112 protein-coding genes, 1 tRNA gene and 1 pseudogene (1 of these 114 only partly in view) are annotated in these 114692 nt (G+C 65.3%); 79 read left to right on the top strand and 35 right to left on the bottom strand.

The window, feature by feature from the left end:
- The first annotated feature begins 28 nt into the window (after positions 1-28).
- The 4 genes from DMB86_RS19165 to DMB86_RS21705 all read left to right on the top strand — a co-directional run bounded on the left by DMB86_RS19165 (position 29) and on the right by DMB86_RS21705 (position 3009).
- On the top strand, positions 29-1120 hold the full coding sequence (locus DMB86_RS19165) for a GNAT family N-acetyltransferase (protein ID WP_113719177.1): 1092 nt from the start codon (positions 29-31) through the stop codon (positions 1118-1120).
- 360 nt (positions 1121-1480) lie between these two features.
- On the top strand, positions 1481-2050 hold the full coding sequence (gene rplJ, locus DMB86_RS19160; protein ID WP_113719176.1) for a 50S ribosomal protein L10: 570 nt from the start codon (positions 1481-1483) through the stop codon (positions 2048-2050).
- A 143-nt stretch (positions 2051-2193) separates the two neighbouring features.
- Positions 2194-2571 carry a 50S ribosomal protein L7/L12 gene (rplL, locus tag DMB86_RS19155; protein WP_113719175.1) on the top strand — a complete coding sequence of 126 codons (378 nt, stop codon included), beginning with the start codon at positions 2194-2196 and terminating at the stop codon, positions 2569-2571.
- A 306-nt stretch (positions 2572-2877) separates the two neighbouring features.
- Complete coding sequence (locus tag DMB86_RS21705; RefSeq protein WP_418202287.1) at positions 2878-3009, top strand: VOC family protein; 132 nt, start codon at positions 2878-2880, stop codon at positions 3007-3009.
- A gap of 214 nt (positions 3010-3223) precedes the next feature.
- On the opposite strand, the gene DMB86_RS19150 is transcribed toward DMB86_RS21705, so the two are convergent.
- Both DMB86_RS19150 and DMB86_RS19145 read right to left on the bottom strand, forming a co-directional pair.
- Positions 3224-3718, bottom strand: coding sequence for an aminoacyl-tRNA deacylase (locus DMB86_RS19150; RefSeq protein ID WP_227878503.1), 495 nt, complete (start codon positions 3716-3718; stop codon positions 3224-3226).
- Entirely contained in the window at positions 3718-4938 is a 1221-nt protein-coding gene (locus tag DMB86_RS19145) for an acetyl-CoA C-acetyltransferase (RefSeq protein WP_113719174.1), read from the bottom strand. The genes DMB86_RS19150 and DMB86_RS19145 overlap by 1 nt, the downstream gene beginning before the upstream one ends.
- 424 nt (positions 4939-5362) lie before the next feature.
- On the opposite strand from DMB86_RS19145, the gene rpoB reads away from it, so the two are divergent.
- Both rpoB and DMB86_RS19135 read left to right on the top strand, forming a co-directional pair.
- Complete coding sequence (gene rpoB / locus DMB86_RS19140; protein ID WP_113719173.1) at positions 5363-8881, top strand: DNA-directed RNA polymerase subunit beta; 3519 nt, start codon at positions 5363-5365, stop codon at positions 8879-8881.
- A 105-nt stretch (positions 8882-8986) separates the two neighbouring features.
- Entirely contained in the window at positions 8987-12889 is a 3903-nt protein-coding gene (locus tag DMB86_RS19135; RefSeq protein WP_113719172.1) for a DNA-directed RNA polymerase subunit beta', read from the top strand.
- A gap of 140 nt (positions 12890-13029) precedes the next feature.
- On the opposite strand, the gene DMB86_RS19130 is transcribed toward DMB86_RS19135, so the two are convergent.
- Positions 13030-14022 carry a patatin-like phospholipase family protein gene (locus DMB86_RS19130; protein WP_171814569.1) on the bottom strand — a complete coding sequence of 331 codons (993 nt, stop codon included), beginning with the start codon at positions 14020-14022 and terminating at the stop codon, positions 13030-13032.
- Positions 14023-14436: 414 nt separating this feature from the next.
- Here DMB86_RS19130 and rpsL point away from each other — a divergent pair, with 414 nt between their 5' ends.
- From rpsL to glmM, 38 genes are all read left to right on the top strand, one after another.
- Entirely contained in the window at positions 14437-14811 is a 375-nt protein-coding gene (gene rpsL, locus DMB86_RS19125; RefSeq protein WP_038464715.1) for a 30S ribosomal protein S12, read from the top strand.
- 1 nt (position 14812) lies between these two features.
- A complete protein-coding gene (gene rpsG, locus DMB86_RS19120) occupies positions 14813-15283 on the top strand; it encodes a 30S ribosomal protein S7 (RefSeq protein WP_113719170.1) in 471 nt (156 codons plus the stop codon).
- A gap of 82 nt (positions 15284-15365) precedes the next feature.
- Positions 15366-17480: an elongation factor G gene (gene fusA, locus DMB86_RS19115; RefSeq protein WP_113719169.1), complete on the top strand. Its 2115-nt coding sequence runs from the start codon at positions 15366-15368 to the stop codon at positions 17478-17480.
- A gap of 160 nt (positions 17481-17640) precedes the next feature.
- On the top strand, positions 17641-18831 hold the full coding sequence (gene tuf / locus DMB86_RS19110) for an elongation factor Tu (protein ID WP_113719168.1): 1191 nt from the start codon (positions 17641-17643) through the stop codon (positions 18829-18831).
- Between the two features lie 586 nt (positions 18832-19417).
- Entirely contained in the window at positions 19418-19726 is a 309-nt protein-coding gene (gene rpsJ, locus DMB86_RS19105) for a 30S ribosomal protein S10 (RefSeq protein WP_003803825.1), read from the top strand.
- A gap of 17 nt (positions 19727-19743) precedes the next feature.
- Complete coding sequence (rplC, locus tag DMB86_RS19100) at positions 19744-20394, top strand: 50S ribosomal protein L3 (protein ID WP_113719167.1); 651 nt, start codon at positions 19744-19746, stop codon at positions 20392-20394.
- A gap of 4 nt (positions 20395-20398) precedes the next feature.
- Positions 20399-21226: a 50S ribosomal protein L4, sunset domain variant gene (gene rplD / locus DMB86_RS19095; RefSeq protein WP_113719166.1), complete on the top strand. Its 828-nt coding sequence runs from the start codon at positions 20399-20401 to the stop codon at positions 21224-21226.
- A complete protein-coding gene (rplW, locus tag DMB86_RS19090; RefSeq protein WP_113719165.1) occupies positions 21223-21528 on the top strand; it encodes a 50S ribosomal protein L23 in 306 nt (101 codons plus the stop codon). Before rplD ends, rplW begins: the two co-directional genes overlap by 4 nt.
- A 30-nt stretch (positions 21529-21558) precedes the next feature.
- A complete protein-coding gene (rplB, locus tag DMB86_RS19085) occupies positions 21559-22398 on the top strand; it encodes a 50S ribosomal protein L2 (protein WP_113719164.1) in 840 nt (279 codons plus the stop codon).
- Positions 22399-22410: 12 nt separating this feature from the next.
- Positions 22411-22692, top strand: coding sequence for a 30S ribosomal protein S19 (gene rpsS, locus DMB86_RS19080; RefSeq protein WP_011775591.1), 282 nt, complete (start codon positions 22411-22413; stop codon positions 22690-22692).
- Between the two features lie 39 nt (positions 22693-22731).
- Positions 22732-23097: a 50S ribosomal protein L22 gene (gene rplV / locus DMB86_RS19075; protein ID WP_113719163.1), complete on the top strand. Its 366-nt coding sequence runs from the start codon at positions 22732-22734 to the stop codon at positions 23095-23097.
- A complete protein-coding gene (gene rpsC, locus DMB86_RS19070; protein ID WP_113719162.1) occupies positions 23098-23937 on the top strand; it encodes a 30S ribosomal protein S3 in 840 nt (279 codons plus the stop codon).
- Entirely contained in the window at positions 23938-24354 is a 417-nt protein-coding gene (rplP, locus tag DMB86_RS19065; RefSeq protein WP_113719161.1) for a 50S ribosomal protein L16, read from the top strand.
- 2 nt (positions 24355-24356) lie between these two features.
- A complete protein-coding gene (gene rpmC, locus DMB86_RS19060) occupies positions 24357-24680 on the top strand; it encodes a 50S ribosomal protein L29 (protein ID WP_113719160.1) in 324 nt (107 codons plus the stop codon).
- Between the two features lie 56 nt (positions 24681-24736).
- On the top strand, positions 24737-24967 hold the full coding sequence (gene rpsQ, locus DMB86_RS19055) for a 30S ribosomal protein S17 (RefSeq protein ID WP_113719710.1): 231 nt from the start codon (positions 24737-24739) through the stop codon (positions 24965-24967).
- Between the two features lie 1457 nt (positions 24968-26424).
- Entirely contained in the window at positions 26425-26793 is a 369-nt protein-coding gene (gene rplN, locus DMB86_RS19045; protein ID WP_113719709.1) for a 50S ribosomal protein L14, read from the top strand.
- 3 nt (positions 26794-26796) lie between these two features.
- Positions 26797-27159, top strand: coding sequence for a 50S ribosomal protein L24 (gene rplX / locus DMB86_RS19040; protein WP_113719158.1), 363 nt, complete (start codon positions 26797-26799; stop codon positions 27157-27159).
- Positions 27156-27740, top strand: a complete 585-nt coding sequence (gene rplE / locus DMB86_RS19035) for a 50S ribosomal protein L5 (protein ID WP_113719157.1) — start codon at positions 27156-27158, stop codon at positions 27738-27740. The genes rplX and rplE overlap by 4 nt, the downstream gene beginning before the upstream one ends.
- Positions 27741-27843: 103 nt before the next feature.
- The gene (gene rpsH / locus DMB86_RS19030) at positions 27844-28242 is read left to right on the top strand and encodes a 30S ribosomal protein S8 (RefSeq protein ID WP_113719156.1); all 399 of its coding nucleotides are present in this window, start codon (positions 27844-27846) and stop codon (positions 28240-28242) included.
- 20 nt (positions 28243-28262) lie between these two features.
- Entirely contained in the window at positions 28263-28799 is a 537-nt protein-coding gene (gene rplF, locus DMB86_RS19025; RefSeq protein WP_113719155.1) for a 50S ribosomal protein L6, read from the top strand.
- Between the two features lie 2 nt (positions 28800-28801).
- A complete protein-coding gene (gene rplR, locus DMB86_RS19020) occupies positions 28802-29173 on the top strand; it encodes a 50S ribosomal protein L18 (protein ID WP_113719154.1) in 372 nt (123 codons plus the stop codon).
- 26 nt (positions 29174-29199) lie between these two features.
- The gene (gene rpsE / locus DMB86_RS19015) at positions 29200-29880 is read left to right on the top strand and encodes a 30S ribosomal protein S5 (protein WP_171814568.1); all 681 of its coding nucleotides are present in this window, start codon (positions 29200-29202) and stop codon (positions 29878-29880) included.
- Complete coding sequence (gene rpmD, locus DMB86_RS19010) at positions 29880-30092, top strand: 50S ribosomal protein L30 (protein WP_113719152.1); 213 nt, start codon at positions 29880-29882, stop codon at positions 30090-30092. Before rpsE ends, rpmD begins: the two co-directional genes overlap by 1 nt.
- Positions 30093-30094: 2 nt before the next feature.
- On the top strand, positions 30095-30574 hold the full coding sequence (gene rplO / locus DMB86_RS19005) for a 50S ribosomal protein L15 (protein ID WP_113719151.1): 480 nt from the start codon (positions 30095-30097) through the stop codon (positions 30572-30574).
- A gap of 223 nt (positions 30575-30797) precedes the next feature.
- Entirely contained in the window at positions 30798-32123 is a 1326-nt protein-coding gene (gene secY / locus DMB86_RS19000) for a preprotein translocase subunit SecY (RefSeq protein ID WP_113719150.1), read from the top strand.
- A 5-nt stretch (positions 32124-32128) separates the two neighbouring features.
- Complete coding sequence (locus DMB86_RS18995; RefSeq protein WP_171814616.1) at positions 32129-32689, top strand: adenylate kinase; 561 nt, start codon at positions 32129-32131, stop codon at positions 32687-32689.
- A gap of 111 nt (positions 32690-32800) precedes the next feature.
- Positions 32801-33637 (top strand): type I methionyl aminopeptidase, encoded by an 837-nt coding sequence (gene map, locus DMB86_RS18990; RefSeq protein WP_113719148.1) that lies wholly within the window; start codon positions 32801-32803, stop codon positions 33635-33637.
- A gap of 376 nt (positions 33638-34013) precedes the next feature.
- Positions 34014-34958 (top strand): P1 family peptidase, encoded by a 945-nt coding sequence (locus DMB86_RS18985; protein WP_113719147.1) that lies wholly within the window; start codon positions 34014-34016, stop codon positions 34956-34958.
- A 234-nt stretch (positions 34959-35192) separates the two neighbouring features.
- The gene (gene infA, locus DMB86_RS18980; protein WP_009358723.1) at positions 35193-35414 is read left to right on the top strand and encodes a translation initiation factor IF-1; all 222 of its coding nucleotides are present in this window, start codon (positions 35193-35195) and stop codon (positions 35412-35414) included.
- A 29-nt stretch (positions 35415-35443) separates the two neighbouring features.
- Positions 35444-35557, top strand: coding sequence for a 50S ribosomal protein L36 (gene rpmJ / locus DMB86_RS18975; protein WP_011775570.1), 114 nt, complete (start codon positions 35444-35446; stop codon positions 35555-35557).
- 188 nt (positions 35558-35745) lie between these two features.
- Positions 35746-36123: a 30S ribosomal protein S13 gene (gene rpsM, locus DMB86_RS18970; RefSeq protein WP_038464651.1), complete on the top strand. Its 378-nt coding sequence runs from the start codon at positions 35746-35748 to the stop codon at positions 36121-36123.
- A gap of 47 nt (positions 36124-36170) precedes the next feature.
- Complete coding sequence (rpsK, locus tag DMB86_RS18965; protein ID WP_054012279.1) at positions 36171-36572, top strand: 30S ribosomal protein S11; 402 nt, start codon at positions 36171-36173, stop codon at positions 36570-36572.
- A gap of 157 nt (positions 36573-36729) precedes the next feature.
- A complete protein-coding gene (locus DMB86_RS18960) occupies positions 36730-37740 on the top strand; it encodes a DNA-directed RNA polymerase subunit alpha (RefSeq protein ID WP_113719146.1) in 1011 nt (336 codons plus the stop codon).
- Between the two features lie 84 nt (positions 37741-37824).
- Complete coding sequence (gene rplQ, locus DMB86_RS18955) at positions 37825-38496, top strand: 50S ribosomal protein L17, sunset domain variant (RefSeq protein ID WP_113719145.1); 672 nt, start codon at positions 37825-37827, stop codon at positions 38494-38496.
- 32 nt (positions 38497-38528) lie between these two features.
- Positions 38529-39434 carry a tRNA pseudouridine synthase A gene (locus tag DMB86_RS18950; protein ID WP_113719708.1) on the top strand — a complete coding sequence of 302 codons (906 nt, stop codon included), beginning with the start codon at positions 38529-38531 and terminating at the stop codon, positions 39432-39434.
- 226 nt (positions 39435-39660) lie between these two features.
- Positions 39661-40104, top strand: a complete 444-nt coding sequence (rplM, locus tag DMB86_RS18945) for a 50S ribosomal protein L13 (RefSeq protein ID WP_113719707.1) — start codon at positions 39661-39663, stop codon at positions 40102-40104.
- Between the two features lie 38 nt (positions 40105-40142).
- On the top strand, positions 40143-40658 hold the full coding sequence (gene rpsI, locus DMB86_RS18940) for a 30S ribosomal protein S9 (protein ID WP_113719144.1): 516 nt from the start codon (positions 40143-40145) through the stop codon (positions 40656-40658).
- 248 nt (positions 40659-40906) lie between these two features.
- Entirely contained in the window at positions 40907-42253 is a 1347-nt protein-coding gene (glmM, locus tag DMB86_RS18935) for a phosphoglucosamine mutase (protein ID WP_113719143.1), read from the top strand.
- 87 nt (positions 42254-42340) lie between these two features.
- Here the strand turns inward: glmM and mscL are convergent, their stop codons facing one another.
- A complete protein-coding gene (gene mscL, locus DMB86_RS18930; protein WP_113719706.1) occupies positions 42341-42733 on the bottom strand; it encodes a large conductance mechanosensitive channel protein MscL in 393 nt (130 codons plus the stop codon).
- Positions 42734-43003: 270 nt separating this feature from the next.
- Positions 43004-43972, bottom strand: coding sequence for a type I pantothenate kinase (gene coaA, locus DMB86_RS18925; protein ID WP_113719142.1), 969 nt, complete (start codon positions 43970-43972; stop codon positions 43004-43006).
- A 141-nt stretch (positions 43973-44113) separates the two neighbouring features.
- On the opposite strand from coaA, the gene glmS reads away from it, so the two are divergent.
- The 5 genes from glmS (at position 44114) to DMB86_RS18900 (ending at position 50545) form a co-directional block, all read left to right on the top strand.
- The gene (gene glmS, locus DMB86_RS18920) at positions 44114-46018 is read left to right on the top strand and encodes a glutamine--fructose-6-phosphate transaminase (isomerizing) (protein WP_113719141.1); all 1905 of its coding nucleotides are present in this window, start codon (positions 44114-44116) and stop codon (positions 46016-46018) included.
- Between the two features lie 42 nt (positions 46019-46060).
- Positions 46061-46408 carry a holo-ACP synthase gene (locus DMB86_RS18915; protein WP_113719140.1) on the top strand — a complete coding sequence of 116 codons (348 nt, stop codon included), beginning with the start codon at positions 46061-46063 and terminating at the stop codon, positions 46406-46408.
- Position 46409: 1 nt separating this feature from the next.
- On the top strand, positions 46410-48026 hold the full coding sequence (locus DMB86_RS18910; protein ID WP_113719139.1) for a bifunctional ADP-dependent NAD(P)H-hydrate dehydratase/NAD(P)H-hydrate epimerase: 1617 nt from the start codon (positions 46410-46412) through the stop codon (positions 48024-48026).
- 161 nt (positions 48027-48187) lie between these two features.
- Positions 48188-49225, top strand: coding sequence for an L-glyceraldehyde 3-phosphate reductase (mgrA, locus tag DMB86_RS18905; protein ID WP_113719705.1), 1038 nt, complete (start codon positions 48188-48190; stop codon positions 49223-49225).
- A 234-nt stretch (positions 49226-49459) separates the two neighbouring features.
- On the top strand, positions 49460-50545 hold the full coding sequence (locus DMB86_RS18900; protein ID WP_113719138.1) for an inositol-3-phosphate synthase: 1086 nt from the start codon (positions 49460-49462) through the stop codon (positions 50543-50545).
- A 123-nt stretch (positions 50546-50668) separates the two neighbouring features.
- Here the strand turns inward: DMB86_RS18900 and DMB86_RS18895 are convergent, their stop codons facing one another.
- Positions 50669-51622, bottom strand: a complete 954-nt coding sequence (locus DMB86_RS18895; RefSeq protein ID WP_113719137.1) for a DUF559 domain-containing protein — start codon at positions 51620-51622, stop codon at positions 50669-50671.
- A gap of 138 nt (positions 51623-51760) precedes the next feature.
- Positions 51761-53433, bottom strand: a pseudogene (locus tag DMB86_RS18890) (glycoside hydrolase family 13 protein).
- Positions 53434-53705: 272 nt separating this feature from the next.
- Here DMB86_RS18890 and DMB86_RS18885 point away from each other — a divergent pair.
- Positions 53706-54128, top strand: coding sequence for a serine protease inhibitor (locus tag DMB86_RS18885; protein WP_227878502.1), 423 nt, complete (start codon positions 53706-53708; stop codon positions 54126-54128).
- A 99-nt stretch (positions 54129-54227) separates the two neighbouring features.
- On the opposite strand, the gene DMB86_RS18880 is transcribed toward DMB86_RS18885, so the two are convergent.
- The 3 genes from DMB86_RS18880 to DMB86_RS18870 form a co-directional block, all read right to left on the bottom strand.
- A complete protein-coding gene (locus tag DMB86_RS18880; RefSeq protein WP_227878501.1) occupies positions 54228-57395 on the bottom strand; it encodes a S8 family peptidase in 3168 nt (1055 codons plus the stop codon).
- Positions 57396-57609: 214 nt separating this feature from the next.
- Positions 57610-59301, bottom strand: coding sequence for a peptide-N4-asparagine amidase (locus DMB86_RS18875; RefSeq protein ID WP_113719136.1), 1692 nt, complete (start codon positions 59299-59301; stop codon positions 57610-57612).
- A gap of 247 nt (positions 59302-59548) precedes the next feature.
- Positions 59549-60865, bottom strand: coding sequence for a glycosyltransferase (locus DMB86_RS18870; RefSeq protein ID WP_113719135.1), 1317 nt, complete (start codon positions 60863-60865; stop codon positions 59549-59551).
- A 154-nt stretch (positions 60866-61019) separates the two neighbouring features.
- On the opposite strand from DMB86_RS18870, the gene alr reads away from it, so the two are divergent.
- From alr to tsaD, 5 genes are read left to right on the top strand one after another with little or no spacing between them, the layout of a single operon-like run.
- Complete coding sequence (alr, locus tag DMB86_RS18865; protein ID WP_113719134.1) at positions 61020-62210, top strand: alanine racemase; 1191 nt, start codon at positions 61020-61022, stop codon at positions 62208-62210.
- Positions 62210-62860, top strand: coding sequence for a tRNA (adenosine(37)-N6)-threonylcarbamoyltransferase complex ATPase subunit type 1 TsaE (gene tsaE / locus DMB86_RS18860; RefSeq protein ID WP_113719133.1), 651 nt, complete (start codon positions 62210-62212; stop codon positions 62858-62860). The genes alr and tsaE overlap by 1 nt, the downstream gene beginning before the upstream one ends.
- Before the next feature lie 9 nt (positions 62861-62869).
- The gene (tsaB, locus tag DMB86_RS18855; protein ID WP_113719132.1) at positions 62870-63577 is read left to right on the top strand and encodes a tRNA (adenosine(37)-N6)-threonylcarbamoyltransferase complex dimerization subunit type 1 TsaB; all 708 of its coding nucleotides are present in this window, start codon (positions 62870-62872) and stop codon (positions 63575-63577) included.
- Positions 63578-63633: 56 nt separating this feature from the next.
- Positions 63634-64146 (top strand): ribosomal protein S18-alanine N-acetyltransferase, encoded by a 513-nt coding sequence (rimI, locus tag DMB86_RS18850; RefSeq protein ID WP_113719702.1) that lies wholly within the window; start codon positions 63634-63636, stop codon positions 64144-64146.
- Positions 64143-65234, top strand: coding sequence for a tRNA (adenosine(37)-N6)-threonylcarbamoyltransferase complex transferase subunit TsaD (tsaD, locus tag DMB86_RS18845; RefSeq protein ID WP_113719131.1), 1092 nt, complete (start codon positions 64143-64145; stop codon positions 65232-65234). The genes rimI and tsaD overlap by 4 nt, the downstream gene beginning before the upstream one ends.
- Before the next feature lie 44 nt (positions 65235-65278).
- Here tsaD and DMB86_RS18840 read toward each other — a convergent pair whose 3' ends face one another.
- From DMB86_RS18840 to DMB86_RS18815, 6 genes are all read right to left on the bottom strand, one after another.
- Positions 65279-66562 (bottom strand): APC family permease, encoded by a 1284-nt coding sequence (locus DMB86_RS18840; protein WP_113719130.1) that lies wholly within the window; start codon positions 66560-66562, stop codon positions 65279-65281.
- Between the two features lie 88 nt (positions 66563-66650).
- Complete coding sequence (locus tag DMB86_RS18835) at positions 66651-67682, bottom strand: sensor histidine kinase (RefSeq protein WP_113719129.1); 1032 nt, start codon at positions 67680-67682, stop codon at positions 66651-66653.
- Entirely contained in the window at positions 67679-68350 is a 672-nt protein-coding gene (locus tag DMB86_RS18830) for a response regulator transcription factor (protein WP_113719128.1), read from the bottom strand. Before DMB86_RS18830 ends, DMB86_RS18835 begins: the two co-directional genes overlap by 4 nt.
- Positions 68337-69056, bottom strand: coding sequence for a DedA family protein (locus DMB86_RS18825; protein WP_113719127.1), 720 nt, complete (start codon positions 69054-69056; stop codon positions 68337-68339). Before DMB86_RS18825 ends, DMB86_RS18830 begins: the two co-directional genes overlap by 14 nt.
- 13 nt (positions 69057-69069) lie before the next feature.
- Positions 69070-69867, bottom strand: coding sequence for a phosphatase PAP2 family protein (locus tag DMB86_RS18820; protein WP_227878500.1), 798 nt, complete (start codon positions 69865-69867; stop codon positions 69070-69072).
- A 115-nt stretch (positions 69868-69982) separates the two neighbouring features.
- Positions 69983-73099, bottom strand: a complete 3117-nt coding sequence (locus DMB86_RS18815; protein WP_113719126.1) for a glycoside hydrolase family 2 TIM barrel-domain containing protein — start codon at positions 73097-73099, stop codon at positions 69983-69985.
- A gap of 189 nt (positions 73100-73288) precedes the next feature.
- Between DMB86_RS18815 and DMB86_RS18810 the strand changes: the two genes are divergently transcribed.
- Positions 73289-73897, top strand: coding sequence for a TetR/AcrR family transcriptional regulator (locus DMB86_RS18810; protein WP_113719125.1), 609 nt, complete (start codon positions 73289-73291; stop codon positions 73895-73897).
- A 133-nt stretch (positions 73898-74030) separates the two neighbouring features.
- Here the strand turns inward: DMB86_RS18810 and DMB86_RS18805 are convergent, their stop codons facing one another.
- A complete protein-coding gene (locus DMB86_RS18805; RefSeq protein WP_113719700.1) occupies positions 74031-75173 on the bottom strand; it encodes a glutamate--cysteine ligase in 1143 nt (380 codons plus the stop codon).
- Positions 75174-75293: 120 nt separating this feature from the next.
- On the opposite strand from DMB86_RS18805, the gene DMB86_RS18800 reads away from it, so the two are divergent.
- A complete protein-coding gene (locus DMB86_RS18800) occupies positions 75294-76085 on the top strand; it encodes a shikimate 5-dehydrogenase (RefSeq protein WP_113719124.1) in 792 nt (263 codons plus the stop codon).
- Between the two features lie 185 nt (positions 76086-76270).
- On the opposite strand, the gene DMB86_RS18795 is transcribed toward DMB86_RS18800, so the two are convergent.
- The 3 genes from DMB86_RS18795 to DMB86_RS18785 form a co-directional block, all read right to left on the bottom strand.
- Positions 76271-77506 (bottom strand): class I SAM-dependent methyltransferase, encoded by a 1236-nt coding sequence (locus DMB86_RS18795; protein WP_113719123.1) that lies wholly within the window; start codon positions 77504-77506, stop codon positions 76271-76273.
- A gap of 67 nt (positions 77507-77573) precedes the next feature.
- On the bottom strand, positions 77574-78386 hold the full coding sequence (locus DMB86_RS18790) for an ABC transporter permease (protein ID WP_113719122.1): 813 nt from the start codon (positions 78384-78386) through the stop codon (positions 77574-77576).
- Positions 78383-79264 carry an ABC transporter ATP-binding protein gene (locus DMB86_RS18785; protein WP_113719121.1) on the bottom strand — a complete coding sequence of 294 codons (882 nt, stop codon included), beginning with the start codon at positions 79262-79264 and terminating at the stop codon, positions 78383-78385. Before DMB86_RS18785 ends, DMB86_RS18790 begins: the two co-directional genes overlap by 4 nt.
- Positions 79265-79577: 313 nt before the next feature.
- Between DMB86_RS18785 and groES the strand changes: the two genes are divergently transcribed.
- Positions 79578-79874 carry a co-chaperone GroES gene (gene groES / locus DMB86_RS18780; protein ID WP_113719120.1) on the top strand — a complete coding sequence of 99 codons (297 nt, stop codon included), beginning with the start codon at positions 79578-79580 and terminating at the stop codon, positions 79872-79874.
- 74 nt (positions 79875-79948) lie between these two features.
- The gene (gene groL / locus DMB86_RS18775; RefSeq protein WP_113719119.1) at positions 79949-81556 is read left to right on the top strand and encodes a chaperonin GroEL; all 1608 of its coding nucleotides are present in this window, start codon (positions 79949-79951) and stop codon (positions 81554-81556) included.
- A 96-nt stretch (positions 81557-81652) separates the two neighbouring features.
- Here groL and DMB86_RS18770 read toward each other — a convergent pair whose 3' ends face one another.
- Positions 81653-82651 carry a DUF389 domain-containing protein gene (locus DMB86_RS18770; protein ID WP_113719118.1) on the bottom strand — a complete coding sequence of 333 codons (999 nt, stop codon included), beginning with the start codon at positions 82649-82651 and terminating at the stop codon, positions 81653-81655.
- A gap of 175 nt (positions 82652-82826) precedes the next feature.
- On the opposite strand from DMB86_RS18770, the gene DMB86_RS18765 reads away from it, so the two are divergent.
- Positions 82827-83072: a hypothetical protein gene (locus DMB86_RS18765; RefSeq protein WP_129545601.1), complete on the top strand. Its 246-nt coding sequence runs from the start codon at positions 82827-82829 to the stop codon at positions 83070-83072.
- Positions 83073-83228: 156 nt separating this feature from the next.
- Positions 83229-84743 carry an IMP dehydrogenase gene (gene guaB / locus DMB86_RS18760; protein WP_113719116.1) on the top strand — a complete coding sequence of 505 codons (1515 nt, stop codon included), beginning with the start codon at positions 83229-83231 and terminating at the stop codon, positions 84741-84743.
- Positions 84744-84878: 135 nt separating this feature from the next.
- Here guaB and DMB86_RS18755 read toward each other — a convergent pair whose 3' ends face one another.
- Entirely contained in the window at positions 84879-85496 is a 618-nt protein-coding gene (locus DMB86_RS18755) for a hypothetical protein (protein ID WP_113719115.1), read from the bottom strand.
- A 161-nt stretch (positions 85497-85657) separates the two neighbouring features.
- Between DMB86_RS18755 and DMB86_RS18750 the strand changes: the two genes are divergently transcribed.
- On the top strand, positions 85658-86782 hold the full coding sequence (locus tag DMB86_RS18750) for a GuaB3 family IMP dehydrogenase-related protein (protein WP_113719114.1): 1125 nt from the start codon (positions 85658-85660) through the stop codon (positions 86780-86782).
- Positions 86783-86880: 98 nt separating this feature from the next.
- Here DMB86_RS18750 and DMB86_RS21235 read toward each other — a convergent pair whose 3' ends face one another.
- Complete coding sequence (locus DMB86_RS21235) at positions 86881-87735, bottom strand: PKD domain-containing protein (RefSeq protein WP_227878499.1); 855 nt, start codon at positions 87733-87735, stop codon at positions 86881-86883.
- Between the two features lie 40 nt (positions 87736-87775).
- Positions 87776-88510 (bottom strand): DUF6318 family protein, encoded by a 735-nt coding sequence (locus DMB86_RS18740; protein ID WP_113719113.1) that lies wholly within the window; start codon positions 88508-88510, stop codon positions 87776-87778.
- 406 nt (positions 88511-88916) lie between these two features.
- Here DMB86_RS18740 and DMB86_RS18735 point away from each other — a divergent pair, with 406 nt between their 5' ends.
- The 6 genes from DMB86_RS18735 to DMB86_RS18710 all read left to right on the top strand — a co-directional run bounded on the left by DMB86_RS18735 (position 88917) and on the right by DMB86_RS18710 (position 98657).
- Positions 88917-90656: a glycerol-3-phosphate dehydrogenase/oxidase gene (locus DMB86_RS18735; RefSeq protein ID WP_113719112.1), complete on the top strand. Its 1740-nt coding sequence runs from the start codon at positions 88917-88919 to the stop codon at positions 90654-90656.
- Positions 90657-90676: 20 nt separating this feature from the next.
- A complete protein-coding gene (locus tag DMB86_RS18730) occupies positions 90677-91168 on the top strand; it encodes a PTS sugar transporter subunit IIA (protein WP_113719111.1) in 492 nt (163 codons plus the stop codon).
- 105 nt (positions 91169-91273) lie between these two features.
- A complete protein-coding gene (locus DMB86_RS18725; protein WP_113719110.1) occupies positions 91274-92107 on the top strand; it encodes an SURF1 family protein in 834 nt (277 codons plus the stop codon).
- Positions 92104-92616 (top strand): DUF3817 domain-containing protein, encoded by a 513-nt coding sequence (locus DMB86_RS18720; RefSeq protein WP_220088550.1) that lies wholly within the window; start codon positions 92104-92106, stop codon positions 92614-92616. The genes DMB86_RS18725 and DMB86_RS18720 overlap by 4 nt, the downstream gene beginning before the upstream one ends.
- A gap of 98 nt (positions 92617-92714) precedes the next feature.
- Complete coding sequence (gene guaA, locus DMB86_RS18715) at positions 92715-94304, top strand: glutamine-hydrolyzing GMP synthase (protein ID WP_113719109.1); 1590 nt, start codon at positions 92715-92717, stop codon at positions 94302-94304.
- A gap of 111 nt (positions 94305-94415) precedes the next feature.
- Entirely contained in the window at positions 94416-98657 is a 4242-nt protein-coding gene (locus tag DMB86_RS18710; protein ID WP_113719108.1) for an ATP-binding protein, read from the top strand.
- Between the two features lie 67 nt (positions 98658-98724).
- Here the strand turns inward: DMB86_RS18710 and DMB86_RS18705 are convergent, their stop codons facing one another.
- From DMB86_RS18705 to DMB86_RS18695, 3 genes are all read right to left on the bottom strand, one after another.
- Entirely contained in the window at positions 98725-99624 is a 900-nt protein-coding gene (locus DMB86_RS18705) for an RcpC/CpaB family pilus assembly protein (RefSeq protein WP_129545600.1), read from the bottom strand.
- Positions 99625-99772: 148 nt separating this feature from the next.
- A complete protein-coding gene (locus DMB86_RS18700) occupies positions 99773-100114 on the bottom strand; it encodes an FmdB family zinc ribbon protein (RefSeq protein WP_113719106.1) in 342 nt (113 codons plus the stop codon).
- Positions 100115-100260: 146 nt separating this feature from the next.
- On the bottom strand, positions 100261-100890 hold the full coding sequence (locus DMB86_RS18695) for a 5-formyltetrahydrofolate cyclo-ligase (RefSeq protein WP_171814567.1): 630 nt from the start codon (positions 100888-100890) through the stop codon (positions 100261-100263).
- Positions 100891-100985: 95 nt separating this feature from the next.
- Here DMB86_RS18695 and galU point away from each other — a divergent pair, with 95 nt between their 5' ends.
- From galU to DMB86_RS18675, 4 genes are all read left to right on the top strand, one after another.
- Positions 100986-101888 (top strand): UTP--glucose-1-phosphate uridylyltransferase GalU, encoded by a 903-nt coding sequence (galU, locus tag DMB86_RS18690; protein WP_113719104.1) that lies wholly within the window; start codon positions 100986-100988, stop codon positions 101886-101888.
- A gap of 5 nt (positions 101889-101893) precedes the next feature.
- The gene (locus tag DMB86_RS18685) at positions 101894-102511 is read left to right on the top strand and encodes a GNAT family N-acetyltransferase (RefSeq protein WP_113719103.1); all 618 of its coding nucleotides are present in this window, start codon (positions 101894-101896) and stop codon (positions 102509-102511) included.
- Between the two features lie 207 nt (positions 102512-102718).
- Complete coding sequence (locus tag DMB86_RS18680) at positions 102719-103567, top strand: hypothetical protein (protein ID WP_113719102.1); 849 nt, start codon at positions 102719-102721, stop codon at positions 103565-103567.
- A 111-nt stretch (positions 103568-103678) separates the two neighbouring features.
- Positions 103679-104485, top strand: coding sequence for an SDR family oxidoreductase (locus tag DMB86_RS18675; protein ID WP_113719101.1), 807 nt, complete (start codon positions 103679-103681; stop codon positions 104483-104485).
- Positions 104486-104518: 33 nt separating this feature from the next.
- Here DMB86_RS18675 and DMB86_RS18670 read toward each other — a convergent pair whose 3' ends face one another.
- Positions 104519-104956 (bottom strand): VOC family protein, encoded by a 438-nt coding sequence (locus DMB86_RS18670; protein WP_113719100.1) that lies wholly within the window; start codon positions 104954-104956, stop codon positions 104519-104521.
- A 139-nt stretch (positions 104957-105095) separates the two neighbouring features.
- On the opposite strand from DMB86_RS18670, the gene DMB86_RS18665 reads away from it, so the two are divergent.
- Positions 105096-105168 (top strand) — tRNA-Ala (locus tag DMB86_RS18665).
- 173 nt (positions 105169-105341) lie between these two features.
- Here the strand turns inward: DMB86_RS18665 and DMB86_RS18660 are convergent.
- The 4 genes from DMB86_RS18660 to DMB86_RS18645 form a co-directional block, all read right to left on the bottom strand.
- Positions 105342-106535 (bottom strand): tyrosine-type recombinase/integrase, encoded by a 1194-nt coding sequence (locus DMB86_RS18660; RefSeq protein ID WP_113719099.1) that lies wholly within the window; start codon positions 106533-106535, stop codon positions 105342-105344.
- On the bottom strand, positions 106532-106747 hold the full coding sequence (locus DMB86_RS21700) for a helix-turn-helix domain-containing protein (protein WP_113719098.1): 216 nt from the start codon (positions 106745-106747) through the stop codon (positions 106532-106534). Before DMB86_RS21700 ends, DMB86_RS18660 begins: the two co-directional genes overlap by 4 nt.
- A 1-nt stretch (position 106748) precedes the next feature.
- Positions 106749-106997, bottom strand: coding sequence for a helix-turn-helix domain-containing protein (locus DMB86_RS18650; RefSeq protein WP_113719097.1), 249 nt, complete (start codon positions 106995-106997; stop codon positions 106749-106751).
- A gap of 121 nt (positions 106998-107118) precedes the next feature.
- The gene (locus DMB86_RS18645; protein ID WP_236783348.1) at positions 107119-107313 is read right to left on the bottom strand and encodes a hypothetical protein; all 195 of its coding nucleotides are present in this window, start codon (positions 107311-107313) and stop codon (positions 107119-107121) included.
- Between the two features lie 347 nt (positions 107314-107660).
- Between DMB86_RS18645 and DMB86_RS18640 the strand changes: the two genes are divergently transcribed.
- A complete protein-coding gene (locus tag DMB86_RS18640) occupies positions 107661-108155 on the top strand; it encodes a hypothetical protein (protein ID WP_113719095.1) in 495 nt (164 codons plus the stop codon).
- On the opposite strand, the gene DMB86_RS18635 is transcribed toward DMB86_RS18640, so the two are convergent.
- Positions 108109-108432 (bottom strand): ArsR/SmtB family transcription factor, encoded by a 324-nt coding sequence (locus DMB86_RS18635; RefSeq protein WP_171814565.1) that lies wholly within the window; start codon positions 108430-108432, stop codon positions 108109-108111. The genes DMB86_RS18640 and DMB86_RS18635 overlap by 47 nt on opposite strands.
- A 251-nt stretch (positions 108433-108683) precedes the next feature.
- On the opposite strand from DMB86_RS18635, the gene DMB86_RS18630 reads away from it, so the two are divergent.
- From DMB86_RS18630 to DMB86_RS18620, 3 genes are all read left to right on the top strand, one after another.
- Positions 108684-109670, top strand: a complete 987-nt coding sequence (locus tag DMB86_RS18630; RefSeq protein WP_171814564.1) for an RNA polymerase sigma factor — start codon at positions 108684-108686, stop codon at positions 109668-109670.
- Between the two features lie 154 nt (positions 109671-109824).
- Entirely contained in the window at positions 109825-110373 is a 549-nt protein-coding gene (locus tag DMB86_RS18625) for a hypothetical protein (protein WP_129545598.1), read from the top strand.
- A 68-nt stretch (positions 110374-110441) separates the two neighbouring features.
- On the top strand, positions 110442-111476 hold the full coding sequence (locus tag DMB86_RS18620) for a C40 family peptidase (protein WP_129545597.1): 1035 nt from the start codon (positions 110442-110444) through the stop codon (positions 111474-111476).
- Between the two features lie 243 nt (positions 111477-111719).
- Here the strand turns inward: DMB86_RS18620 and DMB86_RS21695 are convergent, their stop codons facing one another.
- Together DMB86_RS21695 and DMB86_RS18615 are read right to left on the bottom strand one after the other, a co-directional pair.
- Positions 111720-112367, bottom strand: a complete 648-nt coding sequence (locus DMB86_RS21695; protein ID WP_171814563.1) for an MAE_28990/MAE_18760 family HEPN-like nuclease — start codon at positions 112365-112367, stop codon at positions 111720-111722.
- 6 nt (positions 112368-112373) lie between these two features.
- On the bottom strand, positions 112374-113477 hold the full coding sequence (locus DMB86_RS18615; protein WP_113719090.1) for a DUF262 domain-containing protein: 1104 nt from the start codon (positions 113475-113477) through the stop codon (positions 112374-112376).
- A 191-nt stretch (positions 113478-113668) separates the two neighbouring features.
- On the opposite strand from DMB86_RS18615, the gene DMB86_RS18610 reads away from it, so the two are divergent.
- Both DMB86_RS18610 and DMB86_RS18605 read left to right on the top strand, forming a co-directional pair.
- Complete coding sequence (locus DMB86_RS18610) at positions 113669-113959, top strand: hypothetical protein (RefSeq protein WP_129545596.1); 291 nt, start codon at positions 113669-113671, stop codon at positions 113957-113959.
- Between the two features lie 9 nt (positions 113960-113968).
- Positions 113969-114692, top strand: the 5' portion of a protein-coding gene (locus DMB86_RS18605) for a type IV secretion system protein (protein ID WP_113719088.1). It continues 797 nt past the right edge of the window; only the first 724 of its 1521 coding nucleotides appear in the window; the start codon lies at positions 113969-113971; its stop codon lies off the right edge, out of view.

Below are 114692 nucleotides of genomic sequence, written 5' to 3'. Positions count from 1 at the left end.
GCACAAGCTACTTTCAGGAGCAAACGACATGACTGACATCCGGATCGAACAGCTGCGGGTGCCCGACACCCTCGACGGCGAGGGCGCCGCGGACTTCCTGCGCGCCGTGGACGTCTCCCGGCAGGTCCGCGTCAGCACCTGGGGCAATGACGATCTCGCGTACACAGGGGAGGAACTGCTGGCCCTGTGCCACGATCCCTACGAGTGGTATGTGATGCTCGTGGCCCGCGTTGACGGCACGATCGTCGGACGTGCCGGCATTGCCATGCCGCTGGACGACCAGACGGAGCTGGCGCACGTCACGCTGGACGTGTTGCCCGTGGCGGAGGGACGGGGATTGGGACGCCGTCTGTTGGAAGCCGCGGAAACGTTCGTGCGCGGGGAGAACCGGCGTGTTGTGGTGGTGGAAACGAACCATTCAGCCGCGGAGCTGCGGGCACAGCTGGAGTCCGGCACCGACGTCGAACTGCTCCATCCAGCCACCGGCGTGGGCGCGCTGCCGTTGGCGAACCGCCAGGCCCGCTTCGCGCACAACGCAGGCTACCGGCTGGAGCGGGTCGAGCAATTCAGTTCCTGCGCACTGCCGTTTCCGGAGAGCCGGGCCGCGGCACTGCTGGAGTCGGCCGCGGCTGCACATGGCGACGAATATGCCGTACACCAATGGACCGACACGTGCCCGGACGAATGGGCGGTGGACGTTGCGCGCCTGGAGCAGGAAGGAGGCGCGCCGGCGGGCGAAGGCAGCTGGGATGTGGCACGCCTCCGCGAGGCCGAGGAACTGTCCCAGTCAACGGGCCGGCGCACTTTGGTGACCGCGGCCGAAAGCCGGACAACTGGACGGCTGGTCGGCTACACGTCCATCTCGGTGCTGGGCCACCGCGACGACGTCGTGTTCCAGGACGACACAGTCATGGAGGGCGGACACCGCGGCCGCGAGCTGGGCCTGCGCATGAAGCTGGCCAATCTGGAGCTGCTCCGCCGTACCTTCCCGCATGCGCATGCCATCTACACGTGGAACGCGGCGGAGGACACTCACCTGATCACCATCAATGCCCGGATGGGCTTTGCCGCCGCCGGAGTGACAGGTCAGTGGCGAAAGTCCTTTGACCCCGAAATGTAGGCATTGTCCTTTCCGCGCCCTGGTGGGGTGCGGCCCCAATTTGGAGTGGACCAAGCAACTGTTGTAGCCTTGGAGGACCAAAGACCGTCGGTCGATGGAAATCACCCCCCACGCGCCGGACGCAGCATGCGTCCTGCAGTGTGGAACTGGGAAGGTTTCCATCCGAAAGTCCTGAACAGGGACGGCCAGCGCAGGTGCACAAAGCTTAGGCAGTGTTTGATGCGGGTGAAAGCCCATGTATCCACGGCCCCAACGCCCCGTACATCTGTGCGGGGCGTTTTTGTTTTCCATTGCATTCCCTCAGGGGAATGGCGCTGGGCAGGGCCGGAAGGACCGGCACTAATTCCCGGAAGGAGGGTTATGGCAACGCCAACAAAGGTGGCCGCAGTTGCAGAAATCAAGCAGGATTTCAGCGATTCCACTGCAGCAGTCCTAACCGAATACCGTGGGCTCACCGTTGCCCAGCTCAAGGAGCTGCGCGTTTCTCTCGGCCAGGACACCAAGTTCTCGGTCGTCAAGAACACCCTGACAGCCATCGCGGCCAAGGAAGCCGGTGTTGACGCTTTTGAAGGTCAGCTCTCGGGTCCCACCGCCATTGCCTTCATCAAGGGTGACGCTGTTGCGGCAGCCAAGAGCCTGACGGATTTTGCAAAGGCCAACAAGGCGCTGGTCATCAAGACCGGCCTCTTCGAAGGCAAGGCTCTCGACGCTTCTGAGGTCGCCGCCCTGGCTGCCCTCGAATCCCGTGAGCTGCAGCTGGCCAAGGTTGCCGGCATCCTCAAGGCTCCGATGGCCGCCGCTGCGCGCACCATCGATGCCCTGCGCCTGAAGCTTGCCGAAGGTGCACCTGCTGAAGAAGCTCCGGCTGCTGAAGAAGCGCCCGCCGCTGAAGAAGCTCCGGCTGCGGAAGCAGAGACCGCCGAGGCCTAGCCCCCCTTTGCCGGCTGGTAAATTGCTGACGCAATGTCCCGGAACCTGGCAACCGCGGGCCCCATGCATGTCCCTAATTCCATGAGGACTTAGGTTTTTAGATTCGCCCGTACGGGCAAGAACAAAAAGAAGGAGCGCCACCCATGGCTAAGCTCACCAACGACGAGCTCATTGAAGCTTTCAAGGAACTGACCATCATCGAACTCTCCGAGTTCGTGAAGAAGTTCGAAGAGGTCTTTGAAGTTACCGCTGCTGCTGTTGCAGTTGCCGGCCCCGCCGGCGGCGCTGCTGCCGAGGCCGAGGAAGAGAAGACCGAGTTCGACGTGATCCTCGAAGCCGCTGGCGACAAGAAGATTGCCGTCATCAAGGAGGTGCGCGCCCTGACCTCCCTCGGACTGAAGGAGGCCAAGGACGTCGTTGACTCCGCTCCCAAGGCTGTCCTCGAAGGCGCCACCAAGGAAGCTGCCGAGAAGGCCAAGGAAGCCCTCGAAGCTGCCGGCGCCACGGTTACCGTCAAGTAACCACCCACGCAATTCACGAAGAAGCCCCGCACCGTCTGGTGCGGGGCTTCTTGCATGTCGAGCCAGGGACGCTCCTGCACCTTTGGCGTTGAAATGCGAAACGCTCCTGCACCTTTGGCGTTGAAATGCAGGACGCTCCCTCTGCGGGCGGGGTGTTCTGCGACTGTCGTCAAAGGGGGAACGCGGGCTGCGGAAAACGCTCGGGAGCTTCGGGCGCGCCGCGCCGCAGCCGCCGCTATCGCGGGCTCCGCCGATGCCGGAAAAACTGGGCCGATGACCACATGACTTCGTTGCGAAATCTTTCCCGTGGACCCGGACGCCACCGTGGAGTTCTACACGGAAGTTCTTGGTCTTCAACTCCCCATTGATAGACGCATCAGCGTTCAGCCTTATATCGCACTGACGCGCGGCACCATCCATGCGAACTCGTGCTGGTGACCGACGATCTCGAGGCGGAGCGTGTTCTCGTCAGCAAAGCGGGCTGGTCCGTGGTGGAGTACGTGGCATTGCGGGAGTGGGGACTGCACGATTTCCCGTTGCTTGACCCGGGCGGATATTACTGGAGAATCACGGAAAGCGGGACCGCCACTGCACAACGCCCCGGACCTGCAGGACCGCCGCCGCAGAACGCCCCGGACCTGCAGGAGCGTCGCTACTCCGGAACCGAGATGTCCGCAACGGTGGCGTCGAGGGCGGAGATGAGGGCGTCCGCTTCGACAAACATGCTGTAGCCGTGTTCGCCTGCCCCCAGGGCCACCCGCCGCCCGGCCACGCTTTCATCGACAAACACGGGCCACGCCGTCGTGCTTCCAAGCGGGGTGATGGTGCCCCGCTCGTAGCCGGTGGCGGCCAGGGCGACGTCCGGCTTGGGCATCTGCAGTTTGTTCACGCCAACCACGGAGCGCAGCTTCGGCCAGGAGATGGTGCGCCCGCCGGGCACCAGGGCAAACAGGAACGTGTCGTCGCTGCGCTTGACCACCAGCGACTTGACGATGTCCGACGGCGTGACGCCGATCAGCGCGGCGGCTTCGGCCAGCGAGTTGGCAACCGGCCGCGGGATGATTTCCACCGCGAGGCCCCGGGCGGCGGCGTCGGCGGCCACCCGGGCCCGGCCGGTCGGTGTTCCACCGGCCCGGGCCGAGCCCACTAAGCGTTCCGGAACAGCAGCAGCGCCTCACCCTGGCCGCCGCCGCCGCACAGCGCCACGGCGGCCCGGCCTGCCCCGCGCCGTGCCAGCTCGGAGGCGGCATGCAGGGCCAGGCGCGCGCCGGAGGCTCCGATGGGATGCCCCAGGGCGATGGCGCCGCCGTGGATGTTGCATTTCTCGAGCGGGTAGTCCAGGTCCCGCAGCGACTGGACGGCCACCGAGCCAAACGCCTCGTTGATCTCGATGAAGTCCAGCTCCTCGGCGCTCCATCCGGCCTTCTTCAGGGCACTCTGGATGGCGTGGGACGGTTGTGAGTGCAGCGAGTTGTCCGGGCCCGCCACCTGGCCCGGGGCCCCGACCACGGCCAGCCAGGGGAGACCGTGAGCCTCCGCGTAGGACCGGCTGGCCACCACCATGGCCGCGGCGCCGTCGGACAGCGGGGAGGAGTTGCCGGCCGTAATGGCGCCGTCGGCCGAGAACGCCGGACGCAGCGGGGCCAGGGATTCAATCGAGGTTTGGGCCCGGACGCCCTCGTCGAGCGTGAGCACCAGGGGGTCGCCCTTGCGCTGCGGGACGCTGACGGGGACGATCTCGCCGTCGAAAGCGCCCGTCTGCTGTGCCTCCGCGGCCCTGCGGTGTGAGGCCGCGGCGACCTCGTCCTGTGCCGTGCGGCTGATGTTGAGGCGGATGTTGCCCCGTTCCGTGGACAGGCCCATGGACTCGCCGTCAAAGGCGTCGGTGAGCCCGTCGTGGGCCGCGACGTCCAAGGCCTGCACGGCGCCGTAGGTCCAGCCCTGACGGGAGCCGGGAAGCAGGTGGGGGGCCCGGGTCATGGATTCCTGGCCGCCGGCCACCACCACGTCGGCGTCGCCGCTGCGGATCATCCGGGCGGCGTCGATCACCGCGGTCAGCCCCGAAAGGCACACCTTGTTCAGGGTCACGGCAGGCACGTTCCAGCCAATCCCGGCGCCAACGGAACTTTGGCGGGCCGGGTTTTGGCCGGCACCCGCCTGCAACACCTGCCCCATGATGACATGGTCGACGTCGGACGCCTTGACGCCGGAACGCTCCAAGGCGGCGGCGATGGCCTTGGTCCCGAGCTCGACGGCGGAGAAAGGCGCCAGCTGCCCGTTCAGCCGTCCCTGCGGGGTCCGTGCCCCGGCGAGAATGACGACCTCCACGGAATTGCTTCCGTTTGCCGCATTGTCTTGTGCTGTCATGGCAGGCGCTCCTTACTCATTGTCCACACAGGTCACCCTTGACCTGCACCGGCCCTCCATAGAATCTAACAGCTTGGGAGGGCGGGAAATTTCCGCGCCACGGGCCGCCGGGGGAGAACCTGGCAGCCACGATTGTGAGGGGCGGAACATCCATGCTTGCGTATTTGCGCATCGTGCGGTAGACACGCGGGCAATATGCCTGTAGTGTAGTTCTTTGCGTATCCCTCTTAACCTTCAGCCTTCATATAGCGGTGGGCTTTGCTTCGGACAACGGTTGGAACGGCACGCGTCTTGGGAAGATTCAACTCCCACGTCGGGTGTTTTTGCAACTTTTTGTCCAGCGTTCGTCTTGGTTTGATGACCAATCGGCGAATCGGGTGAGGGTTCACAAGAACAAGCCTGCAGGTCTGTGGAAGGATCCCTCTTGGTCGCCTCGAGCACCTCTAATGTAAATAACGCTGCAACCGCTATCGATTCAAACAGCACCGACGGTGCAAAGAGTCGCCTCTCATTCGCAAAGATTCACGAGCCGCTTGACGTGCCGAATCTGCTTGCACTCCAGACCGAGAGCTTTGACTGGCTCGTCGGCAACGAGCGCTGGCAGGGCCGCATGGAAACCGCCGTGAGCGCCGGCGATGACAGCGTGGCCGTCACGTCCGGGCTGTCCGACATCTTCGAAGAGATCTCCCCGATTGAGGACTTCCAGGGCACCATGTCCCTGTCCTTCACGGAACCGGAGTTCGCCGATCCCAAGTTCACCGTTGACGAGTGCAAGGACCGCGACGCCACGTACGCCGCGCCGCTGTACGTCAAGGCTGAGTTCATGAACAACCTCACGGGTGAAATCAAGCAACAGACCGTGTTCATGGGCGATTTCCCGCTCATGACCAACAAGGGCACGTTCGTCATCAACGGCACCGAGCGTGTTGTTGTGTCGCAGCTGGTCCGTTCCCCGGGCGCCTACTTTGAGCGCACCGCGGACAAGACCAGTGACAAGGAAATCTTCACCGCCAAGATCATCCCCTCGCGTGGAGCCTGGTTCGAGCTGGAGATTGACAAGCGCGACCAGGTCGGCGTGCGCCTTGACCGCAAGCGCAAGCAATCCGTCACGGTGCTGTTGAAGGCCCTTGGCTGGACCGAAGGCCAGATCCTGGAGGAGTTCGGCGAGTTCGACTCCATCCGCGCCACGCTGGAAAAGGACGCCACCACCGGCCGTGAGGACGCGCTGCTGGACATCTACCGCAAGCTGCGCCCGGGTGAGCCGCCGACGGTCGACGCCGCCGACGCGCTGCTGCACAACCTGTACTTCAACGCCAAGCGCTACGACCTGGCCAAGGTTGGCCGCTACAAGATCAACCGCAAGCTGGGCATCGACATGCCGCTGAGCAACCCGGAATCCTCCGTCCTCAGCGTCGATGACATTGTCGCCATGATCAAGTACCTGGTCACCCTGCACGCCGGCGGCAAGACGACCAAGGGCATCCGCGACGGCGCCGAAGTCGACCTCCGCGTCGACGTGGACGACATCGACCACTTCGGCAATCGCCGCATCCGCGCCGTGGGCGAGCTCATCGAGAACCAGGTCCGCACCGGCCTGTCCCGCATGGAGCGCGTTGTGCGTGAGCGCATGACCACCCAGGACGTCGAGGCCATCACGCCGCAGACGCTGATCAACATCCGCCCGGTTGTCGCCGCGATCAAGGAGTTCTTCGGAACCTCCCAGCTCTCGCAGTTCATGGACCAGAACAACCCGCTGGCCGGTCTGACGCACAAGCGCCGCCTCTCCGCGCTGGGCCCGGGCGGTTTGTCCCGCGACCGCGCCGGCATGGAAGTCCGCGACGTCCACCCGTCGCACTACGGCCGCATGTGCCCGATTGAAACCCCGGAAGGCCCGAACATCGGCCTGATCGGTTCGCTGGCTTCCTACGGCCGCATCAACCCGTTCGGCTTCATCGAGACGCCGTACCGCCGGGTCAAGGACGGCGTCGTCTCCGACGAGGTCGACTACCTGACGGCCGATGACGAGGTTGACGTTGTCATCGCCCAGGCCAACGCGCCGCTGGACGACGACAACCACTTCACCGAAGAAACCGTCCTGGTCCGCCAGCGCGGCGGTGGCGGCGAGCCCGTCCTGATCCCGGCCGACGAGGTCGAGTACATGGACGTTTCCCCGCGCCAGATGGTGTCCGTGGCGACCGCCCTGATCCCGTTCCTGGAGCATGATGACGCCAACCGCGCCTTGATGGGTGCGAACATGCAGCGCCAGGCCGTGCCGCTGGTCCAGTCCGAGGCCCCGTTTGTGGGCACCGGCATGGAGCGCCCCACGGCTGTTGACGCCGGTGACGTGGTCATCGCGAAAAAGGCGGGCGTGGTCTCCGAGGTTTCCGCCGACGTCGTGGTCATGTTGAACGACGACGGCACGGAAACCAACTACCCCATCGCCAAGTACCAGCGTTCCAACCAGGGCACCGCGTACAACCAGCGCGTCCTCGCCTCCGAGGGCCAGCGCCTGGAAGTGGGCGGCATCATCGCCGACGGTCCCGCGACGGACATGGGCGAGCTCGCCCTGGGCAAGAACCTCCTGGTGGCGTTCATGTCCTGGGAAGGCCACAACTACGAGGATGCCATCATCCTCTCGCAGCGCATCGTGGCAGAAGACGTGCTCTCCTCGATTCACATCGAAGAGCACGAGATCGACGCCCGCGACACCAAGCTCGGCGCCGAGGAAATCACCCGGGACATCCCGAACGTTTCCGAGGAAATCCTGGCCGGCCTGGACGAGCGTGGCATCATCCACATCGGTGCCGAGGTCGACGCCGGCGACATCCTGGTCGGAAAGGTCACCCCCAAGGGCGAGACCGAGCTGACCCCGGAAGAGCGCCTGCTGCGAGCCATCTTTGGTGAGAAGAGCCGCGAAGTCCGCGACACCTCGCTCAAGGTGCCCCACGGCGAGTCCGGTACCGTCATCGGTGTCCGCGTCTTCGACCGTGACTCCGACGACGACCTGCCTCCCGGCGTGAACCAGCTGGTCCGCGTCTACGTCGCCAACAAGCGCAAGATCACCGATGGTGACAAGCTTGCCGGCCGCCACGGCAACAAGGGTGTCATCTCCAAGATCCTGCCGATCGAGGACATGCCGTTCCTGGCCGACGGAACTCCCGTCGACATCGTCCTGAATCCGCTCGGTGTCCCCGGCCGCATGAACGTGGGCCAGGTGCTTGAAACCCACCTGGGCTGGGTGGCCAAGACCGGCTGGAAGATTGAAGGCGAGCCGGAATGGGTGCAGAAGCTGCCGAACCTGCCGCGTGAAACCGGCCAGACCAAGGTTGCCACCCCCGTGTTTGACGGCGCCCTTGAACAGGAAATCACCGGCCTGCTGGATTCCACGAACGTGACCCGCGACGGCGACCGCCTGATCGATTCCTCCGGCAAAACGCGCCTGTTCGACGGCCGCTCCGGCGAGCCGTTCCCGGACCCGGTCTCCGTGGGCTACATGTACATCCTGAAGCTCCACCACCTGGTGGACGACAAGATCCACGCCCGCTCCACCGGCCCGTACTCCATGATCACCCAGCAGCCCCTGGGCGGTAAGGCACAGTTCGGCGGCCAGCGCTTCGGTGAGATGGAAGTGTGGGCCCTGGAGGCCTACGGCGCCGCGTACACGCTGCAGGAACTGCTCACGATCAAGTCCGATGACATCCACGGCCGCGTGAAGGTCTACGAGGCAATCGTCAAGGGCGAGAACATCCCGGAGCCGGGCATTCCCGAATCCTTCAAGGTGCTTATCAAGGAAATGCAGTCGCTGTGCCTGAACGTGGAAGTCCTTTCCACCGACGGCACCACGATTGAGATGCGTGACTCGGATGAAGAAGTCTTCCGGGCCGCGGAGGAGCTGGGCATCGACCTGTCAAGGGCCGAGCCGAACTCTGTCGAAGAAGTTTAGGGGGCTCTTTCGGCGGCACCCTGCCGTGCCGCCGAAAGAACCTTCGCTTCCTCCCGTACCCGCCTAGACATTCAGACTTAGAGAATTAGAGAGAACAGGACCCCTATGTCCAGCGAATCCTCCTTCGGCCTCATGCAGATCGGACTGGCCACCGCGACAGATATTCGCGACTGGTCACACGGTGAAGTCAAGAAGCCGGAAACCATCAACTACCGCACGCTCAAGCCTGAGAAGGACGGCCTCTTCTGCGAGAAGATCTTTGGCCCGTCCCGCGACTGGGAGTGCTACTGCGGCAAGTACAAGCGCGTGCGCTTCAAGGGCATCATCTGTGAGCGTTGTGGTGTGGAAGTCACCCGCGCCAAGGTGCGCCGTGAGCGCATGGGCCACATTGAGCTCGCCGCCCCCGTCACCCACATCTGGTACTTCAAGGGCGTTCCGTCGCGCTTGGGCTACCTGCTGGACCTGGCGCCGAAGGACCTTGAAAAGGTCATTTACTTCGCCGCGTACATGATCACCAGCGTTGATGACGACGCCCGCCACGCCGAACTGCCGAACCTCCAGATCGAGCACGACCTGGAGAAGAAGCGCATGGTCGACATGCGTGACTCCGACATTGCCACGATCGCCCGCGACCTCGAGAACGAGATTGCCCGCCTCGAGGGCGAGGGCGCCAAGGCGGCAGACAAGAAGAAGGCCCGCGACTCCGCGGACCGTCAGATGGCGAACGTGCGCAAGCGTGCCGACGCGGACATCGACCGCCTCGAGCAGGTATGGGACCGCTTCAAGGGCCTGAAGGTTGCCGACCTCGAAGGCGACGAAGCCCTGTACCGCGAATTGCGTGACCGCTACGGCATGTTCTTCGAAGGTTCCATGGGTGCCGAGGCGATCAAGAAGCGCCTCGAAAACTTCGACATGGCGGGTGAAGCGGAGATCCTGCGCGACATCATCCAGAACGGCAAGGGGCAGCGCAAGACGCGTGCCCTCAAGCGCCTGAAGGTCGTCAACGCGTTCCTGACCACCAACAACTCCCCGCTGGGCATGGTGCTGGACGCCGTCCCGGTGATCCCGCCGGAACTGCGCCCGATGGTCCAGCTTGACGGTGGCCGTTTCGCCACCTCGGACCTGAACGACCTGTACCGCCGCGTGATCAACCGCAACAACCGTCTCAAGCGCCTGCTTGACCTGGGTGCTCCGGAGATCATCGTGAACAACGAAAAGCGCATGCTGCAGGAAGCTGTGGACTCGCTGTTCGACAACGGCCGGCGCGGCCGCCCGGTCACGGGACCCGGCAACCGTCCGTTGAAGTCGCTCTCCGACATGCTCAAGGGCAAGCAGGGGCGCTTCCGCCAGAACCTCCTCGGCAAGCGCGTTGACTACTCCGGCCGTTCGGTCATCGTGGTCGGCCCGCAGCTCAAGCTGCACCAGTGCGGCCTGCCGAAGCAGATGGCGCTGGAGCTCTTCAAGCCGTTCGTGATGAAGCGCCTGGTTGACCTCAACCACGCACAGAACATCAAGAGCGCCAAGCGCATGGTGGAGCGTTTCCGTCCCCAGGTGTGGGATGTTCTCGAAGAGATCATCACCGAGCACCCGGTGCTGCTGAACCGTGCACCAACGCTGCACCGCCTGGGCATCCAGGCGTTCGAGCCGCAACTGGTGGAAGGCAAGGCCATCCAGCTTCACCCGCTGGTTTGTGGCGCCTTCAACGCCGACTTCGACGGGGACCAGATGGCAGTGCACCTGCCGCTGAGCCCCGAAGCGCAGGCTGAAGCCCGCATCCTGATGCTCTCCAGCAACAACATCCTGAAGCCTTCGGACGGCCGCCCGGTCACCCTGCCTTCGCAGGACATGATCATCGGCCTGTACCACTTGACCACCAAGCGCATCGGCGCCGTGGGCGAGGGCCGGATCTTCTCCACCCCGGCCGAGGCCGTCATGGCGCACGACGCCGGCGAGCTGCACCTCAACTCGCAGGTCAAGATCCGTCTGGACAACTTCGTGCCGTACGCGGGCTGGGAAGCCCCCGAGGGCTGGGAAGCCGGCCAGCCGGCCATTGTGGCGACGTCGCTGGGCCAGGTCATCTTCAACGAGACCCTGCCCGCCGACTACCCGTGGGTTGAAAAGGTCGCGGACAAGGGCCAGCTCTCCGAGATCGTCAACGACCTCGCCGAGCGCTACCCGAAGGTTGTTGTCGCGGCGACGCTGGACAACCTGAAGGATGCAGGCTTCTACTGGGCCACCCGCTCCGGCATCACCGTTGCCATCTCGGACATCGAGGTGCCGAAGGCGAAGCCGGCCATCCTGGAGGGCTACGAAGTCAAGGCCGCCAAGGTCCAGGCCCAGTTCGACAAGGGCCTGATCGCCGACGACGAGCGCCGCCAGGAGCTCATCGACATCTGGAACCAGGCCACCAACGAGATCGCCGATGCGATGCGTGCGTCGCTGTCCGCCTCCAACACGATCAACCGGATGGTTTCCTCCGGTGCCCGTGGTAACTGGATGCAGGTCCGCCAGATCGCCGGTATCCGTGGCCTGGTGGCCAACCCGAAGGGCGAAATCATTCCCCGGCCGATCAAGTCCTCCTACCGCGAGGGCCTGTCGGTGCTGGAATACTTCATCGCCACGCACGGTGCCCGCAAGGGTCTGGCCGACACGGCCCTCCGTACAGCAAACTCGGGCTACCTGACGCGACGCCTGGTTGACGTCTCACAGGATGTCATTGTTCGTGAAGACGACTGTGGCACCGAGCGCGGCCTGACCCTGCCCATCGCGGTGGTCACTGAAACCGGTGAAATCAAGCTGCACGAGGAAGTCGAGAACAGCGTGTACGCACGCACCTTGGCCGCCGACGTGCTGGATTCCTCCGGCGAGGTGCTGGCCTCTGCCGGCGACGACGTGGGCGATGTCCTCATTGCCAAGCTGTTCGCAGCCGGCGTTGAAGAGATCAAGGTGCGCTCCGTGCTGACCTGCGAGTCCACGGTGGGCACCTGTGCCCTCTGCTACGGCCGGTCACTGGCCACCGGCAAGACCGTGGACATCGGTGAGGCCGTGGGCATCATTGCCGCACAGTCCATTGGTGAGCCCGGCACGCAGCTGACCATGCGTACCTTCCACACTGGTGGTGCCGTTTCGGCCAGCCGCGGCGAGGACATCACCCAGGGTCTGCCCCGTATCCAGGAGCTGTTCGAGGCACGTACCCCCAAGGGTGTTGCCCCGATCGCGGAAGCTGCCGGCCGCATCAACATTGATGAGTCCGAACGCACCATGCGCCTGATCCTGACCCCGGACGACGGAACGGAAGAGATCGCCTACCCGGTCCTGCGCCGTGCCCGCCTGCTGGTTGCAGACGGCGAGCACGTCGTGGTGGGCCAGAAGCTGATCGTCGGCGCCGTCGACCCCAAGCAGGTCCTGCGCATCCTCGGCCCGCGAGCCGCCCAGAAGCACCTCGTGGAGGAAGTCCAGGGCGTCTACCGCAGCCAGGGTGTGGGCATCCACGACAAGCACGTGGAAGTCATCGTGCGCCAGATGCTGCGCCGCGTGACGGTCATCGAGTCCGGTGACTCCAACCTGCTCCCCGGCGAGCTGGCCGAGCGCGGCCGCTTCGAGACGGAAAACCGTCGCGTGGTGTCCGAGGGCAAGAAGCCGGCATCGGGCCGTAACGAGCTCATGGGCATCACCAAGGCCTCGCTTGCCACCGAGTCCTGGCTCTCCGCCGCTTCCTTCCAGGAAACCACCCGCGTCCTGACGCAGGCGGCCATGGAAGGCAAGTCCGACCCGCTTCTGGGCCTGAAGGAGAACGTCATCATCGGTAAGCTGATCCCGGCTGGTACGGGTCTGCCGCGCTACACCAACGTCACGGTGGAGCCGACCGAGGAAGCCAAGGCCAATCTGTTCACCGGTCCGAGCGCATTCAGCGACTTTGACTACGTGGGCGGCGTGGGCGACCTTGGCGCCGAGTTCCGTGCCATCCCCCTGGATGACTACGACCTGGGCACCAACTTCAGCGGCTGACCTGGCCATCTACTGATGCGATAAGAGAGCTGCCGAGGCCCCTCGAGCCTGGGGACTTGCGAGGTTGGAGAGGCAGCGAACGGGCGGTGAGTCACCTTTCACAGGTGACCCACCGCCGTCGTACTTTAACAGGCAGGCAGCTAGTTGGCGTAGTCGCCTGCCTTCCATGCCTCCCAGTCCCACGTGGTCAGGAACTGCTGCCCGCTTGCCTGGCCCTTGCTGAACATGATTTCCTTGTCCTCCTGGGTCAGATGGAAATCGGTGGCACGGTAATTGGTCGTGTCGACGAAGATGGTGCGGGAGACCGCCTGCGGGTCATTGACGTAGCTGCGGTCGTGGGCGCCCATCATGGTGCCCAGCAGCGACTTCGCCAGCTGGACGTTGCTGTTGTCCGGCGCCCAATCCGCTGTCCGGATGCTGGTCTGCCCGGACAGCTTCACGCCGAGCGTGGGCCAGCGCGACGGCTGGCCGTCATGTCTGTCGAATATCGCCATGGGAAAGTTGGAGAGCAGGCCGCCGTCGGCGCAGACTATGTGGTCATGTCCGGTCTCGGCGGCGTTGATGGGCATTTTCCAAGGCCGGAAAAAGAAGGGTATCGACGCGGAGGCACGGATGGCGTCCGCGACTGATGCGGTGTCCGGATCAACGCCCAGCAGTTGTTCGTAGTCCCAGGGCAGCCGCAGCATCAATCCGCGGGAGACGTCGGAGACGATGACCACCAGCTTGTAGCGCTGCCCGGGAGGAAGTGCGCTGCCGGGATCCTCTTCCTTGAGGTCGGCCCAGGTATAGACGCCTTCGCCGGCCAGCGTCTCGGAGATCCATTCATGCAGGAACCCTCCGGCGAAAAGGCCTTCGTGGAAGAGCAGTCCTGCGGACTGGCCCAGGCCGGGCAGGTGGGCCATGAATCCCGATTCGTCCTCAAACTTCGCAAAGTCCAAACCGTCCATGACGTCCTTGACCCGGGCCACGGTCATGCCGGAGGCCAGAAGGCCCGCAACGATGGCACCGGCGGAGGTGCCTGCCACGCGGTGGAACGAGTAGGGATCGGTGTGCGTGGCAAGTGCGGTCACCGCCCCCACCAAGCCGGACCCCTTGACGCCGCCGCCTTCGAGCACCAGATCTGCATCAGCCATGACACACCTGCCTACCGCCTGTAGCTTCCCGCTCCACATGGGTGCCGCAGGTGGGAGACCGGCCGAGGTGCGGCGTGGAGTACCTTTGAGATTGCGCCTACGGCGGGGCCCTGTCAAGGGCAATCCCGGGGCACCCCGGCCGTGATTTTTAGCTCGTGCCCGCCGCATGGTAGTGTGGTTATCAATTGTTAGTGTGGCAGTGGATAAGAGCGCCCATTTCTCCAGGTTTCCCGGGAGAGGGGTCGCGGGTCCGGGTTGTACGGTTCTTGTACAGCGAATGCCACATTTTTGCATGCCTAGGCGCTGTGAAGTCGCCCAAGTCTGCGACTACCAGTAAAAGGCTCTTCCTCGGCGGACGATGGCCAGGAAAAGCGATACGAGAAGCATCTCGAGAAAACAACGGAGAACACGAAAGTGCCTACGATTAACCAGCTGGTCCGAAAGGGCCGGACACCCAAGGTCACGAAGACCAAGGCTCCCGCATTGAAGGGCAGCCCCATGCGTCGCGGCGTTTGCACGCGCGTTTACACCACGACCCCGAAGAAGCCGAACTCGGCCCTCCGCAAGGTGGCACGTGTGCGCCTCAACGGCGGCGTGGAAGTCACCGCTTACATCCCCGGTGTCGGACACAACCTCCAGGAGCACTCCATCGTGCTCGTTCGCGGAGGCCGTGTGAAGGACCTTCCCGGTGTTCGGTACAAGATCGTCCGTGGCGCATTGGATACCCAGGGCGTTAAGAACCGCAAGCAGGCCCGCAGCCGCTACGGTGCAAAGATGGAGAAGAAGTAATATGCCTCGCAAGGGTCCGGCCCCCAAGCGGCCGCTAGTTGTAGATCCCGTTTACGGTTCCCCCCTGGTCACGCAGCTGATCAACAAGGTTCTGGTCGACGGCAAGAAGTCCACCGCGGAGCGCATTGTTTACGGCGCACTCGAAGGTGTCCGCGAGAAGACAGGCGCCGACCCCGTCGCAGCGCTGAAGAAGGCCATGGAAAACATCAAGCCGAGCCTTGAGGTGAAGTCCCGCCGCGTCGGTGGCGCAACCTACCAGGTACCGGTCGAGGTCAAGCCGGGCCGCCAGACCGCCCTTGCCCTGCGCTGGCTGGTCGGCTACTCCAAGGCCCGCCGCGAGAAGACCATGACCGAACGCCTGCGCAACGAGGTTTTGGATGCCTCGAACGGCCTTGGTGCCGCAGTCAAGCGTCGCGAAGACACCCACAAGATGGCCGAGTCCAACAAGGCATTCGCCCATTACCGCTGGTAACTAGAGCCGTGAGGGTGGTTCCGAACGGCCCGGTTGCCGCAAGGAACCACCCGCAAGCTCATCTCTAGAAAAGGGAGAAACCGTGGCACAGGACGTGCTTACAGACCTTAACAAGGTCCGCAACATCGGCATCATGGCCCACATTGATGCCGGCAAGACCACTACTACCGAGCGCATCCTGTTCTACACGGGTGTGAACCACAAGCTCGGCGAAACGCACGACGGCGCCTCGACGACTGACTGGATGGAACAGGAAAAGGAACGCGGCATCACCATTACCTCCGCCGCGGTGACCTGTTTCTGGAACAACAACCAGATCAACATCATTGACACCCCCGGCCACGTTGACTTCACGGTTGAGGTTGAGCGCTCCCTGCGTGTGCTCGACGGCGCCGTCGCCGTCTTCGACGGCAAGGAGGGCGTGGAGCCGCAGTCCGAGACTGTCTGGCGCCAGGCTGACAAGTACAACGTGCCGCGCATCTGCTTTGTCAACAAGATGGACAAGCTGGGCGCCGACTTCTACTTCACCGTCGACACCATCATCAACCGCCTCGGCGCCAAGCCGCTGGTCATGCAGCTGCCGATCGGCGTCGAGAGCGAATTCACCGGCGTCGTGGACCTGTTGACCATGAAGGCCTTCGTCTGGGCAGGCGACTCAAAGGGTGACGTCACCATGGGTGCCGCCTACGAGATCCAGGAGATCCCCGCGGATCTGCAGGAAAGGGCTGAAGAGTACCGTGCTTCCCTCATTGAGGCGGTTGCCGAGTCCTCCGAAGAGCTGATGGAGAAGTACCTTGAGGGCGAAGAGCCGTCCATCGAGGAACTGAAGGCGGGCATTCGCAAGCTGACCGTGAACTCGGAGATCTACCCCGTCTTCTGTGGTTCTGCCTTTAAGAACCGCGGCGTGCAGCCCATGCTCGACGCCGTCATCGACTACCTGCCGAACCCGCTGGACGTCGGCGCCATGGTGGGCCACGATCCCAAGGACGAGTCCGTGGAGATCAAGCGCGAGCCGAGCGAGGCGGAGCCGTTCTCGGCCCTGGCCTTCAAGATCGCCACGCACCCGTTCTTCGGTCAGTTGAACTTCATCCGCGTGTATTCCGGCCGGGCAACCAACGGAACGCAGCTGCTGAACTCGACCAAGCAGAAGAAGGAACGCATCGGCAAGCTGTTCCAGATGCATGCCAACAAGGAAATGCCCGTCGATGAGATCCACGCCGGTCACATCTACGCCGTGATCGGCCTCAAGGACACCACCACCGGTGACACCTTGTGCGACCCCGCAAATCCCATTGTCCTTGAGTCGATGACCTTCCCCGAGCCCGTGATCTTCGTTGCCATCGAGCCGAAGACCAAGGGGGACCAGGAGAAGCTGTCCACGGCCATCCAGAAGCTCTCCGCTGAGGACCCGACGTTCACCGTCAACCTCAATGAAGACACCGGCCAGACCGAGATTGGCGGCATGGGCGAGCTGCACCTGGACATCCTGGTGGACCGCATGCGCCGCGAATTCAACGTTGAGGCCAACGTCGGCAAGCCGCAGGTTGCGTACCGCGAAACCATCAAGCGCGCCGTTGTCAAGCACGATTACACGCACAAGAAGCAGACCGGTGGTTCGGGGCAGTTCGCCAAGATCCAGATCGCCATCGCGCCGCTGGATACTGCCGAAGGTGCCATGTACGAGTTCGAGAACAAGGTCACCGGTGGCCGTGTTCCGCGCGAATACATTCCCAGCGTTGACCAGGGCATCCAGTCCGCACTGCCTGACGGCGTGCTGGCCGGCTACCCGATGGTCGGCATCAAGGCCACGCTGCTTGACGGCGCGTCCCACGATGTTGACTCATCCGAAATGGCCTTCAAGATCGCCGGCCGCATGGCGTTCAAGGAAGCGGCCCGGATGGCCAACCCGGTCCTGCTCGAACCGCTGATGGAAGTTGAAGTCCGCACCCCTGAGGAATACATGGGTGAAGTTATCGGTGACATCAACTCCCGCCGCGGCCAGATGCAGTCCATGGAGGATGCCAGCGGCGTCAAGGTCATCCGTGCCCTGGTGCCCCTGTCCGGAATGTTCGGCTACATTGGCGACCTGCGTTCCAAGACCCAGGGCCGTGCCGTGTACTCGATGAAGTTTGACAGCTACGCTGAGGTCCCGAAGGCAGTAGCCGACGAGATCATCCAGAAGGCCCGCGGCGAATAACCGCACTTTTGCTTGGGTCCATTCGGCACTTTATGCTGATACGGACCCAGGCAAGCAGTAATTTCCTAAATATCAAAAGCCCCCAGTAGACTTGCTATCGATTTCGGTGACGAAAAGCGTCGCCGAGAGTAAGTCAACGAAAACGTTCTAGGAGGAACCCGTGGCGAAGGCAAAGTTCGAGCGGACTAAGCCGCACGTTAACATCGGCACCATCGGTCACGTTGACCATGGTAAGACGACGTTGACGGCTGCCATTTCCAAGGTGCTGTACGACAAGTACCCCACACTCAACGAGAAGCGCGACTTTGCTTCCATCGACTCGGCTCCCGAGGAGAAGCAGCGCGGCATCACCATCAACATCTCGCACGTTGAGTACCAGACCGAGAAGCGTCACTACGCACACGTTGACGCTCCCGGACACGCTGACTACATCAAGAACATGATCACCGGTGCCGCCCAGATGGACGGCGCAATCCTGGTGGTTGCCGCGACTGACGGCCCGATGGCCCAGACCCGCGAGCACGTTCTGCTGGCCCGCCAGGTGGGCGTTCCCTACCTGTTGGTGGCACTGAACAAGTCCGACATGGTTGACGACGAAGAACTCCTCGACCTGGTCGAAATGGAAGTTCGCGAACTTCTCTCCTCACAGGGCTTCGATGGCGACGAGGCACCGGTTATCCGCGTCTCGGGCCTGAAGGCACTGGAAGGCGACCCCAAGTGGGTCAAGTCCGTTGAGGACCTGATGGACGCCGTTGACAACCATGTTCCGGACCCGATCCGCGACAAGGACAAGCCGTTCCTGATGCCGGTTGAAGATGTCTTCACCATCACCGGCCGTGGCACCGTTGTGACGGGCCGCGCCGAGCGTGGAACCCTCAAGATCAACTCCGAAATCGAGATCGTCGGCATTCGTCCGGTCCAGAAGACCACGGTTACCGGCATCGAGATGTTCCACAAGCAGCTCGACGAGGCTTGGGCCGGCGAGAACTGTGGTCTGTTGCTCCGCGGCATCAAGCGCGAAGATGTCGAGCGTGGCCAGGTCATCGTGAAGCCGGGTTCCATCACCCCGCACACGAACTTCGAAGGCAACGTCTACATCCTGGCCAAGGATGAGGGTGGGCGTCACAACCCGTTCTACTCCAACTACCGCCCGCAGTTCTACTTCCGCACCACGGATGTTACCGGTGTCATCACCCTGCCCGAGGGCACGGAAATGGTCATGCCTGGCGACAACACCGAAATGACCGTTGAGCTGATCCAGCCCATCGCCATGGAAGAAGGCCTCGGCTTCGCCATCCGCGAAGGTGGCCGCACCGTTGGTTCAGGTCGAGTTACCAAGATCATCAAGTAACCTGCCCGCCAGGTGACTCAGGTCTGGAGGAAGGCCCCCGGCTTCGGCCGGGGGCCTTCCTCCTTTAACGACAGGGTGTGCACGCGGCGGTCCGCGTGGCGGCGCGTCCGTTGGCGACGCGGGCACCGTGGCGACGGGTGAGGTTCCCCACTCGGACGAGATCCCGGGCCGGCAAATACCGCGCAGGTGCGCCACGTGCGCGGCACGGTGGGCGGTTCAGGGCATGCCGAAGCCGGGCGACGGGACCTCCGGTTGGCGTTTCGCGTCTGATTCCGGCATACTTATTGAGTTGTTCAAGTGCCTTTTCGTGTCCCGGTTGAGATAATGCTCGACGCAGGGTCCAAGCTAAGGACCAAACATAACCCACCTTCGCACGTAGTTGCGGGCATGTGCGCATTCTTGATCGCGACACGCCCGACCGCGGGGGTCGGAGCTTCGGCGGATTGAGGAACCCGGAAATGTCCGGATTCAGTGCGTTGGAAGCGTGGCCGGAGAGCCACGGTGAACTGAGAAAAGTAAACAGCGTTTACGTCAACAGCATTGCTCCCACAGGATGCTTCGTTACAGGAAAGAGAGTCACGACGCCATGGCGGGACAAAAAATCCGCATCCGGCTGAAGTCATATGACCACGAGGTCATTGATGTTTCAGCGCGGAAGATCGTTGAGACGGTCACGCGCGCAGGCGCAACGGTAGTTGGCCCCGTGCCGCTGCCCACCGAGAAGAACGTGTACTGCGTTATCCGTTCGCCTCACAAGTACAAGGACAGCCGCGAGCACTTCGAAATGCGCACGCACAAGCGTCTGATCGACATCATCGACCCCACGCCCAAGGCGGTGGATTCGCTCATGCGTCTCGACCTGCCGGCCGACGTGAACATCGAAATCAAACTGTAGGGAGGTGCTGAGAAACTATGACCGCGACCCGAAACACTAAGGGCATCCTGGGCACGAAGCTCGGCATGACCCAGGTCTGGGACGAGAACAACAAGCTTGTTCCTGTAACCGTCGTCCAGGCCGACTCCAATGTCATCACCCAGCTGCGCAACGCAGAGGTCGATGGCTACACCGCCGTTCAGATCGGCTACGGCCAGATCGACCCGCGCAAGGTGACCAAGCCGCTGGCCGGCCACTTTGAAAAGGCTGGCGTCACGCCCCGCCGGCACGTCGTCGAGCTGCGCACTGAAGACGCCGGATCCTACTCCCTCGGCCAGGAAATCTCTGTTGAGATCTTCGAAGCCGGCCAGAAGGTCGACGTCGTCGGCACTTCCAAGGGCAAGGGATTCGCCGGTGTCATGAAGCGCCACGGCTTCCACGGTGCCCCGGCATCCCACGGTGCCCACAAGAACCACCGCAAGCCCGGTTCCATCGGTGGCGCGTCCACCCCTGGCCGCGTCTTCAAGGGTGTCCGCATGGCTGGCCGCATGGGCGCCGAGCGTGTCACGACCATGAACCTGACGGTTCACGGTGTCGACGCCGAGAAGTCGCTGCTGCTGATCAAGGGTGCCGTCCCCGGCGCCCGCGGCTCGGTCGTCCTGGTACGCACCGCCGTGAAGGGAGCATAAGAAAATGGCTACTGTAAAGGTTGACCTGCCTGCAGAGATCTTTGACGTCCAGACCAACGTGCCGCTGCTGCACCAGGTCGTCGTCGCACAGCTCGCTGCTGCACGCCAGGGTACCCACAAGACCAAGACCCGCGCCGAAGTTTCCGGTGCCGGCCGCAAGCCGTTCGCCCAGAAGGGCACCGGCCGCGCCCGCCAGGGATCCATCCGCGCCCCGCACATGACCGGCGGTGGCATTGTCCACGGTCCGACCCCGCGCGACTACAGCCAGCGCACCCCCAAGAAGATGAAGGCTGCAGCCCTGCGCGGCGCCCTCTCCGACCGGGCACGCAACGGCCGCATCCACGTGATCTCCGAACTGGTTTCCGGCTCCGCGCCGTCCACCAGGACGGCCAAGGCCGCCTTGGCGGCGGTTTCCGACCGCAAGAACCTGCTGGTTGTCATCGAGCGCAGCAACGACGTTGCCGCCTTGAGCGTTCGGAACATCACCAACATCCACGTGCTGTACGTTGACCAGCTCAACACCTACGACGTGCTTGTTGCTGACGACGTGGTCTTCACCCAGGCCGCCTACGAGATCTTTGTCTCCGGGCGCGCCGCTTCCGAGGCGTTTGCCTCCAGCATGGTGTTGGTCGAGGACCTGGGTTCCGCAGATGCTGCCGAAGGCACCATCAAGGGCAACAAGGACTCCATGAAGTACCACGTGCCTGGTTCACGCTGGTACGACGCCACCGTGGCCGAGGTATGGTTCGCAACCGTCGAGGAAGCCAAGGCCGCAGGCTTTGTTCCCGCCGGCGGCGAAGCTGCCCAGACGATTGAGGAGGACGCCAAGTGAGCGCCGTCACCATCAAGGATCCGCGCGACGTGGTGCTTGCACCGGTCGTCTCGGAAAAGAGCTACGGCTTGATCGACGAAGGCAAGTACACCTTCCTGGTCGACCCCCGCTCGAACAAGACCGAGATCAAGCTGGCCGTGGAGAAAATCTTCTCTGTCAAGGTCGACTCGATCAACACCATCAACCGTGCCGGGAAGCGCAAGCGCACCCGCTTCGGATGGGGACAGCGCAAGAGCACCAAGCGCGCCATTGTCTCCCTCAAAGAAGGCACGATCGACATCTTCGGCGGTCCGCTTTCATAAGCGGAGACCACTTTAACGAGGAAATAAACTATGGGAATCCGTAAATACAAGCCGACAACCCCGGGCCGTCGCGGCTCGAGCGTTGCCGACTTCACTGAAATCACGCGGTCGACGCCGGAGAAGTCTCTGGTCCGTCCCCTGCCCAAAAAGGGTGGCCGCAACAACACCGGTCGTATCACGACACGTCACAAGGGTGGTGGCCACAAGCGCCAGTACCGCCTGATTGACTTCCGTCGCCACGACAAGGACGGCGTCAACGCACGTGTGGCCGAGATCGAATACGATCCCAACCGCACCGCGCGCATTGCCCTCCTGCACTACGTCGATGGCACCAAGCGTTACATCATCGCTCCGAACAAGCTCAAGCAGGGCGACTTTGTGGAAGCCGGTTCCGCGGCCGACATCAAGCCTGGCAACAACCTGCCGCTGCGCAACATCCCCGTGGGTACTGTCATCCACGCCGTGGAGCTGCGTCCCGGCGGCGGTGCCAAGATGGCCCGATCCGCAGGAGCTTCCGTCCAGCTCGTCGCCAAGGAAGGCAAGTTCGCCCAGCTGCGTCTGCCTTCCGGTGAAATCCGCAACGTCGATGCGCGCTGCCGCGCAACCATCGGTGAGGTCGGCAACGCCGAGCAGTCCAACATCAACTGGGGCAAGGCAGGGCGCATGCGCTGGAAGGGCGTCCGCCCGACCGTCCGCGGTGTCGTCATGAACCCGGTTGACCACCCGCACGGTGGTGGTGAAGGCAAGACCTCCGGTGGACGCCACCCGGTCAACCCGAACGGTAAGCCCGAGGGCCGTACCCGCCGCCCCAACAAAGAGAGCGACAAACTCATTGTTCGTCGCCGTCGTACTGGCAAGAACAAGCGATAGGAGCCTGGAGACATGCCACGTAGCCTGAAGAAGGGTCCTTTCGTAGACCAGCACCTCTTTGTCAAGGTAGCTAGGGAAAACGACAAGGGCACCAAGAACGTCATCAAGACCTGGTCCCGCCGATCGATGATCATCCCGGACATGCTGGGTCACACGATCGCCGTGCACGATGGTCGCAAGCACATCCCCGTGTTTGTCACCGAGTCGATGGTCGGGCACAAGCTCGGCGAATTCGCCCCCACGCGGACATTCCGCGGCCATGTCAAGGACGACCGCAAGGGCAAGCGCCGCTAGGCGTTTGGCACTTACGGCTAAGACGAGAGAAGGATAGCAATGGAAGCCAAGGCAAGTGCGCGTCATCTGCGCGTCACGCCTATGAAGGCCCGGCGCGTCGTCAACCTGATTCGTGGCAAGCAGGCGAATGAGGCATTGGCGATTTTGAAGTTTGCCCCCCAGGCAGCTTCGGAGCCGGTATTCAAGGTAGTCCAGTCCGCAGTGGCAAACGCCCGCGTTCTGGCTGATCGCGACAGCGTCGCGTTCAATGAAAATGATCTGTACATCAGCGAAATCTTCGTTGACGAGGGCCCGACCATGAAGCGGTTCCAGCCGCGTGCCCAGGGTCGTGCGTTCCAGATCAAGAAGCGCACCAGCCACGTCACCGTGGTTGTCGCTACCCCCGAGAAAGAGGAGGCTCGCTAAGTGGGACAGAAAGTAAACCCGCACGGGTTCCGTCTCGGGATCACCACGGACCACCGTTCACACTGGTTCGCGGACAGCAACAAGCCCGGACAGCGTTACAAGGACTTCGTAAAAGAAGACATCAAGATCCGCGCGCTCATGTCCACGGGCATGGACCGCGCCGGCATTTCCAAGGTGGAGATCGAGCGCACCCGTGACCGTGTACGTGTGGACATCCACACCGCACGCCCCGGCATCGTGATCGGCCGCCGTGGAGCTGAAGCAGACCGCATCCGCGGCGAGCTCGAAAAGCTCACCGGCAAGCAGGTCCAGCTCAACATCCTGGAGGTGAAGAACCCGGAAGCAGACGCTCAGCTCGTTGCCCAGGGCATCGCCGAGCAGCTGACTTCACGTGTGGCCTTCCGCCGCGCGATGAAGAAGGCCATGCAGTCCGCACAGCGCACCGGCAGCGTCAAGGGCATCCGTGTCGCTTGCGCCGGTCGTCTGGGCGGCGCTGAAATGTCCCGCACCGAGTTCTACCGCGAAGGTCGTGTGCCCCTGCACACCTTGCGCGCCAACATCGACTACGGCTTCTTCGAAGCCAAGACCGTGTTCGGCCGCATTGGTGTCAAGGTCTGGATCTACAAGGGCGATGTCACGAGCAAGGAACTGGCTGCCCAGGCAGCCGCAGCTCCCGCCCGTGGCCGTGGCCCGCGTCGTGACGGCGATGACCGCGGACCCCGCGGCCCCCGCGCCGGTGGCGACCGCCGTCGTAACGACCGTCCCGAGGCTGCTGCCGCGGCCCCGGCTCCTGCAGCTGCAGAGGTTGCAGCTCCGGCAGCAGAAGGAGGACAGGCTTAAATGCTTATCCCACGTCGAGTAAAGTACCGCAAGCAGCACCACCCGGGTCGCACCGGGCAGGCTACGGGCGGCACCACGGTCACGTTTGGTGAGTGGGGCATCCAGGCCCTGACGCCCGCTTACGTCACCAACCGCCAGATCGAGTCCGCTCGTATCGCCATGACGCGTCACATCAAGCGTGGCGGAAAGGTGTGGATCAACATCTACCCTGACCGTCCGTTGACGAAGAAGCCTGCCGAAACCCGCATGGGTTCCGGTAAGGGTTCGCCCGAGTGGTGGATTGCGAATGTCAAGCCCGGCCGTGTTCTCTTTGAACTCTCCGGTGTATCAGAAGAGGTAGCTCGCGAGGCACTGCGCCTGGCGATCCACAAGCTGCCGTTGAAAGCACGCATCGTGCGTCGCGAAGGTGGTGAGTAGAGATGTCAGTTGGATCGAAGGATCTGGCCCCCGCACAGCTTGACGGGTTCGACAACGAGCGTCTTGTTGAAGAACTCCGGAAGGCCAAGGAGGAACTGTTCAACCTGCGCTTCCAGTCCGCCACCGGTCAGCTGGAAAGCCACGGCCGCCTGCGCGTCGTCAAGCGCGACATCGCCCGCATCTACACGGTGCTGCGCGAACGCGAGCTGGGTATCCGCCCGGACGCTGTTGCTGCAGCACCCGTGGAGAAGGCCTCCAAAAAGGCTGACAAGGGAGCCAAGAAGGCCTCCAAGAAGGCTGAAGAAACTGAGGAGGTCGCCAAGTGAGCGAATCTGTAAACAACACCGAAGCCGTGGGTGCAGCCCGCGGCGAGCGCAAGAAGATGCGTGGCTACGTCGTCTCCGACAAGATGGACAAGACCATCGTCGTCGAAGTTGAGGACCGTGTTAAGCACGCCCTCTACGGCAAGGTCCTGCGCCGCAACAAGAAGGTCAAGGCCCACGATGAAGGGAACACCGCCGGCATCGGCGACCTCGTCATCATCAGCGAGACCCGTCCGCTCTCGGCAACCAAGCGCTTCCGCCTGGTTGAGATCGTCGAGAAGGCCAAGTAATTCATCAGCCCCGTGCTGATTGATTTTGGGCCCGTCACCGTTCGCGGTGGCGGGCCCGACCTGCTTTAACGCCCGGCGGCGGACGCTTCCGTTGGAGCGACCCCGTACCAGGTGGTTGAGCTCGTCGAAACTGATCGGGTAGGCATTCCCTCGGCGAAGCAGCGCGGTGAAGCCGGCCTCGTCTCGGCGAAGCAGTGCGGTGAAGCCGGTTTCGTCTCGGCGACTATTCGCCACACGGCCGCGGGCGGCCTTAGTGACTCCTTTACGTCGCCTACGAGAACTTGGCCGCCACTGCTGCGGGCGAGTCCGGTGTTTCAGTAGGCGACGTCAAGGAGGCCGACGGTCCTCCACGGCCGCCGGCCGGAAAGCCGCGTAGGAAATGCCGGGCCTGCCGGCGTCCTGGCCGCCGCGACGACAATGTAGCTGCTGTCTTCCCACTCCGGGTTGATGGTGCAGGTAATGCGGCTTGGGGCCGGGCCAGCCCGCCGAAGCTGCACTATCAATTCATACATCGGGTTCCAGCCCGCCGAAGCTGCGCCATCGGTTTGGGGGTGGGGCTCCAGCCTGCCGGCGTCCTGGCCGCCGCGACGACAATGTAGCTGCTGTCTTCCCACTCCGGGTTGATGGTGCAGGTAATGCGGCTTGGGGCCGGGCCAGCCCGCCGAAGCTGCGCCATCAATTCATACATCGGGTTCCAGTCCGCCGAAGCTGCACCGTCGATTCGGGTGTGGGGTTCCAGCCTGCCGACGTCCTGGCCGCCGCCACGACAATGTAGCTGCTGTGCTCCCGCTCCGCGTTGATGGTGCAGGTAATGCTGCTTGGGGCCGGGCCAGTCCGCCGAAGCTGCACTATCAATTCAGACATCGGGTTCCAGCCTGCCGACGTCCTGGCCGCCGCCACGACAATGTAGCTGCTGTGCTCCCGCTCCGGGTTGATGGTGCAGGTACTGCGGCTTGGGGCCGGGCCGGTCCGCGGAAGCTGCACTATCAATTCGGACATCGGGTTCCAGTCCGCCGAAGCTGAACCATCGATTCGGTGTGGGGCCCCAGTCCGGGGGCCGCCAAAGGCGAGCCGCCGCTGAATTTTCCGGGGCCTGACGCCGGAGCCGGCCAGTCGCGCCTGTGGGGAAGGCAACGCCGTGGGTGGGCCGAGGGCGCGGGCCGGGGTTCAGGCGTCGTGCTAGGATTATCTATTGCTGCGCCTTTTCTGTGCCGCCGATATCGGCAGTGGCAGTGGGTGCGCAAATACCTCGTAAATGCTCGTGCCACTACAAACTGCCGTCCAGCAGGTGGATTAGTCCACCGCATCCGGTGCGGAAAGTGCAGTTGGCATGAGGTATTTAGGCGTGTTTTGGCAAAATCCAGGCACGTCGAGAGACATCCCGAACAATACGTTCCGCAAGGCTTATCCACAGATGGATTGTGGCCAAGAACCGGCGCGACGAACAGGAGACACTAGTGATTCAGCAGGAGTCGCGGCTTAAGATCGCCGACAACACGGGTGCCAAGGAAATCTTGACCATCCGCGTTCTCGGTGGATCCGGGCGCCGCTACGCAGGCATTGGCGACACCATTGTCGCTACCGTCAAGGACGCAATTCCCGGCGGAAACGTAAAGAAGGGTGACGTCGTCAAGGCTGTCATCGTTCGCACCAAGAAGGAACGCCGCCGCGCGGACGGTTCCTACATCAAGTTCGACGAGAATGCAGCAGTGCTTCTCAAGAACGACGGGGACCCCCGCGGTACCCGTATCTTCGGCCCGGTTGGCCGTGAACTTCGTGACAAGAAGTTCATGAAGATCATCTCGTTGGCTCCGGAGGTGCTGTAACTTATGGCGAAGATCAAGAAGGGTGACCTGGTTCAGGTCATCACAGGTGGCAAGGCCGAACGTGGCGGCGACCGTGGCAAGCAGGGCAAGGTCCTGAAGGTTTTCCCCGAGACCAACCGCGTGTTGGTTGAAGGCATCAACCGCGTCACCAAGCACACCAAGGCTGGCCAGACGGAACGTGGCACCACCACCGGTGGCATTGAAATCGTCGAGGCTCCCATTCACATTTCCAACGTTGCCGTGGTGGATCCGTCCACCAAGAAGCCGACCCGCGTTGGCTACCGCATCGAGACCGTTGAGCGCGATGGCCGCGAGCGTCAAGTACGCGTCCGCGTTGCCAAGGGCTCGGGGAAGGATCTGGCATGAGCGCCGCAGTTGCAGAGAACACGCCCAAGGTCTCGCCTCGCCTGAAGACCCGCTACGCAGCGGAAATCAAGGCGACGCTGACGCAGGAATTCGGTTACGCGAACGTCAACCAGGTTCCGCGCCTGGTCAAGGTCGTTGTCAACATGGGTGTTGGAGATGCCGCCAAGGACTCCAAGATCATTGACGGCGCCGTCCGCGACCTCACCGCCATCACCGGCCAGAAGCCCCAGGTTTCCAAGGCCCGCAAGTCGATCGCACAGTTCAAGCTGCGCGAAGGCATGCCGATCGGCTGCCACGCCACGCTGCGTGGGGACCGCATGTGGGAATTCCTCGACCGCCTGGTCACGCTGGCACTGCCCCGTATCCGCGATTTCCGCGGCCTGAGCGGCAAGCAGTTTGACGGCAACGGCAACTACACCTTCGGTCTGACCGAACAGGTGATGTTCCACGAGATCGACCAGGATGCCATTGACCGCGTACGCGGCATGGATATCACCGTCGTGACCACGGCCAAGACCGACGACGAAGGCCGCGCGCTGCTCAAGGCGCTTGGCTTCCCGTTCAAATCCGAAGATAACTAATCTACGTAAAAGGTCCGTTTCACGGTTCAGGCACGTCGAAACCTGGTTTCGACAGGCACTGTGCACGTGAAGGAAACCGTTACGAGGAAGGGCAAGCGCCCAAATGACAATGACAGATCCTGTCGCAGACATGCTTACGCGTCTGCGCAACGCAAACTCGGCACACCACGACTCCGTGTCCATGCCGTTCAGCAAGCTCAAAGGCCACATCGCCGACATCCTCAAGGCACAGGGCTACATCGCCGGCTGGAAGGTCGAAGACGCCGAAGTTGGCAAGAAAATGACCATCGACCTGAAGTACGGCCCCAGCCGCGAGCGTTCAATCGCCGGCCTGCGCCGCATCTCCAAGCCCGGCCTGCGCGTTTACGCAAAGTCCACCAACCTCCCCAACGTGTTGGGCGGTTTGGGTGTCGCCATCCTGTCGACGTCGTCCGGTCTGCTGACCGACCGCCAGGCTGCCAAGAAGGGCGTGGGTGGGGAAGTCCTCGCCTACGTCTGGTAGTAGAGAGAAGGGAAAGAATAATGTCACGTATTGGACGTCTCCCCATCTCCGTGCCTGCCGGCGTCGAGGTCAAGATCGAAGACAGCCTCGTTTCCGTCAAGGGCCCGAAGGGAACGCTGGAGCACACTGTGGCCAGCCCCATTGAGGTTGCTCTCGAAGAAAACACCATCACGGTGACCCGTCCCAACGATGAGCGCGCATCACGCTCACTCCATGGCCTGACGCGTACCCTCATTGACAACCTGATCATCGGTGTCACGCAGGGCTACGAGAAGAAGCTGGAAATTGTTGGTACCGGTTACCGCGTAGCCGCCAAGGGCGCAAACCTCGAGTTTGCCCTCGGCTTCAGCCACCCGGTTGTCGTCGAGGCACCGGCCGGCATCACCCTGACGGTTGAGGGCCCCACCAAGCTCTCCGTCGCAGGCATTGACAAGCAGCAGGTGGGCGAAGTTGCTGCCAACATCCGCAAGCTGCGCAAGCCCGACCCCTACAAGGGCAAGGGCGTTCGCTACGCAGGCGAGATCATCCGCCGCAAGGTCGGAAAGGCTGGTAAGTAACCATGGCACTGTCCGTAAGAGGAAAGTCCAAGGCCGCAGCACGCGGCCGTCGCCACCTGCGCGTACGCAAGCGCATCAGTGGAACCACCGTGCGCCCGCGCCTGGTGGTCAACCGTTCTGCGCGCCACATCTTCGTGCAGGTCATCGACGACACCCAGGGCCTGACCCTGGTGTCCGCGTCGACCCTGGAGGCAGACATGCGCTCCTTCGACGGTGACAAGACCGCCAAGGCCAAGCGCGTTGGCGAGCTCGTCGCCGAGCGGGCCAAGGCTGCCGGCATTGACGCTGTGGTGTTCGACCGTGGCGGCAACCGCTACCACGGCCGCGTCGCAGCTGTCGCCGACGGTGCACGCGAAGGCGGTCTGGCACTGTGAGCGAAAACATTAACAAGGAGAACACTGTGTCAGAAGCAACTGCAGCTGACGGCGCGGCTGCCAAGACCGAGACCGCAGCAGCAACCGACGGCGGCCGTGGCCGCGGCGGTCGCGACGGAGGTCGTGGAGGCCGCGAAGGCGGTCGTGACGGTGGCCGTGGCCGCGGCCGCGACGGTGGCCGCGAGGCCGAGAAGAACCAGTTCATCGAACGCGTTGTCAACATCAACCGCGTTGCCAAGGTGGTCAAGGGCGGTCGCCGCTTCAGCTTCACCGCTCTCGTGATCGTTGGCGACGGCAACGGCCTGGTCGGCGTCGGCTACGGCAAGGCCAAGGAAGTTCCCGCGGCCATTGCCAAGGGCGTGGAGGAAGCCAAGAAGTCCTTCTTCCGCGTTCCGCTCATCGGCAAGACCGTCCCGCACCGCGTGCAGGGTGAGGCCGCTGCCGGCGTCGTCCTGCTGCGTCCGGCTGCCGCCGGTACCGGTGTGATCGCCGGTGGTCCGGTGCGCGCCGTGCTGGAATGCGTTGGCATCCACGATGTGCTGTCCAAGTCCCTCGGATCCTCGAACGCCATCAACATTGTTCACGCAACCGTTGATGCGCTCAAGCGCCTGGAAGACCCCAAGGCGGTTGCGGCCCGCCGCGGACTGCCCTTGGACGAGGTCGCCCCGGATGTGCTGTTGCGCAACATGCAAAAGGCAGGTCTGTAATGACTACACCGAAGAACGTTCAGCCTTCCGACGCGAAGCTGAAAATCACTCAGATCAGGGGCGTCATCGGCGTCAAGCAGAACCAGAAGGACTCCCTTCGCTCACTGGGCCTGAAGCACATCGGCGACTCTGTCGTTCGTACGGCTGACGCAGTGACCGCGGGCATGATCAACACGGTTCCGCACCTTGTCAAGGTTGAGGAGGCGAAGTAACAGTGGCTGAGAAGAACACTGCTGAAACTGCTGAAAAGCAGAATGCACTGAAGGTTCACCACCTGCGCCCGGCGCCCGGTGCCAAGACGGCAAAGACCCGTGTTGGCCGTGGTGAAGGATCCAAGGGTAAGACCGCAGGCCGCGGTACCAAGGGTACCAAGGCCCGCTACCAGGTAAAGGCCGGCTTTGCCGGCGGCCAGCTGCCGCTGCACATGCGCCTGCCCAAGCTGCGTGGCTTCAAGAACCCGTTCCGCGTTGAGTTCCAGGTTGTCAACCTGGACAAGCTGAACGAGCTCTTCCCCGACGGCGGCGTTGTCACCGTCGAGACCCTGGTAGAGAAGGGTGCGGTTCGCAAGAACCAGCCCGTGAAGGTGCTGGGCACCGGCGACATCACCGTCAAGGTTGACGTCACCGCTCACGCGTTCTCCACCAGCGCGGCGGAAAAGATCAGTGCTGCAGGTGGCTCGACCACCGAACTCTAAACAGTTCACTGTAATGCGCACATCTGGCGATTAGACTCCTGGTGGGCGGAGCTCATGTTCCGCCCCCGGGAGTCTTTTGCCTATGTGCCAAGAAGCTGCCGCCCAGCGCGGCGGCAGGCAACGGGTGGTGCCGCGCGTTTCAGTGCGAGCCAGATCACCCGCTAGAATCTTTCCTTGGGTTCACTTGCGAACCTTCACTTCTCTCTACACATCAGGAGGACGCTTGCTTACCGCATTTGGCCGCGCCTTTCGCACGCCTGATCTGCGACGCAAGTTGTTGTTCACGCTGGGAATCCTCGCCATCTTCCGCTTGGGTGCATTCATCCCCTCGCCCGGAGTTGACTACCGAAATGTCCAACAGTGCGTAAATTCCGCCAACACCAGCGAAGGTATTTACCAGCTCGTTAACCTGTTCAGCGGCGGCGCCCTGCTTCAGGTTTCGATCTTTGCGCTGGGCATCATGCCGTACATCACCGCGAGCATCATTGTTCAGCTCCTGCGCGTGGTCATTCCCCGTTTCCAGGAACTGCACCTGGAAGGCGCCCAGGGCCAGGGCCAGCTGACGCAGTACACGCGCTACCTGACCATCGCCCTTGGCCTGCTCAACGCCACCACGTTGGTGACGCTGGCACGCTCCGGCCAGTTGTTTGCCGGCTGCGGCGCGGCCGGCAGCGCAACCCCGTTGATCCCGGACGACAGCCTGGTGGTCGTCGGCCTGCTGATCCTGACCCTGACGGCCGGTTCGGGCCTGATCATGTGGATGGGCGAGCTCGTCACCGAAAAGGGCGTCGGCAACGGCATGTCCCTGCTGATCTTCGTGGCCATCGCCGCACGGTTCCCGACCGCCCTCGGCGCCATCCTGAAGACCCAGGGCTGGGGCACGTTCCTGATCGTCCTGCTCCTCGGGCTGGTTATCGTCGCACTGGTCGTGTTCGTGGAGCAGTCCCAGCGCCGCGTCCCCGTCCAATATGCAAAGCGCATGATCGGCCGGCGCACCATGGGCGGCACCAGCACCTACATCCCCATCAAGGTCAACATGGCCGGCGTCATCCCGGTCATCTTCGCCTCGTCGATGCTGTACCTGCCCTCGCTGCTGGCCCAGTTCGCCACACCCAAAAACAGTGCCAACATTCCGGGCTGGATTGAGTGGATTAATACCTACCTCACGCGTGGCGACCACCCGATCTACATGCTGATGTACTTCCTGTTGACCATCGGGTTTACGTACTTCTATGTCGCGATAACTTTCAACCCCGAAGAAGTCTCTGACAATATGAAGAAGTACGGCGGCTTCATTCCCGGTATTCGTGCCGGCAAGCCCACGCAGGACTACCTGCAGTACGTAATCTCACGCGTCACTCTGCCGGGATCGCTCTACCTGGGCATCATCGCCCTGATCCCACTCATCGCCCTCGTCCTGATTGGGGCAAACCAGAACTTCCCGTTCGGCGGCACCTCGCTGTTGATTGTTGTCGGTGTCGGGTTGGAGACGGTCAAGCAGATTGACGCACAGCTCCAACAGCGCCACTATGAAGGGTTATTGCGATGACAAGAATGCTGATCATTGGACCTCCCGGGTCAGGCAAAGGAACGCAGGCCGAACGCATCTGTGCCGAACTGGGCATCGTCGCCATTTCCACAGGCGACATCTTCCGTGCCAACGTCAAGGGTGAAACCCCGTTGGGCCTGGAAGCGAAGAAGTACATGGACAATGGCGACTTCGTGCCGGACAGCGTGACCAACCGGATGGTTCGTGACCGGCTCGCCCAGGATGACGTCAGTGACGGCTTCCTGCTGGACGGTTACCCCCGCACCACGGCCCAGGTCGACGAGCTCGACGACATCCTGGCCACGGCCGGCGTCGTGCTTGACGTCGTGGTCCAGCTGACGGCCGACGACGAGGAACTCGTCAAGCGCTTGTTGGGCCGGGCCCGGGATACCGGCCGCAGCGACGACAACGAAGCCGTCATCCGCCACCGACTGGACCTCTACCGGGAACAGACAGAAGTCGTGGTGGCGCGCTATGCGGAGCGCGGCATCCTGGCGAAGGTCGACGGCCTGGGCGGCATGGACGACGTCACGGACCGCATCATGGACGCCATCAAGAACATCTAGCTCAACCAGATTTGCCTCTCCCGCGTTCCCATGGACGCCCTGAAGGGGAGGAGGGCTCCTTTCCGTCGGCGGGAAGGAGCCCTCAAATTTTTCCAGCGAAGGGATCCAGCCATGGCATTCGGCCAGCAACGGATTGAGTACAAGACCATCGACCAGATGCGCATCATGCATCGCAGCGGACGCATACTCGACGACGCCCTTAACCAGGTGGTTGCCGCGGCCGCACCGGGCGTCACCACCGCCGCCCTGGACACCCTCTTTGCCGCCCTGCTCGACAAGGCCGGAGCCACGTCCAACTTCCTTGGCTACTACGACTACCCGGCGACCATCTGCACCTCCGTCAACGAGGTGGTGGTGCACGGCATCCCCGGCAAGAGGGTGCTCAAGGCCGGGGACGTGCTGTCCATCGACGGCGGCGCCATCGTCGAGGGCTGGCACTCGGACTCTGCCCGCACCGTGATTGTGGGCGGTGCGGCCGCGGAGGACCCCGAGGACCGGCGCCTGAGCGACGTCACCGAGGAAGGCATGTGGCGCGGCATCGCTGCCATGGCAACAGCCAAGTACGTCGGCGACATCGGCGACGCGATTGACGAGTACGTCACTTCGCAGCCGGGAAAACCGCTGGGGATCCTCGAGGACTATGTGGGCCACGGCATCGGTTCGGCCATGCACATGGCCCCGGACGTGCTCAACTACAGCTCGAAGCACCGAGGCCCCAAGCTCAAGCCGGGCATGTGCCTGGCCATTGAGCCCATGCTGGTGCGCGGCGGGCTGGAAACCAGGACGCTGGCCGATGACTGGACAGTTGTCACCGAGGACGCGGCCCGTGCCGCCCACTGGGAACATTCCGTGGCCGTCCATGCCAAGGGCATCTGGGTGCTGACGGCGGCCGACGGCGGTGCGGAACGGCTGGCGCCGTTGGGTGTCACGCCCGTGCCGCTGGGCTGACGGACGCCGCCGGCTCCGTGGCGCGGCGCTGCAGGCACCGTAAACGGCGGGAGGCCGGCACCCATCGTAGAAGGCTGCACAGGGGCATGCCCACCGGGGCGTTTGCGCACGCTATCGACGAAAGCCGGCCCGGCGGTTGCGCATCGTCTCCCGCCGACCATGTGGAAATCAATCATCCCGCCGCAATTGCACCCCAAAAGCCTGTCAAGTAACTCCGCGGTCCAGCTAGATCCGGCGGCAGCGAGCACCCCTGCCGGACACCTGCGGAGGAGGCCGATCCGCAGGGCTTCGCTGTGCCGCCGGACGGGCGCATATTTGGTGGTGGGACCTAGCATGGTCGAGAGGGCAACATCCGAATGCGCCGGGAGGACAAGACATGAGCAGGGGTTCCATCACGGACGTGCCCGGCATCCGGGTGGGCCACGCCCAGCGCCGCGGGGGCGGCTGGCTCACCGGCGTCACCGTTGTGCTGCCGCCGGCGGGCACCATCGGCTCCGTCGACGTCCGCGGCGGCGGCCCCGGCACGCACGAGACCGACGCGCTGGACCCGACCACCCTGGTCCCCACCGTCGACGGCGTAGTGCTGACCGGCGGAAGCGCCTACGGGCTGGCCGCTGCCGGCGGCGTGCAGCGCTGGTGCGAGGAAAACGGGCGGGGCTTCCCCGTGCCCGGCGGCGTGGTCCCCATCGTGCCCGCCGCGGCGATCTTTGACCTGGGCCGCGGCGGGGACTTTGCCGCACGGCCCGATGCGGCCATGGGGTATGAGGCGGCGCTGGACGCGGCGGGCTCGGCCGAGGGTTCCGCCGTCGAACGTGGGAACGCCGGGGCCGGGACGGGTGCCGCCATCGGTGCCGGGAGGTTCAAGGGCGGCGTCGGGACTGCGTCCGTCCGGCTGTCGGGAAAGAACAGCGGAGTGGTGGTGGGCGCCCTCGCCGTGGTCAACGCCGCCGGGGTGCCGTGGCACCCGGGTGCCGTCCCGCCGTCGTCCGGTGAGGGGCTTAACACGACCCTCGTGGTGGTGGCCGTGAACGCCGCCCTGAGCGTTGCGGAGGCAAAGCGGACGGCGACTGCCGCGCACGCCGGAATGGCCCGGGCGCTGAACCCCGTCCACACGCTGGCCGACGGCGACACAATCTTCACGCTGGCGACGGGGGCCGTTGTGCTGGCCGCCGATCCGCGGTCGCCCGCCGCGGCCATGATCGAGCTCCAAAGTGCCGCCGCAGAGGCGGTGCGGGTGGCGGTCCTCGACGGCGTGGCCGCCGCCGAGGAAGTGTCCACGGCAGGCGGGAGCTGGCCGGCCTTCCCGGCTGCGGGCGGCTAATATCACAAGCGGGGGACCCTGCCGCAATTTAACTTATTTGGCGCTTTGCCGTAGAGTTGGTTGTTGGTTGTCTGTGCCCGCTGTTCTTTGGGGCGCGCTGCGGAAGCCGGGCATCATGGCCGGGCCGTCCACCGTGAACTCAGACGAACAAATATTAGTAGTAAACCCAAAGTCGTCCCGTGTTGTGCCCATTCCGGGCGGAGCCGGGCCGGCGCAACAAAGTTAGCGGAGGATATGGCCAAGAAAGACGGGGTCATTGAGATCGAGGGCGTTGTGACTGAAGCGCTGCCCAATGCGATGTTTCGTGTTGAGCTGACGAACAAGCACATCGTTCTTGCCCATATCTCAGGAAAAATGCGCCAGCACTACATTCGTATCCTTCCTGAGGACCGAGTTGTGGTGGAGCTGAGCCCTTACGACCTCACCCGTGGTCGCATCGTCTACCGCTACAAATAACCACAACTGCAATCACGCAAAGGAATGCCATGAAGGTCAAGCCGAGCGTCAAGCAGATCTGCGACAAGTGCAAGGTGATTCGCCGTAACGGGCGTGTCATGGTGATCTGCGAGAACCCGCGCCACAAGCAGCGCCAGGGCTAATCCTTCCCTTTGGGAGGAAGCCGGGCAGCCGCTCACGCAAGTACATAAATAAGGCAGCACAAGTTGGACGAAGGCGAAAAATACTTTCGCAACCGGCCAACGGACCCCCGGTCGGAGGCCGGGGCCGCACTGGACAATAGTGCGGGTGTACTGTCTACGACCTCCGGTTTACACAAGGAGCAGCCACTATGGCACGTCTCGCTGGCGTAGACCTTCCCCGCGAAAAGCGGCTGGAAGTAGCGCTTACATACATCTACGGCGTGGGCAAGACCCGTGCTAAGAAAGTCCTGGCAGACACGGGGATCTCCCCGGACGTCCGCGTGAAGGACTTGTCCGACGCTGAACTCGTTCAGCTGCGTGACAACATCGAGGGTAACTACAAGGTTGAGGGTGACCTTCGCCGCGAGGTTGCAGCAGATATCCGCCGCAAGGTTGAGATCGGCAGCTACCAGGGCATCCGCCACCGCCGCGGCATGCCTGTGCACGGCCAGCGCACGAAGACCAACGCTCGCACCCGCAAGGGCCCGAAGCGCACCGTCGCAGGCAAGAAGAAGGCCGGCCGCTAAAAATAGCGCACGCCGACCCCTCAAAAAAACTTTCGTAGGAGAATAAAATGCCCCCAAAGACTCGTGGAGCGGTTCGTAAGCCGCGTCGCAAGGATAAAAAGAATATTGCGCTGGGCCAGGCGCACATCAAGAGCACCTTTAACAACACCATCGTGTCCATCACGGATCCGAACGGTGCCGTCATCTCGTGGGCTTCCGCCGGCGAGGTTGGCTTCAAGGGCTCGCGCAAGTCGACTCCGTACGCCGCACAGATGGCTGCTGAAGCAGCTGCCAAGCGCGCACAGGAGCACGGTCTGCGCAAGGTTGACGTTTTTGTCAAGGGTCCGGGCTCGGGCCGCGAAACGGCTATCCGTTCGCTGCAGGCTGCTGGTCTTGAGGTTGGCTCCATTCAGGATGTCACCCCCAGCGCCCACAACGGCTGCCGCCCGCCCAAGCGCCGCCGCGTCTAACGACACCGCCGCAGTGTGAGTTGGCCTTTCTCGACGGCCTTGGATTCAATCCAAGGCGTCCGGGGAGGGCCAACTCCGCCGCCGTTAAGTCGCCAGCCGCCTTTTCCACCACCTGTGTTGCGTCATATAGCGGATGCTCGCTGAAAGGAAACCCCCAGTGCTCATTGCACAGCGCCCCACCCTCTCTGAAGAAGTAGTCTCCGAAAACCGGTCCCGGTTTGTCATCGAACCGTTGGAGCCCGGCTTCGGCTACACCCTGGGAAACTCCCTCCGTCGGACCCTGTTGTCCTCCATCCCCGGCGCTGCTGTCACCAGCATCCGCATCGATGGCGTCCTGCACGAGTTCACCACGGTTCCTGGTGTGAAGGAAGATGTCACCGAGATCATCCTGAACATCAAGGGCCTCTCCGTTTCCTCGGAGCACGACGAGCCCGTCGTCGCCTACCTGCGCAAGCAGGGCCCCGGCGTCGTCACGGCCGCTGACATCGCCCCGCCTGCCGGTGTGGAATTCCACAACCCGGACATGCACATTGCCACGCTGAACTCGAAGGGGAAGTTCGAGCTCGAACTGACCATCGAGCGCGGCCGCGGCTATGTTTCGGCAGCCCAGAACAAGAGCCTGGATTCCGAGATCGGCCGCATCCCGGTTGACTCGATCTACTCTCCCGTCCTGAAGGTGACCTTCCGCGTGGAGGCCACCCGTGTTGAGCAGCGCACCGACTTTGACAAGCTGATTGTTGACGTTGAGACGAAGCAGGCCATCTCCCCGCGTGATGCCATCGCCTCCGCCGGCACCACGCTGGTTGAGCTGTTCGGCCTGGCCCGCGAGCTGAACACCGCCGCTGAAGGCATCGAGATCGGTCCGTCCCCGACGGACGCCGCACTCGCCGCCGACATGGCGCTGCCGATCGAGGACCTGGACCTGACGGTGCGTTCCTACAACTGCCTCAAGCGTGAGGGCATCCACTCCGTGGGTGAACTCGTTGCCCGCTCCGAGGCTGACCTGATGGACATCCGCAACTTTGGTGCGAAGTCCATCGACGAGGTCAAGGCAAAGCTGGTTGAACTGGGCCTCTCCCTGAAGGATTCCCCTCCAGGATTTGACCTCGCCGCCCGTGCGGCAGCCATTGACGAGAACGACGACGCATACAACGACGACGAACTCTAAGACGAACAACAATTCTTTAGCCGGCACCGCCAGCCACAACTGATGTGACTGGCCCGGTGCGGCTGGTACTTGAGGAGAAACACCATGCCAACACCCGCCAAGGGTCCCCGCCTCGGAGGCGGCGCGGCTCACGAGCGCCTGATGCTCGCGAACCTGTCCGCCGCCCTGTTTGAGCACAAGCGGATCACCACCACCCTGACCAAGGCCAAGCGCCTGAGCCCCTACGCCGAGCGGTTGGTCACTTTCGCCAAGCGTGGCGACCTGTCTTCACGCCGCCGCGTTCTCGGCCTGATCAGCGACAAGGGCATTGTCCACGAGCTGTTCACCGACATCGCCAAGGCTGTGGAAAACCGCGACGGCGGCTACACCCGCATCACGAAGATCGGCAACCGCAAGGGCGACAACGCCCCCATGGCCGTGATCGAACTGGTTCTGGAGCCGGTGAGCGCCAAGCAGGCCGTCGTGAAGGAAGCCACCACCGCTGCCGTCACGGCCGCCCCCGCCGAGGAAGCTGCCACCCCGGTTGAAGCTGCCGAAGCCAAGTACGCCGGCTCGCACGCGGCCACCGAGGACAACGAGGCCCCCGAGGGCTTCGAGGTCAAGGGCAACGAGGACTCCATGAAGTTCCACGTGCCTGGCTCGCGCTGGTACGACGCCACGGTGGCCGAGGTCTGGTTTGACTCTGCCGAGTCCGCCGCGGCTGCAGGCTTTGCACCCGCCGGCGGCGAGGCCGCCCAGGAAGTCGAAGCTGAGTAATCACGCTTCGGCGCCACGGTAGACTTGTGGCCATGAACCATCAGAAACCCGCCGTCCCCCATGTTGGGGGCGGCGGGTTTCGCCGTGTGCGCCTTGACCTGGCCTACGACGGCGGCCCGTTCAGCGGGTGGGCCATCCAGCCTGGGCGCCGCACCGTCCAGGGCGCGGTCGAGGACTCGTTGGCCATGCTCCTGCGGCGCCCGGTGCGCCTGACCGTGGCCGGGCGCACCGACGCGGGCGTGCACGCCCGCGGTCAGGTCGCCCACTTGGACGTTACGCCGCAGGAATGGGACGGGATCAGGCGCGGGCACGACGTCGAACCTGCGGACTCGTTCAAGCGCCGGCTCAACGGGGCTCTGGGCAGGGTGCTGGGGGACCTGCACGGGGCAGTGGAGGTCCTGTCGGCAGCGCCCGCGCCGGAGGGATTCGACGCGCGGTTTTCCGCCCTGTGGCGGCGCTACAGCTACCGGATCGCCGACGCGTCCACCCGGCGGGACCCCCTCCGGCGTGCGGTGACGCTCTGGCACAGGCACGACCTTGACGTGGACCTGATGAACCAGGCCGCACGGCCCCTGCTCGGGCTGCAGGACTTCAAGGCCTTCGCCAAGCCGCGCGTGGGGTCCACCACGGTCCGCACCCTGCAGCGGCTGGACTATGACCGCGGACCCGACGGTGTGATTAATGTCAACGTCCAGGCCGACGCCTTCTGCCACAACATGGTCCGTGCCCTGACCGGGGCGGCCCTGCGGGTGGGGGAGAGGCGTGAGGAGCCGGACTGGATGCACCGGCGCCTGCTGGCTGGCGTCAGGGACGCAAAGTCCGTCCTGGCGGCGCCGCACCCCCTGGTTTTGGAGGAAGTCCACTACCCTGACGATCCGTTTCTGCTGCAACGGGCCATCCTGACCCGGGCCCGGCGCGGGTCCCCGGCACCGCTTTGACCGGCGGGCACGATTAACGGTATCGTTGGTAGTCGTTGTGCGTGTCCTATCTCGATACCACGCGCCCGTTGGAGGTCCGGTTGCAGGACTGCCACCCAGCAGGCGCCATCGGGAAGTGTATGGATAACTGGTGTTAGAGCCCTCACCTCTGTTCCGGTAAACGCATAGATAGCAGGTGTCAACCATCTGTGACACCAACCAAGAACAAGAAACGAAGGCAAAAACCGTGCGTACGTATACCCCGAAGCCCGGCGATATCAACCGTCAGTGGCACATCATTGATGCCAACGACGTTGTCTTGGGCCGTCTTGCCAGCCAGACCGCAACACTGCTGCGTGGAAAGCACAAGCCGACCTTCGCTCCCCACATGGACATGGGCGATTTCGTCATCATCATCAACGCCGAGAAGGTTGCCCTGACCGGCGCCAAGCTCGAGCAGAAGCGTGCCTACCGCCACTCCGGCTACCCGGGCGGCCTGTCAAGCATGAACTATGCAGAACTGCTCGAATCCAACCCGGTCCGCGCAGTGGAAAAGGCCGTTTCCGGCATGCTCCCGAAGAACAAGCTGGGCGCAGCCCAGATCACCAAGCTGAAGGTCTACCGCGGTGCAGAGCACCCGCACGCCGCCCAGCAGCCCAAGACGTTCGAAATCACCCAGGTCGCCCAGTAGTCCTGGCCACCACCTAAATTTACATATCAAGGAGAATCGTGGCTCAGAACACTGAAGAGCTGAACACCGAAGCCGTTGCGGCTGAGGAAGAAGTTTTGACCAGCTACACCAGCGAAAGCGCACCTGCCGCCGACGCCGCACCCAAGAAGGAGCGCCCCGCGCTGACCGTTTCCGGTGCAGCCGTTGGCCGTCGTAAGCAGGCCATCGCCCGCGTGCGCGTTGTCCCCGGCACCGGCAAGTGGGTTGTGAACGGCCGCGAACTGGCCGACTACTTCCCGAACAAGCTGCACCAGCAGGAAGTCAACGACCCGTTCCGCATCCTCGACCTCGACGGTGCCTACGACGTCATTGCCCGCATCCACGGTGGCGGCCCGTCCGGCCAGGCCGGCGCGCTGCGTCTGGGCGTTGCCCGTTCACTGAACGAGATCGACCTCGAGAACAACCGTGCCATCCTGAAGAAGGCAGGCTTCCTGACTCGTGACGCACGCGTCATCGAGCGCAAGAAGGCCGGTCTCAAGAAGGCCCGCAAGGCCTCGCAGTACTCCAAGCGCTAATTTCGGCGTAGCCCTTAAGAGTCCCCGGTCGCCAAGCGACCGGGGATTTTTTTGGGTCCTGGCGCGGAAATTAGCGCTTGGCTCCACAAGCGCTAATTTCGGCGCAGCCCTTAAGAGTCCCCGGTCGCCAAGCGACCGGGGATTTTTGTGGGTCCCGGGGCAGAACTTCAAGCCTTGGGGATGGCGAGCGACGGGCTTGGACCCCGGCGTCGCCAGCTTTTGGGGCCGCATGATTTAGACTGAACGGGATGTCTAGATTATTTGGAACAGACGGTGTCCGCGGATTGGCCAATGGCCTGCTGACGGCAGAACTCGCGTTATCGTTGGCGCAGGCCGCCGCCGTGGTTCTTGGCCACGATCGAATGAGCGAGGGCAAGCGGCCGCGTGCGGTGCTGGCCCGGGACCCACGCGCCAGCGGTGAATTCATCGGCGCCGCGGTGGCGGCGGGACTGGCCAGCGCGGGCGTGGACGTCTATGACGCCGGCGTCCTGCCCACTCCGGCCACGGCATTCCTGATTGCAGACCTCGGGGCGGACTTCGGCGTCATGATCTCCGCCTCCCACAACCCGGCCCCGGACAACGGCATCAAGTTCTTTGCCCGTGGTGGCCAAAAGTTGGCCGACGCCGTCGAGGACGCCATCGAGGAACAGCTCCAGCATGATGCGTTCCGTCCCGTGGGGGTCGATGTTGGCCGTATCCAGCGCTTCTCAGACGCCGAGGACCGCTACATCGTCCATCTGCTGGGCACCATGCCGCACCGCCTGGACGGGCTGAAGATCGTCCTGGACTGCGCGAACGGTGCCGCCAGCGGCTGCTCGCCCCAGGTCTTCACCGATGCGGGGGCCGCTGTAACCGTCATCGGCGCCGACCCTGACGGGCTGAACATCAACGACGGCGTGGGCTCCACCCATCTGGAAAAGCTGCAGGAGATGGTTCTCTCCACCGGCGCCCACCTTGGCATTGCCCACGACGGGGACGCCGACCGCTGCCTGGCTGTTGACCATGAAGGCCACGTCATTGACGGCGACCAGATCATGGCCGTCCTGGCACTGGCCCAAAAGGAAGCCGGCCAACTCAAGGACAACGTCCTGGTGGCCACCGTCATGAGCAACCTCGGACTGAAGATCGCGCTCCGCGACGCGGGAATCACCATTCGTGAAACCGCCGTGGGCGACCGTTATGTTTTGGAGGAAATGCGCCGCGGCGACTATTCCTTGGGCGGCGAGCAGTCCGGGCATGTCATTTTCTCCGAGTTTGCCACGACCGGCGACGGACTCCTGACCGGTTTGCAGCTGGCTGCCCAAGTGGCCAAGACGGGCAAGCCGCTCAGGGACCTGGCCGGCGCCATGAAGAAGCTGCCCCAGGTCATGGTCAACGTCAAGGACGTGGACAAGTCGCGTGCGGCAATTGTTCCCGCGGTGAAGGCGGCCGTGGCCAAGGCCGAGGCCGAGCTGGGCGATACCGGCAGGGTGCTGCTGCGGCCCTCCGGCACCGAGCAGCTGGTGCGCGTCATGGTTGAGGCCGCCGACACGGCCACGGCGCAACGGATCTGCAACGAGCTGGTCGACGTGGTGCGGACCGAACTCTCGCTCTAGCGCGAAGCCCCTGAGCACCGATTCCACCTCTTAAGCAAATTGAGGGCGACAACTCCGATGGAGTTGCCGCCCTCAAACAACTGACGACTACAGCCTCGCGCGAAGCGAGTCGCGGATTTCGGTCAGAAGTTCAATCTGCGGATCAACGGGAGGCTCCTCCTCAACAATGCCCAGCTTTGCGTTGCGGCGGGCGATGATGTGGTTCATGGGTACGACGACCACAAAGTAGATGGCTGCGGCAACCAGGATGAAATTCACCAAGACGGTGAGGAACACGCCAAACAATATGTCATTGTGGTTGATGGTAACTTTGCCAAAACTGTCAAAGTTGGGAGACCCAACCAGAGCAGCAATAAGTGGCATGATGATGTTCTTTACGAGTGAGTTGACCACGGCCCCGAACGCGGCACCGATGACGACGGCGACGGCAAGGTCTACGACATTGCCCTTCATAATGAAATCTCTGAATCCCTTTATCATGTAACCAAAGTACCGCAAACACGGATCAGGCCAGACGGATATGACAAATTGGATTCCGAGCGTGTCGGCTGCCGGACGGGAGCCACTTAATAGCCCGGTGCACTGGGCAGGCCCACATACTGTTCCAACGTCGTGACGCCGCGCTTTTTTATATCCAAGGCGGTGGCAATTCCCGCATGGCGCAGGGCCGTGGCCCGGCCAGATATCCTGTGATTCCTTCCAGGCCCAGCTGGTACCTGGTCATGAAGCCGTCATCGGCGGCGCCGGCAGCTACACCTTCCTCAGCAGCATCCGACGGATGGAGTGGTCGGAATCCTTGGTCAGCACCAGCTGCGCGCGGCCCCGGGTGGGGAGCACATTTTGCAGCAGGTTGGGCTCGTTGATGCTCTTCCAGATGCTGGTGGCGGTGGCGACCGCCTCGGCGTCGGACAGGCCCGCGTACCGGCGGAAATATGATTCCGGGTTGGAGAATGCTCCGCTGCGGAGGGAGCGGAAGCGGTCGATGTACCACTGTTCGATGTATTGCGTCTTTGCATCCACGTAGATGGAGAAGTCAAAGAAGTCGCTGACGGCCAGGCCGGAGCGCCCGTCAGGACGGGGCCGGGCGGCAGCCAGGACGTTCAGGCCCTCGACAATGAGCACGTCCGGGCGGTGGACCACCACCTCACGGCCGGGCATGATGTCGTAGGTCAGGTGCGAGTACATGGGGGCGCGGACTTCCTCCGCGCCGCTCTTGACGGCGCTGACAAAGCGGAGCAGCGAGCGGCGGTCGTAGGACTCGGGGAAGCCCTTGCGCGCCATCAGCCCGCGGCGCTCCAGTTCGGCGTTGGGGTAGAGGAAGCCGTCCGTCGTCACCAGTTCCACGTTGGGAGTGTCCGGCCACCGGCGCAGCATCTCGCGAAGCACGCGGGCCGTGGTGGACTTGCCCACCGCCACCGATCCCGCCACGCCAATGACAAACGGGGTGCGGTTGCCGCGTTCGCCCAAAAAGGTGGTGGTGGCACTGTGCAGGTGCCCGGCCGCGCCCACATACAGATTCAGGAGCCGGGACAGCGGCAGGTAGACGTCGCGAATCTCACGCATGTCGAGCTGGTCACCCAGGCCGCGGATGCGGGCCAGGTCCTCTTCGTTGAGTGGCTGCTCAATTTTGTTGGCAAGCCGCGACCACGTCTGGCGGTCCAGTTCCACGAAGGGGGAGGCGCCGTCGCCGTTGCTGGACTCGGATTTTTGCGATGTCACCTTGTTGATTCTGCCTTGTTTGTGGTGCAGCGCGAAATGTGTCCGTTCCTGCTGCCGCCGGCCAATGGCGCCGGTTCGGCGCCCCTCACGGCCTTGACGTAGGACGTTCTACAAATTGCCCAGCGATTATGATTGGTTTTCATGTGTGGAATTGTGGGTTACGCCGGAACTGCCCCGGCCAATGGAATGTCGACCGCCTCCGGGCACCAGGCCCTGGACGTGCTCATGGAGGGCCTGCGCCGCCTGGAATACCGCGGCTATGACTCGGCCGGCGTCGCGGTGGTGGCCGACGGCGGCATTGCCATGCGCAAGAAGGCCGGGAAGCTGGCGAACCTGACCGCAGAGCTCGCCGGGCGCCCGCTGCCGGACTCCATGACGGGAATCGGCCACACCCGGTGGGCAACCCACGGCGGTCCCACTGACAAGAACGCGCACCCGCATGTGGTGGGCGGGGGAAAGCTCGCCGTCATCCACAACGGCATCATCGAGAATTACGCGCCCCTGAAGGCCGAACTGCTCCAGCAGGGCCACACCTTCATCTCCGACACCGACACCGAGGTGGCGGCCGTGCTGCTGGGCGAGATCTACGCCTCGTTGCCCACGGGCGGGCCGGCCGACGGCGCCCGCCTGACCCGGGCCATGCAGCTTGCCGCCCAGCGACTGGAAGGCGCGTTCACCCTCCTGGCCGCCCACGCCGACCACCCGGGCACCGTGGTGGCCTCACGCCGGAACTCACCCCTCGTGGTCGGCCTGGGCGAGGGCGAGAACTTCCTCGGCTCGGACGTGTCCGGCTTCATCGACTACACGCGGCGCGCCGTCGAACTTGGACAGGACCAGGTGGTCACCATCACGGCGGATTCGGTGGACATCACCGACTTCCTTGGCGCACCTGCCGAGGGCCGGGAGTACCTGGTTGACTGGGACGCGGCCGCGGCCGAGAAGGACGGGTTCCCGTCCTTCATGGAGAAGGAAATCCACGACCAGCCCGAGGCGGTGGCGCAGACCCTGCTGGGGCGCTCGGACATCGACGGCAAGCTGACGCTGGACGAAATGCGCATAGACGCCGCAGTCCTCAAGTCCGTCAACAAGATCATCGTGCTCGCCTGCGGCACCTCCGCCTACGCCGGCCAAGTCGCCAAGTACGCCATTGAGCACTGGTGCCGGATTCCCACCGAGGTCGAGCTCTCGCATGAATTCCGCTACCGCGACCCGATCGTCGATGACAGGACGCTGATCGTCTCCCTGTCCCAGTCCGGCGAAACCATGGACACCCTCATGGCCGTCCGGTACGCGCGCGAACAAGGCGCCAAGACCATCGCCATTTGCAACACCAACGGCTCCACCATCCCGCGCGAGTCGGACGCCGTGCTGTACACGCATGCCGGACCGGAGATCGCGGTGGCGTCCACCAAGGCGTTCCTCGCCCAGATCACGGCCGCCTACCTTCTGGGCCTTTATCTGGCACAGCTGCGCGGAAACCTATTCCAGGGCCAGATCAAGGACGTGCTGGCCGATCTGGCCAAGGTACCCGCCAAGATCACCCGGATCCTGGAGAACGACCAGCAGATCAAGGACCTGGCCCGCAGCATGGCCGACGCCCGCTCCGTGCTGTTCCTGGGCCGCCACGTCGGCTTCCCCGTGGCCATGGAAGGCGCGCTCAAGCTCAAGGAACTCGCCTACATCCACGCGGAGGGGTTTGCCGCCGGCGAACTCAAGCACGGCCCCATCGCCCTGATCGAAGAAGGCCAGCCCGTCATTGTGGTGGTCCCCTCCCCGCGCGGCCGCGACTCCCTGCACGCCAAAGTGGTCTCCAACATCCAGGAGGTGCGCGCCCGCGGCGCCAACACGATCGTCATTGCGGAGGAGGGCGACGAATCGGTGCGCGCGCATGCCGAGCACGTCTTTTACATTCCCGAGACCACCACGCTGCTGGCGCCCCTGCTGGCCACGGTGCCGCTGCAGATCTTCGCGTGCGAACTGGCCACGGCGAAGGGCTATGACGTGGACCAGCCGCGCAACCTGGCAAAGTCCGTCACCGTCGAGTAATTCAAGACCGGATGGCACTCGCGGTGCGGCTAGGCTGGTGCCATGATTATTGGCATTGGTGTGGACGTCGTTGACATTGAACGCTTTGGCCGGCAGCTGGAACGTACTCCCGGACTGCGGGACAGGCTGTTTGTTCCCGCCGAGCGCGGGCTGAACACGCAGTCGCTCGCCGCGCGCTTCGCCGCCAAGGAGTCGGTGGCCAAGGCGCTGGGCGCGCCGGCCGGCATGAACTGGCAGGACTGCTGGATCGGCCTGGACGAGCACGGCCCCACCATCAACGTCAAGGACACCGTGGCGGCCGTTGCCAAGGCCAAGGGCATCAAGCGCTGGCACCTGTCCATGAGCCACGACGGCGGCATCTCCACGGCCATGGTCATCGCCGAGGGCTGACGTGCTGCGTGCCTACACCGCCGCGGCAATCCGGGCCGCGGAACAACCGCTGCTCGACGCCGGCCGCGGGGCCGAACTCATGCAGCGCGCCGCGCACGGCCTGGCCATGGGCGTGGTTTCCGTCCTGCGGGGCCGCGGCCGGGGTGTGTATGGCTCCCACGTGGCGCTGCTCATCGGTTCGGGCAACAACGGGGGAGACGCACTGTTTGCGGGAGCCTGGCTGGCCTCCCACGGCGCCCGGACGACGGCGCTGCTCACCAGTGCGCGCCCCCATGCGCAGGCTCTGGCCGCCTTCGCGAAGGCGGGCGGCCGGGTCCAGTCCGCACCTGGGGACAGCGAGACGTTTTGTGTTTCCGCAGCACGCGCCGACGTCATTGTGGACGGACTGCTGGGCACCGGCGGGCATGGCGGCCTGCGGGAACCCTCGGCGTCGGTTGTAGCGCGACTGTGCGAAATAACGGGCTGCGGCTCCACTGCAGACGGGGGCCGCGTGCCACGCCGCGGCACCGGAACGGATGCTGGATCCGCAACACCAAGCGGCGCCACCGCAAAACCCGGTCCCGCCGTGGTGGCGTGCGACCTGCCCAGCGGCGTTGACGCCACCACGGGGGAGGTCCACCGGCCGGTTCTCGCGGCCAACCTCACGGTGACCTTTGGCGCCGCCAAGACCGGGCTTCTCGCAGCGCCCGGAGAGCAGCTGAGCGGCGACGTGGACGTCGTCGGGCTGGGCCTTGAGGAAGGGCTGGGGGAGCCGGACCTGCTCCGCCTGGAGCCGGCGGAGCTGGCCGCCCTGCTGCCCACGCCGGGCGCGGCCGACCAGAAGTACACGCGGGGCGTAGCGGGGATCGTGGCCGGCTCCGCGCAGTATCCGGGGGCCGCGCTGCTGGCCGTCGCTGCGGCCTCGGCCTGCGGGCCCGGCATGGTGCGGTACTTGGGCGCGCCCGCCGTGTCGGCGGCGCTGCATGTGCGCAACCCGGAGGCGGTCTGCTCCGAGGACGACCCGGACGACGTGCGCGTGCAGGCATGGCTCGCCGGTCCGGGAATCAACGGGGACGACGCGCAGCTGGTGCGGGCACGCCGGGCGCTGGCGTCCGGCCTGCCCACGGCGGTCGACGCCGGGGCCCTGGAACTGGTGGGCCGGGCCGGGACCGCTGACCACTCGCATCTGGTCCTGACCCCGCACGCCGGCGAACTGGCCGCGCTCCTGACACGGCTGGGTCGGGGGACGGACCGGGCGGACGTGGAGGCGTCTCCGCTCCAGGCGGCCCGGAAGGCCGCCGCGCTGACCGGCGCCACGGTCCTGTTGAAGGGACCGACCACCTTCGTCGCGGCGCCCGGCGGCCGCACTTACGCGCAGGGCGACGGAACGCCGTCGTTGGCCACGGCAGGCAGCGGTGACACCTTGGGCGGCATTCTGGTGGCACTGCTGGCCATGACCACAGGCCGCGCGCAGGCGGCCGGCGTGGATCCCCGCGACACCCTGGCCGAGACCGCCGCGCTCGCGGCCGCCCTCCATGGCAGACTGGGCCGGGACGCCGCCGGGGCGCCGCTGAACGCGGGCATGCTTGCAGGGCGCATCCCGGCTGTCTGGGGCGCAATGAGCGGCACGGGCGGGTGAACCGCGCACCGCACCATCCAACACGTCGCGCCGGGGCGGACGGCGGCCCACGCCGCTGACGCCCGGGGGAGCTCCCGCCGTCGTCCGTGCCCGGCGGGTGGGTCTGGGAGGACCACCCGCAATGGAGGCCTCCGCGCGGTTTCGGTGGCAGGATGGAAGGCATGACCTTCAATGCTGCGCCTGACCGCTACGAGACAATGCCCTACCGCCGCGTCGGACGCAGCGGACTTAAACTGCCTGCCGTCTCGCTGGGGCTGTGGCACAACTTCGGGGACGACAAGCCGTTTGACGTCCAGCGGGACATCCTGCGCCGCGCCTTTGACCTTGGCATCACCCACTTTGACCTGGCCAACAACTACGGCCCGCCGGACGGCAGCGCGGAGACCAACTTTGGCCGCCACCTGAAGGACGATTTCGCCGCCCACCGCGACGAACTGGTCGTCTCCACCAAGGCCGGCTACTACATGTGGCCGGGCCCGTACGGCGAGTGGGGCTCCCGCAAGTACCTCCTCTCCAGCCTTGACGCGTCCCTGGAACGCATGGGCCTTGACTACGTGGACATCTTCTACAGCCACCGGCCGGACCCGGAAACGCCGATGGAAGAGACCATGGGGGCATTGGACACGGCCGTGCGCTCGGGCCGGGCCCTCTACGCCGGCATCTCCTCCTACACGCCCGCCCAGACGCTGGAGGCGGCACGCATCCTGAAGGACCTGGGCACGCCGCTGCTCATCCACCAGCCGTCCTACTCCATGCTGAACCGCTGGACGGAGGACGGTGAGCCCAACTTGTATGAGGCGCTCGACGCCGTCGGCGCCGGTTCGATTGCATTCTCGCCGCTGGCGCAGGGCATGCTGACGGACCGGTACCTCGACGGGGTCCCAGCCGATTCCCGGGCCGCCAAGGAACGCTTCCTGCACGAAAACGACCTCACGGAAGACAAGATGGCCCGGGTCCGGGCGCTTAATGACATCGCCGAGGCGCGCGGGCAGTCGCTGGCGCAGATGGCCATTGCCTGGATCCTGCGGCGGCAGGCCAAAGGAAGCCCCGTGACGTCTGCGCTGGTGGGCGCCTCCAGCGTCCGGCAGCTGGAAAACAACGTGGCTGCCGTCAACAACCTGGAATTCAGCGACGACGAGCTTACGGCGATCGACGAGTTCGCCGTCGAATCCGACATCAACAAGTGGGCGCAAAAATAGCACCCGCCCCGCCCCGGTGAGGTCCCAGGAAGGCTGCCGCGGAAAAAACCGCGACGTGGGGAACAAAAACGGGGGCCGCGGAGTTGGTTAGTATGGTTAGGGCGCCGTTGGGGCGTCAGGTCCGGTTCGACCAGCCGTCCGTCTTGCCTTCATGGCTTTCTTCATGAAGACGTGCGCCGACCGATCACCCTGGAAACGGGTCCGGGCCGGAGTAATTTTTTAAAAAGGAGTTCCGTGTCCAATCATCCTATTCGGGTTGCCATTGTCGGTGTGGGAAACTGTGCTTCGTCGCTGGTCCAGGGCGTGCAGTACTACAAGGATGCCAACCCGTCCGCGAAGGTGCCCGGCCTGATGCACGTCGAGTTCGGGCCGTATCACGTCAATGACGTGACGTTCGTTGCCGCATTCGACGTGGACAGCAAGAAGGTGGGGCTGGACCTCGCTGACGCCATCGGCGCCAGCGAGAACAACACCATTAAGCTTGCCGACGTCCCCGCGCTGGAGGTCCCCGTCCTGCGCGGGCCCACCCTGGACGGCCTAGGCAAGTACTACCGCGAGACCATCGTGGAATCCGACGCCGAAGCGGTCGACGTGGTTGCCACCCTCAAGGATGCCAAGGCCGACGTCCTGGTCTGCTACCTGCCCGTCGGCTCCGACGCCGCCGCCAAGTTCTACGCGCAGTGCGCCATCGACGCGGGCGTGGCCTTCGTCAACGCGTTGCCCGTCTTCATTGCCGGCACCAAGGAATGGGCCGACAAGTTCACCGCGGCCGGCGTTCCGATCATCGGCGACGACATCAAGAGCCAGATCGGCGCCACCATCACCCACCGCGTGATGGCCAAGCTGTTCGAGGACCGCGGCGTGATCCTGGACCGCACGTACCAGCTGAACGTCGGCGGCAACATGGACTTCAAGAACATGCTGGAGCGGGACCGCCTGGAATCCAAGAAGATCTCCAAGACCCAGGCCGTCACCTCCAACACCTCCGCGGTGCTGGGCGCCGACGACGTCCACATCGGCCCGTCCGACTACGTCGCGTGGCTGGACGACCGCAAGTGGGCCTTCGTCCGCCTGGAAGGCCGCAACTTTGGCGACGCGCCCGTGTCGTTGGAGTACAAGCTGGAAGTCTGGGATTCTCCCAACTCGGCAGGCGTGATCATCGATGCCATCCGCGCAGCCAAGATCGCCCTGGACCGCGGAATTGGCGGCCCCATCCTCTCCGCCGCCAGCTACTTCATGAAGTCCCCGCCGGAGCAGTTCGCCGACGACATAGCGCACGAAAAGGTCGAGGCGTTCATCCGCGGAGACATCGAGCGCTAATACCGACGCTCGGTTCCAAGCGGGGCACTTTTCTCCAACGCTCGGTTGCGACCGGGGCAAAAAGGGCGGACGCTCCCCACATTCTTGTGCGGGATCGTCCGCCCTGTTTTATGGGAGACCAGTTCAGCTGCCAGTGGTGAAGCCGGCAACGACGGAAGGGTCTGTCCAGGCGTGGCGCAGGGCCGCCTTGATCCTCCGGACGGCACCGTCGTACCCTTCGGCGAGGTCCTCGCTGTTGAATACGAGGACTGTCCAGCCGGCCTTGCGGAACGCTTCATCCCGGCGCCTGTCACTCTTGGCCTGGAAGGGATCATCGTGGGTGCCGCCGTCGTATTGGATGGCGATCCGCCGCCGACGATAGCCGAGGTCGGCGGACGGTGAGTTGGGCGTCGGCCACAGGGAAAGCTGCAGCCCCGGCTCGGGCAGTCCGGCGTCGAGCATGGCCAGGCGCAGGAGAGTCTCCGGGCCGGAATCGGATCCCACGCGCATCAGCCCCAGGGCCTCCCTGGCCCGGACAATCCCCTGCAAATTCCTGTGCCTTGCCATCATGGCGCCCAGCGAGGCCGTCGTGGCGAACGGTGCCACGCGCCCCTCAAAGACGGCGCGGGGGATGCGGATGAGCTGATCACCCATGCACACCAGGTTGGGCAGGGGAAGGATGTGGGCCAGATCCAGCCAGGTGCGGGCACGGGTGCTCATCCGCAACCCATCGATGGTTTCGACCTCGTCCTCGAAGGTGAGGAGCGTGTGGCCCGTGATGCCCTTGCGGCGGGTTTCTGGCAGTGTCCGGGGCTTGCTCACGTGCAGGTCCGTCTCATGCTGCAGCCAGGACGGCAGAATGAGTCCGTGTAGCTGTGCCGCTGTCGTGTGGGAAATCCAGGCGCCGGGCGTGGCCGCGCACAGCGCCCTGGCCGCCTCGTGGAGCGTGAATTCCCATGCAGCCGGCCGATAGAGTCCGTACCCGGAGCCCGCGAACTTCGATCCCCTGAGCCGGTCCCGGGTCACACCCAACGATTGGGCTTCATCGAGCGTGAACGGCATGTGGGGGAGCCGGGGTTCGTCTGGCGTGTCCATCATTACATTATGTCCGCCCTGCTGTGCCGTCGTTGAAGTTATCCACAGCCTTGAACAATCCAGCGCAACGGTGGCACGGGCGCCTGATGGCGGTGCGGAATCGTTCGGGAAAATCGCCCCGGTTGCAACCGAGCGTCGGTTTTAGGGGGCGAGCCAGAGGGTGGTCTCGGCCGGAATGGTGCCGTCGGCCGGCTCGCCGGAGCTGAGCACCACCTTGGAAAGGTCGACGCCGGTGGGCAGCTTGGCGGGCGCCGCACCAAAGTTGGTCAGCACCTCCCACCCGTTGGGACGCCGGTAGCGGACCACGCTCGCCGCAGCCTCGCTGAGCCACTCCAACGACTCTTCGGCCTGCAGCTTGCGGCGCCAGCCCAGGGCGGCCCGGTACATTTCCAGCGTGGACCCGGCCGTGCCGTCCTGCACGTCGGCGGCCAGGGCGGCGAACCAGTCGGGCTGGGGCAGCCACGGGGCGCCGCCAAAGCCAAAGTCGGGCCCCGCCGCAGTCCACGGAAGCGGTACGCGGCAGCCGTCGCGGCCCTTTACCTGGTGGTGCGTGCGGAACCAGGTGGGGTCCTGCAGCGAGTCGGCAGGCAGGTCCGCCACCTCGAAGAGCCCCAGTTCCTCGCCCTGGTACAGGTAGGCCGAGCGGGCAGGCCCAGCATGAACAGCGTCGCGGCCCGGGCCCGGCGCAGGCCGCGCGCCAAATCCGGAACGGGGGCCGCGCCGTCGGCCAGCAGCCAGGCCTCAAGGTCCTCCAGCGTGCTGCCATCCGGCAGCGCGTAGCGGGAGGCGTGGCGGACGACGTCGTGGTTGGAGAACACCCAGGTCGAAGAAGCCCCGGATGCCTCCGCCTCCACGAGGCACTTCGCGGCGATGGCCCGGAATTCGGCGGCGTCAAACGGCGCCTGCAGCAGGTCAAAGTTGAACGCCTGGCCCAGCTCGGTGGGGCGGGCGTACATCAGCCGGCGGTTGGTAAACGGCACCCACGCCTCGGCCACCGCGGCCTTCGGCGGATCGTATTCGTTCAGGACGTCCCGCCAGCCGGCGAAGATGCCATGGACGGCGTCGCGGTCAAAGAGCGGGTCGGTGCCGTCGTCGACCAGGATTTCCAGTTTCGGCTTGGACCGCAGAGGCAGGGACATGTCCTTGACCAGCGCATGGGCCACGTCCACGCGGAAGCCGTCCACGCCGCGGTCCGCCCAGAAGCGCAGCGTGGTGTGGAAGTCCTCGCGCACCTCGGGGTGGTCCCAGTTGAAGTCCGGCTGCTCGGTGGCGAACAGGTGCAGGTACCACTGCCCGGGGCGGCCGGCGTTCGGTCCGGCCTGCTCCACCACGCGGGTCCAGGCGGCGCCGCCAAAGTGTGAGGGCCAGTCCGACGGCGGCAGCTCGCCGCTTTCGCCCAGCCCGTCGACAAAGTGGTAGCGGGCCCGCTCGGGGGAGCCCGGCGCCGAGGCGAGGGCGGCCTGGAACCAGGCGTGCCGGTTGGAGCTGTGGTTGGGCACCACATCCACGATGACCCGGATGCCGGAATCGTGTGCGGCGGCGACCATGGCGTCAAAGTCGGCCAGGGTGCCGAGGCGCGGATCAACGTTGCGGTAGTCGTCGACGTCGTAGCCGCCGTCGGCCAGCGCGGAGGGGTAGAACGGGCTGAGCCAGATCGCGTCGATGCCCAGCGCGGACAGGTAGCCCATGCGTGATGTGACGCCGGGCAGGTCGCCCATGCCGTCGCCGTTGGCGTCCGAGAAGCTGCGGGGGTAGATCTGGTAGACGGCGGCCTGGCGCCACCAGTTGGCGCCGTGTTGGTAGGGGGCAGGCATTATTTGATGGATCCTCTCATGACGCCGGAAATGACCCAGCGCTGGGCGAACATATACTCCAACACTAGCGGGGGCGGCTAGGATGGCTGCAACGCAGGGAGGCGGTGCAAATGGTCCGGTATTGGGCCCAGGCCGTGGTTGGTGCCGTCCTGCTCACCGGGCTGGCGGCATGTGCGCAGGGGCCCACAGGTCCGGCAGCGCAGGGTCCCACAAGGCAGGGGGCCGTGCAGCAGAATCCCCTACAGCCAATCCCGCCGTCGGAGGGACCCTCCATGACTCCGCCCACCGCCAACACCGTCCCGCCCGGCGGCGTGGAACCGTCCACGTCCCCGCGGCCTGCCGGCGCCCAGACGGACCTGTCCATCACCGTGACGCCCTTCCCGGGGGCCCCACCGATCATGTACCGCCTGGTCGTGGACGACGGCGTGCCCGGGGCGGGATCGACGGTGCCCGACCTGGCGGCCGCCGTGGCGGCGCTGGAACGCTTTGGCGCCGGCGTTTTCTTCCCCATCCCCGGTCCGCCGAAGCGGTGCATGGATGTCTACGGGGGCCCGCAGGTGGCGGTGGTCGCCGGCGTTTTTCAGGGGCGCCCGGTGGAGGCCGTGTTCAAGCGGACCGACAGCTGTGAGACCGCCCGCTGGAGGGCTCTCGCGCCGCTGTTTGGCGCCGTGGCCGGCGGCACGGGCGCCACGTAGCCCGCCGTTAAAGGACTGTGTGTCAGAAACCGCACCTCCATCGACCCTTTTTGATCGATGGAGGTGCGGTTTCCGACACGGATGGGACGGGTGCCCGGCCTAGATCTTCAGGTTGGGCTGGGCCGACGCGTCCGGAAGGACCAGCGGCTGGTCCTTTTTCTTGGGGTTGTTCCTTCCGTTGCCGTTGCCCGGTGCCACCGCGGTGCCGCCGGGGGAGACGATGACCGAAACAAAGGTCTCGGTGCCGGAGCCGAAGGAAACGCGCCCAATGTAGGAGCCCGCTTCGAGTCCGGTCCAGTTCAGGGAGACGGACCCGGATTTGCCGTTGGCCAGCTTCAGCGGGTTGGGCGTCACCGTGGCGTTGCCCGTGTTGGAGCCGAGCACGGCCGCGTCAACCGAGGCCTTCACGGCCGCCGCGCCCGTGCTGGAGTAAAGGTTGGCCAGCACGGTGTAGGTGCCCGGGGCGGGGTTGGCCAGCGACAGGGTCTCACTCGTGGCGCCGGTCCGGACGTCGTAGTACGATCCGGCAGGGTTGAAGACCACCATGTCGAAGTCGGCCGCCGGGTCCGAGGAGATGACGGAGAACTTCGCCAGCTTGGCCCCGGCCGGAACCTGGACGGTCTTGAGGAAGTTCGACTTGTCCGTCGTCACGGCCAGCGGTCCGGGAACGAGCGAGATCGCCGAGGAATCAGCCTTTGACAGCCCATCGAGGGTGACCGGAACCGGGGCGTTGGTGCCCGAGACCACCGGGATTTTCCCGGAGCCGTTGCCGCCCCTGGACGTGAATGCCGTGTCCTGGGCCACGATGACTGGCAGCGGCCGGACCGCGACGGGGGATGCCACGTTCTTGCCGGCACCTTCCCACACCAGGCTGCCCATGGCGAACTTGCCCAGGGGTGCGGTGGCGTTTTCAAAGGTGACCTTGAAGGTGCGCTGCTGTCCGGCCTTCGCGAAGTTCAGCACGGACGGGGTGACCTTGACGTCCACGCCGGGCACGTTGGCCGTGGCACGGTACAGGCCCGGCGTCAGCGCCGTGACGGTGCGCGTGACGGTGACCTTGCCGGCCAGGCTGCCTACCGCAAACGAGGCAAGGTTCATGTCACGGGCGGCGGTGCTGCCCAGACCCGGGATGCCCAGGTCCATGCCGGTGCCCTGGATGAACCTCAGGTAGTCGTTGGTGCCGGCGTCGTAGACCAGTCCCGGGTCAAGGACCTTGGCGACGGCGACCTGGCCCGCGCCGGTGGCGAAGACATCGGTGTTCTTGGTGCCGTCGGCATTGACCACGTTGGTAGCCGTGGTCATCATCGCCGACTTGACCGTTGCCGGGGACCAGGTGGGGTGCTGTGAAAGGACCAGCGCACCGAATCCGGCCACATGCGGGGACGCCATGGACGTCCCGGACATCATGCCGAACTGGTCGCCGCCGGACCCGATGGGGGAAACGCCGGCGAGCACGCCCACGCCGGGCGCGGCGACGTCGGGCTTGAGCAGGTCGGAATCCGTGGCCGTGAGCGGGCCGCGGGAGGAGAAGCCGGCAATTTGCGGCTGCGGCTCAACGGGCAGGCCGGTGGTGTCCTTGTTGACCAGGGAAACCAAAATGTCCGGGTTGGCCTTGACCTTGTCCTTGATCTGCTGGCTGGCCGGCGGGTTCACATGGACCGTGGGCACCGAGTGGAGGTCCAGGTCCTCGGACCCGGGCGTGATGTTGGCCAGGATCATGCCGATGCCGCCGGCGCGCTTGACCTCGGCGCTCTTGGCAACGCGGTCAAAGACGCCGCGGTCGCAGACAACCACCTTTCCGGTGACCTTGGCGCCGTCCAGGGAACCGGGCCCGCAGAGTTCGGGCGTGGCTGCTCCGGCCGCGGCAGCGCCGGCGGCCAGAACAACATGGCTGGCCGGAACTTCGTGGTCCATCATGCTCGCGCCGCGGAACTTGGTTCCGTCGGAGAATTCAGCGGTTCCCTGCAGCTCGGAGCTGAAGGTGGTGGCCGCCACGGTGGTCAGCCACGGGGCGCCGTGGTTGACCGTGCTGGGGGTGGGACCCGAGTTGCCGGCCGAGGCGGCAACAAAAATGCCTGCCGAGGCGGCGGACAGGAAGGACAGTGCCACCGGATCCGTCGTCGTGGCCGTGCTGCCGGAGATGGAGTAGTTGAGCACGTCGACGCCGTCCAGGATGGCCTGGTCGATCGCGGCCACGGACGCCGAGGTGTAGCAGCCGCCGGTGTCGGGATCGTCGTCCTCCCAGCAGATCTTGTAGATGGACAGCTTCGCCGCCGGGGCGACGCCGCTGGTGATGCCCATGTCCTTGGCGCCGATGTTGGCATGAACGTTGGCGTTGCCCGCTGCCGTGCTTGCCGTGTGCGTGCCGTGGCTGCCCACGTCCACCGGGGAAAGCAGTTCCTGTGCCGCCCGGTGTTCGGGTGCCACGTACTTCAGGAAGTCGTCGGCGAAGTAGCGTGCGCTGAGGACCTTGGAGTTGCAGGCGGAGCCGTCAAAGGCTGCCCCCGTCCCGATACCCGGCTGGCATTCCCCGACGAACGTTTCGCCGTCGGCCTTCAGCATGGCGATCTTGCCCTCGGGGGTGCGGTAGGGCACGCCGACCTTGGCTTCGCCGCGCAGTGGCTTGACGTCGTCGCCGGCGAAGAACGCGCTCGACGGCGTGTACCCGGAGTCGATCACGCCGACCACCACGCCCTTCCCGGCGTTCTTCTGCCCGCCGAAGGCGGTGTTCCAGGTGCCTTTCGCCCCGCTCAGCCCCAGGAAATCGGTGGTCGAGTAGTCGGGCGCATTTTCGGTGTCGGGCGCCACCATCAGGACATCCGGATCCTTGGCCAGCTTGAGTGCCTGGTCGGCGGAAAGGTCCGCCGAGAAGCCGTTCAGCGCCGCCGTGTACTCGCGGTTGACCTTGACCTTTTCCGTTTTGGCCACGGCGGCCTGCTTGCCCCGCAGGTGCGCCTGGTATTTTTTGACCTCCGGCTTGTTGGCGTCAAGCTTGTGGCCCTTGGCCGGCTTGGTCGGGGCCAGCCCGGCCGTGCCGCCGTCATACGTTGCGGCGGGCTTTTCGGCCAGGACCACAATGTAGCGTCCGGCCTGGTAGTTGAGCGGATCCAGGTTTTTGGCCTGGACGGTGGATGCCGTGGCCGGCAGCGGGCCGGCGGATGCCGGCAGCGCCCCCACGGTGGTCAGGAGCAGCGGAAGGCCTGCGGCAATTGCCGCCGCCCTCCTGAAGCCTGGCCTGGAAATCAGGACTCTCCCCAGAGTTTTCACGAGTGATGCGAACCTTTCGACAGGAACCTCCCGGCTTTTTCGCCGGGGCGGTTATCATGGCGCCGGAAATGACAATGTTGTCAATTCACTGCGGGTACCTGTCAAACGGTACAGGGTGATAATCATTTGTGATGGGGGACACGCCTACTTGCGGCCGGCCGGGCGGAGCGGCGCGTGTGCCGAGTCCCCCGCCCGTGCCGGGCCGCGCTTGGTCCTAGGGATTCGCCCGGTCCACCAGGACCTTTCCGTGGTTCGTTTCGATGTGGTGGCGGTAAGGGCGGCCGGAATCGTCCTTGCCCGAGTAGTCCGACGTCGAGTTGCCGTCCGACTCGCTGGTGACGCCAGCCGTGCGTCCGAGGATGCCGTAGGAGTCCACTGTCCAGTTCCAGTTGCGGGCGGTCTTGTCGCTGCCTTCCTTCACCACGCTGTCCACTTCCTGACCCATGTGCACGGTGGCCGTGAGGGAGAAGTTCTGGTCGTTCGTGTAATTGGCCGACGACGCGTCAACCGTGATCGGGTAGGACTCGTCCAACGAGCTGGAGCGGATGGTCTTGTTGCCGATGCGGGACGTTGAGTTGGCCTTCATATGGTCCGTCTGGGAGATGGACTGCACCAGGCCGCCGTCGCTGGCCGTTCCGGCGTTCTGCCATTGACGGCTGTTCTCCACGGTGGTGTAGACGCGACCGGCGGAAGTGTCGACGTAGCCCGTGGTGACGTCGTTGCGGGTTGCCTTCTGCGCGTATTTGACCGCGCCCCGGGAAGGAGGGTCGATGACGGTCGACGTCGTGGCTGCCGCGGCAACGTTGCTCGAGACCAGCGCACCGGAGGTTTGGGCCTGGCCGTGGTCGGTGAACAGGAACAGGTTTGCCATGACGTTCCAGCCGTCACCGATCGGGTTCATGGAGACGGTGATGGTGTGGGTGCCGCCGTCGACCAGCTGGCCGGCGAAGGGCGTCAGGTCAAGGTTTTCCGGGCGCAGGTCAAGTGTGTCGATCGCAAGGACCGGGCGCCACAGGGTGGGGACGATGCCGCCGGAGTAGACGTGCGGGTAGGTGCCGACCGCGCCGGCCCGGGTGCCGTCGACGGAGACCAGCGCCTCACGGTAGGAACCGTGTCCGCACATTCCCGCGCCGGGGAATTGGGCCGCCACCTGGTCGGGAACCGTGGTGAACCACTGCTCGTCGCAGCCGTTGCCCTTGAGCGTGAGGCGCAGCTGCGCCTGCGTAACGTTGCGAGGCAGGCCCTTCAGGGTCGCCGTGGCGCTCGGGGAGCCGGGGGACAGGTCGGAGATGGGCACCGCGATGACCTTGTCGGGCGTGCGGGCTGCCGGGAACGCCTTGCTGGTCCTGTAGTAGGTGACCGTCACAGTCTGCCTGTACACGCCGGTGTAGACGTTGGACGTGTAGTTGCCAATGCCGCCGGAGAAGGTCTGCGGCGTGGTCAGCAGCGAGGTGTAGTCCGTGATGTCCTTGCTGAAGTGGAAAGTGGTGGTGTTCGGGCCGCTGGGCTCCTGGGTGGTGCCGAACCATACGTTGACGCCGCCAATCTGGAGCGTTCCGGAGCGGTCGAACTGGCGTCCGCTGACGGTCGTCGTATAGTCCAGGATCACCTTGGACCACGGGCCTGCGCATTCGGCCGGCGGGGCCAGGGTGCCGGAGAAGTTCTGCGGGCTGCCATTGGCCGCGTTGGAGGGAAAGTCCTGGGCAAGGGTGGTGGTGCAGCTTTCCGTCGACGGGCGGCCGACGGGCGGCGCGGCCGAGACCGGGTCGCTGACGCCTGTCTCGATGAAGGCCGGGGACGGTGCCGGCTCCGCGGCCTGGACGGGGGCCAGCGCTGTCAGGGACAGGGCTGCGGCAACTGTCAGCGATGCCAGCGGCCTGCGCAGGGATGGGAAGGATCGGGCCATGGTGATGCTCCGTATCTAGCATAAATGTGATCTTTTGTGCGAACCAGGTGACAGTCTTCACCTTGTGCCCGGGCCAGTCAACTGGCTCCAAAAGAATTGACACAATTCCGAATTGAGGTGTCACATTTAACAGGCCACAGGCCACAGGCCACAGGCCACAGGCCACAGGCCACAGGCCACAGGCCACCAGGCGCCGAGCCAGTGCCAACACCGCAACAGTCGGGCAAGCCCTAAAGCAGTTCGGGGCTCAGCATGCGGGCGGTACCACGTATTGATAGGTGAGCGAAAGGTCGTAGCTGGCCATGGTGTGGGCGGCCGTATTTTCCCAGCCAAACGATTCGGCGAAGACGGAGGCGGCCCGCCCCATGTCGATGCGGGTTTGCGGGAAGTCGTGCAGGGAGGCGATGGCCTCGGCCCACAGCCTGGGCGATCGCCCTTCCACCAGGAGCCCTGTCCGGCCGTCGCTGACTGCGCGCGGAAGTCCCCCCACGTTCGTGGCGACGACGGCGGTGCCGCATGCCTGCGCCTCGAGGGCCACCAGGCCGAACGATTCGCTGGAGGACGGCACCGCCACGAGGTCCGCGCTGCGGTACCAGTCCGCGAGCTCCCCCGCGGCGACGGGGGGCAGCACGGAGGCGGTGCCGTCCAGCCCGGCGTCGGCGAGCAGTTGCGCCAGGTCGTACCTGTCGTGGCCGCTGCGCGCGCCGAGGAACGTCATCCGCAGCGGGATGTCGGGGCGTTCGGCCTGCAGCAGCTTGGCCGCCTTGACGAGCACGTGGGGCCCCTTCAGGCGTTGGAGCCGCCCGGCGAAAAGCACATGGAAATCGTCCGGGCCGATGCCGCGCAGCTGCCGAGACCGGTCGCGGAACGCCGGCTTGAACACTTTCAGGTCCACGCCGGGGGACACCACGTCGATGCGCTGTTCGCACCCGTCGTAGTGTGCCTCCAGCTCGGCCGCTTCGGCCGTGGTGTTGGCAATGAGCCGCGTCGCGGCCGCCACGATCTGCTGTTCGCCCTCCTCCCGGATGCCCGGTTCGGCGGGCTGGCCAGGCGGCAGGTGCTTGTTTTTCACCCGGGCCATGGTGTGCATGGTGTGGACCAGCGGCAGGTCGAGGTTCCTGGCCACGAGGATGCCGGCCATGCCGGAAACCCAGTAATGGGAATGGACCACATTGACGGGCACCCCCTCCGGAACGGGCGTGCGCGGCGCGTCGAGGCCACGTGTCTGCCGCGCGGGCATGGACGGCAGGGCGGCCAGGGAGGCAATGTGGGCGGAAACGGCGTCGGCCATCTGGGGGATCAGCTCCGGCAACGATTCCTTGGACACCTTGCCGAAAGGTCCGGCGGTCACATGGTGGACGTTGACGGCGGGCGCCAGGGCCACCGTGCCCGGCTGGTCGGCGCACGTGCGGCGCGTGTAAATGTCAACCAGGATGCCCGCTGCCGCAAGCTCCAGCGCCAGCTGGCGGACGTAGACGTTCATGCCGCCGGCATCGCCCCCGCCCGGCTGGTCCAGGGGTGAGGTGTGGAGGGACAGCATGGCGACGCGTCGGACCTGGTGCACTGATTGCCTTCCTACTCATCCTTCGACCTGTCTGCCTCCATCTTCCCATTCCCGGCCCATGATGGCTGCGCCAGTGCGGCGATCTTCCGCGGCGGGACGGCGGCGTGCCGGCCGCTGGACGGGGGCAGCGCCGGAAGAGGCCTAAAATGGTGGTGTGAACCCCACTGTTGTGCCTCCGTCCGTCCGCGACGACGTCCCGGAGCGGCAAGCCGTCATCAACCTTTCCGCCATCGCCCACAACATTGCGCAGCTGCGCTCCATCGCGGCGCCGGCCAAGCTCATGGCCGTGGTGAAGGCCGACGCATACGGCCACGGCTTGCTGCCGGTGGCACGCACCGCCCTTGCCGCCGGCGCCCACTGGCTGGGCACGGCGCACGTCAGCGAGGCCCTGACGCTCCGTGGCGCCGGAATCGACGCGCCCCTCCTCGCCTGGCTCCACACGCCCTCCACCGACTTCGCGGCCGCCGTCGCCGCGGACATTGACCTGGGCTGCTCCGGCTGGGAACTGGAGCACATTGCCGCCGCGGCGCGGGCCGAGGAGCGCCCGGCCCGCGTCCACCTGAAGGTCGACACGGGCCTGGGCCGCAACGGCTGCTCGGTGGCCGGGTGGGACGCGCTGGTTTCGGAGGCGATCGCCTACCAGGACGAGGGCCTCCTGCGGGTGGTGGGCGTCTTCAGCCACTTGGCCGTCGCCGACGAGCCCCACCGTCCCGAGACGGACGCGCAGCTCCAGGTTTTTCGCGAGGCAGTGGCCGTTGCCGAGGACGCCGGCGCCGACCTGGAGGTGCGCCACCTCGCCAACACGCCTGCCACGCTGTCGCGGCCGGACACGCACTTCGACATGGTCCGCACCGGCCTGGGCATCTACGGACTCTCCCCATTTGAAGACCGCACGTCCGCCCAGCTTGGCCTGGTCCCCGCCATGACACTGCGGACCCGTGTGGCCCTGTGCAAGGACGTGCCCGCCGGACAGGGCGTCTCCTACGGACTGAACTTCGTCACCGACCATCCCACCACGCTGGGACTGATCCCGCTGGGCTACGCCGACGGGATCCCGCGCATCGCCAGCGGCGGCCCTGTCCGGGTCAACGGCGTGACCTACCCCGTAGTGGGGCGGATCGCCATGGACCAGATGGTCATTGACCTGGGCCCCGACGCGCGCAGCGGTTTTAGCGGGGCGGCGGTTCCCGGTTCGGCCCTCGGCGCCATTGCGGTCCTCTTTGGCGACGGGACCGACGGCGGCCCCCTGGTTGAGCAGTGGGCCGAAGCGGCGCGGACGGTCAACTATGAGGTGGTGACGCGAATCAGCCAGCGCGTACCGCGGACGTATGTGGGCGGCGCCTGATGGACTGGAAGTTTTCCACCGCGACCGCCGAAGGGACCCAGCGTCTTGCCGGAAACCTCGCCCGCATGCTCGAGGCCGGGGACCTGGTCATCCTCAGCGGCGGGCTCGGCGCCGGCAAGACCACGTTCACGCAGGGCCTGGGCCGCAGCCTTGGCGTGCGCGACGGCATCATCTCGCCAACATTCGTGCTGGTCCGCATCCACCCGAACCTGCCCGACGGCCCCCGCCCCGGCGGCCCCGACCTCGTCCACGTGGACGCCTACCGGCTGGGCTCCGAAGCGGAAATTGACGACATCGACCTGGAAAACACCATGGATTCCGCGGTCACCGTGGTGGAGTGGGGGACCGGCCGCGTGGAGCACCTCTCCGCAAGCTGGCTGGAGATCGAGCTGGACCGGGCCACGGGAGCCGCCAGCCCAAGAGCCGACGACGGCGGTCGCGACGACGTCCCAGGGGGCATGGGAGCTGACGGCAGCATCGACGAAGACGACGCGGACGAGCCCCGCACCCTGCGCCTGCGCGCCGTCGGTCCGCGGTGGGACGGTGTCGACTTCAGCGCGCTCGCCGGCGCGTCCAATGACGCCAGGGCTGTCTATGGCGCCGGCGGCACCAAAGGGATGGCCGAATCCTCCAAAGGCGACGTGGAATAGGCTGGACGCGTGCGAATCCTCACCATTGACACCTCCGCCGTGGCCAGCGCCGCCCTGCTCTCCTTTGATGCGGCCGATGCCTCCGCACCAGCCCGCGTCGAGACCGAATTTGCCACCGCCGACACCCGCAGCCACGCCGAGGTGCTGGCCCCCGGCGTCCGGTCGCTGTTCGCCGATCCCCTCACGGAGGGGCCCGCGCTGGACGCGATCGTGGTCGGCGTGGGGCCGGGCCCCTTCACCGGGCTGCGCTCCGGCATCGCCATGGCGCGCACGCTTGCTTTCACGTGGAGGGTGCCGCTGCACGGGCTCATGAGCCTGGAGGCACTGGCCTGGGACGTGCTGTCGCTGCGGCAGGCCCCGACAACCTTGCCGGACGACGGCTTTGTGGTGGCCACGGACGCCCGGCGCAAGGAAGTGTACTGGGCGCGGTACTCGGCCGCCGGCGAACCACTGGACGGTCCGGTGGTCGGGCCGGCCGATGCAATCCGGGACGTTCCCGTGCACGGCGCGGGCGCCGGACTGTATGCCGCCGAACTTGTGGCGAACGGCTGCATGATGAACCCCGCCACGGCCGGCCTGCAGCCCGCCGCCGCGTCGCTGGGCCACATGGCGGCCCGCAGGCTCCGGCAGGGCATGGAACTGCCGGACACCGCGCCGCTGTACCTGCGGGAGTCCGACGCCAGGGTGCCCGGCCCCAGGAAGCGGGCCCTGCTGTGAAGGGCGCGGACGTGAACGACGCCCGGGCCCCCCTTCCGCAGGCGACGCTGCGGGACATGGTGGCGCACGACGTCGACGTCATTACGGCATTGGATGCCCAGCTGTTCGGTGTGGACTGCTGGCCCCGTCAGCTGTTCGTGGACGAACTGGCGGCACCCAAGACCCGGCGGTACATCGTCGCCGAGGTGGCCACCACCTCAAGTGACGGCACCGCCGGGCCGGCAAGGACTGTGGGCTACGCAGGGCTGATGTGCGTGCCGCCCGTCGGCGACATCCAGACCATCGGAGTCCTGCCCGAATTCGAGGGCCGCGGCATTGCCCGGGCCATGTTGGTGGAGCTCATCGAGGAGGCGCGGCAGCGGGGGGCCCGCGACGTGATGCTGGAGGTCAGCTCCACCAACCCGCGCGCGCAGGAACTCTACCGGCGCTTTGGCTTTGAACACATCCACACGCGCCGGCGCTACTACCGGGACGGCTCCGACGGGCTGGTCATGCGCCTGTCCCTCGCCGGCGCCGACGGCACCGAAACGGCCGGCATAACGACCACCGGTACGAAGGATCCCTCATGAACCAGTCCAATCCGTTGATCCTGGGGATCGAATCGTCCTGCGACGAAACCGGGGTGGGGCTGGTCCGCGGCACCGAGCTGCTGACCAACACGGTGTCCTCGTCCATGGAGGAGCATGTGCGTTTTGGCGGGGTCATCCCCGAAATTGCCTCCAGGGCGCACCTGGATGCGTTTGTGCCCACACTGGAACAGGCGCTCGCCGATGCCGGCGTGGCTCTGGACGACATCGATGCGATTGCGGTGACCAGCGGGCCCGGGCTGGCCGGCGCCTTGATGGTGGGCGTGAGTGCCGCCAAGGCGCTGGCGCTGGCCACCGGCAAGCCGCTCTACGCCGTCAACCATCTGGTGGCGCACGTGGGGGTGGGACTGCTGGACGAATCCATCGCCGCCACCGCCGCGGCCGGGCGGCTGCCCGCAAACCTGGGCGCACTGCTGGTGTCCGGCGGCCACACCGAAATCCTGCGGGTGCGCAGCATCGCCGCGGACGTGGAACTGTTGGGCGCCACCATCGACGACGCCGCCGGGGAGGCTTTCGACAAGGTCGCCCGGCTGTTGGGCCTGAGCTACCCGGGCGGTCCCGCCATCGACAGGCTTGCCAGGGAAGGCGACGCGAAGGCCATCCGCTTCCCGCGGGGGCTGACCGTGCCCAAGTATATGGGCACGGCCGACGCGCCCGGACCCCACCGCTACGACTTTTCCTTTTCCGGCCTGAAAACCGCGGTGGCCCGCTGCGTCGAGGGGTACGAGGCCCGCGGAGAGCAGATCCCCGTGGCCGATGTTGCGGCGTCGTTCCAGGAAGCGGTGCTGGACGTCATCACGGCCAAGGCGGTGCTGGCGTGCCGGGAAAACGGCATCACCACGCTGCTGCTGGGCGGGGGCGTGGCCGCCAATTCCCGCCTTCGGGAACTGGCGCAGCAGCGGTGCGCTGCCGCGGGCATCACGCTGCTGGTGCCCAGGACGTCGCTGTGCACGGACAACGGGGCCATGGTGGCCGCCCTCGGCGCGCAGCTCGTCATGAATGGCGTGGCCCCCAGCGACCTCGCCTTCGCGCCGGACTCCTCCATGCCCGTGAGCAGCATCAGCCTCTAGCGCGAACGGGCACTTAACGGCGGTGTTGCCGCACAAAATTGCCCCTAAGCGCCCGCTCGTGGACGCTGCCCGCGGCCTGCGCGGCGCAGCCTGGCCGCCCGGTAGCCGATGCCCACGGCGAACATCGCCAGTCCCGCGAGCACGGCCTCCAGCGGCAGTGTGGCCACCAGTACCGCGCAGGCGGCCGCGCCCAGGACCTGCAGGAACCGGGGGTAGCGGCGGTCCGCGCCGTGCTGGGTTAATGCGGAAACGTTCGCCACGAGGTAGTAGAGCAACACGCCGAAGGAGGAAAAACCGATGGCCCCGCGGAGGTCGGCGAAGGCTATGATCACGCAAACCACGGCGCCCAGGGCCAGTTCCGCCCGGTGCGGGACCTGGAACCTGGGGTGGACCGCGGCAAGCCACTGGGGGAGATCGCCTTCGCGGGCCATGGCCAGCGACGTCCTGCCCAGCCCCGCCACGAGGGCCAGCAGCGCGCCCAGCGATGCCAGGGCGGCACCCACCCGCACCACCGGAACGGCCCAGGACCACGCGCCGGCGGCCACCGCCTCGGCGAGGGGCGCGGGGGTGGCAGCAACGGCGTCGGGCCCCAGGGCGGCCAGGACGGTGACGGCGACCGCCGCATAGACCACCGCGGCGATCGCCAGGGCCGCGAGAATGGCCCGCGGGATGGTCCGGCGCGGGTCCTTGACCTCCTCGCCCAGCGTGGCGATGCGCGCGTAGCCGGCGAAGGCGAAGAACAGCAGGCCGGCCGACTGCAGGATGCCGTACCAGCCGTGCGCGAGGACCCCGGCGCCCCACAGTCCCACCGTCCCGCCGGCCGGTCCGCCCGCCCACACCGCGGCCACGGACACTGCCAGCGCCATGAGGACGGCCGTGACAATCATGCGGGCCAGCGCGGCCGTGCGCGTCACGCCACGGTAGTTGACGGCCGTCAGGAGCACGACGGCGGCAACCGCCACCGGGCGCTCCCAGCCGGGCGGCGCCGCATAGGCGGCAAAGGTCATGGCCATGGCGGCGCTGCTGGCCGTCTTGCCCACGACGAATCCCCAACCCGCCACGAATCCCGGCCATGGCCCCAGCTGTTTCCGCCCGTAAATGTTCGTCCCCCCGGAGGTGGGGTAGGCGGCGGCCAGCTGCGCCGAGGACGTTGCATTGCAGTAGGCCACGACCCCGGCACATGCCAGCCCAATCAGCAGACCGGAGCCTGCCGCCTGGGCCGCCGGGGAAAACGCCGCAAACACGCCGGCACCCATCATCGATCCCAGCCCGATGACTACGGCGTCGCCCGTGCCCAGGCGGCGGGCCAGTGGTGGATTGCTGCTCATCGACGGCGGCCTTTCAGTTCATCGCGGAGGTACTCCCACCGACAGTAGCGCCATGGGTGAACAAATGCCGCGGCCACCCGCGGTGCCGCTACCCGGCAGCGGGGAAGGCCAGCTCCATGGTGGTGCCGTGCGGTCCCGTGGCGCTGATTTCGACCCGCCCGCCGGCGGCCACCGCGATCTCGCGGACCAGTGCCAGGCCCAGGCCGTAGCTGCGCCGGCTGCCGGGGGACGGCTCGGCGGTGCGGGCGAACCTGTCGAAGACGCGGTCCTGGTCGATCCCGGAAATGCCGGAACCGGTATCCGCCACGGTGACGGCGGCCCCGCGCCCCTCGGTGGCGACCGTGACCGTGATCCGGCCGCCTTCAGGGGTGTGGACCAGGGCATTGTCCACCAGCCCGAGAACGGCGCGGCGCAGGCTGTTGGGGTGGATGCGCACGCGGGGGCTGCCGTTGTCCGTGAACACCAGCCGGACGCCGTGCGTGGCGGCCATGTCCTGGAGATCGGCCGTGACCTCCGCCACCACGGAGCCGACGTCCACGGGCTCGGCATCGGGGGAGGCGGGATCACCCGTAGCCGCCAGCAGCAGTTCCTGGACAGTCGCGGTCAGGCCGGCGGTGTCGCGGCGGACCTGGGCCAGCAGCCCCGCCGCCTCGGAGCCGTCGTCCACCTTGTGCTGCGCCAGCTGGACCCGGGCGTCCAGAATCGCCAGGGGGGTGCGCAGCTCATGGCTGGCATCCTGGACAAACCGGCGCTGAAGTTCCAAGGCCCGGCCCAGCGGCCGGATGGCGCTGCGCGCGCTGAGCCAGCCGATGGCCCCGGCGGCCAGGATTCCGGCCAGACCGGCAATGGCCATGGCCTTGAGCATGTCGTTCGACTCCACATACACCCGGGCCGAATGGGGGTCCTGGGCGGACAAGTCCGGATGGCGGGAGAGATAGAGCATGTAGATGGCCGCGGCAACAATGACCGCGACCACCATGACGGAACAGGCCACGGCGATGCGCAGGCCCACCGTGATGGCGGCCCGGCGCAGCTGCAATTCGTCGGGCCGCTTCCCGGCGTCGGGCCGCTTCCCGGCGTCGGGCCGCTTCCCGGCAGGTATGCCGGGGCGGGCGATCATGAGGCATCGCCGATCTGGTAGCCGGCGCCGTGCACGGTGCGGATCACGGACTTGGACACCTTCTTGCGCAGGTAGTGCACGTAGGTGTCGATGACCCCGGGCGAGTCCTGGGGGTGGAACAGCGCCTCCATGAGTTCCGGGCGGGTGAAGACGCGGCCCGGTTCGCCGGCGAGCATGGCCAGGAGTTCGGTTTCCTTGGCTGTGAGCTCGACATGGGCGCCGTACAGGGAACGCAGCCGCCGCCCCGCCGGATCCAGCGTCCAGTCGCCAATGGCCAGCGCGGCCGGCGCCGGATCAAAGCGGCGCGTGATGGCCCGCAGCCGTGCGCGCAGCTCGCCGGCGTCGAACGGCTTGGTCATGTAGTCGTTGGCGCCGGCGTCGAGCCCCTCAATTTTCTCGGCGGTGCTGCCCAGGGCGGTCAGGATCAGGGCCGGCGTGGCCTTTCCCGCGCGGCGCAGGGCCCTGATGAGTTCGGCGCCGTCCATGGCTGGCAGCCCGCGGTCGACCACCATGACGGCCCATTCCCGGGTCAGGCCCAGGTGCAGCCCGGCCTGCCCGTCCGCGGCCAGCTCAACGTCGTAGTCGCCGGCCAGCAGCTGTGCGGTCAGCGGTCCCAGGACGGGATCGTCCTCCACGAGCAGGAGGCGGGGGCGCTCATTGGTGTGCATGCCTTCCATTGTCGCCCGCAACGGTCTCGGATGTGGGGGTCTCTGAGGCGGTGACCGCGTGGCGTGCCGCCCGGCGCGAGCGCAGCACGCTGATGATGCCGGGAATGATGGACACAAGCACCATGAGGACCGCGATGAGGTCGATGTTCTTGGCGATCACCTCAAAATGTCCCAGCCAGGTGCCAAGAAGGACGACGGCGGTGGCCCAGCCAAGTGCCCCGCTCACGTTCCACAGGGTGAACTTTTTGTGGTTGTAGTTGGCGGTGCCGGCCACCAGCGGCGCATAGGTGCGCACGACGGGAACGAACCTGGCCAGCACGATGGCCCAGCCTCCGTGCTTGGCGAAGAACTCCTCGGTCTCGACGAGGTATTTGGTCTTCAGGACCCGGGCGTCGTCCTTGAACCAGCGGCGGCCGAACTTGCGCCCGATGAGGTAGCCCACCTGGTCGCCGGCGATCGCGGCCAGGGCAACGACGCCGATCAGCACGGGCAGGGCCAGGTTCAGCTGCTGGTGCAGCAGCCCGGCCGTGAACAGCAGGGAGTCCCCGGGCAGGAACGGGAACAGGACGCCGGATTCAATGAAGACGAGCACGGCAACCACGGCGAGCGTGGCCGGTCCGAGGCCCTGCAGGAGCGCGGACGGGTCAAGGACGGAGGTCAGCCCGGCGGGGGCAACGGCAGGAAGTGTGGCGGCAAGCATGTGCATGGTGCGCTCCTCCTCAGGAGTGGGCTGCGGGGACAGCGTCGGGGCAGACCGGGCCGAAGCGGTCCAGGAGGGGTATGCGCGGCAGGATGCTCCCCTGGAACCGGTTCCAGACGCCGACGAAGAGGATCACCGCGGCCGTGGAGGCCAGGAAGGATCCAATGACGTCGCTGGGGTAGTGGACGCCGACGTAAAGCCGCGACAATGCCACAACCACGGGCACCAGGATGCCCAGGATGACCGACAGCCGGGACCAGCGGGTGTTCCGCGCCAGGAACCAGAACGCCCAGGCCAGTCCGACGGCCAGGGCCACGTGGCCGCTGGGAAAGCTGTTGGAGCCGGTTTCCGGTGCCAAGGGGTCAAAGAGGAGGGCCGGGTTGGGGCGCTGGCGCTCAACGATCACCTTGAAGAACTGGCTGGACAGGTAGCCGGCGGCGGCCGTGCCGCCAAAGGCGATGGCGTTCACGGGGGATTTGCGCACCACCAGCAGGAACAGCGCGCACAGGGCGATGATGGCGATTCCTCCGGCCGGGGAAAACAGGTAGTTCAGGGTCATGGCCACGGCGGTCAGGAAGCCGTCGTGGTTGCGGCTGAGCTCCTGGTCGACGGTGAACTCGTTGGTGCTGAATCCGCGCATGTCGGTGGCGACAAATCCCAGGGTCAGCACGGCCGCGGACAGCAGCGCCACCCACACGCCCCATAGCCGGAGCTGCGGAAGCATGGCCAGGCGGGTCTGCTGTGGCAGCGACGTGCGGCCGGAGGAGCTGGCCGGATGGCCGTGGCGGTACTCGTGGGCTGGAACGGGGTGCGGCAAGTGTTTCTCCGATTCGTGCGCGGACAGGGAGGCGGCCCAAGGGGCCTTTCCTCCACTGTCCCGCACGGGATCTAAGAATTTCCTAAGATTTGCCCTCGAAAGGGGTCCGGCGGCGTCAGGCTGCGGTGATCTTGAACACCAGCGTCCGGGCCTCGGGGCGCAGCGCGAAGTCCGGCCAGACATCCGGCCCGCACGCGCGCGAGCCCAGGCCGTGCTGGGCCGCATCCAGGTACAGGTGGCTGTGGCGTGGTGCCGGCAGCTCGTGCGGATGCGCCGCACCGGCCACCTGCTGGGCCGTGTGGCGGGCGAGGGTGAATCCCGGCCGCCGCCCCGCCGCGTCCGGTTCGGCGTCGATGCGCAGCCACGGCGCGCCGTCCCGGGACAGCTCCAGGGATCGCAGGCCTCTCCGGTGCCCGCTTTCCTGCGGCCGGGCGTAAGGCACGCCCAGCCCGTCCAGCGTTTCGGCGTGGCGCCCCACCAGCGCCGCATGCATGCTGTCCGGGTAGGACTCCCGGGGCCCGGCGCCAAACCAGGAGGCCCCGTCCACCGAAACGGGCAGGTCCAGGCGGACGCCGATGCGCGGCCACACCATGTCCCAGCCGGAGCTCGGCGTGATGTCGATCCGCAGCCACAGTTCGTCGTCGGCCAGCTGCCAGTTTTCCTCCACGGCCACGGTGTTGCGGCTGTTGGCGGCCGCGTAACGTGTGCGCACGCGCAGGCCCCCGTCCAGCGAGGCAACGTCTTCGACGCGGCCGGTCAGCCGGTCGAGTCCCGCGGCGCGCCATCCGCTCGCGGACGACGGCGCCGGCACGCCCCTGCCGCTGTTCAGCCAGGGGTCGGCGAGGTCATACGAACCGAAGCCCGCCCCCTCGTCGTTGTCTGTCGGCGCCCGCCAGAGCTCAAGCCGGGGACCGTCCACGGGCGAGCCGGCCAGTGAAACCAGGCGGCCGGCGTCGAACCGGGCCGGGCCCAGCGTGAGGGCGCCCGCTGCCGGACCCGCCGGCTGGACGGCGGGACGCGGGGGCCTGGCCGGGGTGCGGGGCGCCGAACAGTCCAGCTGTGTTGCGGACAGCACGTGGCCGGCCGGCCCCCACGCGGTGGCCTCGCGGAGCACCGCCTCCACGGTCAGCCAGGTTTCGCCGTGCCTGGCTGCCGCCACGGGCGGAAGCGAAATGTCCGTGGAATCGCCGGCCGCGAGCGGTGCGCCCCCAGGGGCGGCGGCGTCCACCTCGCCCGCCGCCGTTTCCGCGCCGTCGTGCTCCACACGCCAACGCAGCACGACGTCGGACGCGTCGGCCGTGTGCCGCAGGTTGGCGAAAGCCAGGCGGGGCGCGCCGCCGTCGTCCTGCGTGAGGGCGAGGCGGAGGGGGGAGACGACCTGCTTGTATTCGTACAATCCGGGCGTGGGGGTGGAATCGGAGAGGACCATGCCGTCCATGACGAAGTTGGAGTCGTGGACCACCTCGCCAAAGTCGCCCCCGTAGGCGAAGAATTCGGTGCCGTCCGCCGTCGTCGTGCGGATGCCGTGGTCCCGCCACTCCCAGACGAATCCGCCGTGCAGGCGCCGGTATTTGTCCACCAGGTCCTCGTACTGGTCGATGGCGCCCGGGCCGTTGCCCATGGCGTGGACGTATTCGCACAGGACGAACGGCTTGGTGCGCTGCCGGGCCGATTCGGCGGCGGAACAGCCCAGCAGCAGGGCGCGGGAATCGTCCCGGCCAATCGCGTCGGTTTCGGGAATGGAGGAGTACATGCGCGAGTACACGTCGGTGTAGGCGCCGGTGTAGTCGCCTTCGTAATGAACCGGCCGGCCGGTGTCGCGAGCATGGACCCAGGCGGACATGGCGGCCAGGTTGGCGCCGGTGCCGGACTCGTTGCCCAGCGACCACATGATGATGGACGGGTGGTTCTTGTCCCGTTCCACCGTGCGCTCGATCCGGTCCAGATAGGCGTCGCGCCAGGCGGGGTCGTCGCTGGGGTTGTCCACCCAGCCGCCGGATTCGAAGCCGTGGGTCTCGAGGTCACACTCCAGGATGACCCAGAACCCCAATTCGTCGGCCAGGTCCAGCAGCCGCGGGTGCGGCGGGTAGTGGCTGGTGCGGATGGCGTTGACGTTGAACCGCTTCATCAGTGCCAGGTCCGCCCGGGCGTCCGCGTCGTCAAAGACGCGGCCGCGGTCCGGATGGGTCTCGTGCCGGTTGACGCCGTGGAACACCACCCGCCGGCCGTTGACCAGGAAGCGGTCGCCCACGATCTCCACCGTGCGGAAGCCCAGGCGCAGCGAAATGGTTTCCGCCGCGCTGGACACGGTGGCGTCGTAGAGCCGGGGGACCTCCGCGGACCACGGTTCCACGCCGTCGAGGGCCAGGGGCACGACGTCGGACGGGGAGTCCCAGCGGACCGACACTCCCAGCCCGGGCACCTCAAGCGTCACCGGGAAGGCATCCGCGGGGGCGGTGATCTCCGGGTCGATGGTGCCCGTGCCCGTGGCGGACCTTTGCGCTCCGGCGGTCCAGCCGGTGCGCAGCCAGGCGTCGGTGATGCCGCCGGCCGGGCGGGCCTGCAACGTGACGTCGCGGAAGATGCCCGGCAGCCACCACTGGTCCTGGTCCTCCAGGTAGCTGGCGGCGGACCACTGGTGCACGCGCACCACCAGCAGGTTGGACCCGGCCCGCAGGGCGGCCGTGACGTCAAATTCCTGGGCCAGGCGGCTGCCGGAGCCCACGCCGATCTCGGTTCCGTTCACCCACACCTTGTAGCGCGACTCGACGCCGTCAAAGCGCAGGGTGAGCGCCGCCGTCGTACTTTCAAGCCAGGCGGCGGGGACGTCAAAATGGCGCCGGTAGTCGCCCGTGGGGTTGGCGTCGGGCACGTGGGGCGGGTCGGTCGGGAACGGGTATTGGACGTTGGTGTAAAGGGGGCGGCCGTATTTCCCGTCTTCTTGCAGCACCCAGTGAGAGGGGACGGGCAGGGTGTCCCAGCCGGCGTCGTCGAAGGACTCCGCGGCGACGCCTTCCACGTCCTCGCCGTCGGGAAGGGCGGGGCCGTCCGGGGTGCCGGGGACGCCGGGCAGCAGGCGGAAGCGCCAGTCCCCGTTGAGCGAGAGGGAGGGGGCGTCGCTGTGGAGCCAGGAGCGCGCCGGGACGCGGCGCCCGGTACCCGGGCCGCGGTCCGTGACGTAGCTCCCGCCGAGGGGGGAACCGGTGGCCGGAAGTGAGCGGGGCGATGTCATCACGTGGCTGATCCTTCGTCTGGGGCCGCCGCGCCAACAGCGCTGCGGCACGATAATGGCAATGGCGGGCGGAATGTTGGAGGGCAGGACTCCGCCGGTTGTGGAATGGACAAGAAGCTACCACAAAATTTGAGCGGGTACTCGAATTTGACGACGATGGATCGGGCGCGTGGTCTAAGCTGGCATGCCATGACCACCTCATCAGCGCAGCGGCCGGCAAAGCGCGGACCCTACGCGAAGTCCAAACAACGCCGCGGGAGCATCGTCCAAGCCGCCTACGAGGTCTTTGCCGCCCACGGGTACCGCGGCGGCTCGCTGCAGGACGTGGCGGACAGGGTGGGGATGAGCCAGACCAGCCTGCTGCACTATTTCCCGTCGAAAAGTGATTTGCTGCTGGCAGTGCTGCACTGGCGGGATTCCGTCACCGGCGACGGCAACCCGGGCGACCCGGAGGAAACCCTGGTCGACGCCGTGGTGCGGCAGGCGCGCTTCAACGAGACGGTGCCGGGCGTCATCGAGCTCTACACGGTGCTGTGCGCCGAATCCGTCACGGACAACCACCCCGGGCTGGAGTACTTCACGGAGCGCTATGAACGGCTGCGCCGCAGCTACGTGCGGGCGTTTTCGGCGCTCGCGGCGGAGGGCCGGCTGCGCTCGGGCGTTGACCCCGAGCGTGCCGCAGCCAGCCTGATTGCCCTGTGGGACGGCATCCAGACGCAGTGGCTCATGGCGCCGGAGCGCATCGACATGGCGGGGTGCCTGCGCGACTACCTTGAGTTGCTTGTCCTGCCGGAGTAGGGGGCGTCAACGGCCTCAATGCCGGCTGCCGCCGCGCGTTCGAGACCACCACCCCTCCGCTCGTTGAGGTTCGAGATAATCACCGCTGCGCTCCGCCTGGGGCGTCGTGATCTCGAACCTCAACGAGGGAGCGTCAGTTCCCTGCCATCTCCGCCACCAGTTCACGCACGACGGCGCGCAGGTCGCCCTGGTGCGCTGCCGCGACGCGGCGCTGGCGCTGGTAGCCGGCGCCGCCGGTGATGATGTCCTCGACGCCGGCCAGTTCCTTGGCGCAGCCGAGGCGGGCGGCGACGGGTTCGAGCTTGTTCAGCAGTTCGAGCGTGTGGTCGGTGACCAGCTGTTCCTTGCCGGCGGCGTCCAGGATGATGATGGCGTCCATGCCGTAGCGGGCGGCGCGCCACTTGTTTTCCTGCACGTGCCACGGCGGCATGGTGGGGATGGTGCCGCCGTCGTCCAGGGTTGTGGAGAAGTCCTCCACGAGGCACTGGGTGAGTGCGGCAATGGAGCCAATCTCCGCCAGCGTGGACATGCCGTCGCAGATCCGCATCTCAATGGTGCCCAGGTTCGCCACGGGGCGGATGTCCCAGCGGATTTCATTGGCCGCGTCAATGACGCCCGTGGTAAACATGTCCTGCACATAGGATTCGTACGCGGCCCAGTCCGGGAACTGGAACGGCAGGCCCGCCGTGGGCAGCTGCTGGAACATCAGGGCACGCTGCGAGGCGTAGCCGGTGTCTTCGCCATTCCAGAACGGGGACGACGCCGAGAGCGCCTGGAAGTGGGGGAAGTAGTTGACCAGCCCGTCCAGGACGGGCATGGCCTTGGAGACATGGTCCAGGCCGACATGGACGTGCACGCCGTAGATGAGCATCTGGCTCCCCCACCACTGGGTGCGGTCAACGAGCTTGGCGTACCGTTCCTTGTCGGTGACAGCCTGGGTGCGCGGGTTGCTGAACGGGTGGGTGCCGGCGCTGAGCAGTTCCAGTCCCAAGGGTCCGGCGGCCTCCCGGAGGACGGTCAGGTTGCCGCGCAGGTCCGCCAGGCCCTCCGCCACGGTGTGGCTGACCCCTGTGACCAACTCCACGGTGTTTTGGAGCATCTCGCCCTTGATGTGCGGGTGCTCGCCGCCGGCCATGGCGTCCGGATGGGCCGCGGAGATGTTCGCAAACATTTCATCGGCGCGGGCGGCCAATTCGCCGGTTTTCGGGTCAACCAGCGCGATTTCCCACTCCAAGCCCAGAGTGGACTGCTCAGATTTAGCGAAATCAATCTTCACTAGGGACGCCCCCTTGGCATTGGTGGAATTGTGTTGCAATGCGGCAAGGGTGCCGGCTGCATTCTGATTGTAGTTCAGGTATGCAGGCACAATGGGTGTGTGCCTATTCTGAATAAAGACATGACGTTGTGCATTTCCCTGGCCGCGCGGCCCAGCAACATCGGCACGCGATTCCATAACTACCTCTATGACGCGCTGGGCCTGAACTACGTCTACAAGGCCTTCGCGCCGGCGGACCTGGCCCAAGCCGTGGCAGGCATCCGCGGGCTGGGGATTCGCGGCGCGGCCGTGTCCATGCCGTACAAGGAGGACGTGATTGCCATGGTTGACGCCATGGATGCCTCCGCCGCGGCCATCGACTCCGTCAACACGATCGTGAACGACGGCGGCATTCTCACCGCGTACAACACCGACTACCTGGCCATCGCCCGGCTGCTCGCCGCCCACAAAATCCCCACCGACACCTCCGTCCTGCTGCGCGGCTCCGGCGGTATGGCCAAGGCCGTGGCGGCCGCCGTGCGCGACGCCGGGCTGTCGGACGTCACGATTGTGGCCCGCAACGAGGAAGCGGGCCGCGCGCTCGCCGGCCTCTACAGTTTCGCCTGGCTGCCGGAAGCGGACGGGGCCACGGCGCAGCTGCTCATCAACGTCACGCCGCTGGGGATGTCCGGGCCGGATGAGGGCGTCCAGTCCTTCAACGACGCCCAGGTGGCGGCCTCGCAGGTGGTGTTTGACGTCGTCGCCCTTCCCTCGGAAACGCCCCTGGTCAAGGCGGCGCGGGCCGCCGGCAAGCGGGTCATCACCGGCGCGGAAGTCATCGCGATCCAGGCTGAGGAGCAGTTTGTGCTCTACACCGGCGTGCGGCCCAGCCCCGAGCTGGTCCGGGAGGCGTCAGCCTTCTCGCGGCAGTAGTCCCACGCCCGGCGCCGCCGCGGCCTGTCCCATCAAGAGACGCTCCTGCACGTCCGGGGGCTTTTCGAGCAACGCTCCTGCACCAGGATGAAGGAGCGTCTGGCAATAACGCCCCGGATCTGAAGGAGCGTCTGGCAGTAACGCCCCGGATCTGCGGGAGCGTCTGTGCGTGGGGCGGGAACCGGCTAGAGCGAGCGGGGGGCGTCCACCGGGCCAAACGGCTCAACCACGACCGCGACCCTCTCCTCGCCGATCCTGGTGAGGATTAGGGTCGCCTTGTTGGGACCCTTCCCGGAGCCCGTCAGCAGCTGCCGGCGCAGCTCCTCGGGCGTGGTGGACACGCCGCGCTTCTTGATGTCCAGGACGCCGATCCGGTTCGCCTTGACCCAGCTTTTGAGCGCCTTGACGTTGAACGGCCTGACCTCCAGCACCTTGTAGGCGCGGGCGAAGGGCGTCTCGACGGGTTCATCCGCGCACAGGTAGGCGATGTGCGGGTCCAGCAGGTGGGCGCCGATGGCGCGGGCCAGCTCGGCCACCAGCCCGGCACGGATCACGGCGCCGTCGGGCTCGTAGAGGTATCCGGAGACGGGGCCGGTCTCCACGTCCTGGGCGGCCGGGTCGTAGCCCGCGCCGCTGGTCAGCTCCGCGGTCCCGTGCGGGCCGATGACCAGCGCGGCGCGGCGCACGCCGGGGCGCGCGAGCGCGTTGAAGTACAGGCCGGCCTCCACGACGTCGCCGTTGACGGAAACCCATTGGGCTTCCGCGGTGGCCGGCACGGCGTCGTGCGGGATGCCGGGGCCCATCTTCACGCCCACGGCCCTGCCCGAATCGGCCAGCTTTTCCACGAAGGACAGCGGGGGGGAGAAGGCCTCCGGGTCAAAAAGGCGGGTGGTGCCGGAGGTGCTGGTGGTGCGGCGGGCCGGGTCCAGCCAGATGCCGCCGACGCCGGCCAGGTCCACCTCCTCCGCCTGGGCGCACACCACCGTGGCCTGCGGGAACGGCATGAGGTTCACCGTGGCGCAGGCGGCGGTGAGCTCGTCCATTTCCACGGCCGTGACGTGGATGTCCAGGCTGGCCATGGCCAGGGAGTCCGCCCCGATGCCGCAGCCAAGGTCGGCCACGGAGGTGATTCCCGCCGTCGTAAACCGCTGCGCGTGGAGGGCGGCGATGCCCAGCCGGGTCGCCTGTTCCAGCCCGGCCTGGGTGAACAGCATCTGGCTGGCAAACTCGCCAAACTTGGCTTCCGCCCTGGCCCGGAGCCGGGATTGCGTGAGGGCCGCGGCGACGAGTTCGGGGGAGTGGCCGGCCTTCCGCAGGGTCTCGTTGAGCTTGAGCGAGCCGGCATCGGAGTACGGGCCAAGGGAGGACAAAAGTTCCCAGCCGTCGACGGTCAGGAGCGGGGATATTGCGTCGGTGGCCATGGAACCAGCCTACTGGCCGCGGCGGCTGCCCCGGGCACCGTCCGGAAGCCGGGAACCGCCCGGAAGGTCAGGTGTCCTTGCGGATCCAGCGGAAGGTCATGCGGCACAGGATCAATCCCACCACCAGCCACAGGCCCATGACCAGCGCCACCTGGTCCAGGTTCCACGCCCCGCCGGGCTCGATGGCTTCAAAGGACTCCGGCAGGAACACCGCCCGCATGCCCTGCGCCATCCACTTCAACGGGAAGATGCTGGCCACGTTTTGCAGCCAGCCGGGCAGTTGCGCAAAATTCAGGTAGACGCCGGAGATGAACTGCAGCAGCAGCACAATCGGGATGACCACCGCCGTCGCGGACTTGCCGGTGCGCGGCAGGGCGGAGAGCGCAATGCCCAGCACGCAGCTGGTGATGACGCCAAAGAGGAACACCCAGGCAAACGTGAACCACCTGCCGGCATCCGAGGGCATGGGCACGTTGAACGCAAAGCGCGCCACGAACAGCAGCAGCGCCGCCTGCATGATGGAGCTGGCCAGGACCATGCCGATTTTGCCGCAAAAGTAGGAAAATACCGGCAGGGGCGTGCCGCCGAGGCGCTTGAGCGTGCCGTCGCCCTTCTCCTGGGCAATGTCCACGCCCAGGTTCTGCACGCCGCTGAGCAGCATGCCGGCGGCCACCATGCCGGGGACGTAAAACGCCGCCCAGGTGATGCCGCCGCTGCCGTCCGGCGCCGCGCCGATGTTCGGGCTGGTGCTGAACGCCACGGCAAACACGGAGAGCATCAGGATCGGGAACAGGAAGGTGAAGAACACCGAGTCGCCCTGGCGGAAATACGTCCGCAGCTCGTAGCCGATGCGCGACCATCCCAGGCGCAGCGTCCTCATGCCGCGCCCTCCACGTCGTCCGCTGCGCCGGCCTGGGCGCCCACCAGGTCCAGGTAAATGTCCTCCAGGCTGGGCCGGGTGATTTCCAGACCCTCGACCTCGCGGCCGGCCTCGGCATACAGCCGTGCCGCGAGCGCGGACGGTGCGCTGGTGCGCTCTGAACGTACGACGCCGTCCTGCCGCCACCGCACGATCGGCACCCTGGCGCCGGCCCCGCCGATCTGGTCGATCGGGCCGATGTCCACGAGCCTTCCGCCCACAATCACGCCGGCGCGGTCCGCCAGCGTGGCGGCCTCGTCCAGGTAGTGGGTCGTGAGCAGGATGGTGGTGCCTTCGTCCTTGAGGCCGTTGACCAGCCCCCAAAACTGGTGCCGTGCCTGCGGGTCGAAGCCGGTGGTGGGCTCGTCCAGGAACAGCAGCCTGGGCCGTCCGATGATGCCCAGCGCCACGTCCACGCGGCGGCGCTGCCCGCCGGACAGCTTGCTGATCCGGGTCTTCGCCTGGGACGCCAGGCCCACCGCCTCCATGACCTCACCGACGTTGCGCGGGTTCGGGTAGTAGCCGGCAAAATGCTTCAGCTGCTCCCGCACGGTGACGTTGCCGCTCTCCCCGCTGGACTGCAGCACGATTCCCAGCTGCGCCTTCCAGGCCAGTCCGCCGCGCTGCGGGTCGGTGCCCAGTACGGTCACCTCCCCGCCGCTGCGGTCCCGGTACCCCTCCAGGATTTCAATGGTGGTGCTTTTCCCGGCGCCGTTGGGGCCGAGCAGGGCAAAGGTTTCGCCGTCGTTGATCTCAAAGTTGATGCCGTCGACGGCGGTGGCGCCCCCATAGGACTTCGTGAGCCCTCGGACGTGAACGGGCGCGTGGCCTGGTGTCATGCAAGCCATGCTTGCACCGCCGGGCCGCGTCGGCAACAGCCCCGTTGCCCGGCCAAGTGCCGCCCACCGTGCGCCGGAAGCGAAACCCGGCCCTCCGCCGTCGCACTTTTAGCCAGGTTTACTGGCACTCGCCTTGACCGAGTGCTAATCAATTCAATAGAGTCGGGTTAGCACTCTCACCCCGAGGGTGCTAACACCTTGGACTGCTCGTCCTGGGGGTCATCACCGGCACCGCGACGACGGTTGGGATCCCGCAACAGGTCAGGCGTCCTTGAGCCATCCATGAATTTAGTTATGTGAAGGGGAGGTCCGAGTGTCGGTCTCTATTAAGCCTCTTGAGGATCGTATTGTTGTCCGCCAGCTCGAAGCAGAGCAGACCACCGCTTCCGGGCTGGTCATCCCGGACACTGCCAAGGAAAAGCCCCAGGAGGGCGAAGTTGTGGCAGTGGGCCCCGGCCGCGTTGACGACAACGGCAACCGCGTCCCGATCGATGTTGCCGTCGGCGACGTCGTCATCTACTCCAAGTACGGTGGAACCGAAGTAAAGACCGGCGGCGAAGAGCTGCTGGTGCTTTCGGCCCGTGACGTGCTGGCCATCGTCGTAAAGTAACCACTTTGTGAAAGCCCCGCGCCCGGGACCGGACACGGTCACGCCGCGGGGCCTTTGCGTGAAAGGACAAACACATGGCTAAGCAGCTTGAATTCAACGACAGCGCACGCAAGGCGCTGGAGGCCGGCATCGACAAGCTGGCCGACACCGTCAAGGTCACGCTGGGCCCGCGCGGCCGCAACGTGGTGCTCGACAAGAAGTGGGGGGCCCCCACGATCACCAACGACGGCGTCACGATCGCCCGCGAGGTGGAGCTGGAAGACCCGTACGAGAACCTTGGCGCACAGCTGGCCAAGGAAGTTGCCACGAAGACCAACGATGTTGCCGGCGACGGCACCACCACGGCCACCGTCCTGGCACAGGCACTGGTCAAGGAAGGCCTGCGCAACGTTGCCGCCGGCGCCGCACCCGGCGAGCTCAAGCGCGGCATCCAGGTTTCCGTGGAAGCCATTGCCAAGCGCCTGCTGGAGAACGCCCGCCCGGTCGAGGGCGGCCAGGTGGCAGAAGTTGCGGCCATCTCCGCGCAGAGCCAGGAAATCGGCGACCTCCTCGCCGAGGCCTTCGACAAGGTTGGCAAGGATGGTGTCATCACCATCGAGGAATCCTCCACGACCTCCACCGAGCTGGTCCTCACCGAGGGCATGCAGTTTGACAAGGGCTACCTGTCCCCGTACTTCGTCACCGACGCGGAACGCCAGGAAGCCGTCATGGAAGATGCGCTCATCCTCATCAACCAGGGCAAGATCTCCAACCTGCAGGAATTCCTGCCGCTGCTGGAAAAGGCGCTCTCGGCCGGCAAGCCGCTGTTCATCATTGCCGAGGACGTTGACGGCGAGGCGCTCTCCACCCTGATCGTCAACCGCCTGCGCGGCACGCTGAACGTGGTTGCCGTCAAGGCTCCCGGCTTTGGCGACCGCCGCAAGGCCATGCTTCAGGACATTGCGATCCTGACCGGCGCCCAGGTTGTCTCCCCGGAGATCGGCCTGTCCCTGGACCAGGTTGGCCTGGAAGTGCTGGGCACCGCCCGCCGCATCACGGTCACCAAGGACAACACCACCATCGTTGACGGTGCGGGCACGTCCGAGGACGTTGCCGACCGCGTGGCACAGCTGCACGCCGAGCTCGCGCGCACCGACTCCGACTGGGACAAGGAAAAGCTGCAGGAACGCCTGGCCAAGCTGGCTGGCGGCATCGGCGTGATCAAGGTTGGCGCCGCCACCGAGGTTGAGCTGAAGGAAAAGAAGCACCGCATTGAGGACGCCGTGTCCGCAACGCGTGCCGCCTTGGAGGAAGGCATTGTTGCCGGCGGCGGTTCCGCCCTGGTACAGGCCGCCAAGGCGCTCGACGACGACGCAACGGTTGCCGCCCTCGAGGGCGACGCCGCGACGGCCATCGAGCTGGTCCGCAAGGCCGTGGCCCAGCCGCTGCGCTGGATTGCCCAGAACGCGGGCCATGACGGCTACGTAGTGGTCCACAAGGTGGGCGAGCTGGAAGACGGCTTCGGCTTCAACGCAGCCACCGGCGTGTACGAGAACCTGGTCCAGGCCGGTGTCATCGACCCGGTCAAGGTCACGCGCTCGGCACTGCGCAACGCGGCCTCCATCGCAGCCCTGGTGCTCACCACCGAGGTGCTCGTGACGGAGAAGCCTGCCGAAGACGAGGAAGCCGGCCACAGCCACTAGCGCTTAGCTGGGGCCCGCGTAAAAATTGCCGCCGTTCCCGCACATTGCCACCGATATACCGGCGGCATTTTGCGGGAACGGCGGCAATTCTTGTGTTCAGCGGCGAAACGCGCTGCGGACCCCTACGCCGCCGATGGCCACTTGCGCGTACTCCGCCGAGTAGCGCGTGGGCGCCGGGCGCCGGCGTCGAACCAGGCGGTAGGCGAGCAGCACCACGGCCGCGCTTATGACAATGCCGGCCACATTTAGGAGCAGCTGCAAGGCTGAGCCGCCGGCCCTGCCCGGCTCGCCGAGCACCAGCGCCACGGCAACGTACCCCGCGGCCGGGACTGTAGTGACCGAAATGAACACCCCCACCAGGGCAGCGGACTTCTTGCCGATGAGTGACAGCATGCCTGCCGCGCCGGCCAGCACCGCCACGATGAAGGAATAGGGCCCGGGGTGGTAGATGAACTCCGTGGCCCGGTTGTTCCCGAGGACATCGGCGGGATTGAACAGACCCAGCCGGCTGGAGGCCGCCGCGGCCAGGGCCGCGAGGACCATGGCAAGGGGAAAGCCGATGCACAGGGCAGCCGCGGCACGGCGCGCCAGCTTCCACCGCCGGTCCACAAGGGCCAGGGCAAGGCCGGCCAGAGGCCCAAACTCCGGGCCCACCACCATGGCCCCGACAATGGCAATGGTGGAATCCGTGACGATGCCGATTCCTGCCAGCTGGACGGCGATGGCCAGGAATGCCAGGTAGCTCCACGTCAACTTGGAGTCGTCGCTGGTGTCCTGTTCCACCTCGTCCCAGATGATGGCGTCGGCCCCGTCACCGGCCACTTCCTCCTCGGCCGCATCCAGCCGCTCGGAGATGACCAGCTCCGGGGCCGTGACGCTGACGGACCCAACCTTGGCGATGTTGAGGGTGTGCAGTTTTTGCAGAAGCATCTCCACGCTTTCGCGAACGGCCTGCAGGACAATGACATCGCCGGCGGGCACCATCGATGCGCCGGACAAGACGGATATTTCCGAAACGCCCGGATGGCCGCGGGCAATTGACACCACGGACCCGGTGAGGTCCGAGGGGGTAACAATGCGGATTTGCAGGGCCATCGGGTTCCTTTTGCTTGCCGGCGGGTGTGGGACAGATTCTACGAGACACTGCGGCAGCGCGGATGTGTCCGGGCTCACGAATTGCGGCTGTCCGGCCCGGCGTTGGTAGCGTGGATAGGAATTTCCGGCCGTCCGTGACGGGGCCGACAACCTGAAAGTGCCTGTTGCATGTCGATTGGAACGCTGGACCCGGCCAAACGCAAGGGGCGGCGCGCAACCGAGCCCGTCGTGGGTGCCGACGCTGCGGGGCAGCGCAGGTTCCTGCCTCAAGGACAGGCTCTGCAGGGACTCCACCTGTGACGCCGTCGTCGGCAACGTCCTGGTGTACCTCGACGACAACCACCTGACCTGGGTCTACGTCAAGACGATGGCGACGGACCTCGAGCAGCGCATCCTCGCCGCGACCAAATGGTCCAGGTGAGCGCGGCCCGATGTGGCGCACACCGCCAGATGGCGGGGAATAGGGCCAGCGGCCGATTCGTTTTAGACTGTATCCAACGCACAGACCAGCCCCGTAATGACGGGGCAGGCCATCGGATGCGCACCCCACCGGTTCTACCCCCGCCAAGGAGCCTTCGTGTCCCAGCCTGAAATCCATGATCCCTTCGCCTTCGTTGGCCTGACGTACGACGACGTGCTGCTCCTTCCCGGCCACACGAACGTGATCCCGTCCGAGGCGGACACCAGCTCGCGGATTTCCAAGCGGATCACCGTGGCAACCCCGCTGCTCTCGGCAGCCATGGACACCGTGACGGAGTCACGCATGGCGATCGCCATGGCGCGGCAGGGCGGCCTGGGCGTGGTGCACCGGAACCTCTCCATTGAGCGCCAGGCCGAGGAAGTGGACCTGGTCAAGCGCAGCGAGTCGGGCATGATCACGAACCCCGTGACGGTCGGCCCCGATGCGACGCTGGCGGACCTCGATGAGCTGTGCGCCCGCTTCCGCGTCTCCGGCCTGCCCGTGGTCGACCCCGACGGCCGCCTCGTGGGCATCGTCACCAACCGCGACACCGTGTTCATCCCGGACAGCGACTACCCGTACCGCCGCGTCCGCGAGGTCATGACGCCGATGCCGCTGGTCACCGGCCACGTTGGCATCAGCCGCGAGGATGCGTCCAAGCTGCTGGGCAAGAACAAGATTGAAAAGCTTCCCCTGGTGGATGACTCCGGCTACCTGCGCGGACTGATCACCGTGAAGGACTTCGCGAAGGCCGAGCAGTACCCGCTGGCCACGAAGGACGACGGCGGCCGCCTGCGCGTGGGCGCTGCCATCGGGTTCTTCGGTGACGGCCTCGAGCGGGCCATGACCATGGTCGATGCCGGTGTGGACGCCCTGTTCGTGGACACCGCCAACGGCCACAGCCAGGGTGTGCTGGAAATGATCGCCAAGCTGAAGTCCGATCCCGCGGCCGCCCACGTGGACGTGATCGGCGGCCAGGCCGCCACCCGCGAAGGCGCCCAGGCCCTGATCGACGCCGGCGCCGACGGCGTCAAGGTGGGCGTCGGCCCGGGCTCCATCTGCACCACCCGCGTGGTGGCCGGCGTCGGCGTCCCGCAGATCACCGCCATCTACGAATCCGCCAAGGCGGCCATCCCGGCCGGCGTGCCCCTGATCGCCGACGGCGGCCTGCAGTACTCGGGCGACATCGGCAAGGCGCTGGTCGCCGGCGCCGACACCGTCATGCTGGGCTCCCTGCTTGCAGGCACCGAGGAATCCCCGGGCGAGCTGGTCTTCGTCAACGGCAAGCAGTACAAGACGTACCGCGGCATGGGCTCCCTGGGGGCCATGCAGTCGCGCGGCAACAACACGTCCTACTCGAAGGACCGCTACTTCCAGGCGGACGTCTCCGGCGACGACAAGCTCATTCCCGAGGGCATCGAGGGCCGTGTGGCCTACCGCGGGCCGCTGTCATCCGTGGCCTACCAGCTGGTGGGCGGGCTGCGCCAGACCATGTTCTACGTCGGCGCGCCGACCATCCCCGAGCTGAAGGCGCGCGGCAAGTTTGTCCGCATCACGGCGGCCGGGCTGAAGGAGTCCCACCCGCACGACATCCAGATGACCGTCGAGGCCCCGAACTACCTGAGCAAGTAGCCGGCGCGGCCGCAGGCCGTCGAGGTTGGAGGTCACCACCCCTCGGGCCGTTGAGGTTGGAGATCACCACCTCACGGGCCGTTGAGGTTGGAGATCACCACCTCACGGATGTGGTGATGTCGGACGTCTGCGGAATCAGGCGTTAAGGGCGGACTCGAAGCGGACCAGCGCATCCTCCGCGGCTACTTCTTCTTCCGTGAACTCGGACTCGTCGCCGGAGCGCAATGTCCATTTCTCGGATTCGACGGCGCGCAGCTGGACGACGACGGGTTCGCGGCCGACGCGCACTCTCTTGACGACGGCGGTGGCAGGAAGTCCTTCGGCTGCGCCCACCAAGTATTCGCGGCAGAGATGCAGGCCCAGCGCCAGCATGGCGGTACCGGATTCGATGGGCTGGATCTCGTGCACGCCGAAGGGGCTTAGGCTCAGCAAAACGGCCCCGACGTTGGAACCGGCGGCAAAGAGCACGTGGTCGGTGGATGGCGTGGTCAGGGAAATTTCCAGCCATTCCTGCGCCTGCGAGAGCACCGTGCCCACGACGGCGCAACGTTCGACGGGAACAATTATCTCCCCCTGCGTCTCGGCCAGCCCGCGGACCAGCAGGGTGGTAAGGCCCGCGTTCTGCAGCAGTTCGTTGTCGGCATGCTGGTCCAGACGGAACAGCCCCAAAGTCGTGGCCGCCGACTCGGTGGGGGTCATGGAAAGCAGGGCCAGAAGCTCGTGGTCGGTCATGCGCAATTCGGTTTCGCTCATGCGCGCAAGCTTATCTGGCGGGCGGCCGTTCGTAGGTGGAGCGGTTCATGAAATCATTTTCTACACTGGGCGGCCCGCTCGCGCGAAGAGACCCCCTTGCGCGAACGTGGCCGGGCTGGGGGGTTTCCGGGCCGAGGGCCCTGCTGGGATAGGCTAGGGGCGTGACTTATGAGATCGAGATCGGCCGTGGCAAGCGTGGGCGCCGTGCCTACACCCTGGATGACATCGCGATTGTCCCTTCCCGAAGGACGCGCGACCCCAAGGATGTTTCCGTAAAGTGGCAGATCGACGCGTACCAGTTTGAAACTCCCGTCATCGGCGCGCCCATGGACTCGGTCATGTCGCCGGAAACCGCCATTTCGCTCGGAAAGCTCGGCGGCCTCGGCGTCCTGGACCTCGAAGGACTCTGGACCCGCTATGAAAACCCGCAGCCGGTGTTGGACGAGATTGCCCAGCTTGAAGGCTCCGTGGTTGACCCCGAATCCACACTGCGCATGCAGCAGCTCTACAGCGCGCCGATCCTGCCCGAGCTGATCACCCAGCGCCTGGCGGAGATCCGCGCATCAGGCGTGACCGTCGCCGGCTCGCTGACGCCGGGACGCACGCAGGAGTTCTACAAGACCGTGGTCGCCGCAGGAGTCGACATTTTCGTGATCCGCGGGACCACCGTGTCCGCCGAGCACGTCTCGAAGTCCACCGAGCCGCTTAATCTCAAGCAGTTCATTTACGAACTTGACGTGCCCGTCATCGTCGGCGGCGCTGCTGGCTACACGCCCGCGCTGCACCTGATGCGGACTGGCGCCGCCGGCGTGCTGGTCGGTTTTGGCGGGGGCGCGTCCACCACCACCCGCCGGGCCCTGGGCATTCGCTCGCCCATGGCCAGCGCCATCTCGGACGTTGCCGCAGCGCGCCGCGACTACATGGATGAGTCGGGCGGGCGCTACGTACACGTGATTGCCGACGGCGGCATGGGCTCCAGCGGCGATATCGTCAAGGCCATCGCCATGGGCGCCGACGCCGTCATGCTCGGGGCCGCGCTGTCCCGCGCGGCCGAGGCCCCAGGACAGGGCTGGCACTGGGGTGCGGAAGCGCACCACCAAGAGCTTCCGCGGGGCCACAGGGTCAGGATGGGCACCGTGGGAACGCTCGCCGAGGTGCTTCACGGCCCGGCCCACTCGGCCGACGGCGCCTCGAACCTGATCGGGGCCCTGCGCCGGTCGATGGCCACCACGGGCTATTCCGACCTGAAGGAATTCCAGCGCGTCGAGGTGCTGGTTTCGCCTTAGTTTTGTCAGTAGTCGGGGCGCCCCGGGCCGTTGTGGCCGGGGCGCTCTTTTGGTTTCTTCTCAATTTGCGTCGTCGCTGCCGACGCCGGTTGGTTTGCCTAGCAGCCGACGCCCGCGGGGTTTTGGTTGCAGTCGTCGGCATAGTTTTTCGTGACGGCGCGCCAGACGGTCAGACCGAGAGGGTTTGAGGTGAAGTGGCCTTGTTCGGGGATGGGAAGGGCGGGTCCGCCGTTGACGCTGTAGACGCCGTTGAAGTGGGTGGTGACGGTGATGGCGTATTTGCCGGTGGCGGTGTAGACGTGGCTGGTTTTGGTTTGTTCGCCGATTCTGTCGTCGGGCAGTGGTGCACCCGCGCTGATCGTCGGTCCCCAAAGGGTGCCGTCGCCGTAATTCCAGGTGTAAGTGGCGGGCGTGGCGGTGATGTGGACTTTTTGGCCGAGCAGGGTGAGATTGAATTGTTGTTCTGAGGCGTCGGCGTAGAAGTTGGTTTCCTGTCCGCGGAGGGTGTGGGGGCCGGGCTGGGAGCCGACCGTGGCAGGTTGGATGGGTGACTTTTGTAATTCGTGGCTGATTTGCGCGGCGATCTCCTTAAGGATGTCAACAGGCTTCTCGTCGTAGATGCAAGACGGGCCGGAATCGAAGACCCAAACAGGATTTGCCAGGATCCTCAGTGAGTGGTACCAGTAGACGGCTGTTCCATTCTTGGCTTGCTTGCATTCGGGCAGGCTGGCTGAACACGCCGGGTACATGGCCTGATCGGCAGCCATGCAGGCGAGTTTGTATTGGTAGATATAGGGGTCGGTGGTCACGGCAGATGGGAGTTGACCCCAGTGATCCGTTTCTCCGGGCAGCTGCTGCCAAACGAGTGACTTGGTGCCCGAATCGTTCCATGTGACATGGTCTGAGCCCTCGGCGACGCTTGGCATGCAGGGTAGAACTTGCGTCGCGAGCAAGGCGAGTATCGAGGCCGTCCACAGGTGTCGACGCCTCATCTCAGCCGACCTTGCTGCCTTGAAGGTGCTCCACAGTGTCGGCGATCCAATGGCCATTGACGTAGTGAGTGACAACGATGTCCGCAACGGAGGTTGTTACCCCCATGTCTTCGGAAAGACTCTTGTCGGCATTGAAGTACTTTACGTGCTCTTGCCGAACCATAGTTATGGTCTGGTAGCTGCCATCGGGCGCTGGGTCAATGTTTCCCGACACACTCTGGACAACGATTTGTCCACCCATGATCCACTTGTCCGCGGCATGGTTATTCTGCACGGCCCTCTTCATCGCCGTGCAGGGTTTGCATTCCGGATTACTAATGGCCATCATGGGTTTCGCGTCGCCCGTCTCGAAGGCGTAGCCGAGCGTGGAGTACCAATAGCGCGCGAAGGCTTCGAGCCCGGCTTTGGAGAACTCCTTGGCCTTGGCGGGCAGGACGGGGACGGGAACGTTTTGCGCGGGGCCGTTGGCCGTGGCGGGCTGGTAGACCGGGCTCGGTGCCGGCGTGGGTGCAGCGCTGGTGGCTACCGGCGCGGATGTTGTCGATGCCGCCGTCGGGCTGTTTGCCGCGTTGGGCGGGGCGCCCGAATGGGTGCAGCCGGTGAGGGCAAGCCCGGCGGCGAGGACCAGTGCGGCGGCAGCCAGGGCGGCACGTACTCTCAGGCCGTGGCGGGGCCTCCGACGGGGCCGGCGTTCTTGGGCTGGATGTGGTTGTGAGTGCGAACTGCTGGTCATCATGCGAGCCCCCGCGAGCCTGGTGGAAGGGCCCGTCCTGACCGGACCCTGTTTCAGCTAAACAACAAGCTACCCCAGATATGTGACACCGGCCACAACTTATCCACAGCCCTGCCGAACCCATGAAGTGGGGGCAGAAGGCGCATCGTCCCTCGTGACGTGGCGCTGTTCCGGCGTAATGTGGGGCGGAGTGCGCCTGGGCGCCGTTTTTAAGCCCTTGACACACCAAGCCGCGGCGCTGCGGGGGCGCATCGGGGACGGGCGGGGACGGGGTCCGACACGCTCGGCGGACCGGTCCCGGCGGTGCAAGACCCCCGTGAACACGCGGCGGTTTGCCCCCACTGCCTTTCTGGATGGCAACCGCGTAAGGTTTTTAGTGTCAGCTAGTCGTATCTCCAGGAGGTCCGAGATGTCTGTTTCACCCCATCCCAGCGGCAATTTGGGTCCGGCGGCGCGCGAGTCAAATCTCAAGGTGCTGCAAGCCACCTCCGAACCTGGCAAGGAATTGGACATTCTCATAGTTGGTGGTGGAGTGGTCGGTGCGGGAGCCTCCCTCGACGCAGTCACTCGGGGCCTGACAGTGGGGCTGGTGGAGGCTAACGACTGGGCGGCGGGAACGTCGTCGAGGTCGTCAAAGCTCATCCACGGCGGGCTGCGCTACCTGGAAATGCTCGACTTCGCCCTGGTGCAGGAGGCGCTGCAGGAGCGCGGCCTGCTCATCCAGCGCATCGCCCCACACCTGGTCCGCCCGGTGCCGTTCCTTTACCCGCTCACCAAACGATTCGTCGAACGCCCCTATGTCGGCGCCGGCATCCTCCTATACGACACCTTGGGCCTGACCAGCGGCAACAGCCGCGGCGTCCCCATGCACAAGCACCTCACCCGCCGGGGCACGCTCCGTGCGGCGCCCAGCCTCAAGGATGACGCCATGATCGGCTCCATCCGCTACTACGACGCACAAGTTGACGACGCGCGGCTGGTGGCCAACATCATCCGCACCGCCGCGAGCTACGGCGCGCACACCGTGAACCAGACCAAGGTCATCGACTTCCTGCGGGAGGGCGAGCGCGTGGTCGGGGCAAAGGTCAAGAATCAGGAGAACGGCGAGGAATTCGAAATCCGGGCCAAGCAGGTCATCAACGCCACCGGTGTGTGGACCGATGAAACCCAGGCCATGGTCACGGACCGCGGGCAGCTGAAGGTCCGGGCGTCCAAGGGCATCCATCTGGTGGTTCCCCGCGACAGGTTCCAATCCACCGTCGGCCTCATACTGCGCACGGAAAAGTCGGTGCTGTTCGTCATCCCGTGGGGACGGCACTGGATCATCGGCACCACGGACACCGACTGGAAGCTGGACAAGGCGCATCCGGCCGCCACCAGCGCGGACATCGACTACCTCCTCGAGCACGTCAACAAGGTGGTCAAGCGCCCGCTGACCCGCGAAGACGTCGAAGGCGTCTACGCGGGGCTCCGTCCCCTCCTGGCCGGGGAGAACGACTCGACGGCCAAGCTGTCCCGGGAACACGTCGTCGCACATCCCGTGCCGGGGCTGGTGGTGGTGGCAGGCGGAAAGTTCACCACGTACCGGGTCATGGGCAAGGATGCCGTGGACGAGGCCGGCCGGGCACTCGATGAGAAGGTGCCCGAAAGCTGCACGGAAACCATTCCGCTGCTCGGCGCCGGCGGGTACAAGGCGGCCTGGAACCGCCGGAACCGCACGGCCGACGAGTCGGGCATCCACGTGGCACGGGTGGAACACCTGCTCAACCGCTACGGCTCCATGGCCCAGGAAGTGCTGGACCTGGTGGCCGAAAACCCCGGACTGGCCGAGCCGCTGCCGGGTGCCGATGACTATCTCGGCGCCGAAGTGGTCTACGCGACGACGCACGAGGGGGCCCTGCACCTCAACGACGTGCTGACGCGCCGCACCAGGATCTCCATTGAAGCCTGGGACCGCGGCGTGTCCGCCGCGCCCGTCGCCGCTAGACTGATGGGGGACGTTTTGGGGTGGAGTGAAACCCAGGTCGACAACGAGGTGGCGCACTATCTGGCCCGGGTTGAAGCCGAACGGCTTAGCCAGCAGCAGCCCGACGACGTCACCGCAGACGCCGCCCGGCTGGGCGCCCCTGGAATCGTTCCGCTGACGTAGTGCAGACCTGAAAGGTACTGATGACAAACGGCTTGCTGGAGCGGTACGACGCCGAACTGACCAACCCCGGCCTTGTGATTTTGGAACTTGTGGCCGATTCCAAGGAAGATGCCGCCGCCCAGCTGGCCGCGAGACTCTTTGAACAGGGCAGGGTCAGCGACCTCGCGGGCTTCCTGCGCCACGTCAACGCCCGCGAGCACCAGATGGCCACCGGCCTGCCGGGCGGCATTGGCGTGCCGCACGCCCGCAGCGACTACGTCACGCAGACGTCCATCGCCGTCGGGGTCACCAAGTTCGGCCACAGCCTGGACTTCGGCGCCGTGGACGGCCCCGCCACAGTGGTCCTGCTCATCGCCACCCCGGCCAGCTCGTTCTCCGAGCACCTGGAGGTCCTGGCCACCCTGGCGCGCAGCCTCTTCAAGGAGAACTTCCGCGAATCCCTGCGCCGCGCCCACGATAAAGAGGTCATCGCCGAGCTGATCAACTCCACCCTGGTTTTCTTTGACCACTAGGAGCACGACGCCGGGACGTCCCCTGGCGGCGGCGGCCCGCCGTGGGTGCGCCGTCACCCCACCGCGCATTCGTTGTTCTACACGGTTACGAAGTACCGTTGTAGTGTGTTAAAAACCGCCGTCAAGCCCAAATGGATCGCAGCACTGGTCTTCGCCCTGGCCGTCGCGGCCGTCTTTGTCCTGCTGAGCCAGTGGCAGTTTTCGCGGTCCACGCAAACCGGCGTTGCCCCTCCGTCCGTCACGGAGAAGGTCCAGCCGCTGCTGAAGACGATCCAGCCCGGCCAGCCGCTGCTCGGAAGCGAAGAGGGCCAGCTGGTCACGGCCACGGGACATTTTGACGCGTCCAAGCAGGTGGTGGTGCAGTCCAGGATGCAGGACGGCAAGTCGGGCTTCTGGGTGGTCACCGCCTTCGTGGTGGACGGCGCAGCCAAGCTCACCGGGCAGGCGGCCACCGATGAATTGGTGATCCCGGTGGCCCGGGGCTGGATTCCGGACGCGGCGGCGGCCAAGGCCCCGCCCACGGGTACTGTGGCGCTTGAGGGCCGCCTGCTTAACTCCGAGGGTCCCGTTCTGGACAAGAACCTCCCGGCAGGGCAAGTCAGTGCACTGTCATCGGCCGAGTTGACCAACCTGTGGCAGACCACCACCTATGCGGCATTTGTGGTCTCCTACCAGGAACAGGTGGCCGGGAACGACGTCGGGGCTGCCGCGAGCCATGGCGACCTGGTGCGGATCACCGTGACGGCTACCGATCAAAACGGCAAGGTCAACTGGCTGAACATCTTTTATGCCGTTGAATGGGTGGTGTTTGCCGGATTTGCCGTGTTCATGTGGTGGCGGCTGGTGGCAGACGACTACCGCCGCGAACAGGACGCACTCTTCGACGTCCACCACGACGACGAGGAATTTGAACCAGACTTAGGAGAGTCAGCAAAGTGAGCGAAGTGAACCCGGCCCAGCCGAAAAACAGTGCGGCAGGCAACCCTGTTCCGAAGGCCGCGCCCAAGCGCCGGTTCGGCGGAACACCCGCGCAGATCCTTGGCGCCCTGAAGTTCTACAAGGTCCTCGCCTACGCCACCGGAACCATGCTGCTGCTGCTGTGCGTGGAACTTGTGGTGCGGTACGCCTTCCACAGTGTCCTGATGGCCGGCGGAAGCAATTCCATCACGGGCGCCGCGCACGGCTTCGGCTTTGTCAGCTCCGATGGCGTGATCGCCGGCGGCGTCAACATCTCCACCCTCGTGCTCATTGTGCACGGCTGGATGTACGTGGTTTACCTGATTGCCGACTTCCGCCTGTGGTCGCTGATGCGCTGGTCCTTTGGCCGGCTGGTCCTCATCGCTTTGGGCGGCGTGGTCCCGTTCCTGTCGTTCATTGTCGAAGGGCGGATCCACAAGGAAGTCCTGGCCGAGGTGGCCGCGAACCCGAAGGCCGGCAAGCGCTACTGAAAGAGCGGCAGGTGCGCCCAAGGAGGCGGGCATGAGTGTCCCGTCACGTGGCCGGCCCAACGGGCGGGCCGGTGGAAGGCGTGGGTTAAGATTGAACCGTGACTAATCCCGCTACGGCCCAGACTTCCCAGAAGCCCGTCCTGGTTGTGGACTACGGTGCCCAGTACGCCCAGTTGATTGCGCGCCGTGTGCGTGAGGCCAACGTGTACTCGGAAATCGTGCCGCATACCCATACAACTGCGCAGTTGCTGGCCAAAAACCCGGCTGCCATCATCCTCTCCGGTGGACCTTCGAGTGTCTACGCGGAGGACGCGCCCAACGTGGGTGCGGACCTCTTTGAGGCCGGCGTCCCGGTCCTGGGCATCTGCTACGGCTTCCAGGCCATGGCGGCAGCGCTGGGTGGCACCGTCGCCAAGACGGGGGCGCGTGAATATGGCGCCACCAACGTGACGCTCAGCGGCGTTGGCCGCTCCATCCTCGCCGCCACCCCGGCGTCGCAAAACACCTGGATGAGCCACGGTGACAGCGTCATGGCCGCACCGGACGGCTTTGACGTATTGGCATCCTCCGCCGGGGCCCCCGTTGCGGCGTTCGCCAATGAGGAAAAGTGCCTTTTCGGCGTCCAATGGCATCCCGAGGTCAAGCACTCGGAATTTGGCCAGAAGGTCCTGGAGAACTTCCTGTTCGAGGGCGCCAAGGTGGAACGCAACTGGACCACCGGGAACATCCTCGACGAGCAGGTCGAGCGCATCCGCGAGCAGATTGGCGACGCCCAGGTCATCTGCGGGCTCTCCGGCGGCGTTGATTCCGCCGTCGCTGCAGCCCTCGTCCAGCGCGCCGTGGGCGACCAGCTCACCTGCGTGTTTGTGAACCACGGACTGCTGCGCGAGGGCGAGGCCGAGCAGGTGGAACTCGACTTCGTGGCTTCCACCGGCGCCAACCTCTACGTCGCCAACGAACAGGACCGCTTCCTGAACGCCCTCTCCGGGGTTTCCGACCCGGAAACTAAGCGCAAGATCATTGGCCGCGAATTCATCCGTGCCTTCGAGGAAGCCGAGCGAGCCATCATCGCCGAAGCCGCCTCCGAGGGTGGGCAGATCAAGTTCCTGGTCCAGGGGACCCTGTATCCCGACGTCGTCGAGTCCGGCGGCGGCGAAGGCGCGGCCAACATCAAGAGTCACCACAACGTGGGCGGCCTGCCGGAGGACCTGCGCTTTGAACTCGTCGAGCCACTGCGCGCCCTGTTCAAGGACGAGGTCCGCGCCGTCGGCGCCCAGCTGGGCCTGCCCGCCGAGATCGTCGGCCGCCAGCCGTTCCCCGGCCCCGGCCTGGGCATACGCATTGTCGGTGAAATCACCGGCGAACGGCTGGAACTGCTGCGCAAGGCGGACGCCATTGCCCGTGCCGAGCTCACCGCGGCCGGCCTGGACGACGAGGTGTGGCAGATGCCCGTGGTGCTGTTGGCCGACGTCCGCAGCGTCGGCGTGATGGGTGACGGGCGGACGTACGGACACCCGATCGTGCTGCGCCCGGTTTCCTCCGAGGACGCCATGACGGCGGACTGGTCACGCCTGCCATACGACCTGTTGGCAAGAATCTCCAACAGGATCACCAACGAGGTGGAGGGCGTCAACCGGGTTGTCCTGGATGTCACGTCCAAGCCGCCGGGAACCATTGAGTGGGAGTAATCACCCTTACGGAGCGTTGGAGGGGGTCCGATAGTCCAGTTTAGGGCCTAATTTGGCCTCCTCCAGTGTGCCGAACAGGCATTGCGGGGTTGGGGCGATAGCCTGAATTGCATGTCAGTATGGTCAAGATCGTTCCGAGCGAGCGCAGAGAAGAAGGCATCCGTGTCCGAAGCCGCAAGTCCCGATGCGAGCTCCGTTGAGCTCCAAACTTGGCTTGCGGGACTGGACAGCTACGCCGGACCTGATACCGCGCTGGCTTTCCGGAAGACGGGAACCGGCTGCATCGACCTCACGCACGCCCACCCGTCCGGCCTGGCCCAGCTCCTGGCGGGCCGCAAGACGCGCTTGTCGACGCTGATCCGCGAACCCGAACACTACGCCTCCGCCAAGCGTGCCGCGGCGGCGCTGCGCGCCAAGATCTTTGAGCTGAGCACCGACCGGGGGATCGACGTCGGATACCTCGCCGCCGGGCTGGCCCGCTGGTCCGCCGTCGGCGGCCCCAACAGCGGAGATGTCTGCGCGCCCGTGCTGCTGGCCGGCGTCGCACTGACCGTCCGGGCAGGGCAGGACGACTATGAGCTCCAGCTCATGGAGCAGGCGCAACTGAACCCGGCCTTGGTGGCCCATCTGGCCCAGAACGCCAACATCAGGGTGGACGCGGCCGCCCTGGGCCGCCTGGCCTACAGCACGGCCCGCTTCGACCCGGCCCCCGTGCTGGACAAGTTGCGCACGCTGCTGGCCCCCATTGCCGGCGCCACCGTGGAGCAGGACCTGCTGGTCTCCTCGTTCGCGTTCCTGGCCGACAACCTGCGCGACCCTGCCCTGCTGGCCGGGACCGAACTGCTGGGCCGGCTGCAGCGCAACAGCGACGGCGACGTGCTGCCGGTGGAGCTGGCACCCGACTTTGCCCGCTTCACCCCCCTGGACGAGCGCAGCCCCGAGGACGAAATCCTGGTCCGCGACGCCGATCCGCAGCAGCAGTACGTGCTGGACCTGATCGGTGAAGGCGAATCCGTGCTGGTGTCCACGCCTCCCGGAACCGGCCAGACACAGACCGCCATCAACGCCATCGCCCAGCTGGTCCACGACGGAAAGAGTGTGCTGGTGGTGGGTGAGCGCCGCAGCACCCTGAACGAGCTGGCACAGATCCTGGGCAGCATGGACCTGGATTCGCTGCTCCTGCAGCTCAGCGCCCAGACCGGCCCGCAGCAGATCAAGTCCCAGCTGATCCGCGCCATCACGCGCAACGAAAAGGCGCAGGAACCCCAGCTGACCAGCCTGCACCAGACCCTCGTTGACCACCGCCACCAGCTGGTTGACCATGTGGCCAGCCTGCACAACGTCCGTGACCGCTGGGGCTGCTCGCCCTACCAGGCCATGCAGTCGCTGGCGGAACTGACCTCCATCCACCCGGCGCCGTCCACCACGGTCCGGCTCAAGCGCAGCGTCCTGGACAGCATCAAGGAACGCGGTGAACTGAGCGCGCGCATGCGCCGCGCCGCCGAACTCGGCTCCTTCAGCAAGGCCGCCGTCGGCAGCGCCTGGCATGGGGCACGCCTGGTGACCCGGAAGGAAACCGAGGCCGCCTACGCGCTGGCGGAAGAACTGTTCAAGGCCGTCCCGGCCTTTGCGGAAAAAATGCGCGAAGTTGCCGAGTTCGGACAGATCCGCAACGGAAGCACCTTTGGCGAATGGGGCCGCCAGCTCGACATGCTGGTGGCCATCCGGGAAAGCCTGGACAAGTTCAAGTCCGATGTCTTTGACTGGCCCATCGACGAGATGATCGCCGCGACGGCCACTGCCGCGTGGCGCCGTGATCGCGGCATCGACATGCCGGCCCTGCAGCGCGCACGGTACCGGCGCAACGCCAAGGACTTTGTCCGTCCCGGCGTGCACATCGCCGACCTGCACGAGTCCCTGGTGCTGGTCAACGAGCAAAGCACGCGCTGGGCGGAGGCCGCCACCAGCAAGCGGCACCCGACGGTCCCGGCCGGCCTGGCCGAGCTGAACCGAAGCTACCGGGACCTGAGCGCGAAGCTGACAACGTTGGGGACGGTGCTGGAACGCACCGTGGACGGCGGGGACCTAGCCAACGTCAACGCCGCCGAACTGGTGGGCCGTCTCGACGCCCTGGTCCAGGACAAGGTCTCGCTGGAAACCCTGCCCGAGCGCACCCTGCTGCTGGAAAGCATGCGGGAGCAGGGGCTGGGTGAACTCCTCGACGACATGGCCCGCCGCGAGGTTGCGCCGTCGGAAACTCGCGCCGAACTCGAATTGGCCTGGTGGCAGTCGGCGCTGGAAGCAATGATCAGCGGCGATGACTATCTGGCCATGTCCGACGGCGACAAGCTGCGCCGGCTCGAGGCGGAGTTCCGCCTGGCCGACCAGGCGCATGTCGCGTCCGGCCCCGCCCGGATCCGGTGGAAGCTGGCCCAGGAGTGGCGCGAGGTGGTTGCCGGACGCAACCGCCAGGGCGAGATGCTGCGCAACGTCCTCAAGGACGGCCGTGTCTCCCTCGAGGCCCTCGGAGTCCAGGCGCCGGACCTGTTGAAGAACCTCGTCCCCGTCTTCACCGCCAGCCCGCTGGTCGTGCCCTCCGTGATCCCCGCGGGGTTCCGCTTTGACACGGTGGTCATCCTCGACGCCGAATCCACCTCGCTCCAATCCGCCCTGCCGGCCCTGGCCCGGGCGGACCAGGTGGTGGCCTTTGGCGACGAGCAGACCGCCTGTCCCCGCAGTTTCACCGTCGCCGCGGGAGACCCCGGAAACCGGGTGGACCAGCATCCGCTGGAAAGCGTGCTGGGCGCACTGTCCCGGGTCCTGCCGCGGCACCGGCTGACGGTTTCCTACCGCGCCGTCGACGAGGACCTGGTGCTGCAGCTGAGCCGTGGCTTCTACGATTCGCAGCTGGAGCGCCTGCCGGACGGCCGTGCCGTGACGGGGCTGGAACGCTCCCTGACCGTGGACTACCTGCCGGACGGCAAGGGCCTTCCCGGCGCCGGCGACGGCGGTGTGGAATCGGTGGTGGCCGAGGTCAACCGCGTCGTGGACATGGTGTTCGAACATGCACGGGTGCGGCCGCGCGAATCGCTGGCGGTCATCACGGCCAGCGAACGCCACGCCGTCCGCGTGGCACAGGCCATCCGCCTGCAAATGGCCAACCACCCCCTGCTGGTGGCCTTCTTTGATTCCGGGCCCGAGTCCTTCCGTGTTGTCACGGTGGACCGCGCCGCGGGATTGGTCCGCGACCGCGTCATTTTCTCCCTGGGCTATGGGCGCACGCCCCACGGCCGGGCGCTGCACGGCTTTGGCCCGCTGTCGGAACCTGACGGCCGTGCGAAGTTTGCGCTGGCGATGACCCGGGCCAGGAGCCACATCCACATCATCAGCTGCTTCCGTCCGGAAGACCTGGACGAGACGCGGCTCAGCCATGGCGCGGTGGACTTCTTTGAGCTCCTGGACCGTGAACTGGCCGGAAAGTCCCTGTTGGGGACGCCTGCTTCGCGGGCCGAGGACAGCGAGCGGGAGAGCGGGGAGGACCCGCTGGTTGCCGACCTTGCCGACCGGCTGCGTGCCCGCGGCGCCAGGGTGTGGCACCACTACGACGGCGCCGTGGACATAGTTGCGGCGCCGGACCCGGTGACGCTGCTGGGACGCGAGGACCATGAGATCCCCGTGCCCGTGGCCGTGGAGTCCGACGGCACCGCCAAATACCAGAACATGAGCGTCCGCGAACGCAGCCGCCTCCGCCCGCAGATGCTGGAACGGCTTGGCTGGCGCTATGTGCCGCTGTGGACCATTGAAGTCTTTACCGACCCGTCCAGCTGCGCCGACCAGATTGGCCGGCACCTGGGACTGGTCTCGACCACGGGCGACGACGACCTGCCGTCCCTGATGGGGACGCCGCTGGACACGTCCATGACCGCCATCATCGATTCCCCCCGATCCCGGCGTCGGCAGGCAGCCGGCGGCCAGGATGTCCCCACGGTAAACCGCCAGCGATCCACCGGAACGGATCCCCAGGGCGTACAGCCTGAAGTCGGGGAGGCACCAACAGCAAATGAAGAAAGCGTGAACCCGGTGGGCAACCCCGATAAAGACATGAACGGCTCCAGCTCCCCTGCGGAGGGCGATGGCCCGGCCGGCAGCGACGGCCCGGCCGCCGGAAATGCCTCGGCGGCCGCCAATGGCCCGGGGGACGGGGACGGTCCCGCGCCGGAAACCAAGGCCGACGATTCGGAAGTGCTGCCCACGGTGGCCCCTCACGACGAGGCTCACACCTGGGGAGACGACCCCGGCGACCGCGGCCACGACGCGTGGCTGCGGGAGAACAAGCCTCCGCACTGGGGCTGACCCCGTACCTGGGGCTGATCCCGTTCTCCGAACTGGTGCGGCTGCGCGGAGCGCGGCCCATGCCCCGTCATTTCACCAGGACCAGAAAGATCTTGCCCTGGGCCGAGGCGCCCGCGAGCAGGACCGCCTGCTCCTCCGAGGCGGCAACGACCACCAGGCCCTCGGCATCCTGGGCCGGGAGCAACCCGCCGTTGGGCGCGGCAAGCGCCGGCGTCCATAACACGGCCACCGAGCGGGCCAGCACCTCGTTCTGCACGGGTCCGTCCACGCCCTTGCTGGCGCTGAGCACCACGTCGACGAGTTGGCCCTGGTGGAGGAGCTGGACAGTGGTGGGATCCGTGAGGCGGACAGGGACCGCCTGGGTGCCGACGGCCGCCCCGACCAGAAGTCCGTCGCCGAGAAGCGCGGCGTCGGTCAGGACTTCGCCGCGGCGCACGGGGCCGGAGAGCCTCGAGCCGACCCAGCCCGGCACTGAGCGGTCGATCCGCCCATCTGACGTGCTTCCCGGCGGACCGCCGTCAGCCAGGTCCGAGGCGCCGTCCGCCGCTGGAGCGACGGGAGCGCCGTCCGCCGCCTGAGGGACTGGAGCGACGGGAGCGCCGTCCGCGACGGACGCCGGCAGGCTTCCCTCAGGCACCATGGACGGGCTGACGGCCGCCGGCGCGAGATCAGTTTGACGCAGGGTGTGACCGGCCGGGAGATCGCGCGCGGCCACCATCACCGGGACGGTGGCCGGGGGAGCGGGTGTGAGCTGCTGGACGGCCACCGCAGCCGCGGCGCAAAGCAGTAGGGCCGCGGCGAGCCGGCGCCGCCGCCGGAGCAGGCGCCATAATCTTTCGCCCGGTGAGGCGGGGCGCCCGCGCACAGACCATGCCGGGCCGCGCGCCGCGAAACGGCCGGGCGCTGCGTACTTCGGCACGCGGGAGTGTGGCTGGCTGCCCCGTGCGGGGCTGGTGGATGACCTCATGTGCCCACGGTAGGCGCCCGCGCCGCGCTGTGGCCGGCCGGGACGCCGGAATGTGGGCAGCCCTCACGGGCGGGGCGGCTGTGCAGGGATGAAGCGGGAGCCGACCGACGCTGTGCGCGCGGGAGCCGCCTTGAGGTGTGCGGAGGCGCTAGCTCGCGACCGCCGCGGGTGCCTTGGACGGGACGGCGCTTCCAGAGCTCGTGCCCGACGCCGAGCCCGTTGCCGAGGCGGCAGCCGGTGCCGGGGCCGCCGAACCGGACTCGGACCCGGAGGCGCCGGAAGCACTGCCGGCGGCCGGAACGGTGCTGGAACCGGAGCGCGAGTCGGTGCGGTAGAAGCCGGAGCCCTTGAAGACCACCCCAACGGAATTGAACTTCTTACGCAGCTTTCCACGGCATGCGGGGCAGACGGTCAGGGAGTCGTCACTGAACGACTGCTGGATGTCGAATGCGTGGCCGCAGTCTTTGCAGGCGTAGGCGTAAGTGGGCACTGGTTTCCTCCTGGATGCATGCTTTGGGACCGCGGTTGCCGTCACAGTGGCTTGTGCACCGGCTGGCAGTCCAAGGTCCCGAGTGCCAATTCTAGCACCGCTTACCATAACACCCGGGCACCGTAACATATTACACCGGACGCCCTTCACTGTTCCGGAGTCTCCGCCTTGCTCCAGCCGCCGGGAGTGACGAGCCAGGCCACCGGCCGGTCGAGCACGTCGTGCGGGAGGGCGCCCTGGGGGAACACTTCCTGTTCATGGACGACGGCGGCAGTGGGCACCGCCTGCGTCCCGCCGTCCGCGGGGGACGCCAGTGCCGCGAGGAACCGGTCGTAGTACCCCCCGCCCTGGCCCAGGCGCACCCCGGCAGAGTCGACGGCCAGGGCGGGCAGCAGCAGCCCGGCGACCGCTCCCAGGCCGGCAAAGGGCAGGCGTGGCCCCGTCGGTTCCATGACGGGCGCAAATTCGCTCAGGGCCAGCCCGGTGCCCGGCGTCCATTCGGTCCAAGAGAGCTGATTGCCGGACTCGCAGACGGGCACATATACCCGGTGCCCTGCGCCGACCAAGGCCTCCAGCAGCAGGCCGGTTCCCGGCTCGCTGCCGGAGGAAATGTAGGCGCAGACGGTGGCGCGGACGTCGGCGCCGCACAGCTGCGCCACCCACCCGGCCCCGGCGGAAGCCAGGCCGACGGCGGCGAGGTGACGGGCGTCGTCGTCCATGGACAGGCGGGCGGCGCGCAGGCGGGACCGCCACTGGGACTTGGTGGTGGGGGGCATTGACATTCCTCTGCGTTGGGGTGGTGCGCGGTGCCATGCCCAAGTTAGCAGGGCGCGGAGCGGAAAAGGCCACATCGTCCGTTAGCCTTAGGACCATGACTGATGTTTCTCGCGTACGTAAAGCCGTCATTCCCGCGGCCGGACTGGGGACCCGCTTCCTGCCGGCGACGAAGGCGATGCCGAAGGAAATGCTTCCAGTGGTGGACAAGCCCGCCATCCAATACGTCGTGCAGGAGGCCGTCAGCGCGGGCCTGGTGGACGTGTTGATGATTACCGGACGCAACAAGCGCGCCCTGGAGGACCACTTTGACAGGGTCCCGGTGACGGAGCAGCTGCTGGAGGCGAAGGGCGACACCGAGAAGCTCGCGGCGATCCAGCACGCCACGGACCTGGGCGAGATCCACTACGTCCGCCAGGGCGACCCCAAGGGACTGGGCCACGCGGTGCTGCGGGCCAAGACCCACGTGGGCAACGAACCCTTTGCGGTGCTGCTGGGCGATGACCTCATTGACGAGCGCGATGAGCTGCTGACCACCATGATCGACGTGCAGGCACGCACCGGCGGGTCGGTCATTGCGCTGATCGAGGTGCCAAGGGAGAAGATTTCCGCCTACGGCTGCGCCGACATGACCGTCATTGAGGGCGAGGACTACGTCCGGGTCAACCACCTGGTGGAAAAGCCGGCCGTCGAGGACGCGCCGTCGAACTTGGCCGTCATTGGCCGCTACGTGCTCCACCCGGCCGTATTTGAGGTCCTGGAGAACACCGCTCCGGGGCGTGGGGATGAAATCCAGCTCACGGACGCCCTGCAGACCCTGGCCACCCGTGAGGGCGAGGGCGGGGGCGTGTACGGCGTCGTGTTCCGGGGCCGGCGCTACGACACCGGCGACAAGCTCAGCTACCTCAAGGCCGTGGTGACCCTGGCGTGCGAGAGCGACGACCTGGGCCCGGACCTGCGCGACTGGCTGGGCGAGTTCACCGCCGAGCTCGCGAAGTAGCTTCCGTGTGGGGCCAGGCTATTTGGCCTGTGACGCTGGAATCCGGGGATCTGGTCCTGCGCCCCATCAAGCTCCGCGACAAGGCGGAGTGGACGCGGGTGCGCGCGCGCAACGCGGCCTGGCTGCAGCCATGGGAGGCGAGCAATCCGGCCGGCCAAGGGGAGCTGCCCAGCTTTGGCGGCATGGTCCGCGCGCTCAACGAGCAGGCGCGGGCGGCCTCGGCGCTTCCCTTTGTCATCACCGAGCGGGTGCCCGGACGCTCAAGGCCCGTCATTGTGGGGCAGCTGACCGTGTCCTCGATCATGTGGGGATCGGCCATGATGGCGACGCTGGGATACTGGGTGGACCAGGACCGGGCCGGCCGCGGGATTGCGCCGACTGCGGTGGCCATGGTGACCGACCACTGCTTCCGGACCTTGGGCCTGCACCGGATGGAGATCAACATCCGGCCCGAAAACGGCCCGAGCCTGCGCGTGGTGGAAAAGCTGGGCTTTCGCGATGAGGGACTGCGCCCGCGGTACCTGCACATCAACGGGGACTGGGCTGACCACCGCAGCTTTGCCCTGACGGCGGAGGAGGTGCCGGGCGGCCTGCTCAGCCGGTGGCTGGGCAGCCTGGCGTAACTGTGCGGCGTAACTGTGCGGCGTAATTGGGCAGCGGTAATTGTTGGGGCACCTCGCGACACACCGGCAGTAATGCCGGTGGCTGCATGTTTGCCCTCTAGGGTTGAACTGTGGAAGCGCCGCCGCCGGGCTTCCGCGCTTTTTGGTAGTTGTTGCGACTGCCACGCCGCAGCCGGCACGCCAGAACAGCAGTAGCAGGAGACGTCAATGGAACGCACTATTTCCGACGCCCACACCCACGTGGAGCCGGAACGCCCGTCCGCCGCGCCCGCTTCCGGACCTGCCCCGCTCACTATTTACTGGGGCCGCACCGCGGTGGCCGCGGCAGGCCTGCTTGCGCTCCTCACCGCAGCCATCTCCGGAGCCCTGAACGTTTTCAACATCGGTTTTCCGGCCCTGTCCTGGGGCGCGCTGGTGGTTTTCCTGGCGGTCCTGGCCGGATTGCGCGCCATGGCCGTCCGGGACCAAAATGCCCGCCGTGCCGCCGCCCGCGTGGCAGCTGAACGTACGACGGCGGACGCGCGTTCCGCGGCATCGCCCGGTCCCGCCGTGGAACAGCGGGAAACAGTATTGTTTGACCGCGCCTCGGGTGCGTTTGGTGCCTCGGGTGCCGACGCCGCGCCGGCGCAAAAGCCGCTGACGGCCGAAGAACTGCGCAACGCGGCCCTGCGGGTTGCCGCGAAAGGCACCGCCGACGCCAAGCTCGCACACACGCAGACCCTCGCCGAGGGCGAGCTCTCGGCCGAAACGTGGGAGCCCGTGGAAGTGCCCAAGCCCGGCTACGTCACCGCCGCCCGTGCCGCGGCCGCGGCCGCCCGCCCGCTTGCCGTGCCGGAAGTGCCCAGGTCCGCCGGGACGTCCATCAAGGCCGACCAGGCTGGGATCGGTGTGCCCGCGGCTGAGGCCGAGGCGCCGGCGCGTGCCGTTGCGCCTGCGGCCGTCGCGGCCACCGAAGATGGCAAGGCGGAGGAGGACCCCGCTGCTTCCGCCAAGCCGGACAACGCCGGACACGCGCTGAACAACCTCGACGTCGTCCTCCAGCGCCGCCGCGCCTAAACCCGGGCCGCGACCCCTGACACCGGTGGTCGAGCAGCGAGTTCTGCGAGCGCGTCGAGACCTGCCACCCGCCCTATTCTGTTATTCCCCCTGCGAGGGTAGCCTCGAGCCATGGTGCTGATTGCTGTTGCGGGAGGAACGGGTACCGCTGGCCGGGCCGTGGTTGCGGACGCGGTGGGCCGCGGGCTGAGTGTCCGGTCGGTGAGCAGGCATGTTCCCGCGCCGACGGATCCCCGCCGTGTGGCCGGTGCAGACTACGTGGCCGCTGATTTTCGCACGGGCGACGGCGTCGCGGGCGCGCTGGCCGGCGTCGACGTCGTAGTGGAGACGCTCGACGCGCGGACGGGACCGTCGTTGAAGGCGCTGCCGGCAACCTCTGTGGCCGTGCTCGCTGCGGCCCGGCGGGCCAAGGTTGCGCATTGCGTGTTGCTCACCATTGTCAACGCCGCCGAGTGCTCCATGGGCTACTACCAGGTGCAGGCGTCGAGGGCGCGCAGCTATGAGTCGTCGGGGATGGCCACGACGGTTGTCTACGCGACGCAGTTCCACAACCTCGTCGCCGGGTTGTTCTCCGCGGGCGCGAAGGTGGGCATCGTTCCGGCGTTCTCTGGTGTGTCGTTCCAACCGATTGCGACGGCGGACGTGGCGAGGATCCTGGTGGACGAGGCAACAGGCGGGCTGGATGCACGTGCAGAACCGCATCGCTCCGTTCAGGCCGGCGGACCGTCGGTTTGGTCCATGCGGGTCCTGGCGGAACAGTGGAAATCCACCACGGGACGCCGCGGAGTGATCACGCCGATGCCGTTGCCTGGTTCCTTCGGAACGTTTCTGCGGGCGGGCAGGAACCTGGTCCCGGACGCCGCCGTCGGACGTATTGAGTTCAATGATTGGCTGACCGAGCAGAAACAGGCAAAGTGACTGGGCCCGTTTGACCCGGTCGTTGAGCTGGCCTTACCCGCTGGTTGAGCTTGTCGAAACCTTCGCTGCGAACAATTCCAACGCGATGTTGTCGGGGTCGCGAAACTCCACAATGAGGCCGCTGCCGATGTCCTTGATGCCGCCATGGTCAACGCCGAGACCGTCGAGCAGATGGATGGCGTCCTCGAGTTCGGCGGGGGAGCCCACGGCAAGGCTGAGATGGTCCAGCCCGGTCCGGTCTTCGTCAAAGGCATCCGTGGAGACCGGTCGGAGACCCAGAAGGGTATAACCCAGGTCGTAAATGACACCGCCGTGGAGGAATGCGTAGCGACCCTGATCTTTTGCCGGAGTGCCCGCCGGCATTTCGATGGCGACGGGCCACGCAAAGATTCCCTCATAGAAGGCACGCGACCGGTCGATGTCGGTCACGGTCAGGCGGATATGGTTGACGGAGCTGGTGTTGATGGCCATGGTTGCATCGTCCCACCAGACGCCGATCGGCGCCAGCGCCCAACGGGGATGGCCTCATGTAGCCCCTTCAGCGGGTCGGTTTGGAATCTCCGGCGGTCAGGGCTTAACCTAGAAAAGCTGACGGCGTTACAACCGTCACGGGGCTATGGCGCAGTTGGTAGCGCGCCTCGTTCGCATCGAGGAGGTCAGGAGTTCGAATCTCCTTAGCTCCACCCCGAAAGCCCTCTGACCTGCGGAAACGTTGGGTCGGAGGGCTTTGCTTTTGCCGAAAATTGAGGAAGCCCCCGTTTACCCCTCGAATTGGGGTGAAAAACTATGGCCAAGCGGTGGCGACAGACGACAATCTTTGGGACAGGTGCCTATTACGGACGGAGCTTCCGACAGCCTAATTGTCGAGTTCCTCCGGAGTTTCCTGCTGTGCAAACTTTTGAAGTGCATCCGTGAGGTCGGGCGTCTCCGAAGCCTTGGCAATATAGTGCTTCTCCGTGATGGCTGTGCCCGAGTGCCCCAGCTGGGCGGACGCCTGTTTCGAACTGTATTCCTGGTCGATGAGCGTGGCGACGGATTTTCTGAACACATGCGGCGTAACCCACTCGTAGGCCGAACCGGCACGGGCGTCCCGCCATTGCCGCCTGAAATTGTGGGGGCTTCGAACGGTGCCGGTTGAAGATGGGAACAGCATGTCTTCGGGTTCCGGACGCTCTTCGTGGATTTTCTTCTTCAGGGTGGCAACCGCAAACGGTGGCAGCTTTACCGTCCTAAATCCAGCGTTGGTCTTCGGGTGGTCCTGACGATAGGTGCCTCGGCTCTTTTCCATAACGACAGTTCCGGAGATGGTGATCGTTGGTGGCGTTGCATCCAGATTGATGTCCTGCCATCTGATGCCCAAGACCTCACCGATTCGGGCGCCCGTTGCGAGGAAGATGTCCAAAACGTCCAGGAGGTCGGAAGCCCTGGGCCGGCCCTGGTGGTCGGGGTCTGCCTGCCATTTGGTGATGACGGTACGAAGCTTCTGAACGTCTGTTACCGTGAGCGCTTTCACTTGTTTGGTCTCCAGCCGTATTGAATCAACATCCCGAATTGGATTGCGCCGCAATGCATCATGCCGGACGGCCAATCCGATCATTCCGGTGAGAACGATCTTCGAATGCCGCGCGGTTGTCGGATGGTCCAGCGCAACACTCTTCAGGAAGCGATCAAGACGACTGGTAGTTAGCTCGTTCAGGCGAAGGCTGGACAGAGCCGGCGCTATCACCCGACTATATGTGTCCTTGTAGCCGTCAACGGTTCTTCGGCCAGCTCGGCCATTGGTTTCGATTTCGGCGAACCAGAGGAGACTGAGCTCGGACAGCCGCATAGTGCCGGAAATGTCGGAGTCAACGTGCTCCTGACGATCCTTGAGTTGGGTTATCAGTGTCCGTTCTGCGGCTGCGCCTGTATTGCCCCAGGCTTCGACATCCCGGGTGACGCCGTCTGTGTCACGGTATCTGGCCCTTGCCCGCCAACGTCCACTGGACAATTTTTGGCGTCGTATTTTGCCCCACGAACCGAGGGGCAGCGGTGGCCGGGGCGGCATCATGCCTCCAAATGCTCGTACACCCAGGTCTCGAAGTCACTGCGAATGATGCGCACGTGCCTGCCGACTTTGTGGGCCCGTGGTCCTTGGCGGTTAACCCGCCATTGGTAGAAGGTCTGTTTCGGGATGTGCAGGATGTTGCAAACGTCCCGTGGCGATAGCCACTCCTCCGCCTCCGTAGCCGGAGGCGGATTGAGAACTCTGCTCGTCAACATGTTATGGCTCAGCGTTCAGAGGGACCGAAGTGTGGCTGGCTTCAACATGGGATTGCAGCCACTCATCGAAGTCACGGCGATCAATGCGCAGGTGGCGGCCAAAACGATAGGCGCGCGGCCCGACTCCCTTCACCCGCCACTGGTAGAAGGTCTGAAGCGGAATCTGCAGCTCCTGGCAGATTTCCGTCGGCGACATCCACCTGGTGGTTGTCGCGTCAAACCCGCTTTCCTGGTCTGTGTAGGTCGTCATTGCCGCCCCTTTCCTTCGCGATTGCCTGCCGCGTGGCGGAAGCAATGGGTATTCGTAGCACTCTCATAGTTGGGAATGAGCCTTACAACCTGACCTAGAGCAGTTCGTCCCGCTGCGCACCTCAAATCTCCAGACCAAGGATTTGATGCGTCTGTGCCATTTCCTGGAATATCTCGGGCATGCTGGCGGCAAAGGCTGCTCCCTTGCGCCCATGGATGGCTGCAAGACGGTTAACGACTCCACGCTCCACCAGGAGTGTCAGTTCACGGAGGGTGGCCCTCCTGGAAATGCCCAAGGCGGAGGCGATCTCAGCCACGGAGCAAGGACCATTCGTTGCCAGCATGTGTAGGATGCGGCTCCGCGTGAGGTTCATCAAGATCGAGGGTTCCATTGAAAACACTCCCGGCGTATTGCAGTCGAGTCGCATTGGACCCGTCTATTCTGTGTAATTTACTCTCTCTATGTCCATGGTGTAAATGGCCTAAAACAACGTGACTGAATGCAAATTGACGTGGCGGGGTACGCCGTGGCCCGCGATCCTGAAGAGGTGGACCAACACGGGACGGCTTCTTGCGACGCCGGAAGCTGGGGACAATACTGGAGGAGACGAGGCGGTGCCGGGACATTCCGACCCGTCCAAGCTGTGATTGTGAGGAGCCTGGCATGGCCGCTGGACGCAGTGACGCCCCGGAGTCGCCGTCGCCCCAGGTGGCCCTTGCAAGGCGCCTGAACCTGCTTCTGGATGCTGCCGCTGAAAAGCGGGGTGAAGCGGTCACCTTTCGCGAGGTCAAGGACAAGCTGGCCGAACGCGGGGTGGCCATGTCCCGCGCGCGCTGGTTCTACATGAAGGACGGCACAGGCGCCCTGGTCAGGGACAAAAAGGTACTGGGTGCCATATGCGAGATTTTTGACGTGGACCAGTCCTTCCTGCTGGACATGGACTCCGATGAGCTTCCGGAGAGTATTCAGGCCAGGCTTGAATTCGTAAAGGCCTTGCGGGCATCACGCGTACAGGCTTTTGCTGCCCGCACTTTGGCAGACGTTTCGCCGGATACGCTTCAGGCCATTACCGAGTTCCTGAATCGCGACATCGCGGCTCATGTCGCCGGTGTTAGCGCTCAGTCAGGTAGCGAAGGTGGGCTTCCAGAAGTGCCTTGATTCCCTCGGGGTTGGCTGAATAGCGCGGCGCGCGGCCGTGCCGGCGCCCCGGTTCGACGTCGGCCACCACGGCGCCGGCGTCCTCCAGGAGCACCAGGTGCTTGGCTACGCTGGCCTCACTGGCACCCACATTGGCAACGATGTCGCCCCGTGAGGCCGGCCCGTGCTCCAGCAGGTAGCGGATGATTTCAGTGCGCGCCAAGTTGCCGAAAGTGGACACGGCCACTTCGACTTCCTGGGGCCAATCCTTGGCAACCGGCCGCGTTATTCGAGGCATGCCTTCATTCTGCCCCATAGTTGTCAACAAGTTAAGAGTGACCCCTTGACAATATATCTTTGACACTCGCACACTAGTCTTACGACATTTCGAGCAGGGCCGCGCTGGACCAATGATTGAACCCAAGGGCCTGCTGACTCCGGCTCCGGCCGGCACGATTCTGCCGCCGCCACGGTGGCCCCAGGACCGCCCGCACGACAACCGCCAAAGGTGCCGTGCTTGCTATCCAATCAACGCGCGAAGCGGTGATCATGATGGGTCCACGGACCAATGAAGAAGTTGAGGCATCAGTAAGCAGAACGATAGACACGTCCCTCACCCGGCCGCTTATGCCGGACATTTCCGTTGACCAGCTGATGCGAGCCGTTGAGGGCGTCCGTCCCTACGTGGGGTCGCGGCTGGCACGCTATGGTCTGGTCCAGGACTTGAATGATGTCCTGCAGGACATCCGTATGGCGGCGTGGGACGGGAGCCTGCGTGGAAGCTATCACGCATTTCCTGATGTGAAATTTGACGCCTGGGTGCAGGGGATTGCCTGCAACCTGTGCGCCGACCACCTCCGCCGGTCCTTCGCCAAGCAGACCGTTCCGCTGGTGGACTGCCCAGTCCACGGCTCCCACGAAGTGGCAGACCTTGCGACGAACCGCCGCCGGGACCCGGTCAGCGAAGCGGTCACGGGCGGCCTCTGGGCGGCAGACATTCTGCGCATCGTGAAGGAACACGTAACCCCGGCCACGTGGGAGTTGGCCATGGAGAGCCTGTTGCGCAAGTCGAATGGTGGGGACGGCGGAGAGGTCCGTGTCGCCGACAGCAAACACTGGCATGCGCTCACCATGGTTCGCCAGATGGCCGTGACCGTCCGGAACGCCAAGGACGTCGATCCCGAGATCGTGGTAGATCTGGAATCGCTGCGGACCGCATCAATTGCGTCCCTGCCGACACCGCTGCTCCAACTCATTGCCGAACGGGTCGTCGTGACCGCGGTTCGGGGCAAGGATCGTGCCGCCGTTGGTGCCGTCGTCGCGCAGGAGTCCGGTGTCAGCAGCCGGTACGTCGAAGTCCAGGTCGGCCTTGTGCGCAGCATGGTCCGGGCAGCTGAGCAGATTCTGCGAGCCGGCACCGGCATCAAGGGCTCTGTCATCCCAACCAGCACCAAGCGACCAGCCAAGGCAGCATTGAAGGTTCCGGATTGCACAGTGACGGGCCGCAGCCATGTTCGCGAAATCGCTGCATCGTAGGCGACCACGCGGCCGGTTTCGCCGGTGGGTCTTGCTGTTCGTCGCTGCCGCAGCTATCGCCGGCATGGCGGCCGTGTTATCGATCAGGGCACCCGGCGCCGCTACGATTGTCAGCGGCCTTACGCCGGCCAGCACGGCCACGACAAATCCTCCTTTGCGGTCCCCAGTGGCGGCGGAGCGCCCGACGGCGGCCAGCCCGCCGTCGCCTGCCACCGCAGTCCCGTCGGGGCAACCGTTCACCCTGGACTTCCGCAAGTTGGCCGCTGCGGCTGCCCGGGCTGTCTACACCTGGGACACGCGCACAGCCACATACTCCCAGACGTACGGGCGGCTGCGCAGCTGGTGGCACGTGCTCCCGGATGGCTCGAATCCGCTGACGGTTTTCGCGCAGCAGTTTGAGGCCACGGGAACCAATGCCGCAGCCTATGCCTCATTGACAGGCTCCAAGGGCTATCGAACCGCCAGTCTCGTGAACTCGTCATGTGACGGGCAGCTGGCACAATTCGTCCAGCACCCTCCACCCTGGGCCGGGATGCACGTCTGCACTGTCACGTTAGCCGTGGCCGAGCACGCAACCTCGGGCACCAACAACTACACCGCACCGGTCAGTGTCATCCTCAATTGCCCGCCCGCCGCGACGGCACCAGCAGATCGCTGCGACATGGTGGCCTTCTATGCCGCGCCCGACAGGATCGTTTACTGATGCCCGCCCCGGCAGTGATCCTGGCCATGGTCAAGAAACGTGCAGCCCTCCGACTTGCTGGAGCAGCGTTGGGCGCACTGGTGCTGTGCTGCATCATGGCGTTTTGCGGGTCAATGGCCCTGATGGCCGTAGCGGCCCAAGGCCCGACGGCGGTGTGCACGGTTGCCGTCGGCGGACCTGGTACAACTTTGACCGTCGCCGTTCCCGGCGGGGCCTCGATCAGTTTCAGCCCGTTCCAGGTGGCAGTGGCCCGGTCCTACATTGCCGTCGGCCGTTCGCGGTCGGTGCCCGACGACGGCATTGTGATCGCGCTAATGATGGCGATTCAAGAGTCCAACCTGCAAATGCTGGCCAACCCGGCCGTGCCAGCGTCCATGAAATATCCCCACGACGGCGTCGGGAGCGACCACGATTCCATCGGCAGCGCCCAACAACGCCCTTCCGCCGGCTGGGGGAGTGTCCCCCAGCTCATGCAACCTGCTTACAACGCCGAAGCCTTCTATGGCGGGCCCCAAGGGCCCAACCATGGCCCACCGCGAGGACTGCTGGATGTTCCGGGCTGGCAACAGATGGACAAAGGCGCTGCGGCGCAAGCCGTCCAGGGATCGGCCTATCCAGAGCGGTACGCCCAGTGGCAACCCGTGGCAGCGCAAATTCTCAAGAGGCTTGAATCTCCCACTGGTCCAGTGGCGTGCGGCACCGCCCAGCCAGATTCCGGACGGCCAACTCTTCCCGCCGACCTAAGCCAGCTCAGACGCAACATCCTCGCCTACGCCCAAGAAGGTGTCGGCGGGGCCTACGTCTGGGGAGGCTCGGCCTTCAAGGCCTGGGACTGCTCCGGCTACGTCCAGTGGGTCTACCGCCAGGCCGGCATCACGCTCCCGAGGACAGAGCAATGGGCCGTCGGAACACGAACCGCGAAACCGCAACCAGGCGATCTCGTCGTGCAGAACCCTGATGGCCCAAACCACTGGGCCCACGTCGGCATCTACGCCGGCAACGGCATGATGTACAGCGCGCTCAACCCATCCGTTGGGACATTACTGCATCCTGTGAATTGGAATGTCGGATCAGCATACTTCCGCGTTCTCTTTGAACATTGATGGCTCAAATTTAACCTGGTTGTCCTTTCCATAGAATCCGACAACGATCCGCAGATTGACGTGGATAGAACTCGCGGTACAGTATCCATTTCTATCTTTTGATGTTTATTTATCCTCAAATACAAGCAAGGGTTCGTCGTGGAATCCAAGCACAAAGACATGGCTAGTTTCCATCGAATTATTTGTAGGCGACTCGTGGTACTCAATTAAATTGATCAGATCCTTTTCCGCGAATCCAATCTCCTAATGTTTCAGGTAATATTCACATATGGCGGCGTTCAAAATTTCATCGCCTATGTAAGAAATAATTTCTAAAATCAAGTCACGTATAGTTTCCCAGTCATTTATCGTTACCACGTCGTCATTCCCGTGTGATATGGCATTCCTTGTTAGTACAAGGTCCGTGTCAATCAGGGATAATGTGTCGTCGTACTTGGACGGTATCGATATAGAAATGAAATTTATGAGTGTTCTGAACCTCTTTGAGGACAGGTTCGACATAGTGTCGATGTCTCGTGAACTTCGAGGAAACCTTAACCGATTAGGCTCTTGATTTCGAAGATCCCTTATGATGTCAATGTGATGAATCCCGAGGCCGTCGCTATGAAATTTTCCTAATTTATTTCGGAAAATAAAAGCAACAATTGCCTCATTTAGCTGATTTGCTGACAGGCATTGGCAATCAACAAAGTTCAAATAGAAGAAGATGCATTCTTTGACGAAACCTTCCCAATGGGCGTAAAGAACGGCTAGTGATCCCCGAAGAACTGCGCGCTGGGGTTCCCCTTGGAGATCGGATATAACTAATGATAATGAAGTTATCTCTTTCTTTCGCCATCCTAAATCATTGTCGATGCGCTGGCTCAATTCTTCGAGTGTAGTTGTGCGCATAACTATCTACCCGAAGAATTCGCGAGCCCACGGAACCACTGTGACGATTCGGGTCGTGCCACGGGTCCCGGCTCTCGTGTTCTGACTGAATTCGGTATCCTGCCACATCTTTTGTATTCGAATGCGTAGTTCGGCGGGCCGATCGGCCCATTGGGCAAGATTATTCAGTACTCCTAAGGTGATGGCTTCGTACGCAGATACTGAGAAACTGCGGACATGCTTTCCGTTCCCGTCGGTCCCTGGCAGATACTTTCTAAAGGTGTCGTCTCCTAGTGCTGTATTAAGTGCCCTGAAAAGTGTCTTGAATGTTTCACTGAAGGCTTCCTTGTTAAAGTCTCCAAGCAGGAGGTCTTGGAGTTTAGTGGTCACGTATTCGTCCACTGAGTCCATGGCACGCAGTTCTTCGTCGCTACTCGCCCAGATTGCTATAAGTCTGCAAACGAGATCCAAATCGTACTGTTGATTAGTTTTTGCGTCACTGATTGCGGTACAAGCGTAAAAATCTTCGTTGTTCGCGAGGTTTTGGATCCATGTAAGTGAGCTGCTGTCGGCAAGTAAAAGCTGGACGTTTCTGATTTCCTGAGTTGAGGCTTGCTGACCGCCCGAATTTAGGCGATCAAAGAGTTCGTATTTTGTTCTTTCATCACTTTCCGGAAGGAGTACGCGGATATCGATCTTGCTTCTTTTAAATGAAAGGCGTTGTGACGTGCTGAGGCTCTCCGGTTGTCCTTCGGTGTATATAATTCCGTCTAGGCTTGGAAGGAATTTTGTGCTAGACAGTTTCGCTGGTGAAAGTATTTCACCTGTAGATTCATCGCGAAGTATGCCCATGAATTCAAATATTGTCGAGCAGCGTTGCAGGCCGTCTATTACTTCCCAGACGCCATTCGAATTTTGCATTACAAATATTGATGGAAGCGGTATTCCGAGAAATATGCTCTCAATTAGCCGTGCTTTTTGATGATTATTCCACCGAAAGAGACGTTGAAACTCCGGCCTAATTACCAATTCCTGATTTTCGTAGAGGCTGGCGAGTTCTCCAATTGACATGGCCAGAGAGTCTGATCGGACGGTGTTTCGGCCTGCGTCAATTTCTTCCTGCAAAGACATCTTTTCGCCATTTCTGTTCAGGGACTGATCGGTAGGGTGTGGCAACAACGACCTAGCTGAGTTGAGTCTAGATGAAATCACGAAGGACCAGCCTTTGACGACGAGCGGTCAGGTAGTTTCCCCGCTCACTCACCATGAAGCAAGTGAACATACCGTCCACGCATGTGGACAAGCACCGAATGGAGTTCACGATGTTGTACATGGCAGCGGTGGATCCGGGGATCACCCCGAACACCAACTTTCCTTTTCTTGAGTCACTTAAGCAGATCGGCGGCGGCATCCTGGTCGGCGCATTCATCGTGATCGCCATCGTGGCGATCATTGGCGCCGCGATGCTGCTGGCCGGCAAACTGAGCCAGTCCTCTCGGCTGGCTTCCGGCGGCGGCATGATTTTGCTCTGGACGGGGCCAGTGGCCGCGATCCTGGGCGGGATCAACGGCTACATCCTGTGGTCGCAGAACGCGTTCAACCTCGGTTTCTAGGCCGGGGCCATGCTACCGATGGTCAAATGCGGGGCCGGCGGCTGGTGGCCGCCCGGCTGCGGCATTGTGTCCCAGGCCAGCGACGATTTCGCCGCGTCCGTCACTGCCTATATCGCCGGCATTCTCGAGAACATGGCCTCGTGGATGTGGTCCTTCATCTCCGGCGCGTTTGGCGTGTCCAACATCGACGCGTCCGAATGGGCCATCGTCAGCGGCCTGACTAACTGGTGGATTGTCGTCATGATGACACCGCTCGTCGTCGTCATGATCGTCCAGCTAATCGCCGGACTTGTCAGCCAACAGCCGCGCCGCATCGGACGAGCCCTCCTCGGCGGCGCTCTAGCGGTCCCGCTAGTCTTTGTGGCCACCGGCCTCATGGGCAAGCTGTCCAGCTTCACCGACTCGGCCTCGACGGCGCTGCTGCAGACCCTCGGCACGGATCCCTACGTGGTGTTCATGCGACTCTTTGGCTTCCAACGTGCACCCGTCGGCTCCGGCCGGACCTGGGACGTGGTCTCGCTGAGCACCGGAACTTCTGCCGGGCCGGTCGGCGGGGTGGTCGTGACCGTAATCGCTGTGCTGGTCGTGTGGATCCTATCCTTCATCCTCATGTGCTCCATGATCTTCCGCTCCTTTGCCCTGATAGTCCTCGCCGCGGTGGCTCCGGTGGCACTCATGCTGCTGCCGTGGGAACGGACCAAGTCGTGGACCAGAATCTGGTGCGAAACGGTCG

It is taken from the genome of Arthrobacter dokdonellae (assembly GCF_003268655.1).
In the GTDB taxonomy this organism is placed as follows: domain Bacteria; phylum Actinomycetota; class Actinomycetes; order Actinomycetales; family Micrococcaceae; genus Specibacter; species Specibacter dokdonellae.
This window is presented reverse-complemented; position numbering and strand designations above follow the sequence as displayed.

Bases quoted from the DNA above. Each gene is read 5' to 3' on its own strand.
- DMB86_RS19165 (WP_113719177.1), top strand. From the start codon at position 29: ATGACTGACATCCGGATCGAACAGCTGCGGGTGCCCGACACCCTCGAC.
- rplJ (WP_113719176.1), top strand. From the start codon at position 1,481: ATGGCAACGCCAACAAAGGTGGCCGCAGTTGCAGAAATCAAGCAGGAT.
- rplL (WP_113719175.1), top strand. From the start codon at position 2,194: ATGGCTAAGCTCACCAACGACGAGCTCATTGAAGCTTTCAAGGAACTG.
- DMB86_RS19145 (WP_113719174.1), bottom strand. From the start codon at position 4,938: ATGACAGCACAAGACAATGCGGCAAACGGAAGCAATTCCGTGGAGGTC.
- DMB86_RS19135 (WP_113719172.1), top strand. From the start codon at position 8,987: ATGTCCAGCGAATCCTCCTTCGGCCTCATGCAGATCGGACTGGCCACC.
- DMB86_RS19130 (WP_171814569.1), bottom strand. From the start codon at position 14,022: ATGGCTGATGCAGATCTGGTGCTCGAAGGCGGCGGCGTCAAGGGGTCC.
- rpsG (WP_113719170.1), top strand. From the start codon at position 14,813: ATGCCTCGCAAGGGTCCGGCCCCCAAGCGGCCGCTAGTTGTAGATCCC.
- rpsJ (WP_003803825.1), top strand. From the start codon at position 19,418: ATGGCGGGACAAAAAATCCGCATCCGGCTGAAGTCATATGACCACGAG.
- rplC (WP_113719167.1), top strand. From the start codon at position 19,744: ATGACCGCGACCCGAAACACTAAGGGCATCCTGGGCACGAAGCTCGGC.
- rplD (WP_113719166.1), top strand. From the start codon at position 20,399: ATGGCTACTGTAAAGGTTGACCTGCCTGCAGAGATCTTTGACGTCCAG.
- rplB (WP_113719164.1), top strand. From the start codon at position 21,559: ATGGGAATCCGTAAATACAAGCCGACAACCCCGGGCCGTCGCGGCTCG.
- rpsS (WP_011775591.1), top strand. From the start codon at position 22,411: ATGCCACGTAGCCTGAAGAAGGGTCCTTTCGTAGACCAGCACCTCTTT.
- rplV (WP_113719163.1), top strand. From the start codon at position 22,732: ATGGAAGCCAAGGCAAGTGCGCGTCATCTGCGCGTCACGCCTATGAAG.
- rplP (WP_113719161.1), top strand. From the start codon at position 23,938: ATGCTTATCCCACGTCGAGTAAAGTACCGCAAGCAGCACCACCCGGGT.
- rpmC (WP_113719160.1), top strand. From the start codon at position 24,357: ATGTCAGTTGGATCGAAGGATCTGGCCCCCGCACAGCTTGACGGGTTC.
- rpsQ (WP_113719710.1), top strand. From the start codon at position 24,737: ATGCGTGGCTACGTCGTCTCCGACAAGATGGACAAGACCATCGTCGTC.
- rplX (WP_113719158.1), top strand. From the start codon at position 26,797: ATGGCGAAGATCAAGAAGGGTGACCTGGTTCAGGTCATCACAGGTGGC.
- rplE (WP_113719157.1), top strand. From the start codon at position 27,156: ATGAGCGCCGCAGTTGCAGAGAACACGCCCAAGGTCTCGCCTCGCCTG.
- rpsH (WP_113719156.1), top strand. From the start codon at position 27,844: ATGACAATGACAGATCCTGTCGCAGACATGCTTACGCGTCTGCGCAAC.
- rplF (WP_113719155.1), top strand. From the start codon at position 28,263: ATGTCACGTATTGGACGTCTCCCCATCTCCGTGCCTGCCGGCGTCGAG.
- rplR (WP_113719154.1), top strand. From the start codon at position 28,802: ATGGCACTGTCCGTAAGAGGAAAGTCCAAGGCCGCAGCACGCGGCCGT.
- rpmD (WP_113719152.1), top strand. From the start codon at position 29,880: ATGACTACACCGAAGAACGTTCAGCCTTCCGACGCGAAGCTGAAAATC.
- DMB86_RS18995 (WP_171814616.1), top strand. From the start codon at position 32,129: ATGCTGATCATTGGACCTCCCGGGTCAGGCAAAGGAACGCAGGCCGAA.
- map (WP_113719148.1), top strand. From the start codon at position 32,801: ATGGCATTCGGCCAGCAACGGATTGAGTACAAGACCATCGACCAGATG.
- DMB86_RS18985 (WP_113719147.1), top strand. From the start codon at position 34,014: ATGAGCAGGGGTTCCATCACGGACGTGCCCGGCATCCGGGTGGGCCAC.
- infA (WP_009358723.1), top strand. From the start codon at position 35,193: ATGGCCAAGAAAGACGGGGTCATTGAGATCGAGGGCGTTGTGACTGAA.
- rpmJ (WP_011775570.1), top strand. From the start codon at position 35,444: ATGAAGGTCAAGCCGAGCGTCAAGCAGATCTGCGACAAGTGCAAGGTG.
- rpsM (WP_038464651.1), top strand. From the start codon at position 35,746: ATGGCACGTCTCGCTGGCGTAGACCTTCCCCGCGAAAAGCGGCTGGAA.
- rpsK (WP_054012279.1), top strand. From the start codon at position 36,171: ATGCCCCCAAAGACTCGTGGAGCGGTTCGTAAGCCGCGTCGCAAGGAT.
- rplQ (WP_113719145.1), top strand. From the start codon at position 37,825: ATGCCAACACCCGCCAAGGGTCCCCGCCTCGGAGGCGGCGCGGCTCAC.
- DMB86_RS18950 (WP_113719708.1), top strand. From the start codon at position 38,529: ATGAACCATCAGAAACCCGCCGTCCCCCATGTTGGGGGCGGCGGGTTT.
- glmM (WP_113719143.1), top strand. From the start codon at position 40,907: ATGTCTAGATTATTTGGAACAGACGGTGTCCGCGGATTGGCCAATGGC.
- mscL (WP_113719706.1), bottom strand. From the start codon at position 42,733: ATGATAAAGGGATTCAGAGATTTCATTATGAAGGGCAATGTCGTAGAC.
- glmS (WP_113719141.1), top strand. From the start codon at position 44,114: ATGTGTGGAATTGTGGGTTACGCCGGAACTGCCCCGGCCAATGGAATG.
- DMB86_RS18915 (WP_113719140.1), top strand. From the start codon at position 46,061: ATGATTATTGGCATTGGTGTGGACGTCGTTGACATTGAACGCTTTGGC.
- mgrA (WP_113719705.1), top strand. From the start codon at position 48,188: ATGACCTTCAATGCTGCGCCTGACCGCTACGAGACAATGCCCTACCGC.
- DMB86_RS18895 (WP_113719137.1), bottom strand. From the start codon at position 51,622: ATGATGGACACGCCAGACGAACCCCGGCTCCCCCACATGCCGTTCACG.
- DMB86_RS18885 (WP_227878502.1), top strand. From the start codon at position 53,706: ATGACTCCGCCCACCGCCAACACCGTCCCGCCCGGCGGCGTGGAACCG.
- DMB86_RS18875 (WP_113719136.1), bottom strand. From the start codon at position 59,301: ATGGCCCGATCCTTCCCATCCCTGCGCAGGCCGCTGGCATCGCTGACA.
- tsaE (WP_113719133.1), top strand. From the start codon at position 62,210: ATGGACTGGAAGTTTTCCACCGCGACCGCCGAAGGGACCCAGCGTCTT.
- rimI (WP_113719702.1), top strand. From the start codon at position 63,634: ATGGTGGCGCACGACGTCGACGTCATTACGGCATTGGATGCCCAGCTG.
- tsaD (WP_113719131.1), top strand. From the start codon at position 64,143: ATGAACCAGTCCAATCCGTTGATCCTGGGGATCGAATCGTCCTGCGAC.
- DMB86_RS18840 (WP_113719130.1), bottom strand. From the start codon at position 66,562: ATGAGCAGCAATCCACCACTGGCCCGCCGCCTGGGCACGGGCGACGCC.
- DMB86_RS18835 (WP_113719129.1), bottom strand. From the start codon at position 67,682: ATGATCGCCCGCCCCGGCATACCTGCCGGGAAGCGGCCCGACGCCGGG.
- DMB86_RS18830 (WP_113719128.1), bottom strand. From the start codon at position 68,350: ATGCACACCAATGAGCGCCCCCGCCTCCTGCTCGTGGAGGACGATCCC.
- DMB86_RS18825 (WP_113719127.1), bottom strand. From the start codon at position 69,056: ATGCACATGCTTGCCGCCACACTTCCTGCCGTTGCCCCCGCCGGGCTG.
- DMB86_RS18815 (WP_113719126.1), bottom strand. From the start codon at position 73,099: ATGACATCGCCCCGCTCACTTCCGGCCACCGGTTCCCCCCTCGGCGGG.
- DMB86_RS18810 (WP_113719125.1), top strand. From the start codon at position 73,289: ATGACCACCTCATCAGCGCAGCGGCCGGCAAAGCGCGGACCCTACGCG.
- DMB86_RS18800 (WP_113719124.1), top strand. From the start codon at position 75,294: ATGACGTTGTGCATTTCCCTGGCCGCGCGGCCCAGCAACATCGGCACG.
- DMB86_RS18795 (WP_113719123.1), bottom strand. From the start codon at position 77,506: ATGGCCACCGACGCAATATCCCCGCTCCTGACCGTCGACGGCTGGGAA.
- DMB86_RS18790 (WP_113719122.1), bottom strand. From the start codon at position 78,386: ATGAGGACGCTGCGCCTGGGATGGTCGCGCATCGGCTACGAGCTGCGG.
- DMB86_RS18785 (WP_113719121.1), bottom strand. From the start codon at position 79,264: ATGACACCAGGCCACGCGCCCGTTCACGTCCGAGGGCTCACGAAGTCC.
- groL (WP_113719119.1), top strand. From the start codon at position 79,949: ATGGCTAAGCAGCTTGAATTCAACGACAGCGCACGCAAGGCGCTGGAG.
- DMB86_RS18770 (WP_113719118.1), bottom strand. From the start codon at position 82,651: ATGGCCCTGCAAATCCGCATTGTTACCCCCTCGGACCTCACCGGGTCC.
- DMB86_RS18755 (WP_113719115.1), bottom strand. From the start codon at position 85,496: ATGAGCGAAACCGAATTGCGCATGACCGACCACGAGCTTCTGGCCCTG.
- DMB86_RS18740 (WP_113719113.1), bottom strand. From the start codon at position 88,510: ATGATGACCAGCAGTTCGCACTCACAACCACATCCAGCCCAAGAACGC.
- DMB86_RS18735 (WP_113719112.1), top strand. From the start codon at position 88,917: ATGTCTGTTTCACCCCATCCCAGCGGCAATTTGGGTCCGGCGGCGCGC.
- DMB86_RS18730 (WP_113719111.1), top strand. From the start codon at position 90,677: ATGACAAACGGCTTGCTGGAGCGGTACGACGCCGAACTGACCAACCCC.
- DMB86_RS18710 (WP_113719108.1), top strand. From the start codon at position 94,416: ATGTCAGTATGGTCAAGATCGTTCCGAGCGAGCGCAGAGAAGAAGGCA.
- DMB86_RS18705 (WP_129545600.1), bottom strand. From the start codon at position 99,624: ATGAGGTCATCCACCAGCCCCGCACGGGGCAGCCAGCCACACTCCCGC.
- DMB86_RS18695 (WP_171814567.1), bottom strand. From the start codon at position 100,890: ATGCCCCCCACCACCAAGTCCCAGTGGCGGTCCCGCCTGCGCGCCGCC.
- galU (WP_113719104.1), top strand. From the start codon at position 100,986: ATGACTGATGTTTCTCGCGTACGTAAAGCCGTCATTCCCGCGGCCGGA.
- DMB86_RS18680 (WP_113719102.1), top strand. From the start codon at position 102,719: ATGGAACGCACTATTTCCGACGCCCACACCCACGTGGAGCCGGAACGC.
- DMB86_RS18675 (WP_113719101.1), top strand. From the start codon at position 103,679: ATGGTGCTGATTGCTGTTGCGGGAGGAACGGGTACCGCTGGCCGGGCC.
- DMB86_RS18670 (WP_113719100.1), bottom strand. From the start codon at position 104,956: ATGGCCATCAACACCAGCTCCGTCAACCATATCCGCCTGACCGTGACC.
- DMB86_RS18660 (WP_113719099.1), bottom strand. From the start codon at position 106,535: ATGATGCCGCCCCGGCCACCGCTGCCCCTCGGTTCGTGGGGCAAAATA.
- DMB86_RS21700 (WP_113719098.1), bottom strand. From the start codon at position 106,747: ATGTTGACGAGCAGAGTTCTCAATCCGCCTCCGGCTACGGAGGCGGAG.
- DMB86_RS18650 (WP_113719097.1), bottom strand. From the start codon at position 106,997: ATGACGACCTACACAGACCAGGAAAGCGGGTTTGACGCGACAACCACC.
- DMB86_RS18640 (WP_113719095.1), top strand. From the start codon at position 107,661: ATGGCCGCTGGACGCAGTGACGCCCCGGAGTCGCCGTCGCCCCAGGTG.
- DMB86_RS18635 (WP_171814565.1), bottom strand. From the start codon at position 108,432: ATGCCTCGAATAACGCGGCCGGTTGCCAAGGATTGGCCCCAGGAAGTC.
- DMB86_RS18630 (WP_171814564.1), top strand. From the start codon at position 108,684: ATGATGGGTCCACGGACCAATGAAGAAGTTGAGGCATCAGTAAGCAGA.
- DMB86_RS21695 (WP_171814563.1), bottom strand. From the start codon at position 112,367: ATGCGCACAACTACACTCGAAGAATTGAGCCAGCGCATCGACAATGAT.
- DMB86_RS18615 (WP_113719090.1), bottom strand. From the start codon at position 113,477: ATGTCTTTGCAGGAAGAAATTGACGCAGGCCGAAACACCGTCCGATCA.
- DMB86_RS18610 (WP_129545596.1), top strand. From the start codon at position 113,669: ATGTTGTACATGGCAGCGGTGGATCCGGGGATCACCCCGAACACCAAC.